This is a genomic window from Desulfosalsimonas propionicica, assembly GCF_013761005.1.
In the GTDB taxonomy this organism is placed as follows: Bacteria; Desulfobacterota; Desulfobacteria; order Desulfobacterales; family Desulfosalsimonadaceae; genus Desulfosalsimonas; species Desulfosalsimonas propionicica.
Genome location: NZ_JACDUS010000014.1, coordinates 1 through 101,627, shown reverse-complemented (window position 1 = coordinate 101,627; position 101,627 = coordinate 1). Strand labels below are relative to the sequence as shown.

At 51.8% G+C, this 101,627-nt stretch carries 91 protein-coding genes, 1 other RNA gene and 2 pseudogenes; 34 read left to right on the top strand and 60 right to left on the bottom strand.

What is annotated here, in order from left to right; genetic code table 11:
- Positions 1–59: 59 nt before the first annotated feature.
- From HNR65_RS16395 to HNR65_RS16285, 23 genes are all read right to left on the bottom strand, one after another.
- On the bottom strand, positions 60–347 hold the full coding sequence (locus tag HNR65_RS16395; protein WP_181552608.1) for a hypothetical protein: 288 nt from the start codon (positions 345–347) through the stop codon (positions 60–62).
- A 90-nt stretch (positions 348–437) separates the two neighbouring features.
- Entirely contained in the window at positions 438–1,679 is a 1,242-nt protein-coding gene (locus tag HNR65_RS16390) for a hypothetical protein (protein WP_181552607.1), read from the bottom strand.
- A gap of 683 nt (positions 1,680–2,362) precedes the next feature.
- Positions 2,363–3,235, bottom strand: a complete 873-nt coding sequence (locus HNR65_RS16385) for an SDR family NAD(P)-dependent oxidoreductase (RefSeq protein ID WP_181552606.1) — start codon at positions 3,233–3,235, stop codon at positions 2,363–2,365.
- A gap of 110 nt (positions 3,236–3,345) precedes the next feature.
- Positions 3,346–4,173, bottom strand: coding sequence for an SDR family NAD(P)-dependent oxidoreductase (locus HNR65_RS16380; RefSeq protein ID WP_181552605.1), 828 nt, complete (start codon positions 4,171–4,173; stop codon positions 3,346–3,348).
- Positions 4,174–4,223: 50 nt separating this feature from the next.
- Positions 4,224–5,519 (bottom strand): amidohydrolase family protein, encoded by a 1,296-nt coding sequence (locus HNR65_RS16375; protein WP_181552604.1) that lies wholly within the window; start codon positions 5,517–5,519, stop codon positions 4,224–4,226.
- Positions 5,520–5,569: 50 nt separating this feature from the next.
- On the bottom strand, positions 5,570–5,953 hold the full coding sequence (locus tag HNR65_RS16370) for a YybH family protein (RefSeq protein ID WP_181552603.1): 384 nt from the start codon (positions 5,951–5,953) through the stop codon (positions 5,570–5,572).
- A gap of 141 nt (positions 5,954–6,094) precedes the next feature.
- Entirely contained in the window at positions 6,095–7,972 is a 1,878-nt protein-coding gene (locus HNR65_RS16365) for an acyl-CoA synthetase (RefSeq protein WP_181552602.1), read from the bottom strand.
- 108 nt (positions 7,973–8,080) lie between these two features.
- Entirely contained in the window at positions 8,081–9,316 is a 1,236-nt protein-coding gene (locus HNR65_RS16360) for an OmpP1/FadL family transporter (RefSeq protein WP_181552601.1), read from the bottom strand.
- A gap of 317 nt (positions 9,317–9,633) precedes the next feature.
- Positions 9,634–10,056, bottom strand: a complete 423-nt coding sequence (locus HNR65_RS16355) for a Zn-ribbon domain-containing OB-fold protein (protein ID WP_181552600.1) — start codon at positions 10,054–10,056, stop codon at positions 9,634–9,636.
- A 1-nt stretch (position 10,057) separates the two neighbouring features.
- Complete coding sequence (locus HNR65_RS16350) at positions 10,058–11,239, bottom strand: thiolase family protein (RefSeq protein WP_181552599.1); 1,182 nt, start codon at positions 11,237–11,239, stop codon at positions 10,058–10,060.
- A 17-nt stretch (positions 11,240–11,256) separates the two neighbouring features.
- Positions 11,257–12,402 carry an acyl-CoA dehydrogenase family protein gene (locus HNR65_RS16345; protein ID WP_181552598.1) on the bottom strand — a complete coding sequence of 382 codons (1,146 nt, stop codon included), beginning with the start codon at positions 12,400–12,402 and terminating at the stop codon, positions 11,257–11,259.
- The gene (locus HNR65_RS16340; RefSeq protein WP_181552597.1) at positions 12,403–12,861 is read right to left on the bottom strand and encodes a MaoC/PaaZ C-terminal domain-containing protein; all 459 of its coding nucleotides are present in this window, start codon (positions 12,859–12,861) and stop codon (positions 12,403–12,405) included.
- A gap of 35 nt (positions 12,862–12,896) precedes the next feature.
- Positions 12,897–13,355, bottom strand: a complete 459-nt coding sequence (locus HNR65_RS16335; protein WP_181552596.1) for an FAS1-like dehydratase domain-containing protein — start codon at positions 13,353–13,355, stop codon at positions 12,897–12,899.
- A 169-nt stretch (positions 13,356–13,524) separates the two neighbouring features.
- Positions 13,525–14,358, bottom strand: a complete 834-nt coding sequence (locus tag HNR65_RS16330; RefSeq protein ID WP_181552595.1) for an SDR family NAD(P)-dependent oxidoreductase — start codon at positions 14,356–14,358, stop codon at positions 13,525–13,527.
- A gap of 47 nt (positions 14,359–14,405) precedes the next feature.
- Positions 14,406–16,196, bottom strand: a complete 1,791-nt coding sequence (locus tag HNR65_RS16325) for an AMP-dependent synthetase/ligase (protein ID WP_181552594.1) — start codon at positions 16,194–16,196, stop codon at positions 14,406–14,408.
- Positions 16,197–16,582: 386 nt separating this feature from the next.
- Positions 16,583–17,203 (bottom strand): TetR/AcrR family transcriptional regulator, encoded by a 621-nt coding sequence (locus HNR65_RS16320; RefSeq protein WP_181552593.1) that lies wholly within the window; start codon positions 17,201–17,203, stop codon positions 16,583–16,585.
- 757 nt (positions 17,204–17,960) lie between these two features.
- The gene (locus HNR65_RS16315; RefSeq protein ID WP_181552592.1) at positions 17,961–18,413 is read right to left on the bottom strand and encodes a DUF7713 domain-containing protein; all 453 of its coding nucleotides are present in this window, start codon (positions 18,411–18,413) and stop codon (positions 17,961–17,963) included.
- Positions 18,414–18,883: 470 nt separating this feature from the next.
- On the bottom strand, positions 18,884–19,309 hold the full coding sequence (locus HNR65_RS16310; protein ID WP_181552591.1) for an N-acetyltransferase: 426 nt from the start codon (positions 19,307–19,309) through the stop codon (positions 18,884–18,886).
- 35 nt (positions 19,310–19,344) lie between these two features.
- The gene (locus HNR65_RS16305) at positions 19,345–19,851 is read right to left on the bottom strand and encodes a GNAT family N-acetyltransferase (protein WP_181552590.1); all 507 of its coding nucleotides are present in this window, start codon (positions 19,849–19,851) and stop codon (positions 19,345–19,347) included.
- A gap of 133 nt (positions 19,852–19,984) precedes the next feature.
- The gene (locus HNR65_RS16300) at positions 19,985–20,614 is read right to left on the bottom strand and encodes an isochorismatase family protein (protein WP_181552589.1); all 630 of its coding nucleotides are present in this window, start codon (positions 20,612–20,614) and stop codon (positions 19,985–19,987) included.
- Between the two features lie 83 nt (positions 20,615–20,697).
- Positions 20,698–21,126, bottom strand: coding sequence for a hypothetical protein (locus HNR65_RS16295; protein WP_181552588.1), 429 nt, complete (start codon positions 21,124–21,126; stop codon positions 20,698–20,700).
- 26 nt (positions 21,127–21,152) lie between these two features.
- Positions 21,153–23,393 carry a bifunctional diguanylate cyclase/phosphodiesterase gene (locus tag HNR65_RS16290; protein ID WP_181552587.1) on the bottom strand — a complete coding sequence of 747 codons (2,241 nt, stop codon included), beginning with the start codon at positions 23,391–23,393 and terminating at the stop codon, positions 21,153–21,155.
- 256 nt (positions 23,394–23,649) lie between these two features.
- Positions 23,650–23,994, bottom strand: a complete 345-nt coding sequence (locus tag HNR65_RS16285; RefSeq protein ID WP_181552586.1) for a helix-turn-helix domain-containing protein — start codon at positions 23,992–23,994, stop codon at positions 23,650–23,652.
- A gap of 99 nt (positions 23,995–24,093) precedes the next feature.
- Here HNR65_RS16285 and HNR65_RS16280 point away from each other — a divergent pair, with 99 nt between their 5' ends.
- The 3 genes from HNR65_RS16280 to HNR65_RS16270 all read left to right on the top strand — a co-directional run bounded on the left by HNR65_RS16280 (position 24,094) and on the right by HNR65_RS16270 (position 26,270).
- Complete coding sequence (locus HNR65_RS16280; RefSeq protein ID WP_181552585.1) at positions 24,094–24,630, top strand: helix-turn-helix domain-containing protein; 537 nt, start codon at positions 24,094–24,096, stop codon at positions 24,628–24,630.
- A complete protein-coding gene (locus HNR65_RS16275; protein ID WP_181552584.1) occupies positions 24,620–24,862 on the top strand; it encodes a S24/S26 family peptidase in 243 nt (80 codons plus the stop codon). Before HNR65_RS16280 ends, HNR65_RS16275 begins: the two co-directional genes overlap by 11 nt.
- Positions 24,863–25,106: 244 nt before the next feature.
- A complete protein-coding gene (locus HNR65_RS16270; protein WP_181552583.1) occupies positions 25,107–26,270 on the top strand; it encodes a tyrosine-type recombinase/integrase in 1,164 nt (387 codons plus the stop codon).
- A 24-nt stretch (positions 26,271–26,294) separates the two neighbouring features.
- Here the strand turns inward: HNR65_RS16270 and ssrA are convergent.
- The 4 genes from ssrA to HNR65_RS16250 all read right to left on the bottom strand — a co-directional run bounded on the left by ssrA (position 26,295) and on the right by HNR65_RS16250 (position 29,374).
- Positions 26,295–26,650, bottom strand: a transfer-messenger RNA (tmRNA) gene (gene ssrA, locus HNR65_RS16265).
- A gap of 171 nt (positions 26,651–26,821) precedes the next feature.
- On the bottom strand, positions 26,822–27,283 hold the full coding sequence (gene smpB / locus HNR65_RS16260) for an SsrA-binding protein SmpB (RefSeq protein WP_181552582.1): 462 nt from the start codon (positions 27,281–27,283) through the stop codon (positions 26,822–26,824).
- A 49-nt stretch (positions 27,284–27,332) separates the two neighbouring features.
- Entirely contained in the window at positions 27,333–29,102 is a 1,770-nt protein-coding gene (gene ptsP / locus HNR65_RS16255; protein WP_181552581.1) for a phosphoenolpyruvate--protein phosphotransferase, read from the bottom strand.
- Positions 29,103–29,113: 11 nt separating this feature from the next.
- A complete protein-coding gene (locus HNR65_RS16250) occupies positions 29,114–29,374 on the bottom strand; it encodes an HPr family phosphocarrier protein (RefSeq protein ID WP_181552580.1) in 261 nt (86 codons plus the stop codon).
- Positions 29,375–29,564: 190 nt separating this feature from the next.
- Here HNR65_RS16250 and HNR65_RS16245 point away from each other — a divergent pair, with 190 nt between their 5' ends.
- From HNR65_RS16245 to HNR65_RS16235, 3 genes are read left to right on the top strand one after another with little or no spacing between them, the layout of a single operon-like run.
- Positions 29,565–30,224, top strand: a complete 660-nt coding sequence (locus HNR65_RS16245) for an LOG family protein (protein WP_181552579.1) — start codon at positions 29,565–29,567, stop codon at positions 30,222–30,224.
- Positions 30,224–31,360: a DNA-methyltransferase gene (locus HNR65_RS16240; RefSeq protein WP_181552578.1), complete on the top strand. Its 1,137-nt coding sequence runs from the start codon at positions 30,224–30,226 to the stop codon at positions 31,358–31,360. The genes HNR65_RS16245 and HNR65_RS16240 overlap by 1 nt, the downstream gene beginning before the upstream one ends.
- A gap of 11 nt (positions 31,361–31,371) precedes the next feature.
- A complete protein-coding gene (locus HNR65_RS16235) occupies positions 31,372–32,742 on the top strand; it encodes a nucleoside recognition domain-containing protein (protein ID WP_181552577.1) in 1,371 nt (456 codons plus the stop codon).
- A 9-nt stretch (positions 32,743–32,751) separates the two neighbouring features.
- Here HNR65_RS16235 and HNR65_RS16230 read toward each other — a convergent pair whose 3' ends face one another.
- From HNR65_RS16230 to HNR65_RS16220, 3 genes are read right to left on the bottom strand one after another with little or no spacing between them, the layout of a single operon-like run.
- Entirely contained in the window at positions 32,752–34,470 is a 1,719-nt protein-coding gene (locus tag HNR65_RS16230; protein ID WP_181552576.1) for an ABC-ATPase domain-containing protein, read from the bottom strand.
- Positions 34,461–35,009: a phage holin family protein gene (locus HNR65_RS16225; RefSeq protein WP_220128423.1), complete on the bottom strand. Its 549-nt coding sequence runs from the start codon at positions 35,007–35,009 to the stop codon at positions 34,461–34,463. Before HNR65_RS16225 ends, HNR65_RS16230 begins: the two co-directional genes overlap by 10 nt.
- Entirely contained in the window at positions 34,987–35,283 is a 297-nt protein-coding gene (locus HNR65_RS16220; RefSeq protein ID WP_181552574.1) for a hypothetical protein, read from the bottom strand. Before HNR65_RS16220 ends, HNR65_RS16225 begins: the two co-directional genes overlap by 23 nt.
- A 96-nt stretch (positions 35,284–35,379) precedes the next feature.
- Here HNR65_RS16220 and HNR65_RS16215 point away from each other — a divergent pair, with 96 nt between their 5' ends.
- Together HNR65_RS16215 and speB are read left to right on the top strand one after the other, a co-directional pair.
- Complete coding sequence (locus tag HNR65_RS16215; protein ID WP_181552573.1) at positions 35,380–35,925, top strand: pyruvoyl-dependent arginine decarboxylase; 546 nt, start codon at positions 35,380–35,382, stop codon at positions 35,923–35,925.
- Positions 35,926–35,927: 2 nt separating this feature from the next.
- Positions 35,928–36,806, top strand: coding sequence for an agmatinase (speB, locus tag HNR65_RS16210; RefSeq protein ID WP_181552572.1), 879 nt, complete (start codon positions 35,928–35,930; stop codon positions 36,804–36,806).
- A 299-nt stretch (positions 36,807–37,105) separates the two neighbouring features.
- Here speB and HNR65_RS16205 read toward each other — a convergent pair whose 3' ends face one another.
- The 3 genes from HNR65_RS16205 to HNR65_RS16195 form a co-directional block, all read right to left on the bottom strand.
- The gene (locus HNR65_RS16205) at positions 37,106–38,869 is read right to left on the bottom strand and encodes a formate--tetrahydrofolate ligase (protein ID WP_181552571.1); all 1,764 of its coding nucleotides are present in this window, start codon (positions 38,867–38,869) and stop codon (positions 37,106–37,108) included.
- A gap of 191 nt (positions 38,870–39,060) precedes the next feature.
- On the bottom strand, positions 39,061–40,974 hold the full coding sequence (locus tag HNR65_RS16200) for an ABC transporter ATP-binding protein (protein ID WP_181552570.1): 1,914 nt from the start codon (positions 40,972–40,974) through the stop codon (positions 39,061–39,063).
- A 60-nt stretch (positions 40,975–41,034) separates the two neighbouring features.
- The gene (locus HNR65_RS16195; protein ID WP_181552569.1) at positions 41,035–42,759 is read right to left on the bottom strand and encodes an ABC transporter ATP-binding protein; all 1,725 of its coding nucleotides are present in this window, start codon (positions 42,757–42,759) and stop codon (positions 41,035–41,037) included.
- Between the two features lie 258 nt (positions 42,760–43,017).
- On the opposite strand from HNR65_RS16195, the gene HNR65_RS16190 reads away from it, so the two are divergent.
- Positions 43,018–45,654 carry a mechanosensitive ion channel domain-containing protein gene (locus HNR65_RS16190; RefSeq protein WP_181552568.1) on the top strand — a complete coding sequence of 879 codons (2,637 nt, stop codon included), beginning with the start codon at positions 43,018–43,020 and terminating at the stop codon, positions 45,652–45,654.
- Positions 45,651–46,868 (top strand): hemolysin family protein, encoded by a 1,218-nt coding sequence (locus tag HNR65_RS16185; protein WP_181552567.1) that lies wholly within the window; start codon positions 45,651–45,653, stop codon positions 46,866–46,868. Before HNR65_RS16190 ends, HNR65_RS16185 begins: the two co-directional genes overlap by 4 nt.
- Before the next feature lie 7 nt (positions 46,869–46,875).
- On the opposite strand, the gene HNR65_RS16180 is transcribed toward HNR65_RS16185, so the two are convergent.
- A complete protein-coding gene (locus HNR65_RS16180; RefSeq protein WP_220128422.1) occupies positions 46,876–47,190 on the bottom strand; it encodes an SHOCT domain-containing protein in 315 nt (104 codons plus the stop codon).
- 297 nt (positions 47,191–47,487) lie between these two features.
- On the opposite strand from HNR65_RS16180, the gene HNR65_RS16175 reads away from it, so the two are divergent.
- From HNR65_RS16175 to mnhG, 9 genes are all read left to right on the top strand, one after another.
- A complete protein-coding gene (locus HNR65_RS16175) occupies positions 47,488–49,473 on the top strand; it encodes an RNB domain-containing ribonuclease (RefSeq protein WP_181552566.1) in 1,986 nt (661 codons plus the stop codon).
- Positions 49,474–49,707: 234 nt separating this feature from the next.
- Positions 49,708–51,126, top strand: coding sequence for a pyruvate kinase (pyk, locus tag HNR65_RS16170; protein ID WP_181552565.1), 1,419 nt, complete (start codon positions 49,708–49,710; stop codon positions 51,124–51,126).
- 16 nt (positions 51,127–51,142) lie between these two features.
- Positions 51,143–53,404: a hydrogen gas-evolving membrane-bound hydrogenase subunit E gene (gene mbhE, locus HNR65_RS16165; RefSeq protein ID WP_181552564.1), complete on the top strand. Its 2,262-nt coding sequence runs from the start codon at positions 51,143–51,145 to the stop codon at positions 53,402–53,404.
- Positions 53,401–53,841, top strand: a complete 441-nt coding sequence (locus tag HNR65_RS16160) for a Na+/H+ antiporter subunit B (RefSeq protein ID WP_181552563.1) — start codon at positions 53,401–53,403, stop codon at positions 53,839–53,841. Before mbhE ends, HNR65_RS16160 begins: the two co-directional genes overlap by 4 nt.
- A 1-nt stretch (position 53,842) precedes the next feature.
- Positions 53,843–54,265 (top strand): Na+/H+ antiporter subunit C, encoded by a 423-nt coding sequence (locus tag HNR65_RS16155; protein WP_181552562.1) that lies wholly within the window; start codon positions 53,843–53,845, stop codon positions 54,263–54,265.
- Entirely contained in the window at positions 54,262–55,776 is a 1,515-nt protein-coding gene (locus HNR65_RS16150) for a Na+/H+ antiporter subunit D (protein WP_181552561.1), read from the top strand. The genes HNR65_RS16155 and HNR65_RS16150 overlap by 4 nt, the downstream gene beginning before the upstream one ends.
- Entirely contained in the window at positions 55,773–56,249 is a 477-nt protein-coding gene (locus tag HNR65_RS16145; protein ID WP_181552560.1) for a Na+/H+ antiporter subunit E, read from the top strand. Before HNR65_RS16150 ends, HNR65_RS16145 begins: the two co-directional genes overlap by 4 nt.
- Positions 56,249–56,569 (top strand): MrpF/PhaF family protein, encoded by a 321-nt coding sequence (locus HNR65_RS16140; RefSeq protein WP_220128421.1) that lies wholly within the window; start codon positions 56,249–56,251, stop codon positions 56,567–56,569. The genes HNR65_RS16145 and HNR65_RS16140 overlap by 1 nt, the downstream gene beginning before the upstream one ends.
- Positions 56,566–56,916, top strand: a complete 351-nt coding sequence (mnhG, locus tag HNR65_RS16135; protein ID WP_181552559.1) for a monovalent cation/H(+) antiporter subunit G — start codon at positions 56,566–56,568, stop codon at positions 56,914–56,916. Before HNR65_RS16140 ends, mnhG begins: the two co-directional genes overlap by 4 nt.
- On the opposite strand, the gene HNR65_RS16130 is transcribed toward mnhG, so the two are convergent.
- The 13 genes from HNR65_RS16130 to HNR65_RS16070 form a co-directional block, all read right to left on the bottom strand.
- Positions 56,913–58,163 carry an IMP cyclohydrolase gene (locus HNR65_RS16130; protein ID WP_181552558.1) on the bottom strand — a complete coding sequence of 417 codons (1,251 nt, stop codon included), beginning with the start codon at positions 58,161–58,163 and terminating at the stop codon, positions 56,913–56,915. The two genes, mnhG and HNR65_RS16130, sit on opposite strands and share 4 nt — an antisense overlap.
- Before the next feature lie 219 nt (positions 58,164–58,382).
- Positions 58,383–59,066 (bottom strand): hypothetical protein, encoded by a 684-nt coding sequence (locus HNR65_RS16125; protein WP_181552557.1) that lies wholly within the window; start codon positions 59,064–59,066, stop codon positions 58,383–58,385.
- A gap of 34 nt (positions 59,067–59,100) precedes the next feature.
- Positions 59,101–59,988: a polyamine aminopropyltransferase gene (gene speE, locus HNR65_RS16120; RefSeq protein ID WP_181552556.1), complete on the bottom strand. Its 888-nt coding sequence runs from the start codon at positions 59,986–59,988 to the stop codon at positions 59,101–59,103.
- Positions 59,989–60,081: 93 nt separating this feature from the next.
- A complete protein-coding gene (locus tag HNR65_RS16115) occupies positions 60,082–61,587 on the bottom strand; it encodes a HAMP domain-containing sensor histidine kinase (protein ID WP_181552555.1) in 1,506 nt (501 codons plus the stop codon).
- A gap of 43 nt (positions 61,588–61,630) precedes the next feature.
- A complete protein-coding gene (locus tag HNR65_RS16110; RefSeq protein WP_232364813.1) occupies positions 61,631–62,248 on the bottom strand; it encodes a response regulator in 618 nt (205 codons plus the stop codon).
- Positions 62,249–62,294: 46 nt separating this feature from the next.
- Entirely contained in the window at positions 62,295–63,398 is a 1,104-nt protein-coding gene (locus HNR65_RS16105) for a sulfite exporter TauE/SafE family protein (RefSeq protein ID WP_181552554.1), read from the bottom strand.
- 18 nt (positions 63,399–63,416) lie between these two features.
- Positions 63,417–64,976 carry a cytidylate kinase-like family protein gene (locus HNR65_RS16100; protein WP_181552553.1) on the bottom strand — a complete coding sequence of 520 codons (1,560 nt, stop codon included), beginning with the start codon at positions 64,974–64,976 and terminating at the stop codon, positions 63,417–63,419.
- A gap of 30 nt (positions 64,977–65,006) precedes the next feature.
- Positions 65,007–65,420 (bottom strand): universal stress protein, encoded by a 414-nt coding sequence (locus HNR65_RS16095; protein ID WP_181552552.1) that lies wholly within the window; start codon positions 65,418–65,420, stop codon positions 65,007–65,009.
- 26 nt (positions 65,421–65,446) lie between these two features.
- Positions 65,447–66,283, bottom strand: coding sequence for a universal stress protein (locus tag HNR65_RS16090; protein WP_181552551.1), 837 nt, complete (start codon positions 66,281–66,283; stop codon positions 65,447–65,449).
- A gap of 12 nt (positions 66,284–66,295) precedes the next feature.
- Positions 66,296–67,117 (bottom strand): universal stress protein, encoded by an 822-nt coding sequence (locus HNR65_RS16085; RefSeq protein WP_181552550.1) that lies wholly within the window; start codon positions 67,115–67,117, stop codon positions 66,296–66,298.
- Between the two features lie 30 nt (positions 67,118–67,147).
- Positions 67,148–67,543, bottom strand: a complete 396-nt coding sequence (locus tag HNR65_RS16080) for a response regulator (RefSeq protein ID WP_181552549.1) — start codon at positions 67,541–67,543, stop codon at positions 67,148–67,150.
- A gap of 305 nt (positions 67,544–67,848) precedes the next feature.
- Positions 67,849–69,204, bottom strand: a complete 1,356-nt coding sequence (locus HNR65_RS16075; protein WP_181552548.1) for a sigma-54-dependent transcriptional regulator — start codon at positions 69,202–69,204, stop codon at positions 67,849–67,851.
- A 228-nt stretch (positions 69,205–69,432) separates the two neighbouring features.
- Positions 69,433–69,630 (bottom strand): hypothetical protein, encoded by a 198-nt coding sequence (locus HNR65_RS16070; RefSeq protein WP_181552547.1) that lies wholly within the window; start codon positions 69,628–69,630, stop codon positions 69,433–69,435.
- A gap of 270 nt (positions 69,631–69,900) precedes the next feature.
- On the opposite strand from HNR65_RS16070, the gene HNR65_RS16065 reads away from it, so the two are divergent.
- The gene (locus HNR65_RS16065; RefSeq protein ID WP_181552546.1) at positions 69,901–73,041 is read left to right on the top strand and encodes a sigma-54-dependent Fis family transcriptional regulator; all 3,141 of its coding nucleotides are present in this window, start codon (positions 69,901–69,903) and stop codon (positions 73,039–73,041) included.
- Between the two features lie 58 nt (positions 73,042–73,099).
- Here the strand turns inward: HNR65_RS16065 and HNR65_RS16060 are convergent, their stop codons facing one another.
- From HNR65_RS16060 to HNR65_RS16035, 6 genes are all read right to left on the bottom strand, one after another.
- Complete coding sequence (locus tag HNR65_RS16060; protein WP_181552545.1) at positions 73,100–74,077, bottom strand: uroporphyrinogen decarboxylase family protein; 978 nt, start codon at positions 74,075–74,077, stop codon at positions 73,100–73,102.
- A gap of 51 nt (positions 74,078–74,128) precedes the next feature.
- Entirely contained in the window at positions 74,129–74,764 is a 636-nt protein-coding gene (locus tag HNR65_RS16055; protein WP_181552544.1) for a corrinoid protein, read from the bottom strand.
- Between the two features lie 36 nt (positions 74,765–74,800).
- Entirely contained in the window at positions 74,801–75,604 is an 804-nt protein-coding gene (locus HNR65_RS16050) for a methyltetrahydrofolate cobalamin methyltransferase (RefSeq protein ID WP_181552543.1), read from the bottom strand.
- A gap of 60 nt (positions 75,605–75,664) precedes the next feature.
- Positions 75,665–76,987, bottom strand: a complete 1,323-nt coding sequence (locus tag HNR65_RS16045; RefSeq protein WP_220128420.1) for an MFS transporter — start codon at positions 76,985–76,987, stop codon at positions 75,665–75,667.
- Between the two features lie 105 nt (positions 76,988–77,092).
- Positions 77,093–78,247 carry a DcaP family trimeric outer membrane transporter gene (locus HNR65_RS16040; RefSeq protein ID WP_181552542.1) on the bottom strand — a complete coding sequence of 385 codons (1,155 nt, stop codon included), beginning with the start codon at positions 78,245–78,247 and terminating at the stop codon, positions 77,093–77,095.
- A 211-nt stretch (positions 78,248–78,458) separates the two neighbouring features.
- Positions 78,459–79,883 carry an MFS transporter gene (locus tag HNR65_RS16035; protein ID WP_181552541.1) on the bottom strand — a complete coding sequence of 475 codons (1,425 nt, stop codon included), beginning with the start codon at positions 79,881–79,883 and terminating at the stop codon, positions 78,459–78,461.
- A gap of 298 nt (positions 79,884–80,181) precedes the next feature.
- Between HNR65_RS16035 and HNR65_RS18290 the strand changes: the two are divergent.
- The 9 genes and pseudogenes from HNR65_RS18290 to HNR65_RS15995 form a co-directional block, all read left to right on the top strand.
- Positions 80,182–80,448, top strand: a pseudogene (locus HNR65_RS18290) (hypothetical protein); the annotation flags it as partial.
- Between the two features lie 75 nt (positions 80,449–80,523).
- Positions 80,524–81,891: an ASKHA domain-containing protein gene (locus HNR65_RS16030; RefSeq protein WP_232364812.1), complete on the top strand. Its 1,368-nt coding sequence runs from the start codon at positions 80,524–80,526 to the stop codon at positions 81,889–81,891.
- A gap of 77 nt (positions 81,892–81,968) precedes the next feature.
- Positions 81,969–83,192, top strand: coding sequence for a multidrug effflux MFS transporter (locus tag HNR65_RS16025; RefSeq protein ID WP_220128419.1), 1,224 nt, complete (start codon positions 81,969–81,971; stop codon positions 83,190–83,192).
- 188 nt (positions 83,193–83,380) lie between these two features.
- Positions 83,381–83,818: a GAF domain-containing protein gene (locus HNR65_RS18065; protein WP_181552539.1), complete on the top strand. Its 438-nt coding sequence runs from the start codon at positions 83,381–83,383 to the stop codon at positions 83,816–83,818.
- Entirely contained in the window at positions 83,802–83,948 is a 147-nt protein-coding gene (locus HNR65_RS16015) for a sigma 54-interacting transcriptional regulator (protein ID WP_181552538.1), read from the top strand. The genes HNR65_RS18065 and HNR65_RS16015 overlap by 17 nt, the downstream gene beginning before the upstream one ends.
- A gap of 153 nt (positions 83,949–84,101) precedes the next feature.
- Complete coding sequence (locus HNR65_RS16010; RefSeq protein WP_220128418.1) at positions 84,102–84,818, top strand: glutamine amidotransferase; 717 nt, start codon at positions 84,102–84,104, stop codon at positions 84,816–84,818.
- A gap of 783 nt (positions 84,819–85,601) precedes the next feature.
- Positions 85,602–86,477, top strand: coding sequence for a haloalkane dehalogenase (locus HNR65_RS16005; protein ID WP_181552537.1), 876 nt, complete (start codon positions 85,602–85,604; stop codon positions 86,475–86,477).
- A 195-nt stretch (positions 86,478–86,672) separates the two neighbouring features.
- Positions 86,673–88,853, top strand: a complete 2,181-nt coding sequence (locus HNR65_RS16000) for a malate synthase G (RefSeq protein ID WP_181552536.1) — start codon at positions 86,673–86,675, stop codon at positions 88,851–88,853.
- A 109-nt stretch (positions 88,854–88,962) separates the two neighbouring features.
- Positions 88,963–90,690 (top strand): DUF3352 domain-containing protein, encoded by a 1,728-nt coding sequence (locus tag HNR65_RS15995; RefSeq protein ID WP_181552535.1) that lies wholly within the window; start codon positions 88,963–88,965, stop codon positions 90,688–90,690.
- 76 nt (positions 90,691–90,766) lie between these two features.
- On the opposite strand, the gene HNR65_RS15990 is transcribed toward HNR65_RS15995, so the two are convergent.
- Entirely contained in the window at positions 90,767–91,255 is a 489-nt protein-coding gene (locus tag HNR65_RS15990; protein ID WP_181552534.1) for a sll1863 family stress response protein, read from the bottom strand.
- A 227-nt stretch (positions 91,256–91,482) separates the two neighbouring features.
- Between HNR65_RS15990 and HNR65_RS15985 the strand changes: the two genes are divergently transcribed.
- Both HNR65_RS15985 and HNR65_RS15980 read left to right on the top strand, forming a co-directional pair.
- Positions 91,483–92,715: a Fic family protein gene (locus HNR65_RS15985; RefSeq protein ID WP_181552533.1), complete on the top strand. Its 1,233-nt coding sequence runs from the start codon at positions 91,483–91,485 to the stop codon at positions 92,713–92,715.
- Between the two features lie 95 nt (positions 92,716–92,810).
- Positions 92,811–93,854 carry a patatin-like phospholipase family protein gene (locus HNR65_RS15980; protein ID WP_181552532.1) on the top strand — a complete coding sequence of 348 codons (1,044 nt, stop codon included), beginning with the start codon at positions 92,811–92,813 and terminating at the stop codon, positions 93,852–93,854.
- Here HNR65_RS15980 and HNR65_RS18225 read toward each other — a convergent pair.
- Both HNR65_RS18225 and HNR65_RS15970 read right to left on the bottom strand, forming a co-directional pair.
- On the bottom strand, positions 93,738–94,412 hold the full coding sequence (locus tag HNR65_RS18225; protein WP_492207457.1) for a nucleotidyl transferase AbiEii/AbiGii toxin family protein: 675 nt from the start codon (positions 94,410–94,412) through the stop codon (positions 93,738–93,740). The genes HNR65_RS15980 and HNR65_RS18225 overlap by 117 nt on opposite strands.
- Positions 94,413–94,523: 111 nt before the next feature.
- On the bottom strand, positions 94,524–94,787 hold the full coding sequence (locus HNR65_RS15970) for a hypothetical protein (RefSeq protein WP_181552531.1): 264 nt from the start codon (positions 94,785–94,787) through the stop codon (positions 94,524–94,526).
- 36 nt (positions 94,788–94,823) lie between these two features.
- Between HNR65_RS15970 and HNR65_RS18320 the strand changes: the two are divergent.
- Positions 94,824–95,398, top strand: a pseudogene (locus HNR65_RS18320) (transposase); the annotation flags it as partial.
- Positions 95,399–95,480: 82 nt separating this feature from the next.
- Here the strand turns inward: HNR65_RS18320 and HNR65_RS15960 are convergent.
- Positions 95,481–96,251 (bottom strand): N-formylglutamate amidohydrolase, encoded by a 771-nt coding sequence (locus HNR65_RS15960; protein WP_181552529.1) that lies wholly within the window; start codon positions 96,249–96,251, stop codon positions 95,481–95,483.
- Positions 96,252–96,451: 200 nt separating this feature from the next.
- Here HNR65_RS15960 and HNR65_RS15955 point away from each other — a divergent pair, with 200 nt between their 5' ends.
- Positions 96,452–96,673, top strand: a complete 222-nt coding sequence (locus tag HNR65_RS15955) for a hypothetical protein (protein ID WP_181552528.1) — start codon at positions 96,452–96,454, stop codon at positions 96,671–96,673.
- 13 nt (positions 96,674–96,686) lie between these two features.
- On the opposite strand, the gene HNR65_RS15950 is transcribed toward HNR65_RS15955, so the two are convergent.
- Both HNR65_RS15950 and HNR65_RS15945 read right to left on the bottom strand, forming a co-directional pair.
- On the bottom strand, positions 96,687–97,595 hold the full coding sequence (locus HNR65_RS15950) for a universal stress protein (protein WP_181552527.1): 909 nt from the start codon (positions 97,593–97,595) through the stop codon (positions 96,687–96,689).
- A 3-nt stretch (positions 97,596–97,598) separates the two neighbouring features.
- Complete coding sequence (locus HNR65_RS15945) at positions 97,599–99,260, bottom strand: BCCT family transporter (RefSeq protein WP_181552526.1); 1,662 nt, start codon at positions 99,258–99,260, stop codon at positions 97,599–97,601.
- A gap of 243 nt (positions 99,261–99,503) precedes the next feature.
- On the opposite strand from HNR65_RS15945, the gene HNR65_RS15940 reads away from it, so the two are divergent.
- On the top strand, positions 99,504–99,932 hold the full coding sequence (locus HNR65_RS15940; protein ID WP_181552525.1) for an FKBP-type peptidyl-prolyl cis-trans isomerase: 429 nt from the start codon (positions 99,504–99,506) through the stop codon (positions 99,930–99,932).
- A gap of 254 nt (positions 99,933–100,186) precedes the next feature.
- Here the strand turns inward: HNR65_RS15940 and HNR65_RS15935 are convergent, their stop codons facing one another.
- Positions 100,187–101,539, bottom strand: coding sequence for a lactate racemase domain-containing protein (locus HNR65_RS15935; RefSeq protein WP_232364811.1), 1,353 nt, complete (start codon positions 101,537–101,539; stop codon positions 100,187–100,189).
- Between the last annotated feature and the right edge of the window lie 88 nt (positions 101,540–101,627).

Below are 101,627 nucleotides of genomic sequence, written 5' to 3'. Positions count from 1 at the left end.
TTGTCCGCTACGAATACCATGCAGAGAATTTCCTTGCTATGGTTCAACTTGCATGCGCTTTAATTTTGTTTCGGTTTTTTTGAGATGGCTTCTAGAATAGTGTTGTTTATTTTCTCCTCAGCATTACAGGAAGGGCAAATCAAAATAAAACCACCAACAAAAGTCGTAAGGCGACCTTCACCATACGCTCGAGCGTGCCAAGTGTAGCTACAAGACTTACATGTCGCTTTTATTGACTTAATTCCTGTTTTTATCGGTCGCCTCGGATTTCTATCTCCCGTAATCTCTCGTGACTTAGCAAAACTCCATTCAATGTCTTTCAATTGAAATCGTTCTGTATCAACCACTATAAATATTCCTCCTTTTATTGCATAACGGCTGGGCTCAGTGGTGCGAGCGAAAGCGAGCATCCACTGGACCTCATGGTTCAAGCAGCCTTACACCGGCAAGTGAAACACCTGGACAGCGAGGCGTACTTCACGATTTCTATCGTCATTGATGTGGAACCGATATTGTAACCAACCATCATCAACCTCTTCGACGAAACCAAGATAGTTGGGATGATCAGGGGTCGCCTTCCGGATTGTTTCCAAAACGGAAGAGAAATCCTTATTGGAAACAAATATAACAATATCAGCTTTCGAATCCCTCCAAGTCAAGTACGTCAGTAACTGTGAAATTGTTTCAAGGTAAGCCTTTTTTCCATGCCAGTATTTCAATTCAGCAACAAAAACATTTGCTCCATCATGCCGGAGCAAAATGTCTGTTTTCCCTCTTTTGTTGAAAGTTTCACCTGTCGCGCTTCCCTCAAAATTGGGCTCTAGAATGAGGAGCATATGGTCACGCAGATGCTCCTCATCTTTCCCGGCGTAGGTACTAGGCAGACGCTCAAATTGTTTTCCGACATCGTGGATAATCTTGAGTATCTGGCGATAAATCGCTTCATCGAGCGCGGGTTCAGGTTTAAAACCTTTATCGTTAACTTTAGGCTTGCGTTTGGCCGGTATAACTGGAGTGCGTTTTGTGGGAACAGAGAAAGTAGCTGGTGTGCCTGACGACTTTCTAACCGGGACACCTAATTTCGAAACGAGATCGTGTTTTTTAAGTAGTTGCTCTTTTCGATCGTCAAGTGCTTTCGATAACGTTGCCTCAAGCGAACTATTAAATTTATTGAGGTCATTGGCCAAATGCTGATTCTGAGAAACAAGTTGGTTTACTATGCGGTCGGCTTCTTGTTTAATTGAGTCTGCATCTTTACTGAAGTTAATGATCTCAAACCTAACCTCCTGCTCGGTGATCATAATACGGGGAGCCGACATACTGTAGGTGCTTGCACGGACCTTAAGGAGTTCTGCCTCTCCAGAGAATGGCAGATGAAAAGTATAAACATCCTTTGGATAGGATTTTCCCCTATCTACAAAGTAAGACATAGGATGCCAGTCTGCCGGGATCATTCTTTCTTCTACAGATACTGAAAGCTGATCCGTGTGGAACTCTAAAGGGACAATCGAGTACTCCGCGAGCAAATGCTCAATGAATTCAGTTTTATTAACATTTAAGAGGTAATCATCAGATTGGTCTCTGATCGCTTGAAGAGCTTTAGCCCTCTGATTTTCGATGACCGCAAATCCGTCTAGTTCGGAAAAGGCTAAAATCTCATTGCTGCGGTAACGGTTCATTGTAATTCCCATTGCTTATAAAAAAGTTTATCTGGTTTCCAGATAATACAGCAAATAGGGCAGGAACGTCAAGGCGGGATTGGCCTAAATGGTATGGAGATAAGATCGATTAATAATTTTCTTTTGCCGCATGAGGCTATGTAGGATTGAGATGTGTAGAAACTGGTGAAGGCTGCCGCTGTTGCGATAGAGTTTGAAACACCGCGGTGCACCATGCGGCTATGGGCATCCAGTAATGTGAATTTCGATCCGGAGCATATTGGCAGATTCAAGGTGCAGATTCTGCGGAGCACCGCACTTGATCATGCCTTGGCAAGTATTCCGGATTATTTTTGATCTTATTTTTTGAGGAACACCTTTATATTCCTGCACTGCAATCACAATTTTTAAAACAGCCAGTTTTAGCCTCAACCACCATAACTGCTGGTAATTAACTACCACGACATACTGCTGTAAGACCTCTTTAATCAAAATATGGGATCTTATCGACTGCTTACCCCTGAAGTATACCGCATTACTACCGTTGCACAGAAGCAATAAGTTGTCCAAGAAGGCAAGGCTGTAAATTTTTTCCCTGAACGCCACTTTTTCTGTTTGCAGCCGCGATAAGATCCGGACTTTGCGCTTTCTGTCATATTTGCTGAAGCTTTAGATGACCAGATAATTTTTCATAAAAACTTAATTCAACGTTCTTTTGGCAATCCAGAACGTCCTTGAGTTTTATATTTATCAAAATTTTTGACAAACCAATCGGCCAATTTTTTCATTAAGAAAAACCATAAAAATGAAAAATGCCTTCTTAAAAAATATGCTAGTTTTGCTGTTTTTGTGGTTGTAATAAGAAATTTATTCTTCTTTACAGCATCTACAATAGCTCGGGCCGTGTCCTCTGGTTCTTCCGCAGAAGCCAGAAGTAATTTTTTCATCTGCTGCCTGGCGCCTTCGCTTAAACCCTTAAAAGTTGAAGTATCGTAGATTGAGGTTTTTACTCCACCTGGGCAGACACAAGTTACGTGAATACCACGCATTGATGATTCGAGCATCAGTGCCTCGCTAAATCCCACCACCCCGAATTTACTTACATAGTAGGCTGCATTATATGGATGAAGGGCAAATAAGCCCCCAATAGAAGCAATATTCACGATATGCCCCGAGCCTCTCTCTAACATGTGAGAATAAACGCATTGTACAGTATTGAGGGCGCCATAAAGGTTTACGCCAATAACCTTCCTCCAGTCTTCAATTCCCATTTCTTCAAGTGGTGCGGGCATTGCTGTACCTGCTACATTAACAAGTATGTCAATTCGTCCCAGGCTATCAAACGCCGTCCTCACCATCTCTCTGACTGCATTGTAATCAGAGACATCGGCAGGTAAAACAAACGACTTTCTTCCCAACCCTTCAATAATGGAAGCCGTTTCCTTCAGGCCGTTCATATTTATGTCATTTAAGATCAAAGAGCTTGTGCCAGCCCTTGCGAACTCTATGGCAGTCGCTCTGCCAATCCCACTACCGGCACCAGTTAAAAAAATAACCTTATCTTTTAGGTCCTTCACGAATTTATCCTTTTTATTTTACTATAAGTTTGCTTCCAGAGGGACTGGCCTATTTCGTCGTATCCTTCACAATCTTTCCACCTTTTATTACTGTCTCAATCTTTTTTATATCACTTGTTGATATGATACTTACGAATCAGGTTCAGGAGACTTTTCATTGATCCGGTTACCAAGGCGGGATGAAGGCGGAATGCCCACCACGCCAGCTTGGTATCTCGACCCACAAGGATTCTGGCCTGGTTTTTTCTTACCCCCTTCAAGATAGTCCGAACAGCAGCTTCAACTGTAATCGGTTTCATTGGCAGTTGATCCAGGATTTGCTTTTTATTGTTTTCACTAACATTAACAAACTGCGTTGTATCGAACATTTCAGTCTTGACAAACGTCGGGCAGACTGCACTGACTTTGATTCCCAGATCGGCTGCCTCAATCCGGAGGGCTGTCGACAAACCGAGTACAGCGTGTTTGCTGGCTGAATAAGGCAGCGGGATGATCGGCAAGAAACCGGACCCGGATGCAGTATTGATGATATGGCCGAACCCCTGCCTGAGCATGACGCGATATGCTGCCATGGTACCGTGAATGACTCCCCACAGATTTATATCCAGGGTTCGCTGCCAAAGGTCGAGTGTCAGATCCTGAGACAACGCAAATGTGCAGACGCCTGCATTGTTGAACATATAGTCCAGACGTCCGAACTCGGAAAGCGTTTCCTCCACCAGTGTGTCCACTTCCGCCTTTTGAGTAACATCCACTCTGACAGCTTTTCCTTTTCCATGGGTCTTTCGAATCTCAGCCACTGTTTTTTCCGCTTGCTGAATGTTGAGATCGGCGACAACAATAGTTGAACCCAAGGCGGCAAGCTCGGTGCAAAGCTTTCGTCCGATTCCTGACGCGCCACCTGTAACTATGGCAACATTTCCCTTAAAAAATGACATCTAATTTATCCTTTTTATTTCACTATAAGTTTGCTTCCATAGGGTCTGGCCTATTGCGTCGCATCCTTCACAATATTTCCACCTTTTATTACTGTCTCAATCTTTTTTATATCACTGATATTTGAAAGTGGATCTCCGTTTATTACTAAGATGTCTGCATATTTTCCAGGTTCCAGTGAGCCGATTTCATGTTCTTTCCCAAAAACTGATGCCGCGGTCAGTGTTGACGCTTTGATGACATTCATTCTCGACATCCCGCATGCTTCCATAAGTTCAAGCTCACGTACGGGCGTCGTATGAAAAGAAAAGCCCAGGGATGCATCTGTTCCCATGGCGACAACCCCGCCTTTTTTCACAAACGCCTTAAGATTCTTAATTTGCATTGCGGCTGCCTTTTTTAGCTCACCTTTCGGGATTTTGATAAATGTTCCTTCTACGACTTTGTCATCCGGTGTATTATGCCAATTTTCAGTGAATTCACGGATTGCTTTAGATATTGATTTATGTATTGAGGGGTTAAATGCCGGATTGACACACCATCGCTCTTCAAAACCACGGACAAATAAATCAAAGAGGCTGAGTGTTGGCACAAAGGTGATTCCCTTTTCAACCATGGCATCAAGATCTTCTTCTTTCATAGCTTCGAAAGCAGCGTGATGCAAACTGTCAACACCGCATCGAATTGCCTGCGCATAGTCCTCGGGATATGTAATATGAGAACATACTTTTAGCCCATGGCTGTGCGCCGCGTCGGTCAATGTTGTAAGCTGGGTGTCTGTCCAGGTGGGACAGGCTGATCCCGTGAAAGTTCTTGACACGTTTACTGTTTTAATTGCCGACACACCCCTTTTTACTAGTTTTCGAACGGCTTTGCGTATCTCTTCTTTGGTTGCAACTTCTTTTCCGGCTCCTACCAAGTAAAATAATTTAGGAAAATACTCGGCGGGATAGCCACCTTTACAGGTTAGGATTGAAATGGCATAAAAAATTCTCGGCTGTAAAATTGGTAGCTTTTGAAGGAAACGAATAGTGGATGCTGAACCAAGATCGAGGCAAGATGTGACACCGCCCATTATTGTATCTTTTGCATTTCGCTTAACAGTGGACAGCAATAAGGATATTGTTGGGCCACCATTGTTAAAAATATGTTTGTGACTATCAATGAGCCCTGGCATTACTGTTTTAGTTCTGGCATCGACATCGCCTGAAAATTCATCAATGCCATTTCCGCCCTCTTTTTCAATACGTGCTATTTTATCATTCTCCACTATAAGGCGGGCATTTTTAACCGGAGGTGCTCCTGTTCCGTCAATTAAGGTTCCGCAGTGTATAACATACCTATTCATTATTGATTAAATCCTCTTTATTGGAGTATAAAATGAGTGATATATACCAATTAAACAAGCATAGCCGCCCCCCAAGGACTTTCAATGACGATTCGCCAGCTTTTATCGGATTGCTGTCTAAAGACAATCATTGAAATTCCTTCCATCTTTATATGCTCTCTATTCATAGGACTTCCTGATAATGCCCATTGAAAACTGCAAACCAGCAAATCATCGTCCCGGATAAAATTCTCGCAGTTCACAGTGATCTTTGGCTTTATTTTTACTAATTTTTCTAAATCCTTGCGGATACATGACGTTCCTTTTCTCATTTTTCCCGAATCCGATATTATTTTAACATCAGGTTCATAAAACTTAATGGCAGCGTCGATATCGCATCTATGGATCGCATCCACTAATGCCACAAAGGTGCTGGATAATTCATGGCTTAACATATTGTTCCACCAACAATTATTTGGCGTGCCATAAAAGAGCCGCCAAACTGGAGGGCTGGCACCGGTAAAAATTAGGAAAATCTGTTCCAGAACAAAGAATATAAAATCTATTAAAGCTATATAAATTAGTACAGCCTGAATCTACGATGCTTTTTCTATTTCATAAAAAACTGTATACTTGGATAGAAGCTCATTAATGCGCTGCTTTATGGTATCCATTCCATGATCCGCAGCCGGCTCCACAGAAATAGTGACTTTGATACCGTGCGAATTGTCCTCGACCACATCTATCCTCAGGATTTCAGCAATGCCGTCTAACTGTTTCAGTTCTTTTTCATAAACCCGTCGGGTAGCATCCCAGCGAAGTGCGGGTTTGAAAATTTTTCCAACAGGGGTCAAGGGCATGCTGGGGATAATTATAACTTCCTTCGGGACCGCAGCCCTTTCCCCTATATTCTCTCGAGCCCATTGCATGATCTGATTTTCATCCATGTCGACTCCATCGGCCATTTCCACGTAAGCCACTGGCACTTCACCCGCATAAGGATCGGGACGCCCCACAGCGGCAACCTGTCGAACATTGGGCATCTGGAATAGCGGTTCTTCAATGGCCGCGGGGTCAATGTTGTGTCCACCCCGGATAATGAGTTCCTTTTTTCGTCCGGTGAGCCATAAATACCCATCTTCATCAATCCTCCCTAAATCACCGGTACTGAAACTGCCATCTGGCATCCATACCCCTTGGTTGTGGGATTCTTCCAGGTATCCGTTGAACACGTTCGGACCCTTTATTGTTACGGCACCGATTTCTCCGCACTTACCCTCCCGGATATAGTTCCCATTTTCATCAAGAATCGCAATTTTAACTGATTGGTAAGGCATCCGTATTCCAACGCTGCCGACTTTTCTTTCGCCGTCTTTTGGGTTAAATGCCGAAGCCACCGCGCCCTCGGTCAAGCCATAGCCTTCAAGGATTTTCATGCCGGTACGAGATTCGATCCTTCTAAACAGTTCCTGAGATAAGGGAGCCGCGCCACATATGACATATTTCAGTGAAGAGATATCGGCATCACCAATTGGCAATTCTAACAAAGAGGATAAAATCGTAGGAACAGCGGAAAAAGATTCAGCTTGGAATTTTTCCACAATTTTAAAAAAATTTTTTATAATGCTCGGATCACGGTAGCCCATGGGCGATAGCATCACCACTTGGCCTCCTGCAGCAAACGGTGCAAGGCCGGTGACAATAGTGCCGTTGCAGTGAAAGAGTGGCAGGCCGCACAGCAAGGTGGAGCCGGTATTAAATCCAGCCATTATTCTTAAATCATAGGCCATGATCACTTCATTGCAGTGAGTTCGCATTGCCAGTTTGGGAGTCCCCGTTGTTCCGCCTGTATGATAAATTGAGGCGATATCTTCAGGCTTAATTGGCCGAGTAAAAATATATTGATCAGAAGGATAGCTTTCGAGCATTTCGTCAAAACCAATTATGTTTTCAGCCTTATCCGTGGAACCCATTACTTGAACTACAAACTTCAAGGTTGGTATCTCTTTTCTGATGGCATTGACTTTCTCCCAAATATCATTGCCTTCCGTTTCTCCAAGACAGACCAACACCCTGGTTTGCACTGAAACGCAAATATCTCTAATAGCTGCCGGTTCAAGCAATGGGTTGATGGGATTGGCAATTCCTGCGGCTTCTGCGCCCCAAAGCACATAATGGGTCTGAGGTAAATTAGGCAAGACGTATGAGACGACATCCTTGGGTCCGATTCCCAAATCATACAGCATATTGGCGGTCTGGCGAATCCTGCCCATCAAATCTTTGAAGGCAATCCGCATCGGTGATTCAAAGGAATCTCCGCTTTCCAAAAAGCTAATGGCCGTTGCCTCCGGGTTGGTTCTTGCACCATTTTCAATGAGTTCAACAGTATTTTTCTCCTTTATGCGATCGGTCCACGGGACTTTTTCGATTTCCTCGATGTCTTTTAAACCACGGATCAAACCTAAGTGACTCATTAAAGACTCCTTTCAATGCCTTTGCTCAAGCGAACCGGTTATTGGAGATCACCCACTACCAAACCAGCGGTCCGATATCCAAGAAATTAAAATTTGAATCAGTTTCTGCTATAGGGGTGTTGGAAAATGATATTGAAATCCCAGAGATATGGCCCAATAATCCTTATCAAAATTGATTGTTTCAACCGTTTCGGAATCATACAGGACGTATCCGGCGCCAAATGTCGTATCGATTCTGTCTGTGGGACTCCATGTAAATCCGCTGCCTATGACATCGAAATTCAATTGCGGCGATTCAACTGAAAAATCTTCTGGCTTCTGCTCGATTTCGGAATGTGAGTAGCCAATCGATACCTTAAAATTCGGATAAAGCGCGTATTCTGCTGAAATTCCCAATTCATAGCTGTTGCCCGCATCTTTATAACCCTCATCCTCCCATTTTGCCTCTTTTTCGAGGAAATAGATACCGCTTCCCTGAATTTTGCATCTTGGCGTGATTTTGCAGGAAACACCTAATCCCAACAATCCAGGAAGATCCCTGCGGGTTTTAGTCCCATCCGCCCATCCCAGCTGCGTTGCCAAGTCCAGATCATCCCTTTTGACATCGGACTCGAGATCGATGTTTGTGTTGGTTTCATAACGAAACCCCATATCCCACGACTCATTGAACTTGACATGGATGCCGACAACGCCGCCAAAACCATCCGCGCTTCGCTCCATGTCAAGCTCAAACTTGGTGCTCGGAGCAGGATCTGATACGTCCATGAATGCTTCGACCGATCTTTTTGCATTCACATAACTGAGGCCAACTGCAATTGAAACATGCTCATTAACTGCGTAAGCCCCCCCGATAGTCGACCTTAAATAGACTTCCTCACCTTCAATGTAAGTGCCGTCTATCTGACTGAAATTCGGAGATTGCAAAAGAGAAGATGCGACTTGGAATGTTCGCAGGTTGCCGTTGTCATAATCCACCGCCCCACCGCTGCCGGCTACGGTAACAGCTGCATACGCCGCCCACTTGTCCTTTTTGTTTATAACAAAGAGGCCCGGACAGAGAGATGTCGTTTCAGAGTCAAAGGCGCCAAATTCAGGGGTAGAAGTCTCAACCTGAAATTGCCCTAAGATTAAATCTGTTCTAATATATGACCCATTTTCCAATTGCATTATACCGGCAGGATTGTAAGCGGCAATATCAGCGGCGTTCGTAGCGGCCTGACGATTGAGAGTGCGGACATATTCTGCACTGTACATTTGTTGGTTGAGAATACCTGCGGCATACACAGGAATGGCAATCATCAAAGCTATATTTACTATAAAAAACCAAACAATAATTCTGTGCATTTGATCCTCCAATCGTCATTTTTACTCTTTTAGATGGCCGAAAAACCTGGCATACTGTCTACTATGTCTCTATCTCCTCCTTAACTCCACCGGTCACTTATCCACCGACGCACATCGTCTTACTTATCCGGAAAACTCCAGTGAATGGATTCCCATTATGAACCTCGGTCCACAGTTCCCCTTTGAAGGGGGATTTAGGGGGATGTAGCGGTATTGCAACCCAAATCCCCCCTTGCCCCCTCTTTTTAAAAAGTTATTTAAAGGGGGGTAAAGGCAAAAACGGGTTCTACTGGAACGAACCGGATAACCAATTAATCTTATTGTTCATCAGGTTCTGAGGGCCTGAATTTAGGCAACGCAATATCAGGTGTTATCTGATCAAAAACGACTTCAACCGGCATTTCACATCGAAGTTTATCAAAATCGCATTCTACGATGTTGCTCATCATCCGAAACCCTTCATCCACGTCGATGAGCGCGAGGGCGTAGGGGACATCTGTCGCAAATTCGGGCGGGGCGGCATCGTATGTGACCGTAAAAGTGTAAATTTTTCCTTTTCCGTTGGATTTTCGCCAGCTCAAACGACGGCCCATGCAGGCTGGGCAAAGTTCTTTCGGATAAAACACGATCTGCCCGCAATCATCGCATTTCTGATAAAGCAACTCGCCTTGTTTGCAACCATCATAAAAGTGCTTGCTCAATTCAGTTACAAGTGGCAGCGGTTTATTGTATTCGCTCATTCTATTGTCCCTCCTTTCCTAAAACACCGACATGAAAGTCCATTCCAATACCCCCGGATGCCGTCTCAATGGCAATATTTGCATTTTGTACCTGTCTTTCCCCCGCCTTGCCCATAATCTGCCTTGCAGCCTCAACCAAAATAGCCATCCCACCTCCGGCACCGGTATGCCCTTGAGCCATCATGGCGCCGTTAGTGGAAACCGGCAGCCTGCCGCCGGGAGAAGTATTCCCGTCTTCTACGAATTTGCCGGCTTTTCCTTTTTCACAAAGCCCCAGCAATTCCATAGAAATCAGAATAAAGGTGGGGAATGCGTCATAAATTTCTGCCACATCAATATCACCGGGACCGATACCGGCCATATGGTATGCACCATCAACAGCAGGTTGCCAGCAGTCAAAATGCGGCTGGGCGGTTACGGTAAAACTGGTGCACCGGGAACCGATCCCAAGAACATATGCCGGAGTATCGGTTAAGTCCCGGGCGTATTCCGAGCTGGTGACAATAAAAGCGGCCGCCCCGTCCGCAAGGATATTCATCATCTTCTTCCTGACCGGAGAAGAAATCATTTTTGACTGCAAAATTTCATCAGCTGTTTTGGGTTTCCGGAGCATGGCATTCGGGTTCAATGCAGCCCATTTTCGGAGGGATTCTACAACACTGGCAATCTGTCTTTCCGTCGTGCCTGTCTCGTACATATACCGCTGTTGGAGAAAGCCGGCCAAAGCGAGCTGGCTGAAGCCGTACGGCATTTCATATTCCTGATTGATCGAGGCTTTTGAAAACATGGAAATTGCTGCGCTTAAATCAAGGCCTGTGCCCATACGATCGCAATGAACCACCAGGACTGCTTTTGACAGACCTGCTGCCACCAGGGCACTTGCTACTTTCAGGGAATTCGCGGAACTCGATCCACCTGACATAACCTGAAAATTGCTTTTGGCGGTTTTACCGAGCCCCAATTCTTCAACAAGCCATGAACAAATAACATTTGTATTGTCCAGGGGATTGCTTACCACGCCGATTGGAATGACCGTGTCGATGTCTTGTTTCGGAATGCCGGCATCAGTGATGGCCATCTCACAAACATCTACTGCCGCTTTGATAAACGATCTATCCGGGAAATGGCCGGTCGGCACTTCGCCAATGCCCACAATGGCTGTTTTTCCGCTTATGCTTTTCATCTTTTCCTCCGAGTATTTTATAAGCCGGTTAAGAATCTGCTAATGATCGTTCGCTGCATTTGAGAGGTTCCTCCGCCAATAGTCCCCATTTTTGCCCCCCAGAGACTGCGGCCAACCGGATACTCCACCATGCAACCATTACCGCCGTGGATTTGAACGGCTTTGTCAGCAACACGGTAGGCAGCTTCGGTGATAAATGTTTTTGCAATGGCGGCATCCATCGAGATATCTTCTCCTTTATCCTTTTTCCAAGCCAATTGATAAACCAGGAGACGGGAGGCCTCGATATCCATCTTCATCTCTGCCAGCATGGCCTGCACAAGCTGAAATTTCCCGATGGGACGGCCAAACTGTTTTCTCGTTTTTGCATATTCAATGCTCATCTTAAGATCGAATTCCATGATGCCGATGTATGGGGCAAATGCCAGCCGTTCCCACCCCAGTGAAAACAGCATGGCCTCAAATCCCCCGTTCTCTTGGCCCAGGAGATTTTTACTAGGGACTCTGCAGTTGTCGAAGAATAATTCGCCGGTAGGTGAATCATGGTTTCCGTATTTTTCTAAAGGTTTGCCGATTTGTAATCCCGGAGTATCTTTTTCGACAATGAACAATGAAATACCGCCTGCCCGATTGGAAATGTCCGTGGACGCAAAGACAACAAACACATCAGCAATGGGGGCATTCGAAATAAATGTCTTTGAGCCGTTTACAAGGTAAAAGTCCCCTTTGTTTTCAGCAGTCGTCTGAAGTCCGGTGGCATCTGAACCGGCATCTGACTCGGTCAAAGCAAATCCGCCGATCCATTCTCCTTTGGCCATGCGCGGTAAGTATTTCTCTTTTTGTTCTTTAGTGCCTAAATCCGCAATCGGCATGGCGGTAAGTAGCATATGGCTTCCCCAAACAACGCTAAGGCCAATGTCTCCGCTTGCACGAGTCAACGCTGTCATTGCGGTCACTGTCGTTGTCGCATCAGCACCATCTCCCCCGTAGGCTTCCGGAATGCTGAGACCGGTTAATCCATAGTCAGCTATTTTTTTCCATATTTCTGCGGAGAAGCCTGTTTTGGCAGCTCGTTCGTTGACATCCGGCAGAATCTCTTTACGAGCGAATTCTTCAACGGATTTTCGAAACATCTCCTGTTCTCTGCTCAGTCTGAAATCCATTCAAATTTCCTTTACCTGTTGTGCTTTTTGTTTTGTGGGCAAGGAAACAGTTGCCTCGCCTTCAATGGTGTTTTCACCTTTTTGGTTCTTAACCATCAGTGTGCAATCCACTAGATTTTCGCCATTTTCCTGATATTTCTTACGGACATTCCCCAAAAACGTCAGGGTGTCCTTGGGCCAAACAATGCCTGTAAATCTCAGTTTGTATCTTTTAATGACGCCGTCGCCTGCCCAATCCGTAATGACGCGGGTCAGCATGCCGCCATGCATCAAACCGTTTGCAAATATGGACGGTAGGCCGATTGATTTTGCGAATTCTTCGTCGTGGTGAATCGGTTGAAAGTCTCCTCCGGCACCAACATATTTGATGATATGTGTTCGTGAGATGATGATCTCAAAAGATGGTAAAGTTTCGGAGTCTTTGACATCTTCAAAATACCTTTGTGCATTTGCATTCATAATTATCTCCGTATTTACAAATATGGGTATGTGGTTTAACTTTGATCGATGAAGACATTTTTACCCACAACAACCCGTCTGTATTCAGAATCGAAATACTCGATAACCATCTCCACGAAGCTCATGGTTCCGCCATGTTTGCTTTTCTTTTCGTAAATTTTTCCTATACTGATTTCCCCTCTCAGCTTTTCGCCTGCACAGACGGGCCTTTCATAAATGAATTCAATCTCCCCATGCACGCTCTTTCCTACATCCATTCCTAAATTCTTTGTCGCTTCCAGGACAAAGTTCTCTGACGGTAGATGGAAAGTAAAAGAAACCGGGAAAGTCGGAGGCATAAGAACATCTGCAAATCCTTTTGAGCGTGCGTATTCACTTTCATAATAGATGGGATTCGGATCACAGATCGCATTGGCAAACTCTTTAATTTTGCCCTTTTCAACCGGAAATTCGAACTCTGATAACTTTTGTCCGGACATTTCTTTTTTGACCATTTTTTAACCTCTCTTTGTGTCTTCTCCGTACGTTCTTGAATGAAGAAGCAAGATTTGAAGAATTAATATTTCATTGTATTTTTTATTTTAGTGTGCATTACTTGTTCAGTAGTAATCACTATTTTTTAAACAAAAAAAATTAAACAGCCTTCTCTGAATTTTGTGCAGATCAGACCTGCATCAAATCAATACCTCCAGTTACCGGTATAGAAGCCCCGGTAATGTAACTACTCATTTCAGATGCCAGAAAAAGGACTGCCTGTGCTACTTCATCAGGCCTGCCAAGTCTTTGCATCGGAATTCGCTTTTTGGCATACCCTTCTACGTTCTCACCTGATAGAACCCTTATCGCTTTGGTGTCAATCAGACCGGGGACCAATGCATTCACGGTAATGCCATATCTGGCTCCTTCAAGAGCAAGACTTCGAGTGAGTCCAATGAGACCTGCCTTGGAAGCTCCATAAGCGGGCTGCGCGTAAGCCCCCATTTGACCCGTAATTGATGAAATATTTATAATTCTGCCCCACTTATTTTTCTGCATACCGTGCCAGACAGCCTGGGCACAATAAAACGAACCAGATAGATTGACCTTTAAAGTTGTGTCCCAGCCTTCCGGATCCTGCTTTTCAATAAAGCCGAAGTTACCCATGATGCCTGCATTGTTAACTAAAATATCTACAGTTCCCAATGTCTTTTCTATTTGATCAACGGCTTCTCGAATCTTATCGGGCTTTGACACATCCAACGGAAATGCGAAACTGTTCCTACCCCTTTGCCGAATCTGATCTGCAGTTGCCTTAGTATTAATTTGCCCCGTTTCTAAAAAATGCCGGGTCAACTGCCCAAACGTTTCGTCATTTGAAATTCTGTCGGCATCGCCCTCAATCAAGAGATCTGTTACCGCAACGTTAGCCCCGGCCTTACCGAGGCAAAGGGCAATAGCTTCGCCCAGACCTCGGGATGCACCTGTAACAAGCGCCACCTTTCCTTTTAGCGGTAGCATTTTTACCTCCTCAGAAACTTGCAATGCGGCTGCCCATAATTGGTTATTTATTTATAGAGTTCATCAATTCTTGTTTCATATTTGCGGATGATAACATTTCGTTTGACTTTTAAGATATTTGTCAGTTCTCCCCCTTCAACGGAAAAGGGTTCGGGCAAAATTTGAAATTTTTTTATCTGTTCTACGCGAGACAATTTCTGATTGACCTCTTTGACATGTGATTCGATCTTTTTCTTTATTAATTCCGATTCCAACAAGCGCCCGTAATCATCACTGCTGATGTCTGATTTTTGGATACTTTGCCTAAGATTTTCTTCCTGTATCGTGATCAGCGCTGTAACGTACTTCTTGCCATCCCCAACCACCACAGCATGTTCTATAAGAGGATTATCCATGAGATAAGATTCTATTTTTGAAGGGGTAATATTCTTGCCACCTGAGGTAATGATGACGTCTTTCTTTCTTCCGGTGATCCATAAAAATCCTTCCTCATCAAAACGGCCCAGATCTCCTGAGTACAGCCATCCATCAACAAATGTCTTTTCAGTTAATTCGGGGTCTTTATAGTATCCTGCAGCCACGTTGTCGCCCTTAATCAGTATCTCACCATCGTCAGCAATATGGACATTAACCAGTGGATAGGGTTTACCTGCTGAGCCGAACCGGATATGATCTTTGGTACAGAAACTGGTCGTTCCATGACCTTCCGTCTGGCCGTATACGTCCTGCAGCCAGATTCCGATAGACATGAAGAAGTTAAGGATTTCTCTTGATGTAGGCGCCCCGCCTGTAACTGTAATCTCGACACGGTCCAGGCCAAGAGATGCCAAAACCTTATCTATCACCAGGCGATGTGCCAAATTATGCTTTAGATAAAGGCTGACACTTATAGGTTCATTATTGTATCGTCGCCAATTGAATTCCTTTCCGACATTCATGGCCCATTCGAAAACCGATCGTTTAGAGGGGGAAAGCTCAGCTTTGAATTTCATCACCCCTTCATACAGCTTTTCCCATACCCGCGGCACTCCTGCCCAAAATGTCGGCCTTATTTCCTTTAGGTCCTCGGCAAACCAATTATAACTCCTCATAAAATAAATGACCGTATCATTATTGAAAAGCGGGGAAAAAAGATTGATGGAACGTTCAGCTACATGTGATAATGGCAAGTATGAACAGGTGATTCTCTGCCGAGTCTTTGTTTGGGTGGTCAAATGAACATTTTTACCGGCAGCGATGCAATTTCTGTGGCTTAGCATGACTGCTTTTGGCGGCCCCGTTGTTCCTGAGGTATAGATAAATGTAGCATTCGTATCAGGCTCGATTTTCAGCCGAATTTCAGCCAAATCATCGTTTGTAATCTTTTCACCATTTTTAAGAAATCTAGCAAGATCAATAATTTTATTTTTGCCAATGTGTGAGTTTCCTTTCAGGAGTATAATGCGATCTACAAAAGGGAGGTTGCTCATGTAGGGTTCTATTCGCCTCCAATACTCCATTTCCTCAATAATAAATAGGCAGCTTTCGGAGTGTCTCAAAATATATTCAATCTGCTCCCCGCTACTTGTTTGATACACCGGCACAGAGACGGCGCCTAAAGTCATAATGGCCATATCCGCAATAAACCATTCGAGGGAATTTGTGCCAATCAAAGCAACTTTTCGCCCTGGTTTTACCCCTTCTGCGATTAGTGCTTTGGCGAATGAATCAACTCGTGATCCATATTCATGCCATGAAACCGCCTGCCAACGCTGATCATACTTGAAAAATAATGCATCCTTGTCCTTGTTCTGCTTAACCTTCTGACTGAATAAATAGCTAATGGTATTTTGAGTCATTTCGGAAATCCTCTATTAAATGAACAAACCATTACAGTAATAATACATATTATTTAATTGATAGCAATCACTAACTTTTGGAGCAAAAAAAACTCGCTTCCCGTCAAAACGGTTCGTTGTCATCAATTAACGGATACTAACTATATATTATCAGTTACTATTGAACTTGACACTTGTCAAGATATTTTTTTGTCAATAAATAGATTTTTAATCGATTATCTAAACCACTGGCACAGTGACCTGTCTTACAATGAAACGCACGCCATTTAAAGCCAGGCATTACATAAAGCGGCTTTTACAATAGAGGCGTCCATCAAACAGACTCGCTGCATTGAACTAAATCACCAATTTTTGTTTCCCCACTAAATCAATCAACCGATTATCACTCAAACAGTTATTTTTAAAAGGTCCGCCATGAACTGATAAAAATTTTCAAATCTAAAGGATTTTGGACTTACAAAGTCTTTGACAGCGACAACGCTGTAGTATTGACTGGCAAATATTGCCGCCAAAAAATTAAGATCCAATTGTGTTTTGATTTTGTCCTTCTCCTTGGCCTTCATTAGAACAGATTCAATATGCTTCTGATGGGCTTGAACAACCCGATGATAAATAGCACGCAACTCGGGGTCATTTTTATAACTGAGCATGTGAACAAGAAACATTGATTTGTCTTGATGCTCTTTAACAAAATCAAAATATATTCGGATTACTCCCTGCAAATAAGAGATTTCATCATCAGGGTTCTGCTTATAAATCTTTTTATTTTCAGAAAACAGGTAATCCACGATTGAATGAAAGCAGGCAATAAAAAGATATTTCTTATTTTTAAAATGTTTATACAAGGTCGGTTCGGAAATACTGGCGGCATTAGCGATTGAAGCTGTTGTGGCAGCTTTATAGCCTTTATTGTTGAAAATACTGATTGCCGCATCCAGTATTTCCCGATGTCTCTGTTCATACAAATGATACTTTTCTTTCGATTTATCTACAATATTCTGAGCCATGTTTTGAGTCTTTCATTTAATAAATTGATAACGGATACAATCATTATGATATCGAATACTAACATTTTAATTAAAAGTCAAGAAAAAATCAATGTCATCCAACTCGAAAATGATGAAATGAATTAACTATCGTAGACCCAACTTGCCTTTATAAGTTCATTTTAATGGGTTCCTTGTCATTATCCAGCCTTTCAACTCCTCATGCGAAAATTATGCTGACACAAGATGCTGCGCTTTCGGTTTTTATCGGAATCTCAATTTAATGCCGACACGAAAAGGCGGGGGCATCGAAAAACATTGTTTAAAGTCTTTATTCGATGCTCTGGAGCACTACGGCTATCAATGAGATCTGGATTTTCCGTCAGCTTAATGAATAATACCGCTCCCATTCTGCCATTTTCAAAGTGTGTCTTTGATGGCGAAAAATAAAACAACGTCGAACAGTGTGTTTATTTTGGTCCCTGCATGAGGGGCCTCTGCCTCTTGGTCAGATCATCAGTGGCAGATTGTATCGGAATTATCAGGATAGTAATATTGTAATCTATTACAGAACCTTATATCCCATACGCTACCCCTCATTCCCTCTGCCCAACTCCGTCACAAATTCCCCTTAACAGCAATGCTGGCAGTGGTTTAAAATACCCGGAAAATCAGGCAAAATTTCATGCTTAATGAAGCAGGAAGCCGGTTTCCGTACGGAAATTTAGTGTTCAATCGATTGAAAGCATCCTGGGCAAATGAAATATGCGGTAACATATCATTGCTCTTTAATTTCTATTTTTATTTCAAAGCCTTCATGGCCTGATAGTATCCGTTGAAGATCCGCCATAGTGATTTTGTTTCCGTCAACTTGCAGCACCACCTCTTCATCATCAGTTGAATAATCGATTATCCCAACCAATTTATCGTGGGTAAGCTCAGGCAATTTGTCTGTATGGTCGATGTATTTGGTGGCAAGCCGTTCACGAATTGTATCCCGGATTTCACCAAGAGCAAGATATGGATTTACCGGGGAGAATTTTGTGAACGTGTAACCCAATCGGTTTTTCCTGGATTTCTTTGTTTCTTCCGCCTGTATAAAAAATCCGGCTGGCGTCTCTTCAGCTGTAATTTTAAATGTGATTATCCTGCCATCAGCAGCTTTGTAGGACTCTTCCATTGGAAAATCCTTTTCCCATATTTCCGTTTGGCCAGAATCATTGAGATTCATTTTAGGCTTAACCCCCCTCATTTATGCTATTCAGTTTTGGGAGCATTTTTTTGGTGAATGGTGAATCTTGAAAGAACATATTTCAATTCCAAGGTTCCGGTACAGGTGAAAAACTCTGGCAGTTGGGGGTGTTGGAAAATTTTGGTAAAATAACGATGCCGGTATCGGTTTCAGAAAACCCATTGCTCTATCGTATTGATATGAATAGCATAAAAACCCATTAAAATTCAAGGCTTTTACCTTGGGGATGAATCCTTCAAAGGGGTGTTTGTGAATTTTTATCGTTTAATCGAGTAAACAGTGAATGGCGTTTTGAATTTGCCGGGCAGGAGATGGAAAAGGTTCAGAAACAAAAAACCCCGGCGGAAGGGGAGGCCACCGGGGTTTTTATGGGAGGTGAGGAGGGGCACCGACCAAGCTCACTGGTGGCTATGGAGCGCAGCGGGATAGCTATCCAGTGCAGCGCTTTGTTATGAGCTGAATGTCATTAATAACTCTGGATGACCGGTTTGCTCATCAATCTGTTCTCTCTCAGCTACAAAACCACATTTTTTGTAGAATTCAACACTTTTGTAATTTTGTTTGTAAACAGTAAGCTCCAGTTTGCTGCGGATTTCTTTGGCTTTTTTCATGAGTGCCATACCAATACCTGCACCTTGATAAGGTGGGGATATGAAGATTGCTGTTAATGTATTTTTATACAGAGAGAAAAATCCTTTTATTGTTTCATTTTCTTCATATACAAACGTTTCTGAGGCAGGAATGTAGATTTCTCGAATGTCTTTAACTTTTGATTCCCAAAACTCACTATTTACAAAATCATGCGCTTTTATTGAAGCTTCAAGCCAAATTTTGATCACTTGATCAATGTCCGGTTTTTTGAATTTTCTTATCATGCTTTTTTTGCTTATAATATGAAATAAGTAACCTGTTATTCGCTATCAATTTCTGATGTGGCTAATTTCATTATCACGGTTGGCATTCCTGCTGGATTTAGTCCGCCATCCTTAAGATCTGTAAAGCCTAAATCTATATATAGCTTCCTTGCAGGCTTTCCTTCAGGAACTGTTTCATCAAATGTCTGTACAAATATGCCTTCTTTAGGATTCAGCTCACTAATTGCGAATTTAAGCAACTGGCGGCCAAGTCCCATTCCGCGGCACTGTTTTGAAACTGCAAACCATAATATTTCATTTGCCTCTTTTGAGATGATAATACCACCTTTTAAGTATCTCTCCTTTTCATTCAAATTTGATCGAATACAAAAAGCTGTTTCGCATATAATTGCTTGCTTTAAAGCTCCTTGAAATGCTTCTTCATCAGCCATGGGTCCGAATAATGGCTCGACTTCTTTTACCAGCACAATCCATGAATCAAAATCTATCGGTTTTGAACAACCGACATCTATCTCATTTTTTATACCTTTGTATTTACTCATAACTATAAATTTTCAAGCTGATACTTGTTGCCTCTTTTGGCTTGCGCCATAAGAGAAAGGCTTTATAGAAAAATAATTTAATAGTCAAGGAGGAAACCGCAGGAAAAAACAACCCCTTTGGCAGGGTGCGGCTTTAAGCCCGGCTACTGCAAACCATTTCACTTCCCGTCCCTTGCTCCTTTAAATAATCACAGATTTGATCCGTACTCAGGATATGAGCAAAGCCAAAGGCCAGATTTTTCAGGCTGGCCAGATGTAGCTCCTCATTTACCGTTGCAGTGGCGTCTCCTGCAAAAAAGACCCTGTAGTCCCGGACAAAAGCATCTCTTGCCGTGGTTTCACAACAACAATTGGTCAGGGCACCCGTAATAATCAATTCCTCGATCTTGATGGATCGCAAACTTTCGTCAAGTGTTGTGCCGTGGAAAGCATTATATCTGTTTTTATCAAGAACGGCATCATAATCACCCGGTTGAATAGCCTTTATCAATTCCCAGTCTTTAGAGCCATACTCGATACAATCCCCCCACCATTGATATAGCATGCCGCCGTCCTTTGATATATCGCTGTGGCCGTGGCGGGTAAATATTATCCGCATATTCCTTGAGCGGCAGGCTTCGATAATTGAAATAACGTTGCCGATAATCGGGGATGCAATGGATTGGAAATACTGCTGCATGTCAATGACCAGTAGCGCACACTTGGCAGGACGGGGTTTTGCCTCCCGAATGTTGTAGTGGGAAATTTCTTTGAAACAATCCATCTTTACCGCCTTTTGAATATGAATGAAGTTACATCCCGGGTACAATCTCCCGTATATGGAAAATTGGAATGTATCTTGGGTGTTTAATCGATTGAACGGTAGGCGCGGTTTTTGCGGGTAAACAGATTCTCTATTATTTTTTCCGGGTCAAATGATTCATATCCGGCTGCTGTAAATCCTTCGGCAAGATCGTTTAGCACGCCATTGTTAACGCCAGGCCATTTAAAAAGTGTGCCAATAGTTTCCGGATTGTTGAGGTCTTCGGGCTGTTCGAGCAGCTCCTCCCCTATGCATCTTCTAATGGCTTTTTCGGTACGGGCGGAGATGTATTCGATGAAGGGATAATAAAAGGCCTGTTCTCTGAAAAGGCATTCCTTGCGGTATTTCTGAACTGTATTCTGGTATGAAAGCCCGGCCTGTGCTGCAATCTTCTGATAAGACTTGCCCTGTTGCCGCAGCCTGAAGATGGTTTCGGCTTGTTTTTTGGCTTCTTTTGTTCTGTATCTGTTCATTATAGCAATGCCTTGGTGGTAAAAGATCAGCCGAAAGACAGCTTGTCTGGAGGCTGGGGCCTGCCGAAAAGAAAGCCCTGGGCGTAATCGCAGTTAAGCTCCCGCAGAATACGGGCTTGTTCTTCTGTTTCAACCCCTTCGGCCAACACCTCTTTTCCCAGATTATGGGCCATGGTTACAATCGTATTTGCCAAAGTGATATTCTGGCTGTTTTCCGGTATGTCGTATATGAAATACCGGTCTATTTTTATGGTGTCAATGGCAAGCCGCTGTAAATAGCTCAAAGATGAATAGCCCTTGCCGAAATCATCCAGGGAGACCTTTATTCCCCAACCGGCCAACTCTTCCAGGATCTTTGAAGCGCCTGATACATCCTGCATCACTGTAGATTCAGTTATTTCCATGCCCAGGTAATGAGGATCAATCCCGGTTTCATCCAGAGCCTCTTTGGTTGTTTTAATGAGATCCAGGCTGTCAAAGTGCTCGGCTGATAAGTTAACCGATACCGCCATGGACAGGCCTTGCTTGTGCCAGTCCCTGATTTGATTGCACACAGTGCTGATAAGCCACCTGGTTACAGGTACAATCAAACCTGTTTTTTCCAGAAGGGGTATAAAATCCTGCGGAGAAATAAGTCCTTTTTCCGGATGATGCCAGCGGATCAGGGCCTCCATGCCTATGATACGGCGATCTTTTAAGGAAACCTGGGGCTGATAAAAGATGGCAAGCTCATTGTTTTCAAGAGCTCTTTTTAATTCATGCTCAAGGAAAAATTCCCTGGAGATCCGGTCTTCCTGCTCTGCCATAAACCCTTTGACTCTGTTTGCGCCGCCGTTCTGGGCCTCACTCATTGCCATGCCGGACTGTTTTAACAACGTGTCCAGATCCCTGCTATTATCGGGAAACACAGTGTAGCCCATGCTGATTTCCGGATATATTCCGGCACTGGATAACGCGAAGGGTTCGGCCAGGGTTTGAAGCAACCTTTCTGCAACCGTTTGAACCTTTTCAGCAAGTTCGATATTTTCCAACAGGACCATAAACTCATCTTCTCCCGTGCGTGCCACAGTATCTGCTTCACGGAGAAAGTTGCTGATCCTGCCTGCTGTTTCCTGAATCAGATTGTCTCTTGCCAGCGGGCCCAAGGTGTTATTGATGTCCTTTAGCCTGTTGACGGCCACGGTCATGACGCCAAGCTTGTGGGAAAAACGTTTTGCCCGGGCCATGGCTTTCTGTACCCGGTCTTTTAATAATTCCTGATTGGGAAGGCCGGTGAGTTCATCAAAATAGGCCAGGTATTGAATTCTTTTTTCAGCATGCTTTTGCTTGGTTGTATCATGGAACATCAGCATGTATGAACCGTCAGGGTCAAAGTCCTGCAGTTGCCTTAAAGCTGTTTGGACGGAGATGAAGTCTCCGTTTTTTTTCTGAAGCCTTCGCTCAATGGCAAAGGGTGCTTCAGGGACATTTTCTTTCGGGTTAACAGATCCGGGATCTTGCGGAGGAATAAGATCCCTTGCGCTTAGCCCGGTTATTTCCCCGTACGTGTAGCCAAGGATTTTTAAGGCCTCGTTATTGGCATCCAGGATATTATGTTCCATATCGCTTACAATTATACCGCACGGGGCCTGTTTAAAAACCAGGTGGTATCTATGCTCCCTTTGCCAGCGCATTATTACTCCCGCCAATGTGTTGGAGACCGCATGAAGGAAAACTTCTTCGCTTTCCTTTCTTTGGTGCCCTTGTTTTAAGCACAGCACTATAACAGCAAAAACCTTTTTTCCGCAAACAATCGGCACGCAGTAATGTCCGTGTGGCATCATGCCTTTATAAGCGATTGTATGCTGGCAATCCGCTTGCCCGACATAAACCGGTTCTTTCGGGAATGCCGCTTGTCCGCACAAACACTTTGAAAATGGTACTTTTGTCCAAGCCTTTCTTGATTCTTTCGGGAAATTTTTATGTGCTGCTAAAACCAGTTTATCGGGTTTTCCTGCAATAAAGATCCCGGCCATGGGTTCTGTTTCAATGCAGGGTGAGGAAAGGATGATTTCTATTGACTCCTGCAGAATTTCTTTTAGGGAGGTGTCTTTCAGGGAAAGCTGGAGAAAAGAGTTGATGGTTTTTTGAAATTGATAAAGCCGTTGCAGCCTTGCCAGTTTAATCCGGCAAGTATTATTCTGTGTCATTTTATTTGTCCTGGTTAAATATACGGGGATTGAAAAGGACGCTGGCTTGACATCACACAGGCGGGGTGAATTTACCACTCAATGGTTCCGCAATATTTTGTGCAAATACGGTGAAGATAATTTGCAGCAAAGGCACACAGCTACTATTATATGCTGGTAGAATACCCCGGGTTATTTGCACTTATAATCCGATAACAATAATTGCGGCCCAAACCAGCACGACAAATAATGCAGCCAGATACATATGAAAAGCTTTTTTAGACATTGCATACTCCTTCTTTAAGCGGTTTTTTTCAGATGAAGTCTCAAATCCGTGGCCTCCCTTCCCGAGACTTCAGCCGGTAAAATTATTCTGTGCTTTTAAAATTTCTTGATTCTGTTGACAGTCAGTGACGTTTTCCTCCTGAATTGTTTCGTTGGAGCTGTTGGTTGTTTTGTTGTCATGGGCGTTTCGATGCTCATGCTTGCGGCGATTTGAGTTATCCGGGCAGTAGTTTTTTTCCAGATAATCCCGGTTAACTCTGGCATCGATCCAGTCAACGGCGCTGATGCCGGTGACTTTTTCGAGGCGCTTGGAGACTCGCCAGGAAGGGCGTTTTTGGCCGGATAAGATCAAGCTTAAAAATGGAAGGCTAATTTTTGCCCTTTTTGCGATTATAGTTTGGAGGCCTTTTTTCATGATTCAAAACTTATCTAATGGAAAAGTTTGCGTCAAGAACTTTTCACAGAGAAAACTTATTTTTTTTGAGTTTTTCTTTTCCACAGGTTAAGAAAAAGTATGGAAAAGCCTGATATCACTTATTCTTGGTTTCACGAAGCTCTGAAATACATTCGCAAAAAAAAGGGAAGAGGCTTTCAAGTAACTCTGGCTCTCGAAACCGGTTTAGAGGAGGGGTCTATTTCGTCCATTATTTCAGGGAGAAAAAGAGCGTCCTTTGATACTCAGGTGAAAATAGCCGCAGCTGCTGAAATGGATTATCCTGAGTTTTTAATGTTTGGAAAGCAGTTGTTTGAGGGTAAGCCTGTACAAATACCCAAATTGCCTCAGCAAAAACTCATTGTCGATGTCATAGACGGCTTTGAAAAAATAAACCTGGAAGAACACGCCGAGCATTATCGGGGCATCCCTCTCTATGAATCCGGTAAGCTTGCTCCAGGAGCAGGTGGGTATTCATTCGATGAAAAACCGGCTTCAACGACGGTTGTCTATCAGTCGGAAATTCAAAACAGGATCAAGCATGACCTGAGGGCCTTGCGGATAAAAGGGGATTCAATGTGGGCCCCGGATACCGGAAGGGGCGGTAGTGATTGTTGATCTCAATGACAAAAAATTTGTGGACCGGCAGATCTATGTCGTGCGTGATCCAAACTCGGAGCCGCCAACAGCTATAGTCAGACGCATCTGCAAAGCAGACCAGAAACACTTTAAAGGCTTGGCCCTTGTCAGCGAAAACCCTGAATATTTACCCGAAATGACGGAGCTTGACTGGCACGAACTTATAGTGGGCCGGGCGGTTTGGTTGTGGAGAAGCCTGGAAAATGCCTAAAGTAAAGCAGCTGTCAGCATCGTAACATAGACATCTTTTCCCTACTTACCTTTAATCCCAAAAACCCAAAAATCCATTCTTGACACATGTTCAAAGTCTTATATCGCTGTCATCGAAATTCTGGAGATTGAGCGCAAATACACGAAAAACGCTTCAAAAACGAAAGGTGGTGATAGCAAAAAGGCTGAAACAAAAAAGGTAAAGCCATGTGTATCAGCTCCAAAGAAGGAATGGAGGATATGACATGGCGAAAAAGAAATTAAATCATCATCTCTATCAGGACAGTGGCAGCCAGGTTTGGTATTTCCAGAAAAAGGTCAAGGGCTTTGACAAGCCCTATAAATTTTCTCTGGAAACCACTTCGGTTACAGAGGCAAGGCGTAAGCGGGATGAGTATCTCAAAGAAATTGAGTATCACGGATATCTCCCGACTGTAGAGCCGGAAAAACCGGAACCATCGAATACGACAAAGGTTTTTGGTGAAGTGGCACAGGAGTGGGCGGAAATAACAAAAACGAAAGTGGCTGAAACGACTTTTCACGCTTATAAAAAGGCCATGAACACCCACGTCCTTCCATATTTCGGCAATATGCCCATTGATGGAATTACAAGCCTGGACATTGAAAAATTTCTAAGCAACCTGAAATGTTCCCCCAAGACCAAGATAAATATCTATACGCCGTTTAAGGGTGTTATGGGGTTTGCCAAAAAACATAAAATTATCAGCTCAGACCCCACAGTTGATGTTGATCCCATACGGGAAAGAAAATCCCAGAAGATCGTGCATCCCCCGCTTAGTTTGGAGGAGATCCATAAGTTTCTTGAGAATGTTGATGAATTCTGGAAGCCATTGTTCATTTTCATGTTTTTTTCAGGCGTCAGGATAAGCGAGGCAGCCGGTTTGAAGTGGAAACGGGTGGATTTAAAAAATGGAGTGGTTCAGATCCATCGCAGTCTTGTTTTTGTTGGTGATAAACAATTTTATAAGGCCACGAAAACAGACGGATCTCATAGAGAGGTCAGAATTCCACAGCCGGTTGTCGATGCTTTGCTGGAGCAAAGGAAACGGACATATAAAGGCAATCCAGAGAATTTTGTATTCCTGAATTCAATCGGACAAAATATTCACCGGCATACCCTGAATAAAAATGTTATCAGGCCGACGCTGAAGAAAGCCGGTCTTTCTCTAAACAGAAGCATAAAGGATACACGGGCTTCATATATCACAAACTGCCTGGACAACGGCGAGCGTATGAGTTTTATCATACGGCAGGTCGGGCACACCAACACCAATATGCTGGTCAAGCATTATTACCGGTGGATGGAAGCCCCTAATGACGGGGAGAAACTGGTGGAAGCCTGGAATTCTACCAGGAAAGTACCAGAGCCAGCGAAGGCTAAAAAATAAGTTGCTGTAATTACTCAAAATAAATGGTGGAGGCGGCGGGAGTCGAACCCGCGTCCGGAAACATTCCACAACGGCATCTACATGCTTAGTCTGAATTTTAAATTTCGCTATTTGCGGCTCCTTCAGACAGGATACGCAAACCGCAAGTCTGTTTGGTGTTTCGCCTGAACGGGAACAGGCAACCCGTATCGGCTATCCTGCTAGTCGACGCCCTTTCCGGGCCCGCAGGAAAAAACCCGGAAGGACGGTAGCCGTCTTAAGCGGCTACAGCGTAGTTATAATCGTCTGCTTTTATATTTAAGCACCGCCTGTTTTACGAGTCAGCGGAACTCGGCATGCAACCATTGCTTCCATGCCCCCGTCGAAGCCGTTTCGCCCCCATAGTTACAAGGCGTGTTTTTCGGCAGGGTGGTGCTGGTTATCTGTAAAATAAGCGGTCCTGCCTGTATTGTCAACCATTGGTTTCTGCATTTTCATGCCCGGGTGCGTATCTTTGTTCGATCAAAGGCAAAACAGCGCTGGCTTGAAAAAACAGCGCCGTTTTTGCGGTGTTACCTTGCGTGTTTTTTGGCCCGGTCCATTTCGCGCTTGATCTCGCGTTCCTTGATGGCGTCGCGCTTGTCGTACTGGCGTTTTCCCTTGGCCAGGGCCATGACCACTTTGGCCTTGCCGTCTCTGAAATACACCCGCAGTGGAACCAGGGTGTGGCCCTTTTCCTTGATTTTGCCGTAAAGCCGCTTTAATTCGGATTTGTGCATGAGCAGCTTTCTGGGCCGCTCCGGTTCGTGGTTGTCATAATAGGCAAACGGGTAGGGCCCGATATGCATCTGGTGGAGCCAGAGTTCGCCGTTTTGAAATTTGCCGTAGGAGTCCTTGAGATTGGCCCGGCCCTGGCGCAGGGATTTGACCTCTGTGCCCTGCAAAACCATCCCGGCCTCGAATTCATCCAGGATGAAAAATTCGTGCCTGGCTTTTCGGTTTTCTGTAACGATTTTGACGTGGTCTTGATTCATGAATGACTTTCTGTTTAAACTGAAAAATGGTTCACTGGACAGAATTCGGTTATTTGCCGTAAATGTCTTCGTTTAGCAATTCGCCGTATGCGTCCATGATGATCCGCTCCATGTCTTGCACCGAGGATTGCTGTAAAAGCGTGTCCATGAGTTTTTTCACCTCGGAGACGTTGATTTTGCGGATGAGGTTTTTGATCTTGGGTATGGATTGGGGGGCCATGCTCAGCTCTTCAATCCCCATGCCCATGAGAATGGGAAGATGCATGGGTTCTGCGGCCATTTCCCCGCACATGTAGGTTTTTTTGCCCTTATGTCGGCCCGCATCCACAACGTGGCGGATCAGCCGGATTACGGCCGGGTGCATGGGGCTGTAGAGGTGGGCCACGTGGCGGTTGCCCCGGTCAATGGCCAGGGTGTACTGCACAAGATCGTTGGTGCCGATGCTGAAAAAATCCACCATGTCGGCCAGCAGGTCGGCCATGACAGCAGCAGAGGGGATTTCGATCATAATGCCCACTTCAATGTCCCGGTTGTGCTCAAGGCCTTCCTGCTCAAGCTCTGCTGCGGCCTGGTTCAGGATCCGGATGCATTCGGTGATTTCTTCTGCCCCGGATATCATGGGCAGCAGCAGGCGGACATAACCGTGGGCCGCGGCCCTTAAAATCGCCCGGAGCTGGGTTTTAAAAATTTCCGGGTTTTTGAGGCAAAACCGGATGGCCCGCAGGCCCAGTGCCGGATTGGCTTCTTCCGGGGAGGGCATGCTCTCTATTTCCTTGTCCCCGTTGATATCCAGGGTGCGGATGGTCACCGGCAAAGGTGACATGAGCTCCACGACTTCCTTGTACTGATCAAAGAGTTCCTGCTCTCCGGGGAAATCAATTCTCGACAAATACAGAAATTCGGTTCTGAAAAGACCGATACCGTCTCCGCCATGGTCCTTGACCGCCACGACCTCCTCGGGCAGCTCAATGTTGCCCATGATCCTGAAATGCTGGCCGTCTGCAGAGGTGGCCGGCAGCTCACCCCTGCGCACCACTTCCTTTTTATACGCTTCGTACCTGCGGGAAAGCTCTTCGTAGCGGACCAGGGTTTCTTCTTCAGGGTTGATAATCACAAGGCCTTCATTGCCGTCAACAATGATCAAATCCTCGTTTTTGATCAGGGCCGTGGCCCGTTCCAAGCCCAGCACCGCAGGAATTTCCAGTGTGCGGGCGATGATGCTGGTATGAGAGGTCTTCCCGCCCCGGTCGGTGATAAAGCCCATGACCCGGTCGAGCTGGATCTGGCTGGTTTCAGCCGGGGAAAGATTGTTGGCCACAAGAATCACGCGCTTGTTGATCCCGGAGATATCCACGTCCACCGCCCCCATCAAATGCCGCAGGATACGGTCGCACACATGCTCAATGTCTGCGGCCCGGGCCTGCAGGTAGGGATCGGATATTTTTTTAAACACACTTTTGGCTGTGGACGAGGCCTTTTTCAGGGCCCATTCCGCATTGATCTGTTCGTTTTTGATCAGCTCAATGGTTTTGCCGTACAGCATTTTGTCCTTGTGCAGCAGCAGGTGGGTCTCCAGGATATAGGCATGCTGGCGCAGGTCTTCCGGAATGTCTTCAATAATGCCGGAAAGTTCGTTTTTGGCCTTGTTGACGGCGCCCTTGAAGCGCTTGAGTTCCTTGTCGACATCCTTGTTGTCGATATTATAGCGTTCAATAACATCAACGCCCTCCCGGTCCACCAGGTATGCCTTGCCGATGCAGATGCCCTGGGAGCCGCTGATGCCGCGGAGAACGATTTCTTCTGTGGGTTCTGTTGTCATAATAAGAGTGATTACTCCTCAAAGCCGTCTTCAAATAACTTGCTGATTTCTTGTAGAATTTCGTTGTCTGAGGAATTTTCTATTCTCAGGGTGATCCGGGAGTCCTTGGTGCCGGAAATTGAGAGAATATCAATGATGCTTGTGGCATCGACTTCTTCGTCGTCCTTGATCAGCCAGACGCCGGATTCGGCTTTCATGGCAAGCCTTGCAATCATGGCTGCAGGCCTGGCATGCAGGCCGAGTTCATTGATAACGGTGACGGTTTTTGTCAAGTGATTGTCCAAATGATTCATATTGTTGATAATTTGTTAATATTATTTTATAATTTTAACACGTTGCCCTTTATCCTGTCAACTAAATCATTGCCGGATATCGCCTGAACCGGGTGTTTAAACAATTGACAACCCATAGCCGGATTGCTACTAAAGCCGAATGCTTATCATTTAGAAGAAAGGTCTGGACATGGAAAAGCAGCACATAGTCGAAGATATCAAGCTAACTGAAGCCTGGCGGCTGTTTAAGATCATGGGGGAATTTGTCGATGGTGTCGAGGCCTTATATGACCTTGGCCCGGCTGTGAGCATATTTGGCTCTGCCCGGATGACAGCCGACAACCCCTATTATCAGAAAGCAATGGAACTGGCCGGAATACTTGCGCAAAACGGTTTTGCCGTGATCACCGGCGGCGGCGGCGGGATCATGGAAGCGGCCAACAAGGGCGCGGCAGGCAAGGGCGGCGAATCCGTGGGATTAAACATCAAGTTGCCCAGGGAGCAGGTGCCCAATGAATTTGCCAATATTCAGGTGGAATTCAAGTATTTTTTCGTCCGCAAGGTTATGTTTGTCAAGTACGCGTCCGCCTATGTGATCATGCCCGGGGGCTTTGGCACACTCGATGAGCTGTTTGAGGCCGTCACCCTGATCCAGACCGACCGGATCGCGCCCCTGCCGGTGATTTTGTTCGGCCGGGACTACTGGAGTGGTCTGGTGGAATGGATCAAAGATCAGCTTCTGTCCCATCAGACGATTTCGCCCGGAGATCTTGACATTATTCATTTGACAGATGACCCTGCCGAGGTCCTGGAGATTGTCCGGCAGGGCATACAGATCCAGCATCCGTGATGGAAACCGGCCACCATATTTGGTTTGCCGACAGCCGGGAAATGGATTTTCTGGCCGATCAGAGCGTGGAATTGGTGGTGACCTCCCCGCCTTATCCCATGATCGGGATGTGGGATGAAACCTTTTCGCACCTGGAGCCGGCCGTTGCCCAAAGCCTGGAAGCCGGAAACGGGTGGGGTGCTTTTGAGCAGATGCACCAAGTGCTGGACTCTGTCTGGCAGGAGGTGTGCCGGGTGCTTGCGCCGGGCGGGTTTGCCTGTATCAATATCGGTGATGCCGTGCGCAAAATCAGCGATATTTTTTCTTTGTATCCCAATCATTCCCGGATAATGCAGGCCTTTATAACATTGGGCATGTATCCGTTGCCAGCGGTGCTGTGGCGCAAGCAGACAAACGCGCCCAACAAGTTCATGGGCTCTGGCATGCTGCCGGCCGGGGCTTACGTGACGTTGGAGCATGAATACGTGCTGATTTTCAGAAAAGGGGCCAAGCGGGATTTTAACGGCGCGGATCAGCGTCTGTACCGCCAGCAGAGCGCCTATTTCTGGGAGGAGCGCAACCAGTGGTTCTCGGATATCTGGTTTGATCTCAAGGGAACCCGACAGGACCTGGTGGAAAAAAATCTTCGCAAGCGAAGCGGCGCGTTTCCGTTTGCGCTGCCCTACCGGCTGATCAGCATGTATTCCGTGGCCGGAGACACTGTGCTCGATCCCTTTGCCGGCACCGGCACCACCCTGTTTGCAGCCATGGCCGCAGCCAGAAACAGCGCGGGCGTGGAAATGGAAAAGGATTTTTATCCGGTCATGGAAAAAAAGAGCCGGGAGATCCCGGATTTTGCAAGACAGGTGATTGACGACCGGCTCCGTGCGCACATGGATTTTGCAGCTGCGAAAAAGGCCGATGGCAAGCCCTTGAAATACATGAATGCGCATTACGGTTTTCCAGTGATGACCCGTCAGGAAAACACCCTGCGATTTTTTTACCCGCACAAAGTGCACGTGCCGGAGCCGGGGCGTTTTGTGGTCGGCTATAATGACGCCCCACCTGCCGGCCTCTTCAATGGCGGGCACGCCGAATCCGCTCAAACACCGGAAAAACCTGAACCGTCGGCCCCGGTTCAGAAAAGCCTGTTTTAAGGCCTGCTGTAATGAATGTGATATTTTTTGCCATTGTGATGATCGCGTTTTTGTTTGCCGCCGTCCGCCAGCTATTGGGCGGCCCGCAAACCGGGGATGCCATGCCCATCGAGGCCTTGTCCCGGTCCGTGGTGGACTCGGCGGCCGGTGCGGTGGAACTGGCCATCGGCCTGATCGGGGTGATGACTCTGTTTCTGGGCCTGATGAAGGTGGCGGAAAAGGGCGGTCTTTTAAATGTCATGTCCCGTCTGCTGCGGCCGGTGATGGTAAGGCTGTTTCCGGATGTGCCCGCGGATCATCCGGCCATGGGCGCCATGATCTTAAACATGTCTGCAAACGCCCTGGGTCTGGGAAACGCGGCCACCCCCTTTGGCATCCGGGCCATGCAGGAACTCGACAAGCTCAACTCCGAGAAGGGCACGGCCACCAATGCCATGGCCCTTTTTCTGGCCATCAACACTTCAAGCATCACCCTGCTGCCCACCGGTGTGATCGCCCTGCGGGCCTCTGCGGGCTCCGGAGACCCGGCCGGAATCCTGCCCACCACCCTGTTTGCCACCCTGGGCTCCACGCTGGTGGCCATCACCGCAACCAAGCTCTACCAGCGGTTTTCATCCCCGGCCCCGGCTGTTTTGACAGGCGCGGCAGCCGCAGATCCCACAGGGGATGTTTCCGAACGCACCAGAGCCGGAGAAGAACATGCCCTGAATCAGAATTCAGATCCGGATTCGGATCTGAATCCCGGGCACGAATATGCCCACATGCTGGCATCGGCCTCAGCGGGCTATCCCGGTTGGGTGAGCCTGACGGTGCTTTGCTGCGTGCTCGCCATCATCCCGCTGGCCATTGTCTACGGCACCGTGATTTCTCCCTGGATTATCCCCGGGCTGGTGGCGGGTTTTCTTGCTTATGGCATGATCCGGGGTGTTCGGGTCTATGAGGTGTTTGTGGAGGGGGCAAAAGAGGGTTTTTATGTGGCAGTCAAAATTATTCCCTACCTGGTGGCCATCCTGGTGGCAGTGGGAATGTTCCGGGCGTCCGGGGCTTTGGAGGCCATGGTGGGCATGTTGGGGCCGGTGACGGCAAAAATCGGGCTCCCGGCAGAAGCCCTGCCAATGGCACTGCTGCGGCCCCTTTCAGGCTCCGGGGCCTACGGGGTGCTGGCTTCGATCATCAATGACCCGGCAGTGGGGCCGGATTCCTATATCGGCTATCTGGTCTCCACCTTTCAGGGCTCCACAGAGACCACGTTTTACGTGCTGGCGGTTTATTTCGGGGCCGTGCAGGTGCGGAGGGTGCGCCATACCATGGCCGCGGCCCTGACCGCAGATGCGGCCGGCATTATGTTTGCCGTGCTGGCCTGCACCCTGCTGCTGGCGTAAAAACGCCCTTTATTGCTGGCTCACCTTCAGGGTGCGGATCCGGTTGATGGCACCTGCGATGTCAATGGCGCGGATTGCCGCAAGATCGCCGGTGACAAAGGGGGTGAGCACATCCAGTCCGTTTTTTTCAATATCGGCAATCACTTTTTCAGCCACTTCCCGCAGGGATCGGCGGCCGTCCATAAAGCCCGTGGCATGATAGACGGCATGGGCCAGGGCCCGGGTCTGGGAAGGATCCACGATTTGTTCCAGATCGCTTAAATCCACGTTTGTCTCGCCCAGCAGGATTTCGCGGACCCCTCTGCCGGCGATTTTCATCTTTTTGTTGCGGCGGTACACGGATATGCTTTGGGCTTGGGGAATGCGGGCGGCAATCCGTCCGAATTGCGTTCCGCCCTCGGCCTGCCGCCCGGCGGAGTCGCTTTGGGCGATTTGTCCGGCCGCATCTGTTGCATCCCCTGGCAGGTATTCGGTCATCCGGATCACATGGTCGGCCACGCTGAAGTAATCGCCTGAGCCGCCCATGACCAGCACCGTGGAAACCCCTTTTTCGGTGTAGAGCTGGCGCACCTTGTCGATAAACGGGGTGATGGGCTCGCCTTGCTTGGCCACCAGCTGCTGCATCCGGCGGTCCCGGATCATGAAGTTGGTGGCCGATGTGTCCTCGTCCAGCAGGATGGCTTCGGCCCCGGCTTCCACGGCCTCTATGATGTTGGCTGCCTGGGAGGTGCTGCCGCTGGCGTTTTGGGTGGAAAACCGGGCTGTGTCCTTTTGCAGGGGCAGGTTGCTGATAAATGAGGAAATATCGGTTTGTGCAATGCTTCTGCCGTCGCAGGCCCGGATTTTGACCGCGTTTTTCACTGTTACGGCAAACTGTCTGCCGTCATCCGGTACATGGTTGTAAATTCCGCGTTCAAGGGCATGGAGCAGGGTGGATTTGCCGTGATATCCCCCGCCCACAATCAGGCTGATGCCGCGAAAAATGCCCATACCGGCGATTTTTCCGGCATTAGGCAGATCCAGGGTGACCCGGTAGGTGTCATCAGAGGCAAATCGCACCGCACCGGGATCATCCAGGGGGCGGTCGTCGATTCCGCTTCTGCGGGGCAGCAGACTGTTGTCTGCAATAAATGCGATCAGGCCTTTTTCCAAAAGCATGGCCCGGGCCGCGTCCGCGTCTTCCGCGGTTTCGATGTGCCGGTAGACGGCCTTTGGGTCCAGGGCGGAGAAAAACAGGGACGTGCTGACAATCTCCGGCAGCTCGGAAAAAAACATGGCCTCTGCGTCCCGGCCGGCGATTTTTCTGCCCAATGCCGGAAGCCCCATGAAAAATCGGGCTTCCACAAAATCGTCATTGATCAGAAATGCGCTTCGCTCAAGGATCTGCTGACCGGGCCGGTCAATGGTGATGGCCCCGCCTTTGCCGCTGCCCCGGCTCCCCTTTGACAGCCGCCGGCTCTGCTGTGAAAACCGCCGGGTTAAAAAATCGCCAAGGGCGATGGTGCGGCTTTTGTTTTTGGTGGTGTCTTTGGCAAATCCCGAATCCCCGCGTCTGACACGCACGCGCAGACGCGACGGGGCGGCATACGGATCTCCCTGCACGTGATCGATGTATAGGGCAAATTTCTTGAAATCATAGCCGCCCGCAATGTCCTTGTAGGCCTTATAACCCTTGCCGTCAATGCGCCTGAGCTGGTCGCGCAGCGCATCCGCCGGTTTTACTCCCATCTGTCTCCTCGTTTTTCCAGGTCAATATGATCGTCTGATCCGGGCCCTGAACCCCGACCTGAACCTGGCCCTTGTCCCGGACCTGAACCGGGTCCGGAACCCGGGCCGGGGCGCTGGATATCAGCCAGAAGGGAATTTAGGATCCAGCTCACGAGACTGATGATGATGGAGCCAAAAACCGTGCTCCAGAACCCAACCACCAAAAAGCCCGGGGTGAGAACCGATGCAATCTTTAACATCAGCGCGTTGATGATAAAGGTAAACAGGCCCAGGCTCATGACATTAATGGGCAGGGTCAGCACCAGCAGCACCGGGCGGAAAAACAGGTTGAGCAGGCCGATGGCCGCGGCTGCAACGAGTGCGGATAAAAATCCGCTCACCTCAATATTTTCGATCATGTAGGCGGCTGCAAACACGGCTGCTGTTGTGATCAGCCATTTGGCCAGCACAATGGGGAAAAGGGTGCTGTCATAAGGGCCCCGGCCCGGTCCTTGGCCTGTGGAAAACCGGTGTATGTTAATTCGGGTTTGTCGTCTCAATTTCCTCTCCATTGATGGTTATGCCGATGGCGCCCGCATTATCGCGGAACAGGCAAATTTCTGCCGAAGAATCACCGCGCAGGTCCGGATAACGGCTGCGCAGGGAACTGAAATCAAGTGTTTCAATGGCATGATGCAAAAGGTCTATGCGGTTTTCAAGGTCTTTTTTTTCGTTTTCGCCCGATGCCTTGAAATATTTGGAAACCGCCCTGTTGTATTGCCCTTTGACCTCGGTTTCGATGCAGTGACGTTTGGTTGAAATTTTAAGGTTCATTTTTGCAGGTGTCTTTGATATAGTTACTTATTTTTGATGAACTTTTTACGATGCCATCAAACTTAACACTGCGATTGCAAGCAGGAGAATCTGATCATGTATGTACCACGATATGTGTTTTTTACCAAGGGGGTCGGCATTGATAAAGCGCACCTGGCCTCTTTTGAAAATGCCCTGAGGGAGGCCGGAATCGCCCATTTGAACCTGGTCCAGGTCTCTTCCATCTTTCCGCCCGGATGCAAGATCCTGGAAAAGGAAAAAGGCCTGGCCAAGCTTGAGCCCGGCGAGATCACCCACTGTGTCATGGCCCGGGAGCAGAGCCGGGAACCCGGCCGCCGGCTGGTGGCAAGCGTCGGTCTTGCCCTGCCTGAGGGAAACGAGCGCTACGGCTATCTTTCCGAGCATCACGGTTTCGGCCAGACCGAGGTGGAAGCCGGCGAGTTTGCAGAAGACATGGCCGCATCCATGCTGGCCACCACCCTTGGCATCGAGTTTGACCCGGAAAAAGACTATGACGAACGCAGAGACATCTACAAGATGTCTGGCAAAATCATTCATTCCAGGCACGTCAGCCAGGCCGCCCTGGGCGCTGAGGGCAGCCTGTGGACCACGGTGCTGGCAGCCGCCATATTTGTGAAATAATCATGGGTCACAGCTTGTTTGTCCCCTTTGGGGGCGCGGAAATGCAGGTCCGGGAAATAGATGCGGCCTCGGTGCTCGTTTTGCCGGTGTGCTACGAAGTTGCCCCTTCCTACGGCATCGGCAGCCGGGAAGGGCCGATTCACCTGCTCACCGCATCGGCCGAACTCGAGGACGTGGACGAGCAAACCCTTGTGCACTGGGGGCGGGTCGGCATCCACACTTTGCCGGCGCTTGCGCCCACACCCCGGCCTGAGCCCGCAATGGAGGAAATCCGCGCCGCTTCCGCACGGTGCCTGGAGACAGGAAAGTTTACCCTGTTTTTGGGCGGCGATCATGCCATTACCATTGCCACGGTAAAAGCCGCGGCTGAAAAATATCCGGATATGGGTGTGTTGCAGATTGACGCCCACCTGGATCTGCGCGACTCTTACAACGGCAGCCGCTTAAACCATGCCTGCGTCATGCGCCGGGTGGCAGACGATCTGCACCTTCCCTTTGTCCAGGCCGGAATCCGGTCTTTTTCCGCAGAAGAGGCCGTATATGTTAAAAATCAAGGTTTGAATCCGATTTATGCCCACTGCATTGATCCGCTGGATCATTGCTGGATGGACCAGGCCATTGCCGCCCTGCCGGATACCGTGTACCTGACCCTGGATCTCGACGGTCTGGATCCGTCCGTGATCCCCGGCACTGGAACACCGGAGCCCGGCGGGCTGAGCTACCGCCAGATGGTGGAGCTTTTGCGTCGGCTGGGGGCTTCGGGCAAAAAAGTGGTTGCCGCAGACATCACCGAACTTGCCAAAATCCCCAACACCCAGGTATCGGAATTCACCGCCGCCCGCATCGCCGCCAAAATGTTTGTTTACCTTACAAAAACCTAAACCATGAAGATCATGAAGGCAATTAAAAGATGATGGAATCGTAAAAAGGCCTAAAACTGATATAATCGCCAATCAATAAAAAAAATAACTTCTTGATTTTACTTAACACTTAATCACTTAAAACTTAACACTGCCTGTAAAAAAGACTTTTTACAGGCTCATCAAAAGACAAAGCTCTTCATGGTTTATGTTTTTTGAAAGAAAGTCACCTGCGGCTGCCGGCTGCAATAAAAAACCGGAGCGTTACATAACGCCCCGGTTTTTTGTTTGTTTGAATATGACTTATGAGTCGTTGCTGTCTAGAACAGGCCGGTGACCTTGCCGCTGTCGGTGTCCACGTCAATGCGGCGGAAGGCCGGGTTGGAGCCGGTTCCGGGCATCAGGCTGATGGTGCCGGCACACGGGCAGAGAAACTTTGCGCCGGAGTAGATCAGCACGTCGCGGATCGGCAGCCGCCATCCCTTGGGAACACCCTTCCTCGTGGGTTCATGGGTCAGCGACAGGTGCGTTTTGACCATCATTGTGGTGTAATCCCCATACTTGGGATCTTCTTCGAGCATCTTGGCCTTCTGCTCGGCTTCGGGCTGCCAGTCCACACCGTCGGCGCCATAAACCTCCCGGGCAATGACATCCACGCGGTCGCGCAGTTTCATTTCCAGGGGATAGAGAAAGTCAAAGTCATTGCCTTCCTCGCAGGCGTCGACCACGGCATCAGCAAATTCCAGGGCGCCTTCGCCGCCTTTTTCCCAGTGCTTGGACTCGGCGCAGCGGGCGCCGGCGGCCTCAGCGGCCTTCTTGACAATGGCGACTTCATCGTCAGTGTCAGTGTAGAAGCGGTTGACGCAGACCACCGGGTTGATGCCGGCTTTGCGGATCACATTGATCATGTGGACCATGTTTTCCACGCCTTTTTCCACCAGGCCGGTGTTTTCTTCTTTGTATTCCTTGGGCATTTCCTTGCCCGGCACGACCTTGGGCCCGCCGCCGTGCATTTTCAGGGCGCGGATAGTGGAGGTCAGAACCGAAACATGGGGCTTGAGGCCGGAGTTGCGGCACTTGACGTTCCAGAATTTTTCAAAGCCGATGTCTGCGGCAAACCCGGACTCGGTGACATGGTAGTCAAAGAGCTTCAGACCGATGCGGTCGGAAATAATCGAGCTCTGACCCACGGCGATGTTGGCAAACGGGCCTGCGTGCACGAAGCAGGGCTGATACTCGGCGGTGCACATCAGGGTCGGGTTGATGGTGTTTCTCATAAACGCGGTCATGGCGTTGCCCACTTCCAGGTCGCCGCAGGTGATGGGCTTGCCGGTCTTGCTGAAGGCCACGGTGATGTTGTTGATCTTTTCCTTGAGGTCGGCCAGGTTGGTGGCCACGGCCAGGATGGCCATGAGCTCGGAGGAAACCGCAATGGCAAATTTGGACTGCATGGTGTAGCCGTCGGCCCGGCCGCCGAGGCCGATGATGATGTTGCGAAGGGCCTGGGCACAGAAGTCAATGATCCAGCCCATCTCCACCCGGGTGGGGTCCACGTCCAGGCGGGGCATGCCCGACAGGCGCTGGAGCTGCTCGTCGGTGTAGTTTCTTTCATGCTGCATCCGGGAGGTCAGCGCCACCATGGCCAGGTTATGGGCGTTCATGATGTCGTTGATGTCGCCGGTCAGGCCCAGGGAGAATTCGGTCATGGGAATGAGCAGGGAGTTGCCGCCGCCTGCCGCAGTTCCCTTGACGTTCATGGTCGGTCCGCCCGAGGGCTGCCGCAGGGCGCCGCCCACGTTTTTGCCGCGCATGCCAAGGCCTTCCATGAGCCCCACGGATGTGGTGCTCTTGCCCTCGCCAAGGGGCGTCGGGGTGATGGCGGTGACTTCGATGTACTTGCCGTCGGGCTTGTCCTGGAGGCGATTCATGATCTTGAGAAAGTCGACCTTGCCCAGCCGGCCCATGGGCAGCATTTCATCTTTTTCCAGTCCGAGTTTTTCTACCCAGTCTTCCGGGGTGGGCATGTTTTCCTCGGCGGCTTCGGAAATCTGCCAGTCAGCCATGTTTACTGCATCGTATGCCATGTTTTCTCTCCTTTGGCGTTTGGGGTTGATAATGAATATTATCTAAGGTTTACGGCTTGCACAAGCATGTAAAGATTCTACATACCATTTCAGCCCATTTTTGACAAGACCAATCCAACGCATTTCATCGCCGTCAGGACAAAAACTTCAAAAGTCTCCTTTTCCTTTGCAATCTGCAGCTTTCACGCGCCTTACCCCTGTATTTCCACCAGCCTTTTGTAAAACCCGTTTCTGGCCATAAGCTGTGCGTGGGAGCCGGATTCGGCGATCTGCCCGTGGTGCATGACAACGATGGTGTCTGCGATTCTGGCTGTGGACAGCCGGTGGGCAATCACGATGGAGGTGCGCTCGGCCATGAGGTTGGAAAGCGCATCCTGGATGCTGGCCTCGGTTTCCGAGTCAATGTAGGAGGTGGCCTCGTCAAATATGATCAGCTCGGGATCAGCGGCCAGTGCCCGGGCAATGGAGATCAGCTGGCGCTGACCCGAAGACAGGGTGGCGCCCTGTTCTGTGAGGCGGGTGTGGATGCCGTCTGGCAGTTGTTGGATAAAAGAGCGGCTTCTGGATTGGTCCAGGATCCGGTCCACGGTTTGTTCATCCGGGGTGCCGTTGGCCCCGAATATGTTGTGAAAAATGGTGCCGGAAAACAGAAAGGGTTCCTGGGAAACCAGGGCGATTTTGCTGCGAAGGGCGTTTGACGAAAAGTTTCGGACATCAATTTCGTTGATCCGTATGGCTCCCTGGTCTGGATCATAGAAGCGCACCAGAAGGTGAATCAAAGAGGTCTTGCCCGCGCCCGTGGGCCCCACCACCGCAAGGGTCCGGCCGGCATCGAGGGTGAAATCGATTCCCTTTAGCACGGGCTGATCCGGTTGATAGCCGAACCAGAGGTTATCGGCGCTGATTTTCTCAAAACGCTTTGGCACGGCTGCAGCATCCTGTGCGCGGGGTTCGGGGATGCGGTCGTCTTCGTCTAAGATCTGAAAAATCCGTTCGGCCGAAGACATGGCATTCTGGGTGATGTTGTATTTTTCCGCAATATCTCTTATGGGCCGAAAAAACATGCGGACATAAGAGATAAATACCACCAGTTCGCCCAGGCTCACCCGGCCGGCCAGTATCCCGGAGCCGCCGGCAAAGATTACGATGGCCAGGCCCACCGAGCTCATCAGCTCGATAAAGGGCATAAACATGGCAAAAACCGTGATCTGGCGCATTCCGGCAAGGAAATTTTCATGGTTGATGCGCCGGAAGTTATCGTAATTGTTTTTTTCCTGGCCGAAAAGCTGGATAATGCCCACCCCGCCGATGGTTTCGGAAAACTTGGTGTTGATTTCCGCGGCCTTGATGCGAAGGGTGCGAAAGGCCTGCCGGGCAGTGCCGGCAAACCGGAAACCGGCGTAAAACACCAGGGGAAAAATCACGTAAACCGCCAGCGACAGCTGCCAGTCAATGGCAAAAAGCACCGCTGTGATGCCCAGCAGCAGAAACAGGTCCTTTAGCACAAAGATGATCACCGAGGTCAGCATCTCGTGCATGTTCTGGATGTCGTTGGTGGCCCGGGTCACCAGCCGGCCCACTGAGTTGTGGTTGAAAAATCGCACAGACAGCCGCTGGATGTGGTCAAACAGCTTCAGTCGCAGATCATGCATAACGTGCTGAGCCGTGTATTCTACAATCATTACATGGAGGAAGTTGACCACCAGGTTGAGCAGAATAATGGCCACCAGCAACATGGCCGCCCGGCCCAGGCCGGATAGTTGCTGGTCTTCTGAAAGGTTTCGGGAGCTGTTCCGGGAATTGTCCGAAAGTGCATCCGAAGAGGTTTGCCCCGGCTCCCGGGCTTTCTCCGCTGCTCCCCCGTCAGCCGAAGCCCCGGGCCCGGGCATGCTTATATTTTTTTCCGGCACGATATAGCGGTCAATCGCCTCCTTGGTCACGTAAGGAATGGCCAGTTCCAGCACCGTGACCGCGGACATGAGCACAAGTGCCACTGCCAGCAGCACCCGGTAGGGGGCGGCAAACGGATAAAGCCGGCGCAAAAGTCCGGTATCCCGGGCCTTTCCCAGCTCCTTTTCCGCAAATATGTCCCTTTCACCACTCATCGGCCAAGCAACCCCTTATCCCAACCTTCTATTTAAACCTTAAACCTTGTACCTTGAACTTCACTCATACCTCTGCAGCAACTCAGCCCTTGCATAATACCCGTTATGTTCCATCAGCTCCCCGTGTGTCCCGGACTCGGTAATCCGGCCGCTGTCGAGCACAATGATCCGGTCGGCAAAGGACACTGCCGGGATCCGGTGGGAGGCGATGATCACGGTTTTTTCCCGGGCCAGTTCCCGGATCACGGATATAATATCGGCCGCGGTCCGGGTGTCGACCTGTCCGATGGGATCGTCGAGCAGCAGAACCGGCGCATCCCGCAGAAGGGCCCGGGCCAGCACGATGCGCTGTTTCTGCCCCCCTGAAAGCACCACCCCTTTTTCGCCCACCGGTGTTTCAAAACCTTTTGGAAACTCGCAGATGGTTTCATACAGCGAGGCCCGGCGCGCGGCTTCCACAAGCCGATCATGGTCCACGGATCTGCCGAATGTGATGTTTTCGGCAATGGTGCCGGAAAACAGATAAGGCTCCTGGGGCACGTGAGCGATCTGTCCCCGCAGATCCCCGAGTTTCAGGGTGCGGATATCATGGCCGTCGATCCGGATGCCCCCAACGGATACGTCATAGCGCCGTGTGAGCAGGTAGAGCAGGGTGGTCTTGCCCGATCCCTGGGGGCCGATGATCCCGAGGGTATCGCCGGCCGGCACTTTGAGCTCGATGTTTTCAACAGCCGGCGCCGAGGCCTGTGGGTAGGAAAAATTGACCTGTTCAAAGCCGATTTCACCCCTGACCCGGGAAAGCGGCCGGGCGTCTGCTGCATCCCGGATTTCGGGTTCGGTGGACAGAATCGAGTTGATTCTGTCCAAAGAGGCGCTTCCCCGCTGGATCAGGTTGGTGAGCCAGCCCATGGCCATCATGGGCCACATGAGCATGTTGAGATAGCTGATAAAGGCCACGAAGTCGCCGGCCGTGATCCGCTCGAAAATGGCCAGCCGCCCGCCGTAGAAAACCACGATGGTCAGGCTCAGGTTGGTGAAAAACACCATCAGGGGGAAAAAAGAGCCGGTGATGCGCACCAGTTTTAGATTTTCAGTGATATAGGCATTGGATACATCCTGCATGCGGGCCAGTTCGGTCTGCTCCCGGTTGTAGGCCTTGACCGTGCGGATGCCGGCAAAGCTTTCCCGGACCATTTCGGTCATGTCCGAAAATGTGGCCTGGACCCGGGTGTAGAGCCGGTGCATTTTTCGACCGACAACCCGGGTGACCACCACGATCACGGGCATGGGCAGCAGGGCTGCAATGGTGAGGCGAAGATCGATATAAGCCATAAACCCGATGGCCGCGCTTCCCAGAAACATCGCGTCGGTTAAGGCCACCATTCCCATGCCCACGGCCATGCGCACGTTGTTGATGTCATTGGTGGCATGGGCCATGAGATCGCCGGTGGAGCGCTGATCAAAAAACGGGGCGGAAAGGGTCTGGATATGGGAAAACAGCCGGTTGCGCAGCCCTTCTTCCACCACCCGGGAAGTGCCGATCAAAAGCCGGCGCCAGAAAAACCGCAGCACGGTCATGGCCGCGGCAATGCCTACGATCATGGCCGCATACCGGCCCAGGCCGGCCATGTCAACCTGGCCGGCGGTCAAATCGTCCACGGCCCATTTTACCACCCGGGGAATAAAGAGCTGGAGCACGTCCACGATCATCAGGCAGACAATGCCGATGAAAATCAGGTTTCGTCGCTGTGTGAAATAAGGTTTTATCAGGTGAATTGAATGCATGGCCTATCCGTGTATGATGGTGGCATTTGCATTACTATGGCCGCAGCCGCGGTGTAAAGATTTTTTTGACAGCTGCGCAAGGCCCCGGCTGCGCCCGGGTCGGGCCGCAAGGATGTCCACAAAGTGCATTGATATTTGATATCGCTCTGTGATAAGAAAAAGTTACGGCGCAATTGTTTTTCACCGTCTGTTTTCGTATCAGATTCGTTTCCGGGCCAGCCCTTGTCCCGGCTGATTCTACCTGTTTGAAAGTTGGCAATGAGATCCAGCAGATACTTTCCCGGAAGTCAGAAATACCGGCAGCCTGCAGCCGGCGGCCATTGGGCGTGGTTTGCGGCCGTTGCGGTGGTTTTTTTTCTGGCCTTGTCCCCGGCCCCCCGGGCCCAGCAGGACCAGGCCGTCAATGAAGCCCAGGAAACCGCAACCGAGCAGCCGGCCAGCCGGCTTTATCAGAGCCTGACCCAATCCTTTGGCGAAGCCATGGTGGTGGAAAAACAGGAACTGAACCGGGTTTCCACAGCACTTGAGTCCCTTCAGGCCGAAGCCGAAGAGATGAAAGAGCGGATGAGCCGGATTCAGCTCATGGAATCCACCTATTCCAATCTCCTTCTGCTGCCCTCGGTGGATGCCCGGAAACTGGAACAGGCCAAAAGCCGCCAAAACGTTGCTGTGGGCTACATTCAGGAACAGCTTAAAAACATCAAGGATGAAATCGGCAAGTGGGAAAAGGCCCTGGAAGAGACCCGTGAGCAGGTTGCGTCTTATACGGATCAGCGTACGGAACTCAAAACCCGGCCCCCCCAGGTGGCCCTTAGCAGCGAACTGGCCGAAAGACTCGACGCCCTTATTGGCCTGCTTGAAACCAAGCAGGCCAAGATTGAGCAGATCCTTGAAATTTATAAGGATCAACAGCAGCGCCTCAGCAGGCTGGTGGAAAGAATTCGTCCCCTTGGAGACAAGATCGATGAACAGATCGAGGCGCGCAAAAAAAGCCGCATTCTGCAGCACGATCCCAGCCCGATGCTGCGGCTGGCCAGAGGGGAATTGCGGACCAATCTGGGTCAATCCCTTGAGACCCTCCGCACCCTGATCTTTGAAACCGCCTGGACCAAAACCGGTATAGTCACCTGGGAGGAGTACAGCTTGTTTCTGGGTGTGTTTTTGTTTTTGCTGGCCGTGCTCCAGGCGATCTTGTATGTATGCACCCGGTTCTGCGGGTCACGGATGCAGAAAAGCCTGGATGACGAACGTTTCTGGCATTACGTCCTGCTCAAGCTGTTTCAAAAGTCCCTGCCGTGGGCCGGGGCCATGGCCTACCTGTATTTTTTCCCGATCCGTCCCATATACCAGCTCACACCGGTTTTCTCCCTGCTGCCGCTGATCATCCGGCTGCTTGCCCTGATCCTGGTGGTGCGATGGGGCCGGATATTTTTAAAGGCCCTGGGCGGGCAAACCGCAGACCCCTTGTTTCATCGCATATACTCGCCCCTGCGCCGCCTGCTCGCGGGATTTTTGCTATACGGCATTGGTTATCTGTTTTTCAGCCGGTTGATCTGCACCAATTGCATGACCCTGATCGCCTGGCGGCTGATCTTTGAATTTTTGCTTCTGGGCTGGTGCATTTATTTTTTTCATGTATTCCGCCGCAGCACCGTCGGGTCCGAATTTTCCGAGCATCCATGGTTTCCGCTGCTCAAACCCGTTTTGATCGCCATGGGCTACGGGCTGGTGCTGCCGGGGCTGCTGGCTGAGCTTATGGGCTTTGGCGGGTTGGCCGTGTACTGGTATTTCGGGTTGGCAAAAACCGCTTTGCTGTTGTTCTGGGTGTTTATCCTGTATCGGGTGTTGCGGGAATCGGATGTGGCCGCCCACATTGAGCGTTCCGATGATGTGGATATAGACGAGCTCAGTGCCCGGCCCTATCCGGTGCGGTGGCTCATTGTCCGGCTGCTTCGCATCGGGGTCCTGGCAGCCGCCCTGTTTTCCTTTTTTGTGGCATGGGGGGCGCCCCGCACCTTTCTGGTGGATATTTTGTATGCCATCAATTACGAGGTCACGGTCGGCGATTTCCGTTTGAGCCTGATGGGCTTTGTGTATGCGTTGATCGTGCTGCTGTTTGTCCATACCTTTACCGTGATCTTCAAGGAGTTTCTGCGCGGCCGGGTGCTGAAGGATGCGGACATGGAGCCCGGACTGAAGGATTCCATACTCCGGATCACCGGTTACGTATTATGGATGGTGGGCATCCTGATCGCCCTTCGCACCGTGGGTATCAGCGCCACAGCCCTGACCGTGGTCTTCGGTGCCCTGGGTATCGGGCTTGGTTTCGGCCTGCAAAACATTTTTAATAATTTTTTAAGCGGCATTATCCTGCTGTTCGAGCGTCCCATTCAGGTTGGCGATGTCATTGAAATGGGCACCATCTGGGGCACGGTCCGGGAAATCAACGTGCGCTCCACCCAGGTGCGTACCTTTGACAACGCGGAGTTGATCATTCCCAACTCCGATCTGATCAGCCAGGTGGTCACCAACTGGAGCTTCCGCGACGCCCGGGTTCGCAGGACCGTGGAGGTAAGGGTGGCCTATGGTTCTGATGTGGCGCTGGTCAGGGAGGTTTTAATGGATGTGGCCTACCAGCATCCCCGGATCCTGCGCCGGCCCCACCCGGAGGTGCTGTTTTCGGATTTCGGGGACAGCGCATTGGTTTTCAAGCTGCGTTTCTGGGTCCACATTGATTGGTTTTTAACCGTTGAAACAGACGTGCGCTCTGACATTGACAAGCAGTTTAAGGAGCACGGCATCACCATTCCTTTTCCCCAGCAGGATGTTTATCTGAAAACCGGCAAGCTTGAGCCCCCTGAAAAAGCAGGGGCACAGGAGCAAAACGAAACATGACACCACAATTTGTCATACTGGCGGTACTGGTACTGCTTTCAGGCTTTTTTTCATCGTCTGAGACCGCTTTGTTTTCCATCAGCAAAACCAAGGCCCGTTACCTGGGCAATTCCGGGGGCCGGATCAACGATCTGATTTTCCGGATGAAAGAAGACCCCCACAGGCTGCTGTCCACCATTTTGATCGGTAACAACCTGGTCAACATCGCGGCCTCGTCTTTGGCAACGGCTGTTGCCATGCATTATTTGTCCAGCAACGCCGTGGGCATCGCCACCGGGATCATGACATTTCTGATCCTGGTGTTCGGCGAGATTTTTCCCAAGACCGTGGCCACCCAGCACAACGTGGCAGTGGCCCGGGTGGTGATTCTGCCGCTGTTCTGGCTGTCCTACGTGTTTCTGCCCGTGATCTGGATCTTAAATTTTATCCCGCGTCTGGCCGGCGCCGCCCGGGGCACGCCGCCGGTGACAGAAGACGAGTTGATCACCTTTGTGGACGTGGTGCATGAAGGCGGCCAGATCAATCCCGAGGAGCGCGAGCTGATCTATAACATCATCAAACTCGATGACATCAATGTCTCGGAGATCATGACCCCGAGCGCGGACATGTTTGTGCTCGAACGGGGCGGAGAGCCGGATCTGGCAAAAATTCTGGAATCCGGATATACCCGAATTCCGGTGATCGAGGGCAATATTGATCATGTGGTGGGGCTGGTCAATGTCAAGGACCTGTTTAAGCAGGAAATCCGTACTGAAACCGGGGTGGACATCGAAAAGATCATGCGTGCCCCGTATTTTGTTCCCGAGCACAAGAAGATCGACCAGCTGCTCAATCAGTTCAAGCGCAAAAAGGAGCATGCCGCCATCGTGGTCAATGAGTACGGCGAGGTCTGCGGGCTGGTGACCCTTGAAGACGTGCTCGAAGCCATTGTGGGCGACATCGTGGATGAAACCGACATTGTCAAACCCCCGGTGGTCAAGATCCGGGACAAGGAATGGCTGGTGCTGGGTTCGGCCGACATCAGCATTGTCAATTCCAGGCTGCGCATGAATATCCCGGAATCGTCTTCTTATGAAACCTTTACCGGCTTTATTTTAGAGCAGATCGGCCGGATTCCCCGTGAGCAGGAGCAGATCGTGATCGGCAAATTCGTGGTCACGGTCAAGGAAGTCGAGGGCAACCGGGTGATCTCCTTTATTGTCCAGCGCAAGTAGGCCGATACTATGAAGTCAGGTCTTTTTTCTTTTCCTCAAATTCGGCCTTGTCGATTTCCCCTCTGGCATACCGCTCCCTGAGGATTTCCAGGGCCCTGGATGTTGAAGCCCCGGCTCCGGCTGATGCACCGGGTTCGGATCGGGTGGTTTGCACAAGCCACCGGATCAGCAAAACCAGGCCCACAATGATCAGGATCCAGATCACGATGGTAAATATGCCGCCGAACCATCCCATAAAGCCGTATCCGCCCATCATTCCCGGGCCCATGTGCCAGCCGTTATAGCTGTTCTGCTGGGCAAGGGCAGCGCTGTTCACCGTCATAGTCCCAAAAGCCGCGGCCAGTGCCGCAGCAAAAACTGTCAAACGCCTCAATATCATTTCCGCCTCCCTGAAATTGGATGCATTGATTGTGCAGTTGTTCGTATGGTTTCAAAGATAACAAGGATTTGTGCATTGTCGACCCGTCTGGCCGGGTTTGGTTGTTTATACGGACTGTCCTTGTGCCTGCCCGGATTAATGTGTATATTGAAAAATAATAGAATTGTCATGATATTGCCGCCCCGGCGGCAGCCAATATGTTTTTCATTTAAAACTTATCATTTACGCCGACAGGAATTTATGGAACCCGGAACGGTTGTGGAATATATCGACCAGCAGCGCATCATCTGCGCCGTGGTCCTGGAGCAAAAAGACGAGCGGCTGCGTCTGCTCAATGAAAATAACCGGGAGATCAACCAGAAGGCCGCCCGGCTTTCCCATGTCTCGCAAACAGCCCTCAAGCTCTCCCAGGGCCGCGATCAACTGGTGGAATCGCTGAAAACTATTGGTCAGCGAAGGCAGGCCTTAAGCGCCCACATTAACATCAAAGAAATCTGGGAGGCGGTCCACAGCCTGGAGGAATGGATCGACCTGGACACCATGACCTCGTTCTGTTTTTCCGGCGAGCCGGACAGCGATCAGGAATCAGCCGTGATCCGGGCTTTTTTTGAAAATCGCATTTATTTTAAATTCAGCCACGACTGGTTTTATCCCCACTCCGAAGAAGTGGTGGAAAACAACATTGCCCGCCAGGAGGCTGAACAGCGGCGCCAGCAGCTCGTTGAGGAAGGCGGCCAGTGGGTGCGCGCGGTGTTAAACAACGGCAGTTCGCCGCCGGATGCGGACCCTGAGGTCATTGAACTGCTCAAGTCCTACTATCTCTACGGCAAGGAAAGTGCCCGGCAGGCAACGGCCCGGGCCATTCTCACCCGGGCCGGCGTGGACAGCGCAGAGTCCATATTTTCGGTGATGGTACGCGCCGGTCACTGGCAGGCCCACGAGAACCTGGATCTTTACCGATACGAGATTCCAATGGAATTTCCCGGCCCGGTTCTGAAAAACGCAGCAGAACTGGATGGCGCCGCGGATCAAATACCCGAAGATGCCCACCGTCGGGACCTGACCGAGCTGGATATTATCACCATCGACGGCCAGGGCACAATGGACTATGACGATGCCTTGAGTGTGCAGGAAGCCGGCAAGAACCTGCGCATTGGCGTGCATATCTCGGATGTGGCCGCCCGGGTGGAAAAGGGCGGGGTAATCGACCAGGATGTCATTTCCCGGGGCACGTCCATTTACATGCCGGATTTGAAAATTCCCATGCTGCCCGCCACGCTGGCAGAAGATGTGTGCAGCCTGGTTGAGGGACAGCGGCGGCCGGCAATCAGCACGTTTTTTACCGTCACCCCATACGGGGAAGTGGTGGATTATGAAATCGTGCCCTCGGTGATCCGGGTCAGCCGGCAGATGAGCTATTCCGAGACAGATGCCGTGGCCCAAAGCGATGATCGCATCCGCGCGCTGCATGCAGCGGCGCAGGCGTTTAAAAAGCGGCGGCTGGAAAACGGGGCCGTGCAGATACTGCTGCCTGAGCTGTACCTGCGGGTGTGCAGTGCAGACGATATCCGTGTGCGGGTCCTGGACCGGGAAAGCCCGGGACGGCTTTTGGTGGCCGAGATGATGATCATGGCCAACTGGGTTATGGCCCGGTTTCTTGCGGAAAAGCAGATGCCGGCAATTTTCCGGGCCCAGAACCATCCCCGGGGCCGCCTGTATTCCGGCACAGACGAGGGAACCTTGTTTCAGAACTGGATGCAGCGCCGGATGCTGTCCAGGGTGATTCTGGGCACCCGGGCCGATTATCACTCCGGGCTGGGTCTGGACGCCTATATCACGGCCACATCTCCCATCCGCAAGTATTTCGACCTGGTCACCCAACGGCAGCTCCGGGCGTGTCTGGGCCTGGAGCAGGGCTATTCCGACTCTCAGATCGAGGAGATTCTCCAGTTGCTCCAGCCGCCCCTGACCCATGCCAGGCTGGTGCAAAACCGCCGGATGCGCTTCTGGATTCTCAAATACCTCGAGGGCATGATCGGCAGCAAGGCAGAGGCCATTGTTTTGGACAGGCGGCGCGACGGCTATACCATTCTGCTCAGGGACTATCTCATGGAAGCCCGGCTGCCTTCATCCGCCGGGGTGGAATTAAAGCCCAAAGACCTGGCCCGGGTAACGTTCCAGCACGTGGACGCCGCCCGTGACAAGCTCACCGTCTACCTGGGATGAGCCTGTAAAAAGTTTTTTTACAGGCAGTGTTAAGTTTTAAATGGTTAAGTGTCTTGATGGCACTGTAAAAAGTCTGATTTCAGATGGTGCCGTAAACAGTTCAAGATCAAGGCTTGCGCAATTTCGAAGAATGCAGCGTACTTAGCTGTACGTGAAATTCTGAGAAATTGCGCGTAACGCAGATATTGCACTTTTTACGGCGCCATCAAACCTTGAACTCCCCGGAGGGGATGCATGTCAAAGACCAAAATCGTCTGTACCATCGGGCCGGCCTGTGCGGATGTCCATATCCTTACGCGCATGATCCATGCCGGCATGAGCGTGGCCCGGCTCAATTTCTCCCACGGCGGACGGGAAAAGCACGCGGAAATGATCCAAATGGTGCGCACCGCCTCTGAGGAAACAGGGGTGCCCGTGGCCATTCTCCAGGATCTCCGGGGGCCCAAGATCCGCGTGGGAGAGGTTCAGTCCCCGGGCATTCATCTAAAAACCGGGGAAACCCTGGTGTTGACCACCAGCGAGGCCGAAGCCGGGCAGGGCAACAGGGTTTCTGTGAGCTATCCCCACCTGCCCGAGGACGTTTCCGTGGGCGACACCATTTTGCTGGCAGACGGGCTCATGGAGATGGTGGTCAGCCGGACCACGAAAACCGAGGTGCACTGCGAGGTGATCACAGGCGGCACCCTGACATCTCACAAGGGTATCAACCTGCCTTCCGGCTCTGTGCGCACCCCGGCCATCACGGAAAAGGACAAGGCGGATCTGGCCTTCGGCCTTTCCCAGGATGTGGATTACGTGGCCATGTCCTTTGTACGCCGTTCCGAGGATGTGCGCCAGGCAAAGGAGATCATCGCCCATGCCGGCTGCAGCACGCCCGTGATCGCCAAGATCGAAAAGCACGAGGCCTTAAAAGATATTGACAACATCATGGACGTTTCAGACGGGATCATGGTGGCCCGGGGGGATCTGGGCGTGGAAATTCCCCTGGAAAACGTGCCCGGCACCCAGAAAATGCTGGTGGAGAAAGGAAACGAGGCCGGAAAGCCCGTGATCATCGCCACCCAGATGCTGCGCTCCATGCTTGACTCCCCCCGGCCCACCCGGGCCGAGGCAACGGATGTGGCAAACGCGGTGTTAGACGGTGCCGACGCCCTGATGCTTTCAGAAGAGACCGCCACCGGCAGCCACCCGGTACGCGCAGTGGAATACATGGGCCGCATTGCAAAGGTCACAGAGGAAAAATATCCTTACGAAAAATCCTTTCAGGAAATTCTCCAGACCCGGATTTCCGAATCCGTGGCCCATGCCACCTGCATTCTTTCCGATCACCTCACGGCCCGGGCCATTATCGCCACCACCAAAAGCGGCTACACCGCCCACCAGATCGCCCGGTTTCGTCCGAAAAGCCGGATCATCGCTGTATCCCCGGATATCCGGACTGTGCGTCAGCTTGCCCTTTACTGGGGGTGTCTGCCCGGGCTCATGGATTACACCAGGGACACGGATGAAATGTTTGACCGGGCAACGGAATTTGCCATTGAAAAAGGGCATGCCAAAAAGGGCGATCTCGTGGTGATCACCGCGGGCCATCCCATGTGGGAGGCCGGCACCACAAACATGATCACGGTGCGCCGGCTCGGAGACAGTGTTTAAGGGCGGGTTGCCTTAAATGAGCACGCATTTGTCCAATCATCAAATCCACCTGGCTGCAAGGCTTTCTGCCCTGCTGCCCCTGGCCCTGTTTGCCGCCGCCCTGGCCCTGGTTCCCGGGATCATGGCCGGCAGCAGCTATCGCGCGGCCGTAGCCTGGGTGCCGGCTTTGGGCGTGGACCTGTCGCTGATGATCGACGGGTTAAGCCTTTTGTTTGTCCTGATTATCACGGGCATCGGGTTTTTTGTCACCCTCTACTCTGTGGATTATTTGCACGGCCATGCCCGCACCGGCCGGTTTTTCTTCTTTCTCCACGCCTTTATGCTCTCCATGCTCGGCCTGGTCACCGCAGACAATGTCATTGCCCTGTTTGTGTTCTGGGAACTGACCACCATATTTTCTTATCTGCTCATTGGATTTGATCACGAGCATGAAAACTCCCGCAAAAGCGCCCGCCAGGCCCTTCTGGTCACAGGCGCGGGGGGCCTGGCCCTGCTGGCGGGTTTTTTGCTTTTACAGATCGCTTCGGGCACTTACGAGATTTCGCAGATGGTCCCTGCCGCAAGCGATCTGCAGGCCCACGGGTTTTATATCCCCATTCTGGTGCTTTTGCTGGCCGGGGCATTTACCAAGTCGGCCCAGTTTCCGTTTCATTTCTGGCTGCCCAATGCCATGGCCGCGCCTTCGCCCGTCAGCGCGTTTCTGCACTCGGCCACCATGGTCAAGGGCGGGATTTATCTGTTGGCCCGGTTTCATCCCATCATGGGGGGAACCGCCGCCTGGGAGGCCACCCTGGTGCTTGTGGGCGGATTCACGGCCGTGCTGGGCGCTTTTACCGCCCTGGGGCAGACGGATCTCAAAAAGATTCTGGCCTATACCACGGTGGCGGGTTTGGGGATCATGACCATGCTGCTGGGCGGGCAGAGCACGCCCTCCATGACCGCGGTGCTGACCTTTCTGCTGGTGCATGCCCTGTATAAGTCCGCCCTTTTTCTGGTGGCCGGCATTATTGATCACCAGGCGGGCACCCGGGAGATCGGCCGGTTAGACGGACTTGCCCGGTCCATGCCGTTTACGGGTTTTGCCGCATTTGCCGCCTGTCTTTCCATGGCCGGTTTCCCGTTGTTTTTCGGATTTATCGGAAAGGAGATCATGTACAAGGGCGTTTTGGCCGAAACCATGATGCCCGGGCTGGCCGCGGCCGCGGCAGTGCTGGCAAACGGCCTGATGACAGCCGTGGCGGGTGTTTTTTTAATCCGCCCGTTTCTCTCGGATCGGGCCGGGATTCATCTGGAAACCAGGGAAGCCGGCATCCGCATGTGGTCCGGCCCCATGATACTGGGGATGATGACCATCTTTTTCGGTGTTGTACCGGAATTCGTGGGCCGGGTTTTGATCAACCCGGCGGTCAAGGCGATTCATGAACCTTCAAAATATGTGGAATTCGCCATTTTCCACGGCATCAACGACCCTCTTGCCTTAAGCGTGCTGACCCTCGCCATTGGCGCGGCTTTGTATGTCAACCGCCAACGGGTCAACCGGGTTGTGTGCGCGGTGTATCGGGCAGTTTCCCTGGATGCCTCGCAATTATATGAACACGTGATCAACGCGGTGGCAGCTGCAGGCAAGGCCCAGAACCGGATTTTGCAGAACGGGTCTTTGCACCGCTATTTTTTTATTGTGGTGGCTGCGTTTTTCACGGTTGCCGCCTTGAGCTATGTCCGCGGCATGCAAGGGTTTACCGGTATTTCAATTACAGTGCCCCCGGTGGAGCAGGCACTTTTGCTCATTGTGATTCTGGCTGCGGTGGCCGCGGTGGTGATCACTCGCTCGGTGCTGCTGGCCATCTGTTCTCTGGGCGTTGTGGGTGCTGGTATTGCCATTGTTTTTCTCACCTTCGGAGCTCCGGACCTGGCCCTGACCCAGCTACTGGTGGAAACCCTGACCGTAATTATTGTCTCTATTATTCTGCTCCGGCTGCCGTCGCTGGGTTCCGGCCACAGGCGGGGGCGGGGGCGAAAGTTTTTCGACGGTGCTCTGGCTGCGGCCACGGGCATTCTGGTCACCACCCTGATGCTCACGGTGCTGTCTTCGCCCCTGGATCGCTCACTGACGGATTTTTTTGAGAAAAACAGCTACCTGGCGGCCCACGGCAAAAACATTGTCAACGTGATTTTGGTGGATTTCAGAAGCTTTGACACCCTGGGGGAAATCATCGTGGTGGCAGCCGCGGGCATTGCCGGCTATGCCCTGATCCGCAAAAGGAGGCACAGCTCATGACCCGCTCGGTGATTCTGGCCACGGCCACCCGGTTTCTGGTGAGCATGATTTTGGTGTTTTCGGTCTATCTGCTGCTGCGCGGGCATAATTCCCCGGGCGGGGGGTTTTCCGGGGCCCTGGTGGCGGGCACGGGCTTTTCCCTGTATGCCATTTCAGAAGGGGCGCAATCCGTGCGCCGGGCCATCCGGATCGATCCGCTGTGGCTGGTTGGCTTTGGCATGCTGGCGGCCCTTGTTTCCGGGCTGGCTGCCGCGGCTGCGGGAAAAACGTTTTTAACCGGCCTGTGGTGGACCATTGCCGAATTCAATGGCAGGGAAATTGTTTTGGGCACACCGTTTTTCTTTGATGTGGGCGTGTATGCCATTGTCCTGGGCGCGATTCTGACCCTGGTGCTGGCCCTGGAAGAGGATCTGGCAGCGGATATAAAAGAGGATTGACATGGAAACCCTGCTGTCTGTGATATGCGGTTTCATGGTGGCCGCAAGCCTGTACCTGATGCTGTCGGGTAACCTGATCCGGTTTATTTTCGGTCTGGTGCTGGCCACCAACGCGGTGAACCTGCTGATTTTCGTGGCCGGCCGCCTTTCGCAGACCCATCCGCCGCTGATTGATCCGGATGCGGTGATTCCGGCCCAATCTTTGGCAAACGCCCTGCCGCAAGCTTTGATACTGACCGCCATTGTCATCGGCTTTGCGCTGCTGACCTTTGTGTTTATCCTGTTTTATCGGGCCTTTCAGGCACTGGATACCGTGGAGACCGAGCTGATGCGCGTATCCGAGCCCCGGCAGGGGCGCGACGCAGAAGAGGGCGGGCAGGCCGGTGTCGCCGGTATTCATGGCCCGGGCGGGGAGGGCGCATGAACTGGCTTGTGGTGCTTCCGGTGATCGTGCCCTTTGCCATGGCCGCAGTGACCCTGTGCCTGCGAAATCACCTTCGACTGCAGGGCAGGGCGGCCATTTCCGGGGCCCTGGTGCATTTTGTGGTTTGCATGTTCCTGCTGGCAAGGGTTGCCAAAACCGGCATCGTCACGGTTCAGATCGGCTCCTGGCCCGCGCCTTTCGGTATCACCCTGGCAGCCGATCATTTCAGCGCCATTCTCGTGGCGGTCACGGGGATTCTGGGCCTTTCAGTAACCGCCTATTCCAGGGCCGAAATCCGCGTGGGCATGCTGGCCGCGGGCTACCAGCCTCTGCTGCATATCCTGATCGGCGGGGTGTGCGGGGCGTTTTTAACAGGTGATCTGTTTAATCTCTACGTGTGGTTTGAGGTCATGCTCATGGCCTCTTTCGGGCTGCTGGTCATGGGCGGGGAAAAACAGCAGCTCGACGGCGGGGTGAAATACGTGATGATCAACCTGTTTGCCACCCTGCTGTTTATCTCGGGCATCGGGCTGTTATATGGCATGACCGGGACCTTAAACATGGCGGATTTGCATTTTGCAGTCCAGCAGGTGGAGCACAAGGGCCTGCTCACCGCCGTGGCCGCCCTGTTTATGACCGCATTCGGCATCAAGGCCGGCATTTTCCCGCTGTTTTTCTGGCTGCCAGTGTCTTATCATACCCCGCCCGTGGACGTTTCCACCATTATGGCCGGGCTGCTGACCAAGGTAGGCGTTTATGCCCTGATCCGGATGTTTACCCTGGTTTTTATCTTTGACATCGCCTATACCCACGGGATCCTGCTGGCAGCCGGCGTGCTGACCATGATCGTGGGCGTGCTCGGAACGGCGGCATTCTATGAGTTCAGGCGGATTTTGTCGTTTCACATCATCAGCCAGGTGGGCTACATGGTACTGGGCCTGGCGTTGTTTACGCCCCTGGCCCTGACCGGGGCGGTGTTTTTTCTGGTGCACAACATGATTGTCAAGGCCAACCTGTTTCTGATCTCGGGTGTCTGCCGGCAAAAGGCCGGCTCCTTTGACCTCGGCCGGCTCGGGGGGCTTTATAAAAACCACGGGTTTATCACGATCCTGTTTTTTATTTCCGCGTTTTCCCTGGCCGGGTTTCCGCCGTTGTCCGGGTTCTGGGCCAAGTTTCTGGTGATCCGCGCCGGGCTTGAGGCCAAAGCTTATGTGGCCGCTGCCGCAGCCATTGTGGTGGGACTGCTGACAACCTATTCCATGACCAAGATATGGGCCGAGGCGTTCTGGAAACCGGCCCCGGCGGCAGAATCAGTGCCGGAACCGGAACTTGACAAACAAGGTCCGGGGCAGAGTGATTTCTGGCTGTATGCGCCCATTGTGGTGCTCGTGATGCTTACCCTGGCAATGGGGCTTTTGCCGGGCCCGTTTGTGAACCTGGCCGGCTCTGCGGCCCATGAGCTTATGAATCCCGGCATTTATGTCGAAGCGGTACTCGGAGGTGGCAGATGAGCAACCTGTTTGTCTTCAACCTGTTTCTGGCAGCCGGATTCGCCGTGATCATGGACCAGCTCAACCCCACCGGGTTTGTTTCCGGTTTTGTGATCGGGTATCTGGCGCTGTGGATCACCCGTCATCTTTACGGGCCGTCGGGATATTTCGCCCGGGTGATCAATATCATCCGGCTTGCGGCCACATTTGTCTGGCTTTTGCTGGTCTCCAACTTCCGGGTTTTGTGGGACGTGATCACGCCACGGCATTTTTCCCGGCCGGCGGTGATCGGTGTTCCCCTGGATGCCCGAACCGATTTTGAGATCATGCTGGTGGCCAACATCATCTCCCTGACCCCGGGCACCCTGAGCCTGGATGTTTCCGCGGACCGCAAAACCCTGTATGTGCACATGATGTTTTTAGACGACGTGGAAACCGCCCGCCGGGATATCAAGGAAAAAATTGAAAAACGGGTGCTGGAGGCCGTGCGATAATGGTTATGGAAAGCATGGTGATAAAAATCGCCGCGGAAATCACCCTGGTGCTGCTGACCCTGGCGGTGCTGCTGGCTTTCATTCGGCTGTTTGCCGGCCCGAGCCAGGCAGACCGGATCGTGGCCCTTGACCTGATTTCCGTTCTGATCGTGGCCGTCCTCGCGGCCCTGTCGATCTACAGACAGCAAAAGGCGTTTCTGGACGTGGCCATTGCCTATGCCTTGATCGCGTTTCTGGGCACCGTGGCCCTGGCCCGGTTCCGGGAGCGGCTGGCCAGAACCGGCGGGATTGACGAAAACCAGGAGGAGATTGATAAATGATGCAATATTTCGTGGCATTTTTCATGCTCGCCGGCGGGATCTTCTGCTTTGTGGCCGCCCTGGGCATGCTGCGCCTGCCCGATACCATCATCCGGATGCACGCGGCCACCAAAGCGGGGGCCCTGGGCTCGGGTTTGATGTTTCTGGCCCTGGCCCTGTTTTACATGGACCTGAGCACCACCCTGCGCGCCTTTGCCGCCATTTTGTTTCTTTTGTTCACCGCTCCGGTGGCCGCCCACCTAATCGGCCGCGCCGCCTACTGCACCCGGGTCAAACTCTGGGACAGAACCTGGATCGACGAGCTGGCCTACACCTGCGACTGGATCGAACCCGAACAAGATGATTAGTGCTTGAAGCTGCGCTGTCCGGTCAGCACCATGGTGGCATTGTTTTCGTTGCAGGCCTCGATGGACTGGTAATCATTTAAAGACCCGCCCGGATGCACCACTGCAGTGACCCCTTCGCGCAGGCCCACGTCCACGCCGTCACGAAACGGGAAAAACGCATCACTGACCATTGTTGCCCCGGTCAAACCGCCTTTTTCCGCCTTGACCCGGGCGTTGATTTCATTTTTTTTGTCCCCGTCTGCCAGCTCGTTATAGGGCATGTTATGCTGCTCAAAACAGTAGCGGTCGGCAAGCTTGCGATAAGCCTTGTCACGGGCGATTTCCGCCACGCCCACCCGGTCCTGCTCTCCGGTTCCGATGCCCACAGATACCCCGTCTTTGACATAGAGCACTGAGTTTGAGGTCACGCCCGATTCCAGCAGCCAGCCAAACCGGATGTCGGCCAGTTCGTTTTTTGTGGGCGGCCGGTTGATGCGGTAAACCTCTCCCTTGTATTCGCATTCAGCCAGCTTGAAGTCGGCCTCGCTGCGGGCTTCGGGCACAAAGGACCACTGGGTGATCAGGCCGCCGTCAATTAAGTTTTTAAACTCCACCACCCGCTGGCCCACAAAGGACTGGAGCCGCTCGATGTTCTGGATCTGGATCACCCGCAGGTTCTTGCGCTTTGCCAGAATGTCCCTGACCCCGTCTTCATATTCCGGGGCCACGATCACCTCGGCGTACTGGTTGGCCACGGCTTCTGCAGTTGGCTTGTCCAGGGCCCGGTTGACGGCAATGCATCCGCCGAAGGCCGCAACCCGGTCGGCCATGTAGGCTTTGGCATAGGCGTCTGCCAGGGATTCGGATACGGCCGCCCCGCAGGGGTTGTTGTGCTTGACAATAATGGCACAGGGTGTGTCGGTGAAGTAGCGCAGGATGTTTAAAGCGTTGTCTGCGTCCGTGAGATTGGTTTTGCCCGGGTGCTTGCCGGACTGCAGCAGCTCGATGTCTGAGGCCAGGTACTGGCCCGGGGCAATGGTGCGGGTTTCTCCCAGCACCAGGTTGCCGTTTGCCAGCCGGTACAAAGCCGCTTCCTGTCCGGGGTTTTCCCCGTAGCGCAGGCCCTTTCGTACCCCTTCGATCACCCAGTCCACCTTTTCGTAAAACAGGGTCTGGCGGTTGTCGCCGTCCACAAAGGAGATCTCCATCTGCGGCGGAAAGTGATCGTCCATGATGGTTTTATACATTTTTTTGAGATCGTCAGCCATTTCGGGTCACTCCATCGGTGTTAAGTGATTAAGTTTTAAGTAAAATCAGGAAGTTATGTTCAAGGTTCAAGGCTCAAGGTTCAAGGTTGATGGGGCCGTAAAAAGTTCAAGATCAAGGCTTGCGCGATTTCGAAGAATGCAGCGTACTTATCCGTACGTGAAATTCTGAGAAATTGCGCGTAACGCAGATATTGGACCTTTTACGGCGCCATCTTTGGGTTACAGTATTTCCTCGTATGAACCCTGGATATCGTTAAACGAGGTTTCGCGCAGGTAATTGGCAATGGCCTGGTCATATCCGGCAGTGTGGAAAAAGGCCTTTTTGGCCAGGCTGATCCGGGTTTCCAGAGATGTCATGGACTCCATGGATTCGAGTTCCTCCAGGATTTTGGGGTAATCCTTGGGGTCCACCACAGAGGCGACCCGGATGAAATTTTTGGCCGCCGCCCGGATCATGCACGGCCCGCCGATGTCGATGTTGCCCCGTGCCTTTTCCGGGGTGGCGTCTGCGGCCTCGATGGTCTGCTGAAACGGGTAGAGGTTGACCACCACCATGTTGACGGGAACGGCCCCGGTGCGCTTGAGATCGGCCTGATGATCCGGATTGTGGGTTTCGGTGAGAAGGCCGAGATAGATCTTGAAATCCAGGGTCTTGACCAGCCCGCCCTGGGTTTCGGGCTGGCCCGTGTATTCGGAAACCGGGGTGAGCACCTTTTCGGCCTTTTTGCCCAGGATCTGCTCAATTTTTTTATACGTGCCGCCGGTGGACAAAATCCGGATATTGGGGTTGGCCTTTACCAGGCCGGGCACAAAGTCCTCGAGTCCGGTTTTGTCCGAAACACTGATCAAAACCGTGCTGACCTTTACCAGATCATCGATTTTCTTTACAATATTGATACTCATGGCATCCTCCACACCTGATATTATTCGAGTTGATTTATAATGGCACCGGGTCAATGAGCCCGGTCAGGCCCCTTGTGACAAAGCCGGGCAGGGCAAATGCCGCCCGGTGGACCGCTGGATTGTAATACTGCATGTCCATGCCCGGCGCCTCCGCGCGTTTTGGATCAAAATTCCGGATCGGGCACAGCCCGTTTGAGGCAAACCCGAAGCTCCACAGCCCGCCCGGATAGGTAAGGGTGGAGAAGGTGTACATGTGAATTTTTTCAAAAAAGGGCCGCTGGTTGGAAAACATGGAATTCTGGATTTCAGTGTCGTAAAACGGTGATTCAGACTGGGAGATCATCACCCCGTTTTCCGAAAGCAGGCCTGCGATGGTTTTGTAAAACGACCGGTCAAACAGGGGCTGGGCCGGTCCGATGGGATCAGTGGAGTCAATGAGCACTGCGTCAAATGTTTCCGTGCAGTTTTGGGCGTACTTGACCCCGTCGTCGATGATCAGCTCCAGGCGGGGGTCGTCCAGGGCACAGGAAAGCGAGGGCATGTGCTTTTTGCACGCATCCACCACCATCTCGTCGATTTCCACCATCACGGCCCGCTCAACGCTTTTGTGGCGCAGTACCTCCCGGGCCGTTCCCCCGTCGCCGCCGCCGATGATCAGCACGCTTTTGGGTTCGGCAATGGTAAACAGGGGCACATGGGCGATCATTTCATGGTAGACAAACTCGTCTCTTTCCGAGACCATGACAATGCCGTCGTTTAACAGCAGTGTTCCGTGGCCGGCGGTTTCCACCACATCCACCTGCTGATAGGCACTTGTGCCCGAAAACAGGGTCCGCTCCACCCGAAATCCCAGAGAGACCAAGTTCTTATGGGTTTCGGTCACCCACAGATCAAGCTTTCCGCCGTTATTTCCGTCCGTCATGCGGCAACCTCCCTTTTGCAGGAAAATGAAAAATCAATACCATTTTTGCAACCACAGGTAAATCCCTGTGTTGGTATCAGCAGGGAAGGAGGCTTAGATTTCTGCGGGGATCTTGGTGGCAGGCAGCAGCACGGTAAATGTCGTTCCCTTGTTGACCTGGCTGGCGACCTTGATCTCACCGCCGTGCTTTTGGATGATGCCCAGGGATACGGACAATCCCAGGCCGGTTCCCTTGCCTGCGGGGCGGGTGGTGTAGAAGGGATCAAATATTTCGGCTTGTTTGTGCTCCGGGATACCCGGGCCCGTATCTGTAAACCGGATAGCCACGTATTCGCGGTCTTTTGTGTTTTGAATCGTAATGGTGAGCTCGCCGCCGTCCGGCATTGCCGCCACGGCGTTTAAAATAATGTTTAAAAACACCTGGATCAATTGTTGGCCGTCACCGTATATCCGGGGCAGATCGGGCTGGATTTCGCCCCTGACCTTTACTCCGGCCAGTTTGATCTGGTTGCTGGCCAGTTCCAGGGTCTGGTTGATCAGTTTCTCGGCATCCAGAGACTCTGCTTCCAGTTTGCCTTCCCTGGCAAAGTCAAGAAGTTTCCTGACGATTTTTTGGGCCCGGTCAGCTTCGTTTAAAAGGTCGTTGATCATGTCGTCCCGCTCTTCGCCGGGAATGTCCTGGTATTCCTCCTTAAGGGCCGAGGATGTGAGGATGATATTGTTTAAGGGATTGTTGAGTTCGTGGGCTACTCCGGCGGTCAGGGTGCCCACAGCCTTGAGCTTGTGCGCATGTATAAGCTGTTCCTGGCGCCGAACCAGCTGCAGCATCATGTGATTTAAGGCGGTGGCCAGCTTGGAGAATTCGTCATTGTAGCGACGCCTTGGGGTTATGGGGGTGAAATCGCCTTCTGCAATGCGGGTGGTGGCCAACATCATGCGTTTTAAGGGTGCCAGCATCTGATTGGCGATAAAGTAGCCCAGAAAAATGATCAGCAGCAGCAGAAGCCCGAGGAAGATCAGGGGAACCTTCTGGGACAGCGACAGCATGGACTGCACAAGTTCCCGTTCCTTGCCCAGAAACTCGTTTGCCACCGTGACCATTTCCGCACCGTGTTCCCGCAGTACGGATTCCATGGTCTCAAGATTGGAGGAGATGTTCGCCAGCTGGTCTTTATCTATTTTTTCAAGTAGTTGTTTGTACTGGCGAAGGGGTTTCCGGATTCGGGTATAGTTGTCCCGGCCCACGGCGCTGGTGATTCCTTTGGCGTTGGTTTCCAGGATTGCGGCTGCGTTGCGGATATGCTCCAGTGCGTCGTCAAGGTTTGTCTGGTACAGGAAAAAGTTTTTCTCAAATCGCCGTGCCTGCTGGATTTCCACGGTGTAATCCTGGGCGACTTCCAGAAAGCGGATTTTGTCCTGGATTTCGGAAACCCCGATCATGGAGAAAATGGTAAGGGTCAGGCTCAGGGCAAACCACGCCCCGAATCCCAGAATCAGGCGGGCCCGTATGGAAACCGAGGGCCGTTCTTTAAGGGCGCGCTGGGCATCCCGGGCTGTTTTTTCCCAGGAGTGATTGATTTCCTTTTGCTCTGTATTCATTGTACCGCCTTACGTTTTGCTAAGGCTGCTCTTTAGGTTCACCTTACATGAGGTCATTTTCGGAAACAATTCCTTTGTGGCCCAGTGACAGGGCTGCTTTATTGATAACAGCCTTGAGGTCCCCGGGCTTGAAAGGCTTGGCAATAAAGTCAAATGCCCCCTTGACCAGCGCCTCACGGGCCACCTCCACCGTGGCGTATCCGGTGATCAGGATGACCCGGGTATGGCGGCATTTGGAAAGAATGTGTTCCAGCACCTGGATGCCGTCGACTTCCTCCATTTTAAGATCTGTTACCACGATATCGAATTCTTTTTCATCCAGCCGGGCCAGGGCCTGTTTGGGGTTGAGAAAGAATTCCACGTTAAATCCCGCCCTGGTGAGCGCAGGGGTCAGGCGCTTGCCGACAATGGGCTCGTCATCGAGTATCATGACGTTTAAATGTTCTTGATTCTTATTTTCTCCGGTTTTTGTCTCCATTGCTCCTGTCCCCCTGTTTTTTGGTTCTCCTGTTTTCTCCTCCCTGACCACCAGGATCCTGTCCAGGGCCAGTTTTGTTTTTCGTTCCCCGCATGGCGGTTCTTTGTCTGCCTGTCTGTCTTTGTTATCGGCAAGGTTGATCTTTGCCATCCAGTCATCGATTTTTTTGGTTGTCTCATCCATGGCTGCATTGTTTTATAAAAGAATGTCAGGCTTCGGCCCTGATTTTTCAGGTTGTGGTTGATACTGTTTGCTGCATGGCCCGGGCCTCGATCAGGGTTGACCGGATACGCCTTCTTTGCCGGTATGCCTTGATGACGTTGTAGAGTATGATACATAAACCGGATATGCCTGCAAAAAACAAGATGGCCTTGCTGATGTTGTTGAAATAGGGATCCCATGCCGGATCCATGCTGATAAGACCCAGTTGGCGCAAATACATGGGCACTGCCACTGCCCGGCTCAATACGCAGAGCAGGATGACAAGTCCGGTGACCATTCGGATCATGACCTCATTGACCACTTTTACCCCGTAAGCGCCCACATAAACCCCCACCAGGGAGCCGAGATACAGCAGCATGGCCAGGCGGATATCCACAAAACCTTCAAACGCATAACTCAATGCCCCCCAGGCCCCCATGAACATGGCCAGGTAAAGCTCGGAGCCGGCGGCAACCGCGGTGGGAACCCCGAAAATGTAGATCATGGCGGGCACGCCGATAAATCCGCCAACACCGATTGTTCCGGCCAGATAGCCCGTTGCCAGGCCGCAGACCAGGATCACCCACAGAGAAACCTTTACGTTGGATACCTTGAAATAAATATAAGGGGGCAAATAGAGCCTTGAAATGAAAGCACTGATTTTCATTGACGGCCCGGCGCCCTCCTTGCTGGATTTCATTGCATCCCTGAGCATGGAAATGGCCACGAAAAACAGAATAAGGATAAAGATCATGCTGATATAAAGGTTGGAGGCCGCTGTTCCGCCCGCACCGTGGCCGTCGGCGTTTCCGAAAAGGGCGCTGTTGATCATCACGGCCACGCGGATGCCGATAAAGGAAGTCGCCACCATGAACAGCGCCAGCCGCTTGTCCACGTTGCCGTACTCACCGTGTTTCTTGCTTCCCATCATGGCCTTTCCGAACTTGTGGGTAATGTTGCTGGCCACTGCCACCACCCCGGGCACGCCCAGGTTCATCATGCCCGGGGTCATGAAAAATGCGCCCCCGCTGCCCACAAACCCGCTCAATACCCCGCCCACGGCTCCCAGCATGACAACCTGGAGACATGTCGCAAGGTCCAGTTCAATAAAACGGCCCAGTAACAGTTCCATAACATATGCTCCTTTTTTTTATTCCATTTTAATGAGTTTCAGGATGCTCGAAGCCACGGTCCCGTAGCAGAAAGCCACCACCGGAATCAGGAGAAACACCGCTGCCGACACCACCAGGCCCGGCGCCCAATCAGTTGCCCCCGGAAAAGAATGTTCAACGGCGTCTGCAAACCATCCGCTCTGGGACAGAAAGGCCAGGACAAATTCCTGGTTGCCAAATATCAGGAAAAACAGGACCACTGTTACGGCCAGGCAAGCTCCTGCCCTGATCATGTCCCGTTTTCCGAACAGGTACTGGCTGCCGAGTTCGTCTGCGGTGACCACAGGGGCCTTGAACCGTTCGCCCAGAAAGTTTCTCAGATCCCGTGTGGCCCGGAGCACGGCCGCATGCCCGCTGGATGAAAAAATTTCGCCGATTACCACAAGGGTATAGGGGGTGGCGGGGTCTATGGCGTTTATCAATTGTCTTTGTCCCCCGTATACCACCCGGCCCCCGCCGGATCTTCCCTCCCTGGCCAGTTTGTCCAGGGTTGTTCTAAGAGGGCTGTCATCTTCGGCCGTATGCCCGGAATCGTTTTCAATGCCGCCGTTATATCCCTGAAATTCCGAATCAAGGGGTTCAGCGGCTTCCACTACCGCCTGCTGCCCTCCAGCCGGGGCTTTATCTTCCGGTTCCAGCTTTATAAGTTCCACGGCGGCGTTCCACTTGGTGGCGATTTCCACCATCTGATCGCAGAGATCCGAGTCGGGGTGAAATTCCTCCTGTATCCAGAGGATGTTGGTCATGGCCATTGTGGCATGGACTTCCTTTAATCCCGGCAGGCCGGCGCATACTGCCGGGATAAACTCGGCCATGGCGGCATCCTGGGGCAGGTAGGTGACAGTGACAACGCCCTTGTCGGCCCGCACTTTTACGCTTGCCCCGTGTGTCCGCTCGTCTTTGGCAAGGGTCAGCCGGGTCCGGGCGGCCAGGTCCAGGTTTTTCAGGGTGTTTACATCAGCCGGGGTCATCTGGAAATCCGGCAGCCGGGCCGTGCTGACAAGGGCTGAGGCGGCGTTTTCCGTATTCATGCCGGCCAGATTGACAATCATGTCATAGTTGGCCGGATCCTCCAGGGAGACGCCGTACATGGAATACGCCCACCTTTTTCTGTCCTCATCGACTGCGCTGATGTATCTGGCGGCCTTCTGGCGGTCCAGTCTCCGTTCCTGCATTATCATGTTGATGCGCTGCTCGTAATCGGCAAGAACCCGGACGCGCAGGATGTGGCTGACCCCGGCGAGCTTGTGGTGACCGGCCCGTCCGTGATAGACTAGCCCGGGACTTTCCATGAGCCGGCTGCACATGTAAGAGGTGGCAAAAGCCAGAAACTGCTCTTTTTCCAGGACAAGCCTACGGCTGAAAACAGCCGGATTCACTGTGGCCATCTCCAGTTTGCCCACCTGGATGCCCTCCTGGTTGGCCGCATCAACCAGGTCCTCCCAGCTGAGACACTCATAGTCGAGGTTCCGGGCCAGTTTTTGAGCCAGGCTTTTGCCGCCGCTGAATGTTCCCCTTGAGATGCATATAAGCTGCATTGCTTTCACTCCGGTGTTTTATGGTTCAGTTTACGTTTTGCGGGCCGGCACGACCACCGGACACCCAAGCCGGTCTTTTATCCGGGAAAGCCAGTGGTCCCTGTGCCGTTTCATCCCGTCTGCCGAAAATTTGCCCCCCCAGACAATGGCCCGGGGAGAGCGGTAATCAGCAAGAAACTTCATTAATTCCGAAGAAGGGTTGCCGGTTCGTATCTCCGCATCCGCCTCCAGACCCGCCCGCCGGACCCGTTGTTCCACCTCGCCGACGATCTGTTGTCCCTGTATTTCCCAGTCCGGGGCGCCGGCCGGTTCCATGCCGGATGAATCAATGAGAAACAGGCTTACCAGTGAAGAATCCGTGCGCCTGGCCAGTTCAATGGCATATTCCAGCGCTTCTTTCCGGACCGATAAAGAATCGAAGAGAACCATTATTTTGCCATTCATGTTCACCTCGAAGCCGGGTTTGCAGATCACCTCAGAATCAGGATGGACGATTCGGCATTGGCCGCCAGTCCGGCGATCCGCTGTCTGGAAAATATCTTGTCCAGAAGCGATTCCCGGCCCATCCAGAGCGCCAGCAGCTGATCCTTTTCCGTCTGGGTGACAAAGGTTTTCAGGGATGCCGCATCCACCAGCCGGACCCACGCCTTTATGTTGCGATCCGTGTAATAGCTCAGGATGCTTGCCATGCGGCGGTCCACTTCGCTGGACAATCCGGCCGCCCCGGTTATTCCCACGATTTCGAGCTCAGCCCGGTAGAGGCTGACCAGTTGATTGATCAGTTCCATGGACGACTGGCTGACCGTGTCCTGATCCAGGCAGCAGACAATCATCTGCGGCTTTGTTTCCTCCCGGATGATCAGCACGGAGCACGGCGCCTGGCTGACCACTTTTTTGAGGGTCTCGTCTGGTTCATGCTGATGGCTTCGGCTGCCCTTGACAACAATGTCCGCATTGGCATGCCCGGCTTCGGTCACCACCGCCTTGCCGGGATTGCCGTATCGGATGCGGAAGCGCAAATCCTTTCTGGCGCTGCCCTCATACTGCTGATCCCAGGTGCCGTTCTCCAGCTTGATTAGCTTGTACGGAGCCTTGTGGGCGGCATACAGGGAGACGTCATCACTGATGCCGGACAAAAAAATGCTGCGGCTTGCATCAAGGTTTTCGGCTGTGTCGTTTACGGCCTCCGGGGAAGGGCAAAGCCCGAGAAACGTGACGTTTGCCCAGGTATTGGCCGCCAGTTCCGCCACCTGGAGGATCACGGATTCCATTTTGTTCTGTCTGCCGACCTCAACAAGTATTTTCATGGAAGCCTCCGGTTATGTTGATGTTTCAGACCAGCAGATGAGCACCGGGTTGGGCAGTCTGGCCAGAATTTCGAGCTTGGGCTTCTGCCGCATGGGATTGCGGGGAACCGAAGCCGCCACAAGGCCGTATCCCCGTAAATGCCCGGCAATTTTGGCACTCGGACCTTCTATGCGAGTTGTCTTTCCAACGGCCGCTGACTGAGCGGTTATGGTTTTTGCAACCTCATCTATCCAGGCCGGCTGATCCCCGTCATCCCGGACCAACAGCTCATCTCCGTCGGTGATGGTGTAGACAGCAATGTCTGTTTCGATCCCGGAGCCGGCAAAAATTTTGAGATAAGTCGAAACCGGGGTTTGTTCGTCTTTGGGATCCATGAGGATGACGGTTTTGTCCAGGATCACCGGGTTTTTGACCACCAGGGCAGGGCAGGGCAGGCTTCGGTAGAGCGTGGAGCCGAGAAGCGAGTAAAAATCCGAGGGGTCAAAGGCCGGCAGGGCGCCCTCGATGAAAAGCTTGTATGCCCCGGAAATAACCTTTTCGAGCAGTTTTTCGGTCCGGTCACCCTGGACGACTTCGGTGCTCCGGGTCCGTTTTAAATCCAGGTTTTCCATGGCCAGAAACTGGCTGATTTCCTTTTCCGCATTTTCTGTGAGGGCTTTTTCCCACTTGTTGCGCACCCAGCCCTGGGCCGCCGGCATCGGCCCTGCGCGGTCTGAGTCAATGACGTGGATATCGTGGATCCTCAGGTCGATCCAGCGGGACAGATGTTGTGCATACCTGAGGGCAATGCTGGATTCCAGGTTGACGCTTATGGGTATCAGGGCTTTTACCATCGGCTTTTCCTCCCGGCGGAAATAAAATCGTTATTGCTTGATATTGCCCCTGATTTTTTCCTCGGCCTTTTGGATGACTTCATAAATTTCCTCGGGCTTAAACGGCTTGGCCAGAAAATCAAACACCCCCTTGTGAAAGGACTCCTTTGCGGTTTCCATGGAGGCAAACCCGGTGATCACGATCACCTCGGTTTCCGGGGATGTTTTTTTCACCTCTGTTAAAAACTGCATGCCGTCCATGCCATTCATTTTCAGGTCCGTGACAACGATGTGAAACGGGGATTTCATAAATCGCCGCAGCGCATGCGGGCTTTGGTAAAATGCCTCCACGTGGTAGCCCTTTTTCTCCAGAAAAGGCTGAAGGCGTTTGCATACGATGGATTCATCATCCAAAATCAGAACCCGGGTCGGCTGGTTGTCTTCCATGGTGTTTTCTCCCGTTCACCAGGGTTGCGGGTGGACATGCTTGGCGCGGAAAATCGTTTTACCGGCCTGTCATGTCGGCCTTGGATGCGGTTGAAAACATTACAGCAACAGGTGTGCCGAAAATAAGAAATGGTGTAATGATTTGAAAATAAAGGATTAATAAAAGAAGTGGGAAGGGCAGGGAAAAAAGGGGTATCGTTGCATTATTCAACGAAGACCTGTAAGGGAATTTTTAACAGACTGTTATTATATATTAAATAACTTATGTTGCAATTTTCATCAAGCTGTTTAATTTTGCAACGTTATCAGTCCTCTATCTCGTTGCGTCGCAGGTGCCGCCACAAAGAGGCCCGGTTTATGCCCAAAAGCTGGGCTGCCCGGGTTTTGTTTCGGCCGGATTTGTTTAAAACCCACTGAATATAATCCTGCTTGATCTCTTCGAGGCTCTTGATGCCTGCATCCGGCCGGCTGAAGGAAAACACCTCCATTTCCGAGATATCCGGCGGCAGATCCTCTGTCTGGATTTCCTGATCACGGGCCATTGCCGCGGCCCGCTCCACGATGTTTTCCAGTTCCCGCACATTGCCGGGAAAATCATAATTGAGCAGGGCGTCCATGGCCTGCTTTGAAAACCCGGTAAATTTTTTGTCTGTCTTGTTTGCCGCCCGGGTAAGAAAAAAATGGGCCAGCAGCGGGATGTCGCGCTTGCGCTCTCGTAGCGGGGGAATGTAGATGGAAATGACCTTTAAGCGGAAATACAGGTCCTGCCGGAAAAACCCTGCGCTCAATGCTTTTTTCAGGTCCTTGTTTGTCGCGGCAATGATCCTGACATCCACGGGCACGGGCTGGTTGCCGCCGACCCGGATCACCTTCTGCTCCTCGAGGGCCCGCATCACCTTGACCTGCATGCTAAGGGGCATATCTCCGATTTCATCCAGAAAAAGGGTGCCGCCGCTGGCGGTTTCCAGCAGCCCGGCCCTGGCTGTAGATGCGCCGGTAAAGGCGTCTTTTTCATGGCCGAAAAGCTCATTTGCCAGCAGATCCTCGGTAAAGGCCCCGCAGTTGACCGCCAGGAAATTTTTATCCCTGCGGCCGCTGTGGTAGTGAATCGTTTGGGCGGCCAGCTCCTTGCCGGTTCCGGATTCGCCGGTGATCAGCACGTTGCAGTCGGTTTTGGCCACCTGTCGGCTGACGTTTACGACCTCCCGGATTTCCGGGCTTTCACCAATCAAGGCCGGCTCCCGGCGGTGGCTTTGAAGCCGGGTTTCGAGTTCGCTGACCTTTTTGCGCAGCCGGCTTTTTTCAATGGCCTGTTGTGCCAGGTGCGTCACAGCCTCCGGCCGGAAGGGCTTTTCAAGATAGTGATAGGCGCCTTTTTTGGTGGCTTCTATTGCGGTGGCAATGGATGCATATGCCGTCACAACGATAACCTCGATTGCAGGGTCCGTGTCCCTGATCCGGGAAAGCAGTTCCAGGCCGTTCATTTCATCCATGACAAGGTCTGTGATCACCAGATCAATGCCGCCTTCCGAAACCTGGCGTACCGCCTCTGTTCCGCTGCCGGCCTGCAGTACATCATATCCCTGCCGGGAAAAGATCCGGACCAGATTTTTCCTGGCCACCTGGTCGTCGTCAACGATGAGAACCCGTGAGGCTGTCATGAAATGGATTCCATTATTTAAAGCGTCCGGACGGATTGATTTTGCGCCGCCGTGCAAGCATTTGAAGCGGGGGCATGATCTTTTTCCTTTTGAAAAAATTTTATCAAAAAAAAATGCATTTGTCAGCAAACTGCAGCCACAAATAGCATGGTGCGATTTTTGCCTTACATCAACAGCAATATCTGCAATTTTTTTTCAAACCTGCGCAAAAAAGGGGTTGGGAAAAAATCAATACCATTTTTGCAACCACAGGTAAATCCCTGTGTTGGTATCAGCCTCAGCCTTGGCGCGATTTTCAAAATCAGTCAGTAATTGATGGGCCTCCTGGTTAAAATTGAAAATCGCGCCTTTGCTGACGGGTATCTGAAGCTGATCATCAAAGGAAGCTTGTATCCTGTTATACGGAATCAACAGGAACTGGGACATATAGACCGCATGGGCCTTGCGACCTGTTTTATACCGGGTTGCCTTACTGAGTCCGGAATGATAAATTGCATTGGCTCAAGAGAAGGCCAAACTCGTAAAAGTCGATTTTCAGATGGCACCGTAACAAGTTCAAGATCAAGGCTTGCGCGATTTCGAAGAATGCAGAGAACTTATCTGTACGTGAAATTCAGAGAAATCGTGCGTAATGCAGATATTGAACGTTTTACGGCGCCATCCATTTTAATGTGTGAAGGAGTTCTGAAAGCAGCTATGAAGCAGATGGATGAATATTTTGCACAGCAGGATGATAAGGGCAGGGAAATTACCCTGATTCTCACCCTGCTGCCGCCGCCGGTTTCTTTGAACATCCTGTGCACCATTACAGACCATCCCCCGGTAGAGATTCTTCAGATTGTTGAGGATCTGCACCGCTCAGGAATCCTTTCCCGTTGCAAAGAGAAAGGGGCAGGATATTATTGCCTGTCCGATTTTAAATCCGCAACTCAATTTATCAATACTGTTCCTGAATCCTACCGGTTCCGAACGGCAGAGAAAGTTCTGGCCGGCATCTATGATTACCTGCCTGACGGAGCCAGGCGCTGGATGAACGTTGCCCACATTTACCAGGTTTCCGGCATGCCGATTCAGCATGCCGGTGATATCGTCAGGGCCGGTCATTACTGCTGTGAGCAAAACCTTCCCATTGATGCGGCAGAGTATTTCCAGCTGGCTTTGGAGAGCATGGAAAAAACCGAATTGGACCGGGAGGGGGCCAAGGCTTTCATCGACGCAGTTATCGGCCTATGCACCTGCAGAGACACGGCTCTGTCAAAAGATATTCAGCAATCATGGCTGATTAAAGCCCTTGCATTCAACGACGAGGTCAATGCGCCGCTCCACTGCCTAAAACTCAAGGTGCTGCTTGCCAAAACCTTCATCAGAACCAGTGCATCCGGGGAAGCAAAAAAATTGCTGGAACAGGCCTGGCAGATGCTGTCTAAACACGAATTCCCCGGAGAATTGAAAATCCTGGTGGCCCTGGCCAATTCCGAGCTCCTGTTCTGGCAGGGCTATCTCAATGAAGCAATTGACCGTTATGAGTCCGTTATCGGCAATCATGAGGAGCTGCCCCTGGATGTGGAAACCCTTAAAAGCTGTGTTCGGTTGGGATGGACCTATGGCGTCGCCGGAGAAACAGCCAGGGGTGTCGGACTGGCACGGTCGGTCCGCAGGAGGGCAAGGCAAATGGGTGCTCAGGATCTGGAACGTTATGCCACCCTGGTTCTTGTGATCATTTTGTCGGACGCCGGCAGACTGGATGAGGGGGAAGCCTTTCTTGAAGAGGTTTTTAGCTCTCCCGCTGAATTTCTCGATTCGTATACACTTTGGCCGGGTAATGGCAAAAAGGCCTTTTTCGCCTACCGACGCGGGGAATATGAAAAGGCATTTCATCACCTGAGCCAGGCATGGGAAAACTCAAAGGTACTGGGCACCCCCCATCACCGCGGGCCGGATAACCTCGAGGTCATGCTCGGCCTTGAAGAACGGGGCATGATCCATCCGGAGTGGAATTTTGAATCGGATATAGAGCGGCTGCTCAGTTGGCCGGATATCTACATGAAAGGGGTGGCTTTTCGTTTCAAGGCGCTCAAGGCCTTTTATAGAGGGGGCCCATCCGAGCAGATCAGGGCGGATTTGAAGCAAAGCATCGCCCTGCTAAGCCGGGCCGGTGCCAAGATCGAACTGTCCCAGGCAAAGATCCTTCTGGCTCGGGTGATGATCCGGGAAAACGAGAGTTCCAGAGTGGCGGCTCTTCTCAAATCAGCCTGGGACGTCTTCTCCAAGATCAATCCGGATCTTTTCCCGAAAGATCTGAAACCTTATCTGGACCGTAAATCGAAACACGCCTTCTGGGTTCAGTCTCTGCTGGAAATCGGAGATGCCATCGGCACCATACGAACCCGGGAGCAACTGTTTAGCCAGATTATCAAACATGCCATGCGCATTGCCGGCGCAGAACGTGGCTGCATTTTTCTCCGGCAGGACGGGCAGTTGAAAATGGTGGCGAGCCGAAACATTGAAATAAACGAGATCGACTCGGATGCGTTTGGCCCACAGATGCAGCTTATTCATCAGGTTTTTGAAACCGGCGAGCAGGTCATTCAACGCCCGGATGCCTGTCAGCCGCATCAGGACCACAACCTGCATATCAAGAGAAGGACCGGCTGTTTTCCGGTCCGGCTCAAAGACAGGGTCATGGGGGTGATTTACATTGACCGGGGTCCAACCCAGCTGCAATTGCCGGAGGATGAAATTTCGTTGTTGGGGATCATCAGCAATCAAGCAGCCGTGGCCATTGAAAATATGGAAGCCTATGAAGAGATCTCTGACCTGAAAAGCGACCTGGAAGCAGAAACCCATTTCTACCGGAATCATCTTGAGGCCAGTTCCTTCCAGACCCAGATGATCGGCCGATCAAAACCCTTTAAAAAAATGATCAACCTGATCCAGCAGGTGGCCGATTCCGATACAACGGTCATGATCACGGGGGAAACCGGCGTGGGAAAGGAATTGGTGGCACAAGCCCTTCACCATAACAATTTTCAATTGTCCGGGCCATTTATTGCAGTCAACATCGTTTCCTTGAGTCCGGAGTTAATTGCCAGCGAGCTTTTCGGCCATGAAAAGGGGGCGTTTACAGGGGCGTCCCAGGCACGGAAAGGCCGTTTTGAACTGGCCAGTGAAGGAACGCTTTTTCTGGATGATATCGATGCATTCTCCCTGGATATTCAGGCCAAAATGCTGAGGGTTCTTGAGACCCGGGAGTTTGAGCGAGTCGGGGGTACGCGGACCCTGAAAACCCGGTTTCGTCTGGTGGCGGCCAGCAACTGCAACATCGAAGACCTGGTACGCCAGGGGCTTTTCCGGTCGGATTTTTATTACCGGCTCAATGTCTTTCCCATCCATATTCCCGCACTGCGGGAACGCCCGGAGGACATTCCTTTGCTGGCCCGGAGTTTTATGAATAAGTTTGGCAAGAAATTCGGGAAAGCGATTGACAGGATTTCCAAAAAGGATATGGAGGCCCTGATGCATTATCCCTGGCCGGGCAATATCCGGGAGCTGCGCCATGTGATTGAACGGGCCGTGCTGCTCAGCAGAAGCAATCGGCTTGAGCTGCCACCATTAAATCCGCAGGCTTCCAACAGCCTTTCTGATCCGGATGAAAAAATTCTGCCCTTAAAGGAAGTGGAAGCGCAACATATCATAAGGGCCCTGTCCGCCTGCCACGGCAAGGTCAGCGGTAGTGAGGGTGCGGCCGTGCTTCTGGATATCAAGCCCACAACGCTTTATTCCAAGATAAAACGGATGGGAATCAAAAGAGACGATTATAAGATGGGTGCACTCTGATGCGCGCAAAGCGCGGCGCGCCGAAAATCCGGCAGCGCCGCGGGCTTTGTCTGTCAATTTAGAACATTTTTTTACTCATCGCATCAATGGCCTCGGAGGCCGCTTCATATACGCCGGGAAATGAACTGAGGTTAAGGCCCTGGGTCAGGCAGGGAATGAAATAGTGTTTGCCGCAACGTTTGCAGGCTTTTTCCACATGCTCTGCAATGATTTCCGGTTTCCAGTCGCGGCAATCCACCACGCCGCTGTCAATTTCCCCCATGAAGGAAATCTGTCCTCCGTATTCCTTGATCAGCTCCGGGGTGTTGTTGGTGGTCATCACACCCTGCCAGATATCGATGCCCATGTCGATCATGTGGGGCACCAGGTTGGCGGCATAGGAGTCGCTGTGGTGAACGATCAATTCTACGCCGTTGTCTTTCCAGAAACCATATGCTTTTTTGTAAGGTTCCAGAAAAAACTCTTCAAACATTTCCGGTGACATGAACGAGGCGATCTGTCCGCCCCAGTCATCGTGGTGGAAAAGGGCATCCGGCTTTATTCGCTCGATGACCTGCTTGGCATAACGGATTTCGTAGTCGGTCAGATAATCGATGAGCTCATGCATATACTCGGGCTCTTCGTAGAGGTTCATCATGGCCGCTTCCATACCCATGAGCATGTGGGTCATCTCAAAGGTCCCGGAAGCAAAAAACACAGTGACGAACTTGTCTTCACGGTCGACCGAATTGGCATGCTCGACAGCGGGTGCCCATGTTTCATCGGAAAATTCAACGGACGGCGCAGAGACTACATCCCTCCATTTTGTGATATCCTTGAGCACCATGTGTTCATCGTCATGAACGGGAAATGGTCCGAGTTGGTCTTTCGGCCAGCTGTAGGTAATTCCCCACTCGTTGGTAATGGTTTCCCCGGGTTTGGGACGGGTTCTCAGCGGGGCTTCCAGGATGATTTCCAGAAATTCATATTGGTTGACAAACCGGTCCGGGCTGCCCCCCCTTATGGTCTCCATCAGATTCTGTCGTTTGGTAAGCATGGGTTTGGATTCTCCCTTATACGTTGTATTGTGGCATTGAAAACAAAGGCGTTATGTAGCGGCAACCAGTTTTTTGGCCTTGACGGCCGCGCTGCCGGCATCCGGTGCATAGGCATCCGCACCGATTTTATCTGCGAACTCCTGGGTGACCGGTGCACCGCCGACCATGGTCTTAAATCCGGTCAGCCCGCTTTCCTTAAGCGCTGCAACCGTGGACTGCAATGCCGGCATAGTCGTCGACAGAAGGCCGGAGCATGCAACCAGCTTGACATTCTCATTATCCTTGACAGCCTGGATGAATTTTTCCGGCGACACATCTACACCCAGATCGATCATGGTAAACCCGGCGCTTTCCAGCATCATGGTTACCAGGTTTTTACCGATATCGTGCAGATCGCCCTGAACGGTTCCGATAATGCAGGTGCCAAGGGAGACAGAGGACGTTTCGGCCATGTGGGGTTTGAGAACGCCCACGCCCAGCGACATGGCCTTGGCGGCGATGAGCATTTCCGGCACAAAAATGGTACCGGCTGAAAATTTATCGCCCACTGTTCCCATGGCGTCGATCATCGCCTGGAGAATATCCCCGGCGGCATAGCCTTCGTCCAGGGCTTCCCGGACCAGTCCCTGTATGAGTTTGGTTTTGCCTGCTTCCACGTTCGATTTGACTTCTTCGATTTTAGACATGGTTTGTATCCTTTCTATCCATTAATTGATCATTACCTATTTTACAGGCCCGAAAAACCTTTCCCTGTAGGCATTGATGTATTCAATGCAGTACTCGTCATTGCCTTTCAGGGCTTCCGTGGCATAGATCAGTCCCATCATGTGTTTGTGCAGCGGGTTAATAATAGCGCTGTCCATACCGGCTCCCATGGCAAGGACAAGAAATGCCTGGTTGACAAATTTTCTGGCTGGCAGGTTAAACGAGATATTGCTCGCACCGCCTGTAACGTGAATGGACGGGTATTGTGCTTTCATGTTTCTTATGACTTGCAGCACCGTGTTGATACCGTCCTCGGATGTGCACAGCATCTCTACAAGGGGATCGACGTGAAGGCGCGAGGGATCGATGCCGTATTTTTCCGCTTTTTCCATGATGTCGGCAAACACCTGCATGCGCCGTTCTTCGGTTTGGGGGATGCCTTCGTCATCGCTTAAAAGAGCGACAACTTCCCATTCGGTCCCGGCGATTTCAGGAAAGATGACCTCGATTTTATCGCCTTCCATGGACACGGAGTTGACCAGGCCGGGCTTGTTGCACAGCTGGATGGATTCAGCACAGATCTGCGCGCTGGGACTGTCCACGGCAATGGGGACCTCCGTTGCCTCCTGAACCAGGTCGATCAGCCACTTCATGGTTTCAAGCTCCACAGCCACCTCGGTGGATGCGCAGACATCAATGAAATGAGCCCCGGCATCGGCCTGCTTTCTGGCCAGGTCCTTTATAAAATCGCCGTCTTTGTTCGCGATTGCCTCTGAAACAGAAGGAATCGCCCCGTTTATTTTTTCTCCGATAATAATCACTTTTAAATTTGCCTCCCGGGTATAATGAATTGGATGAACAGGCCTTCAACATGCAGGAAATCATACCGTTTTGCCGGCAGCCTCATGGTTGGCCGAAAGCGTCTTTGGAAAAAAGATCAGCAGGGCGGCCAGCAAGGATCCCAGGCTCATCGCCAGGGCAACGCTGGGAAGTTTCGCTCCGAATTGTAAAAAAACGCCGGCCAGGATAGGCGAGAGCACCGCGCCGGCCCGTCCAACGCCGATGACAAACCCGGTGCCTGTGGCCCTGACATCCGTAGGGAAGGCAACGGCAAGGAGCGAATAAAGACCGGAAATGCCGGCATTTGCGAAAAAACCCGCAAACGCTGCCAACAGCTTGATCTGGGAAAGATCCGCGCCGGTCCGGCCGAATACAGACACAAATACTGATGTGAGCACCATGATCAGCACGGTTAGCTTTTTCAATGAGATCCGTGTGGTCAGCCACCCGAAAGCTGCCCCGCCAAGGGCTCCGCCCATACTGGCCCAAACCAGTACACCGCCGGCAAGGGCAGGAGAAAACCCCATGTCGGCCACAACCTTGGGAGACCACTTGAGAATGAAGTAAAAGGTGGTGATATGCAGAAAATAGGCCATGGTCAGAATCAGGGTCACCGGAAAAATGGACCGGGAGAAAATGCTGGAAAGGGGCTTTTTCCTCTCCGTCTCCTGTCTTTCGGGCAGTTTTTCAATGGCCGGGAACTTCATTCTTGCCAGTCCGGCATTGATCTTTTCCAATGCCCCCTTGGGCCGCTTATTCACCAGCCAGTGCACGGATTCGGGCACGAGGAAGTATACTACAGGCACCAGGATACCGGTTACCGCAGCACCGAAGTAGAATATGGCCCGCCAGTCGTGGGCCTGGAGCAGGTGGGAGGCGATCATGCCCCCGAAAGTGCCGCCTAAAGGGTAGCCGATGACCATCAATGAAATGCACATCCCCCGACGTTGTATATTGGAAAATTCCGCCACCACCGCATTGACACAAGACAGAATGCCGCCGATACCAAGGCCCACCATGATCCGCCAGACAGACAATTGTATGGCACTGGTGGCAGTGGTCACCAGGAACATCCCTGCGGACATGGTAATCAGGCAGCCCAGAACTGTGGGCCGCCTGCCGAACTTGTCGGCCACCCCGCCGAGGAAAAAGGAGCCAATGGCCATACCGATCAGTTCCATAGCCATGACAACACCCAAACTAGCCCGGGGAATGCCCCACTCATTGGCAATACCCGGTGCGGCAAAACTGATGGACAAGACGTCGAACCCGTCAATGGCATTGAGCATGATCGTGATGGCGACCACAGTGATCTGAAGACGGCTCATTTTTTCATTGTCGAGATAATGCCTGGGATCATTCATATGTGTTCTTCCATTAAAGGCTAAATCGTTTTCTTTGCATATCCGTCCCGGCCGCCGGGGGGCAGGACGCCCCCGGCGGCATTTGATACGTATTGTTGGCGATACTTAAAAAGTGTATTTTATGTAATTCTGAACGCGATACATATCTCCGTCGCGACCGTCCATGACTTCCTGAGACATTCCGATGACGCCGGCGGCGTATTCAATGGTCGGGGTGATTTTCCATTTCAGGTTGGTGTGCCAGCCAAATGCTTCCTTGTTGGCATTGGCGGTGAGAACCGCGTCCGAGCCAGTGTAGGCCTTGTCATCATTTTTCGAAAATCCGCACCCCACCGTCCAGGCCAGGTCGTGCCGCAAATTAATCGTCACACCCGCGTTGATACTGCTAAATTCGACGGTTTCAATCTCACCGCTGGCGGTTAGTCCGGCGCCGCCGTTGAGCCCCAGCCCCCCGTACCGGCCGACACCATCTCCGTAAGTCAGTCCGAGATAGATTTTGTGGCCTTTTCCGAACTCGATGTGCGAGGTCAGAGAGGCGCCGTAAGCCACCGTGCTTTCATCATTTAATTCAAAACGCCGGATCAGCAGCTTGGGGGAAAGATGAAAATTCTTGATGCTCCAGAAATACTTGACAATGACATCCGGCAGGGTTTCATTTGAATTGCCCGGGTTGGCAATGAGCGGACCGTTGCCGTTTGCCGTTAACCCGCGGTCCGGGTTTTCAATGGCCAGGGCCAGGTAATGACCTTTGTCAAAACTGTGCGTAAACCGCACCTGGGGCTGCCGAACAAAGGGTTGGCCGGGGTCGCCGGAAAGATCCATTACAGGGACGGCAGCCGCAAAGTCCATGAAAGTTGTCCAACACTGGCCAGCCAGAATGCTGTTATTTCCAAAGGTTGCCTTTCCGTATGCGTGCCGCAATCTAAATGCTCTGCTGTTGGACCAGGTGCCGGAGCCGCCGACATCTCCATTGAAATCTCCTTCCACGTAGGCGGTGATCTGACCGATATCGCTCGGGGTCACTGTTTTCAGATAAAGCCGGCTTTCCCTGGCGGTCATGCTGAAATCTTCCTTGTCGGCATAGTACGTGCCGTCCAGAGGCGTATCGTAGGCATTGATAATATCGCCGTCCGTTGGGTGGTCCCTGTTGTTGTTCAGTGTCCCGTTGATGTCATAGTTGCCCAGAAGTTTTGCGTACCCACCCAGCGTCACCTGCGTATTTTTGACTTCCAGGCTGAAGGCAGATGCTTTTTCGGGCACAAAGCATGGCAATAGGACGAGTAATAAAGCGATGAGCGCGGCTAAAAGGAACCAGGAATTTGAAGAATAACGGATTTTGAATAAATTCATTTTGACTCCTTGATGTTATTGGGTTGATTGACTGTGTCCTCCCATTGCAAGGCGCTATTTTTAAAATGGGTCCCTGCAAGAGGACTATGTATCCAAAAGCCTCTGCTTTTTTCCGGAAACATCACGATTTAAGCGCGTCTTTCATGCCTTCCGGGGACTGAGCACTGCCGGTGGTGTAAGGCGTTGCCCGCATTGCAATTTCGTTTTGCATTTGTTCCTGTTTTTCCGGCGTGATCCGGTAAAGCAGCAGAATAATCAACAAGCCGGCACCGATAAACAGGGCAGGCACCAGCGCGATTCCGGTTTTGATGCCGGAAATCAGTTCCGGTGTTGGCGCCATGTCCACCACGTACCCGGCAGATGCCAGTACAACGGTAATCACAACGCTTCTGACAAATATGGCGGTTTTGATAGGGAAGCTGATCAGGGACATGATGAATCCACGGGCGTTTTTACCTGTTTTCCATTCCCCGTAATCGACTGTGGCTGAATACATGGCAACGCCCAGGGCATCGGGCATACCGTAGCCGAGGTAGGCGACAAACATCACGATCATAAAGGAGACGTAATTCATCGGCAGGGCCCATACGGCCAACAACCCGGTTATAAAAAGGGCCAGTGAGAGAATATAGATGTTTCGTTCCCCGAATTTTTTGGCCAGAGGGGCCGTGGCAATTGCACCGAAAAAACAGACGATGTTAAGACCGGTAAAAAAGATGGAGATCACAGCCAGATTGCTGAGCACGTATTTGAAGTAGTAAAACGCCATGCCGAAGATGACGAACCGGCCCAGATAGCGGCCGAGTTCCGCCAGCATCAAACCGATCAGGGGAGGGTTCAGAACGATCTGTTTGAGCATTTCACCGATGCTCATTTTATCTTTCTCCGCCGCTTCCCCGGAAGCCGGGGGGTGGTAGGCATACTCTTTTGTCATGACAAAGAGTGTCCAGTAGCAAAGAATCATCAGGATGGCCGAAATGATCACCGTCAGGGTGCTTCCCAAAGCCGGATTTTCTCCTCCTCCCAGCACCTGAATGGACTTTGCGCCAAGCAGGGAAAAGCCGATTGCACCAAGGGCATTGAACATTCCCCGGTTGGAAGCCATTGAGATCCGGTCTTCACGTACCATGGTCATGGAGTTGTTCATGGCGATATGGGCGGCATAAAAGATGTTCCAGATCAGATGGGAAACAATAAAGCCGATGGAAATCAGAATGGCGTTCGTGACGGGATCACCGATTTTAAAAAACTGAAGAACAAAGAAAAAAGAAGCCAGCGGCGGGCCGATCAGGAGCCAGGAGCGGTACCGGCCCCAGCGCATGCTGCTTTTTTCGAGGATCACACCGGCCGTAGGCACCCAGGCAATATCAAAGATGCTGGTGACCATGAGCACGGTGCCGGCAATGGCTACGGGGATCTTTGCATAGTCGGTCAGAAATGCCGCAAAGAAAAATACTTCCATGTTCACAAAGAGTTGAAATCCAAATGAAGGCAACCCGTAGAGATTGATTATGGACCTTCTAAGGCCTTTCTTGTTCTGTTCCATTCAATGTTCCTCCACCTTTTTGCGTCAAAGACTCACTTGATTGTGGGAACTTCTTATAAAAAACCTGTTCTGCTTCGAAAACATTATTCTGCAGAATCGCAAAAGGCATGCCACTTCGATAGGATGTATAATAATTTAATATTTCGGTATGTTATATCGTATAGCAAAAAAAGTAGAACGATATAATTTTACGAAATATCGTAAAATTATATCTCCTCGTAATGCATGGGCGTAAGTGGTTTGGCCCGGCCCATGCCAGGACGTGGGTTGGGCAGGGCCTGAACGCAAAGCTTAAGAAATGGCACCCAATTTGCTTCTCAGGCTGGAATATGATGGGCGGCGATCAGTACCTGAGGGTCCAGGCAGCACCGTACAAATCACCACATCCTCCTTTTTGTGGATGGAAAGTAGAGGAAGGCATATGGATAGCAACGATCATCTGATCCGAATTTTGCCTCAAGGCAGGCACATCCGTGCAGTTCAGGGCCTCTCGCTTCTTGAATGCTTGATGCATCACGGGATTTTTTTACGATCGGACTGTGGCGGCAATGGTCGTTGCGGAAAATGCCGGGTTTTTAAAATTTCAGATGGCGGTGCCAGGGAAACGATCCACGCTTGCCTGCATACCATTGAAAAAGACATGACCATTGAAATTCCGGCCCCATCAACGCTCTCATCCCGTGCCATGGACAAGGCCCCGGTCTTTTCCCCTGCCGAATTCACGAAAGGGGAAAACAATGCGTCCGCTGCCGATTCCTTCGGCATCGCTGTCGACCTGGGCACCACCACCATTGCAATTTATCTGTGCAATGCCGCAAAGCGTGAAGTCATTGCTTCCATGGCTATGAAGAATCCGCAGGCCCTCTACGGGGATGACACGATGAGTCGCATTGCCTTTATCGGTGAAGAAACCGGAAATCTCGAAAGACTTCAGGCGCTGGTTATCCGGAGCATTGAATGGGGGATGAGATCTCTCCTTTCCCGTTGCAGGCAAGCACTGGGCCTTGTTTCCAAAATGGTATGCGTGGGCAACCCTACCATGGTGCACATTCTCGCAGGGGTAGATCCCCGTCCCATTGGGATACCGCCGTATCAGCCGGAATTTAAAGACGCCTCGTCCTTTATTGCCGGTCGGCTGGGGTTTGAAACAATAGAAGGGAATGTAGATACGCTTCCCCAGGTGTCGGGCTTTATCGGTGGGGATATCCTTGCAGGCGCCCAGGCAGTTGATTTTGAAAATCAGCCTGACGGGACGCTGCTGATTGATCTGGGCACCAACGGTGAATTGATGCTCAAGACCAAAAATCGGATTTATGCCGCCTCCTGTGCTATTGGTCCCGCGTTCGAGGGGGCGTCTTTGTCCTGTGGCATGCAGGCCATTGCCGGTGCCGTCAATGCCGTTGTCATCGGAGCGGACCAGAAAGTATCCGGTTTTTCGGTAATTGGGCCTGAAAAAGGAATGAAGGCAAAACCCGCCGGCCTCTGTGGTGCCGGTGTGATCAGCGCAGTGGCCCAAATGTTTGAAAAAAAAATAATTAATCCGGCCGGCGGGTTTGTTTCCGGCAAGGACAGATATGATGTTATTCCGGCAAATCCCGATCAGGACCAATCGTCCGTTTACATCAGCCAGAAGGATATCCGGTCGGTGCAACTGGGAAAGTCCGCTTTGATCAGTGGCATAGACCTATTGCTGAGAAAGGCCGATTTGAAAAAACCCGTAAAAATCATTATCGCCGGAGCATTTGGGTCCTACCTCGACAGGTCGGATCTGCTCCGGATAGGAATGATACCGGCAATCGAGCGCGATAAAATTGAAGCAGTCGGAAATGCTGCCGGTTCCGGCGCTGTAATGGCACTTTGTGATAAACGCTACATAGACCAATCCATCCGGATGGCAGCAAAAATTGAAACCATTGATCTTGGAAGCGATAGCGAGTTTCAGGATATTTTTGTCCATCATTTGCGGTTCCCGGAATCCAGGCAGCCCATATCCGGGCAACTCATTTGAACTCATTTGATAAATTGTAAAATTATACTTGCCGGCGGCCGAAGGATGGGCACGCCGGGGATATGCGGCGTTGGAAAATGACGGAAAGTATTAAATCCCCGGAAGCTGGAACAGAAATGCCCCGCACCGGGTTTGTCGAATCGATCCTGTTGATGGTGCTTTTGATCTCCCTGCCGGCGTTGTCGATCGACACCATGCTGCCGGTGTTTCCCGAAATCGCCAGGGACCTAAACGTGCAGCAAGCCAATGACATTCAGCTGATCATACCGGCGCTGATATTCGGTCTGGCAACAGGACAATTGGTCTTCGGTCCCCTGTCAGACAGCATGGGGCGCAAATCCGTGCTGACATTGAGTGCTTTTATTTTCATGGCGGGTTGCCTGCTTTGTTTTTTCAGCGTCGGATTACCGACCATGCTGGCCGGGCGGGTCGTGCAGGGGGTCGGAATATCCGGGCCGCGCACGGTTGTTCTCGCACTGATCCGGGATCAGTACGAGGGCCGGGCCATGGCAAGGATGATGTCGATCGTCATGTCAGTTTTCATTATCATACCGGCTTTTGCCCCCCTTATTGGGCAGGGGATCGCCTTGGTCGCCGGTTGGCGAGCCATCTTCGCATCGCTTCTCGCACTGATGCTCATCGCCTTGATCTGGTTTGCGCGGCGACAGCCGGAAACCTTGCTGCCACGCAATAGAATTGCTTTTTCTTTACGGGAAATCGCCGGGGCATTTGTCCTCGTCTGCAGTACGCGAGTGACGCTGGGCTATACAATCATGGCGGGCCTTGTAATGGGAGCGTTTTTCGGCTACCTCAATTCCGCCCAGCAGATCTTTCAGGATGTATATGGGGTCGGGCGCTTGTTTTCGCTTTTCTTTGCCATTCTATCGTTGTCCCTCGGCTGTGCGTCACTTCTCAATTCCCGCATCGTTATGCGCCATGGCATGCGGACCCTTACGAAACGGGCTATGGTGGGTCTTTTTACGCTGTCAATGGTTTATGTTGGTGTGATTTGCGCAATGGGCGGTGTTTCGCCATTATGGATGTTTATGGCCTTCTTTATGATCATCTTTTTCTGTGTTGGCATTTTATTCGGCAACCTGAATGCCATTGCAATGAAGCCGCTTGGGCAGGTAGCCGGGACAGCTTCAGCCGTGGTCGGGTCATTATCGACGCTTATAGCCGTGCCTCCCGGCGCATTTATCGGCCTGTGCTATAATGGCACTATATTGCCGTTAATGACTGGCTTTGCTGTTTTGAGCTTATTTTCATTTGCCATCATGAGGTGGGCCGAGACAGAATAAAAGAATGATCTGAAATTCCTGAGTCCTGACCGCAATGGATATCAGGTGGCTGTTGTGGGCTTTTGGGCCACAATAATCAAGGTGGCACGTTCGAGTCAATCGGGTATGTTTTTTGCATGTATGGAAAGTGATGCGAGGGTTTTTCAGCAAAACCGTTCATAAATGTAAAAAAGGAAAGTGGCAGCATCTTGAAGATATTGTTGCGCAAAAATCAGGAACTGGCCTCTATTCTGGAGGTCAGCCGGGTGCTGACCAGCTCCTTTGACCTGGAGCAGAACCTGTATGCGGCCATGGAAATTCTGGCATCAAAGCTTGAGATGCAGCGCGGATGCGTGTTTCTGCTTGATCCGGTAAATGCTGAAATCCGCATCGTGGCCGCCTACGGCTTAAGCCGGGCCGAGATCCGCCGGGGCAAGTATCGCATCGGCGAGGGCATCGTGGGGAAGGTCATCGAGTCGGGCCAGCCCATGTTTGTCCCCAACATCGGCGATGCCCCGGGATTTTTAAACAAGACCCATTCCCGGCCCCGGAAAAACGGCATTTCATTTTTGTGTATCCCGGTGGCCATTGAAAAGGAAACTTTCGGGGTGCTCACCGTGGACCGGATCTATGCCCATCGGCGCTGACGTGCGCGTGGTGGCCGCCACCAACCGCAGCCTGTTTGAGGAGGTCAGACAGGGAAATTTCCGCGAGGACCTGTACTGGCGCTTAAACGTGGTCCCCAGTGTGCTGCCGCCCCTGCAAAACACGCAATAGAACTCGAGCCCGGGCTGGCATCAGAATTTGCCGCCCGGGTCCGCGACCTGGCCAAAAAAAACAACGCCCCCATGGTTGACAGGGACCTGTGCCGGTTTTATTTACAGTTTCTGCAGTCCCGCAAAAACAAGGGGCAGAACCGGAGCGGAGAGCATGGACATGAAAAAACTCTGCATCATAAAGCTGGGTACCACGTATGCGGACATGAAGGCCCGGTTCGGGGATTTTGAATACTGGACCCAAAACGGTCTGGATGCGCCCGGGGCGTTTGTCCGCATTGTGGACGCCAAAAACGGCCAGGGGCTTCCGGCGCCGGAAAAATGCGCCGGTGCGGTGCTCACCGGCTCGCATGCCATGGCTACGGATGAAGCGCAATGGAGCGTTGGCACGGAAAACTGGCTAAAGGAGATGCTGCATGCCGGGGTCCCGGTTTTGGGCATCTGCTACGGCCATCATCTGCTGGCCCGGGCCGCGGGCGGCAAGGCCGGTTATCATCCGCAGGGCAGGGAAGTGGGCACGGTGGAACTCAGGGTTTTTCCCGGTACGGCCGGATCAGATCCGCTTTTTTCCGCAGTACCGCAGCGTTTTTTCGCCCATGCCACCCATTCCCAGACCGTGCTGAAATTGCCGCCAGGGGCGGTGCACCTGGCCCAAAGCGATCACGACCCGTATCACGCCTTCCGCATCGGGTCCCGTGCCTGGGGCGTGCAGTTTCACCCGGAATTTTCAGCTGATATCATGCGCGCCTATATCCAAAAACAGGCCCGGGAACTCATCCAGGAAGGCCAAAACCCGGACCGGCTTGTGCAGACCGTGGCCCCGACCCCGGAGGCCGCAGCCATCCTTTCAGCCTTTGCCCGCCTCTGTTGATTACAGGGCGTCGAGTTCCCGCAGGAAATCAACCAATTGTTCCAACTGCAATGAATGTGCTGATTCGGAGGAAGGAAGCCCTGCGGTCGGGGGCGGGTTTTTTTGCTCCTGAGCCTTTTTGCGGATTGACCCAATGCCTTTTCCGAAATTTACAAACCCGGCCTTACGGCCTCAAACAGTTTGTAAATTTTTCGCAAAAATTCTCAATGTCGCTTCAAAAACCCGCCCCGCCCTTCGGGCTTCCTTGGGGCCCACATCCGAATTCGATCACTCTGCAAATCACCTCGGAAATACCCTCCCGGCTCCACCAGCCTCAGACCGGTATCCGATAATATTTGCTGCCGCATATTTCCAGTACGTTGGTCATGGGGCGGGGCGGGGGTGGTTTGTTTGGCTGCATTGGCGCGGTTTCGGCAAAGATCGGCCCGGGGCTTTGGCGTCCGGAATTTCAAACTGTCTGAGGGCGATCAGCCCGAGTTTGTAAATTCCAGCCAAAGTCCCGGGACGATCGCCGAAAGCACGCCGCAGACAAACAAACCACACCCGCCCCGCCCCATGCGAAAACCGGAACAAGCTGCCTATGCCCTGGTTGTACGGATGCCTTGCTTATGCCGATGCCTTGGTTGTCTCATCTCCCGGCCTAAAATGGCGGTCTGGCCCTGCCGGGAAACCTTGTTTGTCATTCCGGCGCAAAAGGTTATTTTATGTAGGTAACCGCACCAAACATATGTTGTCCAAAACGCGCAGTCAGTTGCCAATCCATACAAGACCCGGAGGTTAACAATGGTTTTGTCGGAACAGCATTACACCAAAAAAACAATCCAGGTTTTGGGCCGCAACATGGCCTATGTGGACGAGGGGCAGGGCGATCCGATCGTGTTTCTGCACGGAAATCCCACCTCGTCGTATTTGTGGCGCAACGTGATTCCCTTTGTGACGCCTTTGGGCAGATGCATTGCCCCGGATCTGATCGGAATGGGCGATTCGGAAAAGCTGGAGGAGTCAGGACCGGGCGCCTACCGGTTTGTTGAACACCGCAGATTTCTCGATGAATTTCTGGCGCAAATGGGAATTGATCAAAACGTGGTTTTTGTGATCCATGACTGGGGCTCTGCCCTGGGCTTTGACTGGAGCCGCCGGCATCCAGAAAGTGTGCGGGCAATCGTTTACATGGAAGCCATTGTCCAACCCCTGAACTGGTCGGACTGGCCGGATAGTGCCCGGAACATGTTCAAGCGGTTACGGTCTGAGCAGGGAGAGGAAATTGTTTTGAAAAACAACGCATTTGTGGAAAAAATTCTTCCCGCCTCCATCCAGCGCAATCTGAGCCCGGCAGAAATGGCCGAATACCGCCGCCCCTTTTTCAACCCGGGCGAGGACAGACGCCCGACGCTGACCTGGCCAAGAGAAATCCCTATATACGGCGATCCTCCGGATGTGGTCGAAATTGTCTCGGATTACGGCAAATGGCTGGAGACCGCCAGTGTGCCAAAGCTTTTTATCAATGCAAATCCCGGGATGATACTCACCGGCGGGCAGCGGGAATACTGCCGTTCATGGCCCGAGCAGCAGGAGGTTACAGTCAAGGGGCTTCATTTTATCCAGGAAGATTCGCCGGAAGCTATCGGAGAAGCCATTGCCGGGTTTCTCAAAAAATAAGAATGATGGCGCCGTAAATGTCCAATATCTGCGTTACGCGCAATTTCTCAGAATTTCACGTACGGATAAGTACGCTGCATTCTTCGAAATTGCGCAAGCCTTGATCTTGAACTGTTTACGGCGCCATCAAGAATCGGCGTTTGTGCAGGAAACGCTCAGCAATGTGTTTATCAGATTCAAACAAGAGGAGTTGCCATGACTGAAAGGGTAAATGCAGGCGGCCTCCAGGTTGCCCGGGTTTTGTATGATTTTATAAACAATGAGGCCATTGACGGCACCGGAATCAAACCCGATGATTTCTGGTCCGCCCTTGGCGGCATTGTGGCGGACATGGCCCCCAGAAACCGGGAGCTTCTGGAAAAACGCGACCAACTCCGGGCCGCTCTGGACGACTGGTACCAGCAGCACAAAGGCGGGTCTTTTGATATGGCCGAATACAAGATGTTTTTGCGCGAAGTCGGCTATCTTGAGTCCGAAGGCACGGATTTTCAGGCTGCCACGCAAAACGTGGACCCGGAAATCGCCCAGGTGGCCGGCCCCCAGCTCGTGGTTCCGGCATCCAATGCCCGGTTTTCCCTAAACGCGGCCAATGCCCGCTGGGGAAGCCTTTATGACGCGCTTTACGGATCAGATGTGATCCCGGAAGAAGGCGGGGCCCACAAAGGCACCCAATACAATCCCGTGCGGGGCGAAAAAGTCATTGCCTATGCCCGGGCCGTGCTGGACCAGTCCGCCCCCCTGGAGCAGGGCAGCCAGGCCGATGCCGCCGAATACCGCATTGACGGCGGAAAGCTGGCCGTCGGGTTCAAAGACGGCAGTAAAACCGGCCTGCAGGACCCGTCCCAGTTCGCCGGCTACAGGGGAACGCCGGAGCGGCCCGATGGCGTCTTGCTTGTCAAAAACGGCATGCATATGGAAATCGCCATTGACCCGGCCGATCCCGTGGGCAAAACCGATGCCGCCCATGTCAGGGATGTGATCCTGGAAGGAGCTCTGACCACAATCGTTGATTTTGAAGACTCGGTGGCGGCCGCCGATGCAGCCGACAAAACCGCCATTTACCGCAACTGGCTGGGCCTGACAAAGGGGGATCTGGAGGAAAGCTTTGAAAAGGGCGGTAAAACCATCACCCGAAAAATGAACCCGAACCGGAATTATACCGATGCCCTGGGAAATTCCTTTGGCCTTCCGGGCCGCAGCCTCATGCTCGTGCGAAACGTGGGGCATCTCATGACAAACAGCGCCATTTTGGACCAACAGGGCAACGAGGTGTTTGAAGGGATCATGGACGGCATGATCACCGCGCTGATCGCCATCCACGATCTCAAGGGCAACACCCGGTTTCAAAACAGCAAAACCGGCAGCATCTACATTGTCAAGCCCAAGCTGCACGGCGCAGACGAGACCGCATTTACCGATGACCTGTTTGCCCGCATTGAAGACGCCCTGGGCCTGGCGCGCAACACCCTCAAGGTGGGGGTTATGGACGAGGAGCGCCGCACCACGGTCAACCTCAAAGAGTGCATCCGCGCGGTAAAAGACCGGATCATTTTCATCAACACGGGATTTCTGGACCGCACCGGAGACGAAATCCATACCTCCATGGAAGCCGGCCCCATGATCCGGAAAGGGGAAATGAAGCAGGCAGCCTGGATGACGGCCTATGAGGACTGGAACGTGGATGTGGGTCTGGCTGCCGGCCTGCGGGGCCGCGCCCAGATCGGCAAGGGCATGTGGGCCATGCCCGATAAGATGGCCGACATGATGGACGCCAAGATCGGCCATCCCGAGGCCGGGGCCAGCTGCGCCTGGGTGCCGTCTCCCACGGCCGCCACTTTGCACGCCATTCATTATCACCGGGTCAATGTGGACGCCCGCCAGCAGGAACTGGCCGGAAAGCGGCGCGCATCCATGGACGATCTGCTGACCCTGCCGCTGATGGACGACCCGGACGCGCTGAGCGCCGATGAAATCAAACAGGAGCTGGACAACAACTGCCAGGGCATCCTCGGCTACGTGGTGCGCTGGATTGATCAGGGCGTGGGCTGCTCCAAGGTTCCGGACATCCGGGACGTGGGCCTGATGGAAGATCGCGCCACCCTGCGGATTTCATCCCAGCATATCTGCAACTGGATCTATCACGGCATCTGCACCAAAGACCAGGTCATGGAAACCCTCAAACGCATGGCCGAGGTGGTGGACCGGCAGAACGCGGATGACCCCGGATATATCCCCATGTCAAAAGACTTTGACAACAGTCTGGCATTTCAGGCCGCCTGCGACTTGATCTTCAAAGGCCGGGACCAGACAAACGGCTACACTGAACCCCTGCTTCACGCCTATCGCCTCAAAGCCAAGGCCAGGGCTGGATTATAGAAAGCAGACACAATATTTGCCGGATTCTGTTGTTTGTTTAGGGGGAGGAGTGTGCTATGGGTATGCCCGGCAATCAAAAACTTTTAACCCCGTTGTGTGGAGACAAATCATGAAAAAAACACGGATACTGGCATGTGTTGTTCTAATTATTTCAATGCTGGCCATAGCTGCCTGTTCCGGGAATGGCGATGACAAGTCGTCAGCCGGGCTTGCCCCTGCAGCAGAGCAGTTGCCGATGCTCAATAGGGTGCCGGAAAACACCCAGGTGCTGGTCAAATTCGAAGGCTTGGAAACCCTGTATGGGCAGTTGGCTGTCTCGCAGAATTCTGTTCTGGGCGTTTCCGTGGAGCAAAAAGAGATTGACCGGATGAACGCAGCCCTTGGATTTAACCTGCTGGATCTCCAGGAGGTCGGCCAGGCCGGGTTTGACACGGCCCAACCCATTTGCCTGGCGATTTCCAACTTACAGGTGAATGCCGCTGACAGCCGGCAGACTGATTTTGATATCCTGGCCCTGCTGCCGGTATCAGACGGTGAGGCCGCCATGAATACCCTCCGCTCAGCGCTTGAGAAAGAAAATGTGGTTGTCGCTGAAGCCGAAAAAAACGGCCGGTCATACCTCAAGTGGCGCTACCCGGAGGCAGAAGGGGCCATGGCGGTCAAAGACGAGTATCTTTACATGGCAGTGAATTCAGATAACGATCCCCAGGCCTTCCTGGATTCGGCAATGGGAAGCAGCACCTCGCTGGCCGATGCCCAGGCCTTTCAAGAAGTGGCCGCAGATACGGATTTTACCCGGGGACTGGCGGCTTATTTCAATATCGCCGACATGGTGGAAGCCAATGCTGACCAGATTCGGCAGGCCGCGGCCAGCGGGTCGGATTCCGCAGCCGAAACCCAGGACATGCTCCAAACCCTTAAGCAGTATTCCGCCGGAACCATGACCGCGGAGTTTGGCACCCCGGATTTTACCCTGGACACCATTGTCTCGCTGGTGCCGGATGCGGATATCAAAAAGGTCTGGAGCCCGGACCGGATAAACCGGGACAAGATTTTAAGCATTGCCGATCCCGCGGCCCTGCTGCTTTCCTTTGGTGTGGACATGCGGCAGTACTATGAAATGATCACCGACATGATCCCCCCGGAACAGTCTGCTACGGTTGCCGGCCGCATGAAGGAGTTTGAGCAAAACAGCGGCATTGATCCGGAGACCGAATTGCTCGACAATCTTAGCGGCAGCATGAACCTGGCCCTGTATGACGGTGCCAGCATCACCCTGATGAACTACAACGCGCTTTTCACAGCCGGGGTCAAAGACGAAGGGGTCATGGAAAACGTCATTGAAAAGCTCATCAAGCTCCTGCCTCAGGACAAGCAGGCCATGATCAGCCGCCGGCAGATGGGCGGAACCGATGCCTATGTGATCAATGCCGGCGTCACACAGGTTTATATGGGCATTGATGACAATAAGTTCATGATCGCATCGGGAAAACCCCTGTATGAAAAAGCCCTTGACGGCAAAAAGGACCAGGGCTTTGCCGCCGGCCTGGCAGATGGCCAGTTAAAGGAAAGCATCACGGGCAAAAGAAACATTTTTTATCTCAACATGGACGAGGTGGTCAAAACCGTGAACAATTTTGCCATGTTTCTCATGGAATCAGCCGGCGGGGAGCAGAAATTCCGGGAAAGACTGGAAGCCGCAGGCAAGTTTGAATACATCCTGGCCACCAGCGAGCTTGACAAAAACCTTGTCAAATCCATGTTGACAATCAAAACCCGCTTCACCGAGCCCTTTTTTGTGGAAACCGCCAGAATGGTGGACGATCTGCAGCAGTAAAACAAAAAAATCGGGGGCAGTATCCTTGCTTCAAGTACTGTCCCCGATTTTGACTATCCTTTTAACGGTTCACCCCTTACTCTCCGGGGGAGAGCATGTCGGAGGTTTTCTTCTTTGCAGCCTCGTATGAAGCTGCAAGTTCTTCCATTGAGGCGGCCATGTTTTCCTGCATGTCAGCCCAGGTGTCAGCGCTGGCCGCTTTTAGGTCTTCCATCTGATTTTCCACTGCATCTCTTTGCTCTTTCAGTTTTTCCAGTGCGTCATTTGCCTGTTCCTTTGATTCATCGGACCAGTCTTCTGATTTTGCTGAAATATCGTCCTGAAGTGCGTCGATTTTTTGATCATACTCTGACAATTTCTCCTTCATTTGTGCCATGTACTCATCTTTTTTCTCTTTGGCTTTATCCGTCATGGCACTCATAGCCTCTCCGGCTTCCTCTTTTACATCCTGTGTTTCCTGCTGGATGTCTTTTGTCGTTGTTTCCTGCTCATCTCCCCCGCAACCCCATATGCCAAACATAAATACCAATACAAACAATACACCACACAGTTTTTTCATCGTCATTTCAAGCCCCCATTTTTGTTTAATTTTTACCTATCCGGTGCTGTCGCTTTTTTGTGCGGAACCGAACAGGGATCGTTATTAAAAATACATAATCACAAACGGATTTTTGTCCACATCGTGGCTGCCGGGAGCTGAGTTCCTCCCGGTTTCGAACCGGCCAGATTTATTTGTAAATTTTTATAAAACCCCTTGTAAAAACAAAAATAATCCTGTAATTAAGGATTATTATGAAAGAACCCAAACCGGACAGCAAACCGGTCAAAAACACCCTTTTTTTGCGTCCCTACCTGCCTGGCAGGTCCTTTATCGGCCCATTAAAGGACCTGGCCCAGCAGGCCGCCTCTGCGTCTGCAGCCCTGGAAGGGCGGCTGGCCCGGGAGACCGCAGATGCCCTTGGCTGGCACCTTCGGCTGATCAACAGCTATTACAGCAACCTCATCGAGGGTCACAAAACCACCATTCCGGATATTGAAATGGCCCTGCAGCAGCATTTCCGGGATGACCCGGAAAAAAAATACGCCCAGCAGCTGTGCGCTGCCCACGTGGAGACCGAAAAAGCCTTCATGCAAGCAGTGCAGACACAGGAGCCGCCAAACATCTGCACGCCGGAGTTTCTGTCGCAACTGCACGCCGCCTTTTACGCGCACCTTCCGCGTGAGCACCGGTTTGCCCACACTCCGGCGGGGTTTTCCGATATTCCGGTTCAGCCCGGTCAATTGCGCGATGTCAATGTGTCCGTGGACGGCCGAACCCCCCACGGCCCCGGGTTTTTGCACTTGCCCGGCCTGATGAAGACATTTGCCGAAAAATACGACCCAAATCGGTTTCACGGAGATGAGCGCCTCATTGCCATGGCCGCCAGCCACCACCGACTGACCTGGCTGCATCCGTTCCGGGACGGAAATGGCCGGGTGGCCCGGCTTTTTTCAGGCCTCTACCTTGCCCGGTCCGGGGTGAACCAGAGCAATCTCTGGTCTTTGTCCCGGGGCCTGTCCCGGCAGAAGCAGCGCTACATGATGGAGCTGTGGGCCGCGGATTCACCCGCCCAAAACCACAAGGACCCGGGCTGTTTTTCCGAGGAGATGCTGGCGGATTTCTGCCGGTTTTTTCTGCTCACCTGCCTGGATCAGATCGGGTTTATGGAAAAGCTGCTGCGCCTGGATCAGATCGAAGCCCGAATCGATTGGTACGTGAATATGCGGTCCAGGGATTCGCAGCATCCGCTGCGCCCGGAGGCGGCCCGGCTGCTGCGTGCTGCATTCATGCGCGGACGCATCCTGCGGGGCCGGGCAGGGGAGATTTTAAACATGAGCCAGCGAAACGCCCGCCGCATCGTGGCTGTTTTGCTCGATGAAGGCCTGCTCGTCTCCGCCTCCCACCGGGCGCCCCTTGTCATAGGCCTGCCCATCCACGTGCTGCCCTATTATTTTCCGGATCTGTATAATGCGTCCAATTTTTGAAGCCCGGGGGACAAGCCGGCAGGGGCATGCTTTGCCGCTGCCCGTTTCAGCTTCCCCCGTTGATTGACAATCTTTGGAGATCAAAGGAGACGGCCATGGCATCACAATTTCGGAATTTGATTTTTGAAGGCGGGGGCGTAAAGGGGATTGCTTATATCGGGGCCATGCAGGTGCTGACCCAGCGGGGATTGCTCGACGGCATTCAGCGGGTAGGGGGCGCAAGTGCTGGTGCCATAAACGCCCTGATATTCGCCCTGGGATACGACATCCGCACCCAGCGTCAGATCCTGCATTCAACTGATTTCAAAAAATTCATGGATGATTCTTTCGGCGTGATCCGCGATATTCGCCGGCTGGCGAAAAATTTCGGATGGCACAGGGGTGATTTTTTCTCCGACTGGATCGGAAGGCTGGTCAAAGACCGGCTGGGCAGCGCTGGGGCCACCTTCGCGGACTTAAAAGCAGCGGGCGGCCCGGATCTGTATGTGATCGGCACCAATCTTTCCACGGGTTATTCAGAGGTGTTTTCCCTGGAGCGATTTCCGGACATGTCCTTGGTCGAGGCCTTGCGCATCAGCATGTCCATACCGCTGTTTTTTGCCGCCGTGCGCCGCGGACAGCGAAACAATGTCTATGTTGACGGGGGCGTGATGCGAAACTACCCGGTCAAGCTTTTTGACCGGCAGAAGTATGTTGACATGGCAAACGAGGCTGAAGCCGCCCGGCACACCGATTATTACAATCGTGAAAATGCGGGCTTTCTCCTTGAAAGACCGGAGCGCAGCCCCTATGTCTACAACTGCCAGACCCTTGGCATGCGGCTTGATCGATCCGAGGAAATCGCAATTTTCCGCTATGACGAGCCACGGCCGGGCCGGGAGATTAAAAATTTCACTCAGTATGCCCGCGCGCTGATATCGGCTGTAATGCAGGTGCAGGAAAACCAGCATCTGCACAGCGACGACTGGCAGCGCACCCTTTACATCAACACCCTGGATGTCGGAACCACGGATTTTGAACTGTCAGATGAAAAAAAAGAGGCCCTGATAAAAGAAGGCATCCAATGTGCGGAAAAATATTTCCAGTGGTTTGAAGACCCGGCCCAAAATCCGGTCAACCGGGTGTCGCCCCGCGATTAAGGCAGCGCAAGACAATGGGAGAGAATTTTGATTTCCGGCAGGGTTCGCACCTTGCCGGCGGCGCGGATAAGGAAATTTTTTTTCTTCGTTTGCGAGCGTTTCCAGGTCGCCGCCTTTGAAGTGCGTCAAGGCTTTGAGGCTTTCCATGGGCTGGAACTGTAGCCCATACATCAGGCGGGCGGCTGCAATGCCTTTGGGCAGGCTTGCTCCGGCGTTGATCAGGACGGCAATATCCCGATAATCCTTTGTTTCGATCCGCTGGAGAATCACTTTGAGCTTGGTGGCCAACAAATCATTCATTGACGCCACCTGCAGAATGCCGTCATCTGTGATATCCGGATCATTGATCCGTCCGATTCCGATTGTTCCGAAAAACGATACCTTGACATCATTTTCTCCGGGTTGGCCGGAATCCAAGAGCAGTGTCAGGGTGTGGGGCTCTTCCTGCAGAACAACGGCGTTATTATTCAAAGGCAGGTGAGTGTATATCAGGGTTTTATTAAGGGGCCGGTCGGAGAAAAAATCAAAGTCCACGGAAATACGGTGGCCGCAACGCAAAGGCGATGCCGCCGTAAAGGACAAAGCCGTTTTCCCGGGTAAAGCCCAGAGAGGGCCACAACCGCTTTTGGGCAAAGGGCAGTATTTCGGACCGGGGTTTGAAGGATGCTGTCATTGAAGTTTTCGCACAGGCAGGGGCGGGGCATGGCCGGGTCCGGAAAGGCCCAGACGATAGTGCCAATAAGTCCAGGATCGTTCATTGAACTGGCCGGCCTCTACGGTTTTCAGGGTATCTTTTAAACAATCTTCTCCCAGTTCTTCATCAAGCACCTGAACATCGCTGAAATCACCGATATTCATCACCTGTGCAATCACGCGTTGGGGTCTGGCAGCGGCCTTGTCCGGCGTTTGCCACCAGATGTATTTTTTCGCCATTTTATGGATTATTCTTGGGTTCGTTGAAGCGCAACTCTCATTGACCTATACGGCAAACTCAGCAAAAAACGCGGCAAAGCCAGGGTTGAGGCCAGCGTTGTTGTCAAAATGCCCGATGGCAAAGATGCCAAAATTATTTTTGTCCCGGGCGACAAAAAACGCGGCTGGCTTGCGCTACTTTGCACGGATACAGCCATAGCCGATGAAGAAATCATCCGCTTGTACGGCAAACGGTGGGATATTGAGGTTTTTTTCAAAATGTGCAAGCAGCATCTCAACCTGGTCAAGGAGATCCAGCTCAGGGATTTTGACGGCCTGATCGGGCAAACATCCATGGTCTTTGCACGATACAATATCCTGATCTGGTTCCAGCGGCAGTAGGTTGACCATAGATCCTTTGGCGATTTGTTCAGGACTTGCAACAAGGAGCTTGAAAACCTCAAATTTATCGATGCCTTGCAACGGATCATCGAGATGGCCAAAGCCCTGGTACAAAAAACGGGGGTGATGTCGAAAAAAGCTGTCCGGCCATCATGGATGCGCTAATGGGGGCAGCAATCATATTTTTCGACTTTTCAAGTGATAAATCGAGCTTAATTTCAGAAGCGTAAACTGAATTTAGCTTTTCAGAAAGTTGAGGTGTTAAGTTTTAAGATTGCGGGTGACAGGTGAATATTGACGCGTAAAGACCTGTCACCTGGTCCATCTGTCACTTGTCACTGTCTTTTCAATTTTTTTTGTGATTTCGGTGAGTTTTATCGGGTTCGGGCTCAGAGCGCCCGGGGGCATGTAGAGGTCCTGGTTCATTTCGATCTGGACGGCAAATCCGCCGCGGGCCATGAGCTGTTTTCCGTAGTGTACGGTGATGTAGCCGCCCTGGTAGGGGTTGTTGACCGCCACAGAAAATCCGGCTGCTTCCAGGGCCGATCGGATTTGATCCATGGTTTCGGCCGGGCAGGAAACCGGGCCGCGGCCCGGGCGGGGCCTGCCCCTGGTGTCGCCGTTGTTGCTGATGATGATGTCTTTTCGTTTTTCTCCCGCGTCCGGGGCGTCTGCCGGGGCGGTGCCGTTTAGGGAATGGCAGTCGAACAGGCATTTGACATCCGGATCGGATATTGCGCGGGCCAGTTTTTCATGCCAGGGGTTGTAATATTGCCGGATGCGCTCTTCCACGGCAACTGCGTCCGGGTATCGGCCGGGCCGGTACACCGGCCGGCCCCTGTAGTCGGTTTCCGCCACGATGCCCTTGGGTCCGCGGCTGTCGGGCGCCCGGTTCAAATCCGCCACCAGCCGGCTCCATTCGGCCGGCAAAATCGTCTTTACCGGCATGGCCCCAAAGATTTCCGCGGTGCCGAAATCCTCTGCATCCTGGATCTCCGCGTCGGAAAGCGCCATCTGCTCCCGGATCTCCCCCGGCACCCTGGCGGAACAATGCGGTATTGTGATGATGATTGAATTGGCCATATCTTTTTAAACATACAGGATTTTGTGCTTTTTCGTCAACCGCAGAGTGGGGGCCGCCGGCGGATTTGTGTGCGTTTTTGGCGGCAGGGTGCTTGACGCGGCGCGCCGCGGGATTATCTTTGCAGATAAGAGAGATTGAAACGGCCTGGCGGCTGCCCCGCTGGCAGCAGCGCCTGCAACCACAACGGGAGGAAGTAAAAATGAATAAATTTGCACAATTGAGCCGGGCCTGCCGGGATGAAAAAACATTTGGCCGCGTGCTTGGCATTTTTTTCCTGGCCCTGGGCCTGGTATTTTTGATTATCGGATTTACCGTGCTGCCCCTGTTCGGCCTGGTCGTGGCCATTCCCCTGATTGCTTTGGGATTTTATTTTTTTCGCAAATCCCCGGGCGAAGACGAGGCCTGCCGGACAGATTTGTGATGTGAGCGCTTTTTCACGAGAGCAGATTTGAGAAAAATTTTTTGTTTTCCCGGTCTTTGACGATCATGACCGGGATAGCTTTTTCCATGCGCCGAAGGGTTTCGGTGATGTTGCCCAAAAGCGAGGTTTCTGTGGCCGTATCCCCGGCTGCTCCCACGATGATCAGATCCGCATTGTCATCTTCTGCGGCATTATAGAGCTTTTCGCCTTCGCTGATGAGATCCTCGGAAGCGTCGATTCTGCACGGAAAGGACTCTGGTTCAAGGCCGAATTCCGCCATGAATTCCTGGTGCCGGGTTTCGGCCCGGCTGAGGTGCTGGCTTGCGCTTTTCCGGGTGGAGGCCGGAAAATAGCTGCGGGTGCTGTCCTGAATGAAATAGCAGACAAGATGGGCATTTTGCTGGTGATGCAGGTGCAGGGCACGGTCAAATGCCGCCTTTGAAGCCCTGGAATAGTCGAGTCCGCAAAACACCCGGGCAATTTCCAGGGGCGGGTCTTCGGGCACGAACAAGATATCGCATTTCGAGTTTGCCGACAGCTCGCCGCCGTATCGTTTCTGCCGGTCTTCGCCGTATTTCTGTCCTATCAGCAGCAGGTCCGTATCCATATCTCCGGCAAAGCACAGAATATCCTCTGCGGCGTCTTCTTCGGCCACCCGGGTTTCGATTCGGGTTGAGACGCTTTTGCGGAATTTTTCATCGATTCGGTTGTCGAGTTCATCGCGGATCATGGCATTGAGCGAGCTTTTGACATCCGGAAACGACTTGCTGCTTTTGTTGGGAAGATCATAGGCCTGGATCACGTGGATAAATGTCACTGCCTCTGCGTGAAACACCCGCGCGGCCAGGGATGCGTAATGGATCAGATGCTTGTCAATATCGGTTAAATCCAGACAAACCAGAATATGCTTGATGGTTTTCATGGTTTATTGGCCTTCCCTGTTTTGATTCTCCGGGTTTTGATTTCCCGAGCCGGCTCTGCCGGCGGCTTTTTTGTCGACCAGATCCTGGATGAGCTGCTGGTAGCTTTCCCGCTCCATGTCCCGGGCGCGGATGCGCTCGGCCTGGTATTCTTTTTCCAGACCCTTTGTCAAACTCCAGCCCATGAGCAAAAGCACCACGGCAAAGGGCAGGCCGGTGGTGATCGAGGCGGTCTGAAGCGCGTCCAATCCCCCGCCGAACAGCAGCACTGCAGCCACTGCTCCCTGCAAAAACGCCCAGAAAATCCGCTGGGTCACCGGAGACGTCAGCTTGCCGCCCGAAGTAAAGGTATCCACAACCAGGGAGCCGGAATCCGAAGAGGTGACAAAAAAGCTGACCACCAGCAGGATGGCGGCAAAATTGGCAGCAATGGCAAACGGGAAGTTGCCCAAAAGTTCATAGATGGAAATGGCAATATTTTCTTTGACCGCCGCGGCCATGTTTCCCGCTTCGCCAAGCTCCAGAAACAGGGCGGAGCCGCCGAAAGTGGTCAGCCATAAAAACGTGAGCAGCGAGGGGACGATGAGCACGCTCAGCACAAATTCGCGCAAGGTTCGGCCCCTGGAAATCCGGGCGATGAACATGCCCACAAACGGCGACCAGGAAATCCACCAGGACCAGTAAAATATGGTCCAGGAGTTTTGCCAGTCCGACTGCCGGTAGCCCTCGGCCCAGAAGCTGATTTTGAAAAAATCATTCAAATACACCCCGATATTTTCAACATAAGTGTCCAGGATAAAAAGGGTTGGACCGACAATGAGCACAAAAACCAAAAGCACGGCACCCAGGTTCATGTTGAGCTCGGACAATCGTTTGACCCCCTGGTCGAGGCCCGAGGCCACGGACATGGCCGCAGCGCTGGTGATCACGCCCACAAGAATCATCTGGATGTAGATGGTATCGGGCAGGCCGAACAAATAATGCAGCCCGGCATTGATCTGCTGGACCCCGAAGCCCAGAGAGGTGGCCAGGCCAAACATGGTGGAAAGCACGGCCAGCACGTCAATGGCGTCGCCCATGGGGCCGTATACCCGCTCGCCGAGCAGGGGATAAAAAACCGAGCGGATGGCCAGGGGCTTGTTTCGGTTAAAGCTGAAAAAGGCAAGAGACATGCCCACCAGAGCGTAAATGCCCCATGGGTGAAGTCCCCAGTGCAGAAAGGTCACCTGCATGGCATTGCCGGCGGCCTCCATGCTGTCGGCCCCGCCGAAATCCGGGTTGGTGAAATGATAGATGGGTTCGGCCACGCTCCAGAACAAAATGCCGATGCCCATGCCCGCGGAAAACAGCATGGCAAACCAGGCCGTGCGGGAAAACTCCGGAACTGCGTTTTTACCCCCCAGGCGGATGCTGCCGTATTTGCCCAGGGCGATGTAGAGCATGATCAAAAGATAGCAGTTCACTGAAAGGATCAGAAACCACCCGAAATAATCGGACACATTTGTCTGGATGGCGGAAAAGATCCGCTCCATGGGTTTGCCCACCCCCAGGGTAATGGAGATGAAAACAACAAGCAGAATCACCGTGGGCCAGAATACCGGGGGGTGAATGTCAAAGAAGCGGTGTATTCCGGACGTCGGATCGGGTGTGTTGTCAGGTTCGGCCATTTGCGGCTCCGTAACAGGCTGTTGTCTCAGGTGATGAAAATATAATAATGATTGAATTGAATCTTCCTGTCAATGGAATCCGGAGGTGGTGGAAGTGTATTTTCCGTTATTCTGGAAGGTTGTTCGGAAACTGTTTTGCTGGTGAAAAGAAAAATCCGGTTTCAGGGGTTGCGTAGCCGGCCAATTCTTCTTATGGTAACGAAAATATAGAATTGTTTAATTTTCAAATCAAAAGGAGCATTCATGACACAAGCGAAATCAGGCGATACCGTCAAGATTCATTACAAAGGCAAATTCGATGACGGCTCGGTATTTGATTCCAGCGAAGGCCGCGACCCCCTGGAGTTCGAGATTGGTTCCGGCAACATCATCACCGGTGTGGAAGAGGCCGTTGTGGGCATGCAGCCCGAGGAAACCAAGGAAGCCACGATTCCCCCGGAAAAGGGCTACGGCGAGTACCGTGATGATATGGTCATCGAGGTGGAGAAAACTCAGTTTCCGGAACACATTGACCCCGAGCCCGGCCAGCAGCTGGAACTCCAGCAGCCTGACGGCCAGAAGGTCACGGTCACGGTGACCAACGTGGGCGAGGAAAAAGTCACCCTGGACGCCAACCATCCCCTGGCCGGTAAGGATCTCAACTTTGAGATCACCCTCCAGGAGATTCTCTAAAGCTGCTTGCATGACCTGATGGTTGTCAGGAACCCAAGTTCTGATGGCGCCGTAAAAAGTCCAATATCTGCGTTACGCGCAATTTCTCAGAATTTCACGTACGGCTAAGTACGCTGCATTCTTCGAAATTGCGCAAGCCTTGATCTTGAACTTTTACGTCGCCATCTGAAATCAGATTTTTTACGATGCCATCAAGTTCTGTGGCCGGAAACAGTTTTTTTTATTCAGAGCGGCTTTAAAAACTGTTTTCGGCCTTATTTCATGATTGGAAAGGTTGCCCCGCCGTCGGGGAACACGGCCACGTGAGCGTCCTTTTTCAGTTTGGCAGCCCCCCGGTCAATTGCTTCCTGCGGCCGGCCGCACGCATGGAAAAACCCGAGATGCCGGATTTCTTTTTCAGACAGCGACGGCACATGAAAAAACATCCTGTATTCCCGGATCAGGCGCATGGAGTAATAGGTCAGAAACCGCTCCTCCACGTTCAGCCCCTTTTTCATCACGTTTAAAAACCCCATTACATTGGATTTTCCCACCAGTTTCAGGATGGTGCGCAGCACGGAAAGCGGCGGCGGCTTATCGGGCAGGGGGATATCGTCAAGGCCCCGGGCAGCCCTTAAAAAACCCATGATGACGCCTCCCGGCCCAAGGGCGGGCAGGGCGTTGCCGACGCATTTCATGCTCTGCTTGAAGTTGATGTCCATGGGGTGGGAGTTGACAATCACCGCGTCCATGGGATGCGGCAGGGATATGCCGGCGATGTTCTTGTTACATTCAATGCCTTTTCTGTGCGCGGCCAGGGCCTCGCCGGCAAAGGCGGCCGCGATCTGCTGATTTTCGTCAAGCAACACGTTGACAACAAATATTTCTCCCGGGACCAGATCCCTTGTTTCTTCCAGGTCCCGGCGAAAGGTGTTTTCATCCGGGGCCATTCCCACCCGGTTAAACAGGTATGGTGGCTCTGCGATCATGCCGTGGTGGGCGCCGATGGCCTCTGCCGCGGCCACGCCGGGAAACAGGTTTTTCATGCCCCCGCCGAATCCGGCCCACAGGTGCGGTTCGATCATGCCCACCAGGACAATCAGGTCTGCTGCGGCCACTTCCCGGTTTAATCGAACAGGCGTGCCCCTGCCAGTTGTGCCGAAATCATGGTGGGTGGCCGGATCAAAGGCATCCGGGTTGGACCAGTTGATCTTGTTTAAATTTTCTTCCCCGATTTTTTCTGCCATTTCTTCCCGGCGCATGGCCGTGTGAATTCCCAGTGCGGGCATGACATGGATGTTTTTGGCATCTGCGCCGGCCTGCTGCAGGTGCTGGAAAATCAGGTGAAAAAACTCATGGGCCGGGGTGGGGCGGGTGTTGTCATCCACGATGATCAGGACGCGCTTGTTTGAAAGGTTTTTTTCGGAAATGCTGCCGGTGCCTTCCGGGTTGGCCAGGGCGGCTTCCACGATGTCTGCGCAGCTTTGCCGGTTTTGGCCGGAGATGTCGACGCGTTCGGGCATGTGCACATGCCAGGTATCGGGCAGTTGAAGCGTTGTCAACGATTGCCCCCAGGGCAGCTTGATTTCCATGGCCGGCACCTTTCTTTGGGTTTTAAAAAGATTCATCCGGGAAATGCCGGGATGGATTCGTGAATAAAATATAATCGGAGCTTGAAGTACCAATTATCCCTGAATCCATATGCCTGACGTTTGA

What these genes read in the sequence shown, in the direction of transcription:
- HNR65_RS16065 (WP_181552546.1), top strand. Translation starts at nt 69,901, where the DNA reads ATGAAGCAGATGGATGAATATTTTGCACAGCAGGATGATAAGGGCAGG.
- HNR65_RS15945 (WP_181552526.1), bottom strand. Translation starts at nt 99,260, where the DNA reads ATGGCCGAACCTGACAACACACCCGATCCGACGTCCGGAATACACCGC.
- HNR65_RS16025 (WP_220128419.1), top strand. Translation starts at nt 81,969, where the DNA reads ATGACGGAAAGTATTAAATCCCCGGAAGCTGGAACAGAAATGCCCCGC.
- HNR65_RS16375 (WP_181552604.1), bottom strand. Translation starts at nt 5,519, where the DNA reads ATGAATAGGTATGTTATACACTGCGGAACCTTAATTGACGGAACAGGA.
- HNR65_RS16080 (WP_181552549.1), bottom strand. Translation starts at nt 67,543, where the DNA reads ATGGAAGACAACCAGCCGACCCGGGTTCTGATTTTGGATGATGAATCC.
- HNR65_RS16140 (WP_220128421.1), top strand. Translation starts at nt 56,249, where the DNA reads ATGGTTATGGAAAGCATGGTGATAAAAATCGCCGCGGAAATCACCCTG.
- HNR65_RS16370 (WP_181552603.1), bottom strand. Translation starts at nt 5,953, where the DNA reads ATGTTAAGCCATGAATTATCCAGCACCTTTGTGGCATTAGTGGATGCG.
- HNR65_RS15985 (WP_181552533.1), top strand. Translation starts at nt 91,483, where the DNA reads ATGAAAGAACCCAAACCGGACAGCAAACCGGTCAAAAACACCCTTTTT.
- HNR65_RS16110 (WP_232364813.1), bottom strand. Translation starts at nt 62,248, where the DNA reads ATGGATGAGACAACCAAAAAAATCGATGACTGGATGGCAAAGATCAAC.
- HNR65_RS16330 (WP_181552595.1), bottom strand. Translation starts at nt 14,358, where the DNA reads ATGCTACCGCTAAAAGGAAAGGTGGCGCTTGTTACAGGTGCATCCCGA.
- HNR65_RS16335 (WP_181552596.1), bottom strand. Translation starts at nt 13,355, where the DNA reads ATGGTCAAAAAAGAAATGTCCGGACAAAAGTTATCAGAGTTCGAATTT.
- HNR65_RS15980 (WP_181552532.1), top strand. Translation starts at nt 92,811, where the DNA reads ATGGCATCACAATTTCGGAATTTGATTTTTGAAGGCGGGGGCGTAAAG.
- HNR65_RS16000 (WP_181552536.1), top strand. Translation starts at nt 86,673, where the DNA reads ATGACTGAAAGGGTAAATGCAGGCGGCCTCCAGGTTGCCCGGGTTTTG.
- HNR65_RS16070 (WP_181552547.1), bottom strand. Translation starts at nt 69,630, where the DNA reads ATGTCCCAGTTCCTGTTGATTCCGTATAACAGGATACAAGCTTCCTTT.
- HNR65_RS16350 (WP_181552599.1), bottom strand. Translation starts at nt 11,239, where the DNA reads ATGAAAAGCATAAGCGGAAAAACAGCCATTGTGGGCATTGGCGAAGTG.
- HNR65_RS16100 (WP_181552553.1), bottom strand. Translation starts at nt 64,976, where the DNA reads ATGCAGCTTATATGCATCTCAAGGGGAACATTCAGCGGCGGCAAAAGC.
- HNR65_RS16030 (WP_232364812.1), top strand. Translation starts at nt 80,524, where the DNA reads ATGACCATTGAAATTCCGGCCCCATCAACGCTCTCATCCCGTGCCATG.
- HNR65_RS16305 (WP_181552590.1), bottom strand. Translation starts at nt 19,851, where the DNA reads ATGAGTAAATACAAAGGTATAAAAAATGAGATAGATGTCGGTTGTTCA.
- HNR65_RS16360 (WP_181552601.1), bottom strand. Translation starts at nt 9,316, where the DNA reads ATGCACAGAATTATTGTTTGGTTTTTTATAGTAAATATAGCTTTGATG.
- HNR65_RS16105 (WP_181552554.1), bottom strand. Translation starts at nt 63,398, where the DNA reads ATGGAACTGTTACTGGGCCGTTTTATTGAACTGGACCTTGCGACATGT.
- HNR65_RS15950 (WP_181552527.1), bottom strand. Translation starts at nt 97,595, where the DNA reads ATGAAAACCATCAAGCATATTCTGGTTTGTCTGGATTTAACCGATATT.
- HNR65_RS16150 (WP_181552561.1), top strand. Translation starts at nt 54,262, where the DNA reads ATGAACTGGCTTGTGGTGCTTCCGGTGATCGTGCCCTTTGCCATGGCC.
- HNR65_RS16145 (WP_181552560.1), top strand. Translation starts at nt 55,773, where the DNA reads ATGAGCAACCTGTTTGTCTTCAACCTGTTTCTGGCAGCCGGATTCGCC.
- HNR65_RS16035 (WP_181552541.1), bottom strand. Translation starts at nt 79,883, where the DNA reads ATGGAACAGAACAAGAAAGGCCTTAGAAGGTCCATAATCAATCTCTAC.
- HNR65_RS16300 (WP_181552589.1), bottom strand. Translation starts at nt 20,614, where the DNA reads ATGGATTGTTTCAAAGAAATTTCCCACTACAACATTCGGGAGGCAAAA.
- HNR65_RS16380 (WP_181552605.1), bottom strand. Translation starts at nt 4,173, where the DNA reads ATGTCATTTTTTAAGGGAAATGTTGCCATAGTTACAGGTGGCGCGTCA.
- HNR65_RS16190 (WP_181552568.1), top strand. Translation starts at nt 43,018, where the DNA reads ATGAGATCCAGCAGATACTTTCCCGGAAGTCAGAAATACCGGCAGCCT.
- HNR65_RS16005 (WP_181552537.1), top strand. Translation starts at nt 85,602, where the DNA reads ATGGTTTTGTCGGAACAGCATTACACCAAAAAAACAATCCAGGTTTTG.
- HNR65_RS16095 (WP_181552552.1), bottom strand. Translation starts at nt 65,420, where the DNA reads ATGAATGGCAAAATAATGGTTCTCTTCGATTCTTTATCGGTCCGGAAA.
- HNR65_RS16345 (WP_181552598.1), bottom strand. Translation starts at nt 12,402, where the DNA reads ATGGATTTCAGACTGAGCAGAGAACAGGAGATGTTTCGAAAATCCGTT.
- HNR65_RS16240 (WP_181552578.1), top strand. Translation starts at nt 30,224, where the DNA reads ATGGAAACCGGCCACCATATTTGGTTTGCCGACAGCCGGGAAATGGAT.
- HNR65_RS16280 (WP_181552585.1), top strand. Translation starts at nt 24,094, where the DNA reads ATGGAAAAGCCTGATATCACTTATTCTTGGTTTCACGAAGCTCTGAAA.
- HNR65_RS16315 (WP_181552592.1), bottom strand. Translation starts at nt 18,413, where the DNA reads ATGAATCTCAATGATTCTGGCCAAACGGAAATATGGGAAAAGGATTTT.
- HNR65_RS16090 (WP_181552551.1), bottom strand. Translation starts at nt 66,283, where the DNA reads ATGAAAATACTTGTTGAGGTCGGCAGACAGAACAAAATGGAATCCGTG.
- mbhE (WP_181552564.1), top strand. Translation starts at nt 51,143, where the DNA reads ATGAGCACGCATTTGTCCAATCATCAAATCCACCTGGCTGCAAGGCTT.
- ptsP (WP_181552581.1), bottom strand. Translation starts at nt 29,102, where the DNA reads ATGACAACAGAACCCACAGAAGAAATCGTTCTCCGCGGCATCAGCGGC.
- HNR65_RS16045 (WP_220128420.1), bottom strand. Translation starts at nt 76,987, where the DNA reads ATGAATGATCCCAGGCATTATCTCGACAATGAAAAAATGAGCCGTCTT.
- HNR65_RS16320 (WP_181552593.1), bottom strand. Translation starts at nt 17,203, where the DNA reads ATGGCTCAGAATATTGTAGATAAATCGAAAGAAAAGTATCATTTGTAT.
- HNR65_RS16340 (WP_181552597.1), bottom strand. Translation starts at nt 12,861, where the DNA reads ATGAATGCAAATGCACAAAGGTATTTTGAAGATGTCAAAGACTCCGAA.
- HNR65_RS16270 (WP_181552583.1), top strand. Translation starts at nt 25,107, where the DNA reads ATGGCGAAAAAGAAATTAAATCATCATCTCTATCAGGACAGTGGCAGC.
- pyk (WP_181552565.1), top strand. Translation starts at nt 49,708, where the DNA reads ATGTCAAAGACCAAAATCGTCTGTACCATCGGGCCGGCCTGTGCGGAT.
- HNR65_RS16220 (WP_181552574.1), bottom strand. Translation starts at nt 35,283, where the DNA reads ATGAACCTTAAAATTTCAACCAAACGTCACTGCATCGAAACCGAGGTC.
- HNR65_RS16085 (WP_181552550.1), bottom strand. Translation starts at nt 67,117, where the DNA reads ATGGTAAAAGCCCTGATACCCATAAGCGTCAACCTGGAATCCAGCATT.
- speE (WP_181552556.1), bottom strand. Translation starts at nt 59,988, where the DNA reads ATGACGGACGGAAATAACGGCGGAAAGCTTGATCTGTGGGTGACCGAA.
- HNR65_RS16180 (WP_220128422.1), bottom strand. Translation starts at nt 47,190, where the DNA reads ATGACGGTGAACAGCGCTGCCCTTGCCCAGCAGAACAGCTATAACGGC.
- HNR65_RS16295 (WP_181552588.1), bottom strand. Translation starts at nt 21,126, where the DNA reads ATGAACAGATACAGAACAAAAGAAGCCAAAAAACAAGCCGAAACCATC.
- HNR65_RS16175 (WP_181552566.1), top strand. Translation starts at nt 47,488, where the DNA reads ATGGAACCCGGAACGGTTGTGGAATATATCGACCAGCAGCGCATCATC.
- HNR65_RS16160 (WP_181552563.1), top strand. Translation starts at nt 53,401, where the DNA reads ATGACCCGCTCGGTGATTCTGGCCACGGCCACCCGGTTTCTGGTGAGC.
- HNR65_RS16205 (WP_181552571.1), bottom strand. Translation starts at nt 38,869, where the DNA reads ATGGCATACGATGCAGTAAACATGGCTGACTGGCAGATTTCCGAAGCC.
- HNR65_RS16185 (WP_181552567.1), top strand. Translation starts at nt 45,651, where the DNA reads ATGACACCACAATTTGTCATACTGGCGGTACTGGTACTGCTTTCAGGC.
- HNR65_RS16130 (WP_181552558.1), bottom strand. Translation starts at nt 58,163, where the DNA reads ATGGCTGACGATCTCAAAAAAATGTATAAAACCATCATGGACGATCAC.
- HNR65_RS16325 (WP_181552594.1), bottom strand. Translation starts at nt 16,196, where the DNA reads ATGACTCAAAATACCATTAGCTATTTATTCAGTCAGAAGGTTAAGCAG.
- HNR65_RS16245 (WP_181552579.1), top strand. Translation starts at nt 29,565, where the DNA reads ATGGAAAAGCAGCACATAGTCGAAGATATCAAGCTAACTGAAGCCTGG.
- HNR65_RS16055 (WP_181552544.1), bottom strand. Translation starts at nt 74,764, where the DNA reads ATGTCTAAAATCGAAGAAGTCAAATCGAACGTGGAAGCAGGCAAAACC.
- HNR65_RS15940 (WP_181552525.1), top strand. Translation starts at nt 99,504, where the DNA reads ATGACACAAGCGAAATCAGGCGATACCGTCAAGATTCATTACAAAGGC.
- HNR65_RS16200 (WP_181552570.1), bottom strand. Translation starts at nt 40,974, where the DNA reads ATGAGTGGTGAAAGGGACATATTTGCGGAAAAGGAGCTGGGAAAGGCC.
- speB (WP_181552572.1), top strand. Translation starts at nt 35,928, where the DNA reads ATGGGTCACAGCTTGTTTGTCCCCTTTGGGGGCGCGGAAATGCAGGTC.
- HNR65_RS16285 (WP_181552586.1), bottom strand. Translation starts at nt 23,994, where the DNA reads ATGAAAAAAGGCCTCCAAACTATAATCGCAAAAAGGGCAAAAATTAGC.
- HNR65_RS16075 (WP_181552548.1), bottom strand. Translation starts at nt 69,204, where the DNA reads ATGACAGCCTCACGGGTTCTCATCGTTGACGACGACCAGGTGGCCAGG.
- HNR65_RS16010 (WP_220128418.1), top strand. Translation starts at nt 84,102, where the DNA reads ATGGACATGAAAAAACTCTGCATCATAAAGCTGGGTACCACGTATGCG.
- HNR65_RS15955 (WP_181552528.1), top strand. Translation starts at nt 96,452, where the DNA reads ATGAATAAATTTGCACAATTGAGCCGGGCCTGCCGGGATGAAAAAACA.
- HNR65_RS16230 (WP_181552576.1), bottom strand. Translation starts at nt 34,470, where the DNA reads ATGGGAGTAAAACCGGCGGATGCGCTGCGCGACCAGCTCAGGCGCATT.
- smpB (WP_181552582.1), bottom strand. Translation starts at nt 27,283, where the DNA reads ATGAATCAAGACCACGTCAAAATCGTTACAGAAAACCGAAAAGCCAGG.
- HNR65_RS16115 (WP_181552555.1), bottom strand. Translation starts at nt 61,587, where the DNA reads ATGAATACAGAGCAAAAGGAAATCAATCACTCCTGGGAAAAAACAGCC.
- HNR65_RS15995 (WP_181552535.1), top strand. Translation starts at nt 88,963, where the DNA reads ATGAAAAAAACACGGATACTGGCATGTGTTGTTCTAATTATTTCAATG.
- HNR65_RS16310 (WP_181552591.1), bottom strand. Translation starts at nt 19,309, where the DNA reads ATGATAAGAAAATTCAAAAAACCGGACATTGATCAAGTGATCAAAATT.
- HNR65_RS16355 (WP_181552600.1), bottom strand. Translation starts at nt 10,056, where the DNA reads ATGAGCGAATACAATAAACCGCTGCCACTTGTAACTGAATTGAGCAAG.
- HNR65_RS16155 (WP_181552562.1), top strand. Translation starts at nt 53,843, where the DNA reads ATGGAAACCCTGCTGTCTGTGATATGCGGTTTCATGGTGGCCGCAAGC.
- HNR65_RS16235 (WP_181552577.1), top strand. Translation starts at nt 31,372, where the DNA reads ATGAATGTGATATTTTTTGCCATTGTGATGATCGCGTTTTTGTTTGCC.
- mnhG (WP_181552559.1), top strand. Translation starts at nt 56,566, where the DNA reads ATGATGCAATATTTCGTGGCATTTTTCATGCTCGCCGGCGGGATCTTC.
- HNR65_RS15970 (WP_181552531.1), bottom strand. Translation starts at nt 94,787, where the DNA reads ATGGCGAAAAAATACATCTGGTGGCAAACGCCGGACAAGGCCGCTGCC.
- HNR65_RS15935 (WP_232364811.1), bottom strand. Translation starts at nt 101,539, where the DNA reads ATGAATCTTTTTAAAACCCAAAGAAAGGTGCCGGCCATGGAAATCAAG.
- HNR65_RS16215 (WP_181552573.1), top strand. Translation starts at nt 35,380, where the DNA reads ATGTATGTACCACGATATGTGTTTTTTACCAAGGGGGTCGGCATTGAT.
- HNR65_RS16195 (WP_181552569.1), bottom strand. Translation starts at nt 42,759, where the DNA reads ATGCATTCAATTCACCTGATAAAACCTTATTTCACACAGCGACGAAAC.
- HNR65_RS15960 (WP_181552529.1), bottom strand. Translation starts at nt 96,251, where the DNA reads ATGGCCAATTCAATCATCATCACAATACCGCATTGTTCCGCCAGGGTG.
- HNR65_RS16390 (WP_181552607.1), bottom strand. Translation starts at nt 1,679, where the DNA reads ATGAACCGTTACCGCAGCAATGAGATTTTAGCCTTTTCCGAACTAGAC.
- HNR65_RS16060 (WP_181552545.1), bottom strand. Translation starts at nt 74,077, where the DNA reads ATGCTTACCAAACGACAGAATCTGATGGAGACCATAAGGGGGGGCAGC.
- HNR65_RS16365 (WP_181552602.1), bottom strand. Translation starts at nt 7,972, where the DNA reads ATGAGTCACTTAGGTTTGATCCGTGGTTTAAAAGACATCGAGGAAATC.
- HNR65_RS15990 (WP_181552534.1), bottom strand. Translation starts at nt 91,255, where the DNA reads ATGACGATGAAAAAACTGTGTGGTGTATTGTTTGTATTGGTATTTATG.
- HNR65_RS16015 (WP_181552538.1), top strand. Translation starts at nt 83,802, where the DNA reads ATGCCCATCGGCGCTGACGTGCGCGTGGTGGCCGCCACCAACCGCAGC.
- HNR65_RS16125 (WP_181552557.1), bottom strand. Translation starts at nt 59,066, where the DNA reads ATGAGTATCAATATTGTAAAGAAAATCGATGATCTGGTAAAGGTCAGC.